Consider the following 111,023-nt stretch of genomic DNA (forward strand, 5'->3'; position numbering starts at 1 on the left):
CTGGGGCACCGTGGAGGAGATCCTCGACCCCGTCTACTCCGCCAACGCCTTCTACGACGGGCTCGTCGAGGTCGACGGCTACCAGCAGCTGGAGATCACCGAGGCCGCCCAGGAGGTGCAGCGCTCCGGCTTCCCGGGCGCCTACGCCGACCACGAGGCCGACGCCCGCGCGCTCGCCTCCGCCCTGACCGGCAACTCACGCCGGGCGTTCACCTGCGACATCGACGACGACAGCGACCCCACCGACCCCGCGCTGCTGGAGACCGGGCTCACGGCCCGCGCCGACAACGTCCGGGAGGAGGTCGAGGGCGTCTTCGGGGACGTCCCGCTCGGCGGCTTCGCCCCCGGGGGCGTGCGCGACGGTCACATGAAGGGCTCCACGCACTACGACGGCCGGGCCGTCGACATCTTCGTACGGCCGATCAGCCCTGACAACAAGAAGCGGGGGTGGGCGATCGCGGGCTACCTCGTCGCGCAGGCGCAGCGGCTCGACGTCCAGACCGTCATCTTCGACGACCGGATCTGGCGGGCCGGCTCCGACGCGGGCTGGCGCGACTACGACCCGCCGTCGAGCAACGGGGACCGCAAGATCCTCGAGCACCGCGACCACGTGCACGTCGACGTCTTCGACTAGGTGCCCCTCGCGGGCGAGGGTCAGGTCAACCGGGACACAGCGGCAGCGACGCGCTCGTCGGTCGCGGTGAACGCCACCCGCACGTGCCGCGACCCGGCGGCGCCGTAGAACGCGCCGGGCGCGACCAGGATGCCGCGCTCGGCCAGCCAGGAGACGGTGTCCCAGCAGTCCTCGTCACCCGCTTCCGTCTCACGCCGTGCCCAGAGGTAGAGCGACGCCTCGGAGTGGTCGATGCGGAAGCCCGCGCCCTCGAGGGCTGCGCGCAGCGAGGCCCGGCGGGCGGCGTAGCGCGCGTGCTGCTCGGCCACGTGCTCGTCGTCGTCGAGGGCGGCGGCCATCGCCCGCTGCTGGGGCCCGGGCATCATCAGCCCGAGGTTCTTGCGTACGGCGAGCAGCTCACCGACGAGCGCGGGGTCACCGGCCACGAACGCGCAGCGGTAGCCCGCGAGGTTGGAGCGCTTGGACAGCGAGTGGACGGCCAGGATGCCCTCGGTCGAGCCGCCGCACACGTCGGGGTGCAGCACCGAGACCGGCGTGGTCTCCCACGCGCACTCCAGGTAGCACTCGTCGGAGACCAGGATCGTGCCGCGTTGGCGGCACCAGTCGACGACCTTGCGCAGGTGCTCGACGGGCAGCACGCGCCCGGAGGGGTTGGACGGGGAGTTGAGCCACAGCAGCGCCGGCACCTCGGGTCCCAGCGACGTCAGCGAGTCGGTGGCGACCGCGCGGGCGCCGGCAAGCGCCGCGCCGACCTCGTAGGTCGGGTAGGCCAGCTCGGGGTGGACGATCAGGTCCCCGGCGCCGATGCCCAGGTGCACCGGCATCGAGCCGATGAGCTCCTTGGAGCCGACGACGGGCAGGACCTGGTCGAGCCCGAGCCCGGTCACGCCGTGGCGGCGCTCGAGCCAGTCGACGCAGGCCTGCCGGGTCGCCGGCAGCCCGATGGTCGTCGGGTAGCCAGGCGAGTCCGCCGCGTCGCGCAGCGCCTGCTGGACGACCTGCGGGGTCGGGTCGACGGGGGTGCCGACCGAGAGGTCGACGAGCCCGTCAGGGTGCGCGCGCGCCCGTGCGGCGTGCTGCGTCAGGTGGTCCCACGGGAAGTCGGGGAGCCGGCTGCTGACCTGCGTCCGGAGGTGTCGGGACGGTCGCCGCGCGACCTCCTCAACCACCGGAGGTCACTCGTCGTGCTCTTGCGGAGGCAGCGCGGAGACGAGGGCGTGGTCCTTGTCGATCTCACCCATCTTGGCGGCGCCACCCGGCGAGCCGAGGTCGTCGAAGAAGCCGACGTTGGCGGTGTAGTAGTCCTTCCACTGCTCCGGCACGTCGTCCTCGTAGAAGATCGCCTCGACGGGGCAGACCGGCTCGCAGGCACCGCAGTCGACGCACTCGTCGGGGTGGATGTAGAGCATCCGCTTGCCCTCGTAGATGCAGTCGACCGGGCACTCGTCGACACAGGCACGGTCCTTGAGGTCGACACATGGCTGGGAGATGACGTAGGTCACCGGGTCCTCCTGAGGACGGTTGGTGCGGGCGTGCGAGAGCGGCTCCAGCCTAGTATCCCGTCGTGGCCGACGCGCGGGAACCCCATCATGTGGGCGAGGCCCCTGCCGACGAGCAGACGGGACGGCACACCCTCGGCCCCCACGTGGTGGGCCAGCGGATCGTGGTGCGCCGGGTGCTCCGCGGCGAGACCGGCCCCTCCGGCGGCCCGGCCCTGACCGACCTGCTCGGGGTCTGTACGGCGTGGGGCGAGGGCAGCTGCGTGGTCCAGCCCGAGGTCGGCGAGCCCGTCCGCATCCCGATCGCGGACATCGTCTCCGGCAAGCCGGTGCCGCCGCGGCCCTCGGTGCGCCAGCGCGTGCCCCCGCAAGAGGCCCAGGAGCGCGGCTTCGCGCTCTTCGCCGACCTGCGGACGCGTCCTCTCGGCGGCTGGGTCCTGCGCCACTCCCCCACGGCCACCGCCCGGCGCGCCAACTCGGTCCTGGCCTTCGAGCCGGCCGGGGTGCCCGACGCCTACGAGCAGGTCGTGGCCTACTACGCCGCCACCACGGGGCGGCCGATCGCGGCGGTGCTGCCTGACTCGGCGGAGGACGCGCTGTTCCGCGGCCACGGCTGGGTCCCCGAGAGCCACGACGCCGACACGGTCTTCCAGCTGACCTCGGTCAGCCAGGCGATGCGCGCGCTGGGCGGCGCCACCGACGCGGAGGACGACGGGGTCCGGGTCGAGCTCGAGGTCACCGGCGACCAGGCCGTCGCCGAGCTGCGGCTGGACAGCGGCGAGCGCGTCGGCGGCGGCGTGGCGGCGTACGACCGCGACTGGGTGGGCTTCCGCACCATCGAGGTGTCACCCGAGCACCGTCGCCGTGGCCTCGGCCTGCGGGTGATGGCCGAGCTGCTCGACTGGGGCGCCGAGCGCGGCGCGACGACCGCCTACCTCCAGGTCCTCGGCGACAACGCGCCGGCCCTGGCCCTCTACGCGCGGCTCGGCTTCCGCGAGCACCACCGCTACCGGTACCTGACGCCGGCAGCCACTCGCGCTCAACATCCCTGAAACAAACGTTGCGTAGCGTCCGCGCCGTGGCTGGCGGTGCGGCTCGGTCGTCCGGCTGAGTCGGCCGGTCCGGACGGCGCCGTGACCGTTCCGTGACCATGTCGTGACCGGTCATGACCTCCGCGGCCAGGCCGAGAGCGACTCCGCCGGCGCTGCCGCCGGTCCAGGTCAGCCGGTCAGCGACCGGGCTTGGGCTTCGGGGGCGGCTTGCAGATGACGGTGTCGGAGGGGGTGTAGACGGTGTGGAACTTCTCCTCGTGGTCGAGGTCGGAGGAGCCCGGCTTCTTGAAGTAGCGCCACACGTCCACCTGGAAGCCGGAGTAGCCGGTGTTGGGGTAGCAGTCCGGCGTGTTGAAGGTGCGGGTCTTCGGCGGGACCGACGCGTAGCGGCCGCTGGTCTTGGTGGTGATGTCCCAGACCTTGGTCGAGTACATCGACACGGTCACCACACCCTGGCTCCCGGACGTCGCGGGCGTGACCGAGGCCTTGACCAGCACGCCGTACGGCGTGTCGTTCTGGAAGCGCAGGTCGACGGAGCCCCACGCGACCGTGGCCTCGCGACCGACCGGGTAGCGGTCGATGTAGAAGCTGTGCGGCTTGTGCTCGATGTCCTTGAGCCCGGCGAAGAACATCGCGTTGAACGTCGTCGTCGCCATCTGGGAGACGCCGCCGCCGAGGTCCTCCTTGAAGATGCCGTTGCTGATGATGAAGCCCTCGGTGAAGCCGTTCTCGCGGGTCCGCTCCCCCACCACGTCGTTGAGGGAGAAGGTCTCGCCGGGCTTGAGCAGGGTGCCGTCCACGAGCTCGGCGGCCCGGCCGATGTTGATGTTGCGGTACTCCGCGTAGGGGTAGTTGGTCGTGAACGTCGACACGCGCTCCTTGATCTTCAGGGCGCGCGCCTCCTTGGTCGTCAGCTCGGGCTCGTCGACCGTGGCCTCGACCTTCATCTGCCGCTCGCCCTCGTCCTGGGTGACCAGGGTCAGGAACGCGTCGGTGACGTCGGCCGGCTCGTAGGTGACACCCGGCTTGGCCGGCACCACCCGTGGCTTGCCACCGACGACCTCGAACGACGCGTCGACCGGGGCGCCGGCGTCGCCGACCGCGTCGGCCACGAGCCCGGTCAGCCGGTCGGTGTCGAGCTCGGGCACCAGGACCCCGCCCTCGGCCTTCATCCCCAGCACCGGCGCGAAGTCGCGCGGCTGCAGGCGCACCGGTGACTTGCCGAACACCAGCGTCACCGGCCCGGACAGCGCCGGGTTGGCGAACTCGTCGAGCGCGGACTGCACGTCGGCCTCGTCGATGTCGGGCTCCGCGGTCGTCAGCGAGAGGTCGGCGACCTCGTCCGCGTCGTCGGAGAGGTACGCCGCCACGAGGGCCTCGCGGGCCGCCTCGGGGTCGATGGCCTCGCCCGCGACGGGGTCGGTGACCACGATCTCGCCCTTCTCGAAGGCGACGGCGCCGTCCTTGGGCTCGGACCCGAGGTCGCCCCCGAGGCGCTCGACCAGGGCGTCCATCGCGGCGTCGTCGACGTCGACGACGGCATCGAGGTCGTCGCCGCCGGTGAAGTAGTCCCAGAGCCGCTGCGGCTCCCAGCTCTGCTCGCCGCCCGCCGCGGCGACCGAGGCGTCGTAGTCGACCGACAGGCCGGCCTCCTCGGGCGTCACGGCCTCGGCGCGGTCGCCGACGGTGACGTCGATCGGGGAATCGACGCGGTCGGCCAGCCCGGCCTCGAGGGCCTGCGCGGCCTCGGCCTGAGTGCGACCGCCGATGTCGACGCCCGCGACGGTGGTGCCGCGCGGGACCTTGTCGCCGGCGACGAGGTAGGCGGCGGTGTAGCCGCCCGCCAGCAGCAGGACGAGCGCGAGGACGAGGAGGAGGACCAGCCGCCCGCCCTCGCGCTCACGGCGCGGCTCGGGCTCGGTCACGCGCTTCTCGTCCCACAGGGTCACGCCCGCATCCTATGAAGCCGACGGGCCTTTCCCGGCATCTGCTCTCCCCGGCCGCGGCAGCGTCGCCAGCGACACCACCAGGACCACCATCGCGCAGCCCAGGAGCAGGTAGCCGTGGAGGTTGGCCGCGACCAGGTAGTCGCCCTCGCCGAGCCGCACCGAGAAGTAGCCGACGGTCCCCGCCCAGGCCACCCCGAACGGCGCGCGCGCCCACCAGCCGCCGGGCAGGGCGACCAGCGACGCGACGGTCGCGACCACGCCGAGCACCAGACCCCACCACGCGCCGTGCAGCACGACCGTCGCCAGGCCCGTCGCCGCGCCGAGGACGAGGAGGCCGAGCGCGGCGAGGGCCTTCACGCCTCAGACGCCGGCGAAGAGGTCGGTCTCGAGGCCGTCCTCGCCCAGCTCGCCGCGGGTGCCCTTGGCGATCCGGTAGTACTCGATCCCCCACGCCGTCGAGCCCACGTTGTTGGACAGCGCGAAGAACGGCCCGTCGGTCGTGATCTGGGTCTTGTGCGCCGCCAGCGCCTGCATCTTCTGCTCGTGGAAGCCCTGCGCGTCGACGGCGGCGGCGAGGTTCTCGTCGCTGGTGACGAACGGCGGCAGCTTGCCGTCGGGGTCCATCCCCTCGAACGTCGTGGTGTCGCCGGCGTCGCGCAGGGAGCGCAGCCCAGCGCGCATGCGCGTCTCGGACATGGCGCCCCAGTAGATCTTGGCGATGTCCCAGGCCTCGCCCAGGTCGCGGCGGTACGACGGCACGGCGGCCAGCGCGGCGCCGTAGGTCGCGACGCGGTGGGCCTGGATGTGGTCGGGGTGGCCGTAGCCGCCGAACTCGTCGTAGGTGACCAGGACCTGCGGGCGGACCTCGCGGATCACCTCGACCAGGTGGGTCGCCGCCTCGGTCAGGTCGGCGCTCCAGAACGCGTTGGGCCGCAGGTCGTCCGCGGCCACGGCGTGCCCGTCCTCGTGCCACTTCATGCCCGAGTCGCGGTAGGTGCCGAACCCGCCGAGGTAGCGGTGGTCGGTCACCCCGAGCGCGGCCATGGCGTCGGCCAGCTCGCCGCGGCGGTGCTCCCCGAGGGTGTCGTCCTGGTCGGCGGCGAGGTGCTCGAGCTCGGGCACCAGGATCTCGCCCATCTCGCCGCCGGTGCAGGTGACGAGCGTGACCCCGCGCCCCTCGGCGACGTACTTGGCCATCGTGGCGCCCTGACCGATGGACTCGTCGTCGGGGTGGGCGTGGACGAGGAGCATCCGGTGTCGCGGCGTCTCGGTCATGACGGGAAGCGTAATGATGGTCCCCATGCGCCGTTCGCCCGTGTCAGCCCTCAGCCTGCTCGCCGTCTGCTCGCTCGTCGGATCACTGGCCGGCTGCAGCCTGATCCCAGGCTCCAGCTCGGACCTCGAGGACGCCCTGGAGGTGGTCCCGGCCGACGCCACGTCGGTGACCTTCGTCGGCCGCGCCGCGATCGCCGAGCGCCTCGACGTCGAGGTCGAGACGGGCGCCGACGACCGCGAGCTCGGTCGCTACCTCCAGGCCGTGGACGAGGCGGGGGTCGCGACCCGACTGACGTCCTATCTCGGGGTCATGGGGGACGCCGCGCTCAGCGACGCCGACATCGTCTGGGAGGTCAGTGGCAGCGGCCAGGACGACGAGGGCCTGTGGACGGTCTGGAAGACCGACGACGACCTCGACCTGGACGAGGTGGGCGACGACCTGGTCGACGCCGGCTACGACGAGTCCGAGACCGGCGGGGAGCGCCGCTTCAGGGCCGAGCTCGCCGCGGCGGACCCGGAGACCTCGCTCGTGGGCGACCGCTACCCCGTGGCCGTCATGGGCGACGTCGTGCTGGTGCCCGACGAGCACCTGGTCCTCACCGGGCCCGCCGTCGAGGCCACCCTGGACGTCGTCCAGGACGACGAGGACTCGCTGGTCGACGGCCAGGACTTCGAGGATGTCGTGAACGCCGTCGACGACGCGGAGTTCGCCCACCTGCGTCGCGACATCGACTGCGGGGCGGTCCAGGGCCGCAGGAGCCCTCCCACTCCTGACCCGACGCTGGAGGGCCTGGCACGTCCCGAGGCCACAGGGTTCTTCGTCCACGGCGACGACGCCGAGACGACGACCGTGCTGGCCTTCGAGGATGACGACACCGCCGAGGCCGACGCCGAGGCGCGCGGGGCGTGGCTCGAGGACGGCCTGCTGCTGCAGTCGCAGCGGCCCGTCGCCGACGTCGCCACCTGGGACATCGAGCACGACGGGTCGCTCGTGCGCATCGACGAGGACCTGAAGGGGGGCGTGCGCTTCGGCATCGAGCTGGCCCTGGCCGACGACGGCTTCACCCGGTGCGCGCCCGAGGGCTGAGACGGGCGCTCGTCCCATGGGGTCTCGGGACCGTCGCAGCGCGACCTCCTCGACTGCGGGGGACTTCCGGAGGTTGAGGAGGCTCCGCTAGGAACCGTCGCGGAATCTCCGCTTGGGCTGCGTCGGCAGGTCCAGCGGTGCCGGCGCGGTGGGCGGCTCGGGGACGTCGCGGTCCAGCCAGCCGTCGTACTCGTCGACGAGCACCTCCACCACGAACGCCGGCGCGTCGCTGAGCACCGCCCACGGGTGGTCCTCGTCGTCGTCCTCGCCCTGCAGGCGCTCGCGCACGACGCTGGCCTCGAACCCGTCGCGGGTGAGCCGGTCGGCCATGGCGCGGGCGTGCTCCTCCTCGAACACGATGGCCCGCAGCAGCGGCTCGGGTGACCCGAGCCTCGCGGCGAGCTCGGAGAGGAACGGCCGGTCGGGCTCCAGCCAGTCGACGTCCGCGAGCTCGTCGCGCGTCAGCCAGCGCACCTCGTCGTGCTCGGTCGGCTCGGGCTCCCCCGCGACCAGCCGCACCAGGGCGACGGACAGCTCGTGGGTGGTACCGATCGGCACCCGCCCCGCCAGCCAGTCGGTGACCTCGACCGTGCAGCCGAGCTCCTCGGCGACCTCGCGCACGAGCGCGTCACCGGGCAGCTCGCCGTCCTCGACCTTGCCGCCGGGCAGCTCCCAGCGTCCGGCCGCCTCGGGCGGCGACGTACGGCGTGCGGCCAGCACCCGCGCGTGGCGCACAAGGGCGGCTCCGACGACCTGCTTCACGGGTCCGAGCCTAGGCCGTGGCGACGTCGGTGCCGGTGGGTACCGTCCAGCCATGACCGCCCCCGGCGTCCACCTGACCCGCACCGACGAGAACGCCGACGAGATCGACGCGCTCGCGCGGCTGCTCGGCGGACGCGTGCCGATGGCCGGCGTCCTCGACGACCTCGACCGCAACGGCCGCCGCACCTGGGCGCCGGGTCGTGCCGTGCACCGCGCCTACACCTTCGACGCCCGCGACCGCCGCGACAAGCGGTGGTGGCCGCAGGGCGTCACCACCTCCGCGGACGCCTCGCCGAGCGGCGAGGTCGCCGGACGGCGGCTGGTGGTCGTGGCGTGGTACGCCAAGCAGCTGCCCGGCGACGCGACCGGCAACCACGGCGTGCGGATCACGCTCTTCGACCTCGACAGCCGCGACTACCGCCACGTGCTGCTGGTGGTGCCGCAGATGAAGGACGGCGTGCTCGGGCTGGCGCCGCTGCGGGTGCACGCGGGCGGGATCGTGTGGTTCGGCGACCACCTGCACGTCGCCGCCACGGCCAAGGGCTTCATGACCTGCCGGATGACCGACCTGATGCGGGTGCCCGACGAGGTCGCCGGCGAGCGCGCGTCGTTCGGCATCGAGGGCGACCGGGTGGCCTCCTTCGGCTACCGCTACGTCCTGCCCGTGCGCTTCTCCTACCGCGCCCTGGCCGACGAGGGTGAGGAGCGGCTGCGCTACTCGTTCATGTCGCTCGACCGCGCCGCCTCGCCGCCCGAGCTCGTCGCCGGTGAGTACGCCGGCCGCGGGCGGACGCGCCGGCTGGCGCGCTTCTCGCTCGACCCCGAGACGACCCTCCTGGCGACCGCCGACGACGGCCGGTCGACGCCGATGACTCTCGACGAGGGCGTCTTCCGCATGCAGGGCGCGGCGGTGGCCCGCGGGCGCTACCACGTGACGGTGTCGCGGACGCCGCACTGGCCGGGGTCGGTCTACGCCGGCACTCCGGGGGCGATGCGCGAGCACCGCTTCGCGACGCCCATGGGTCCGGAGGACCTGGCCTACTGGCCCCAGACCGACCTGCTGTGGTCGGTCACCGAGCACCCCCGGCGCCGGTGGATCTTCGCGATGCGGCGGTCCTGGTTCGACCGCTAGTCATACGGCCAGGTCAGGCGCGGGGCAGGAGCGCGAGCTGGCGGCTCTGCGCCACCAGGCGACCCGCGGAGTCCCAGACCTCGCAGTCCTCCTCGAACATCCCGCCGGCGACGTTGCGGCTCTCGTGGCGCACCCGCAACCAGCCCGGCGCCGGCTTGGCGCGCACGTGGGCGGTGAGCTCCAGCGTCGGCGCCCAGCCCGGTCCCCCGATGTTGAAGGTGACCGGCGGCAGCGAGTCGAGCACCATCAGCAGGGAGACGGGGTCCGGCTCACGGCCGTCCTCCAGCTTGAACCAGGCGCTCATCACCGCCTCGCCGCTGGGCCGGCCGACGGTCCAGCCGACCTGGTCGGGGTGGAAGCGCATGTCGAAGCGCCCCATCAGCGGCGCGATCCGGCGTACCTCCTCGGGCGCCATCGAGCTGGGCACGCAGTCCTCCACCGGCGGCAGCACGAACGGCCTGGCGGTCGTCCGCACGTCGTCGGCGCTGCGGTCGAGGTCGCCGTACGTCGCCAGCACGGTGATCCGGTCCTGGCCGTCCTGGCGCAGGTCGGCGGCGACCGTCGACGTGCTGCCACCCGACCGCCGTACGGTCACGTCGACGGTGGCCGGCCCGGGCGTCGCGGCGGAGAGGAAGTAGGCACTCACCACCAGCGGGTCGGGCTTGTCGGGCAGCGCCGTACGCAGGGCGTTGCCCGCGACCGCGAGCAGGTAGCCGCCGTTGACGCCGCCGCCGACCACCCAGCCGGCGTCGAGCTCGGCGGCGTAGCGTCCGTCCCCGTCGGGGGTCACCGCTGTGGTCCGATCGAACACCGAAGGCATGCCCGCGAGCCTAGGCCGCGCCGGGTGCGCCACCATGGGCGCATGGGTGTCTACGACGTCGGCGACGAGCCCGACCCGCGCTACTCGCTCGCCAACGAGCGCACGTTCCTGGCGTGGGTGCGCACCACCCTGGCGATGCTCGCCGGCTCGGTGGCTCTGCACTCGCTCGGCATCCCCACCGCCGACTGGCTGCGCAACGCGCTGGTCGTGGGGCTGGCCGTCTTCGGCGGCCTGATGAGCGCCCTGGCCTATCGGCGCTGGGCGCAGGTCGAGCGGGCCATGCGCCGGCGCGAGCCGCTCCCCCGCTTCGGCCTCGGGCTCGTCGTCACCGTCGCGCTCGTGCTCGTCTCGGTCCTGCTCGCCGTCACGCTGGTGGTCTGAGCGCGCCTGGAGGATAAGGAAGGCGCGCGCCCGGGGGTTGAGGAAGGCGCGAAGCGCCTGTCTCGAAACCCCTCAGCGCGTGACCTCTACCGTCACGACCGACCCCGGCTCCACGACCGTCCCGGGCGCAGGGGAGGCCGCCAGCACGAACCCCGGCGGGATGTCCCGGGTGGGCTCCGGGACGACCTTCGCCACCAGCCCGGCCTCCTGGACGGCACGGACGTAGCGCCTCCCGGCCTTGGTCTGGTCGGGGTGCTCGTAGTTGGCCGGCGAGATCCCGGGCACGGCGACGTGCGAGTCCAGGACGACGATGCGGCTCAGCGCCTCGTCGACGGCCCGCTGCGACACCGTGGACGTCGCCTCGAAGACCACGCCCTCGGCCGGCAGCTGGACCCGCGAGCTGAAGACGTCTCGTCCCGCGTAGGTCTCCGACCCGGTCGACGCCGTGTGCAGCGCCTGCTCGCCGTCGACCTCGACGCGGCTCCACTCCAGGAGCTGGTCGAGGTCGTTCGGGACGCGGAGCGTGACGCTGGTGACCTCGGCGGGGTACGCCGCCGAGCACGTCTCGACCACGCCGACGTCGACGACGACCGTGTCCCGCGTGGGGACGCCGCAGCGCGTCGCGTTGGTGCCCCACGCGTCCGGGACGGCGATCGCCGCCCGGCCCATGCCGACCCACCGGAAGCCGGCGGGTGGCACGTCCGGCGACGCACCGTCGGAGGCCACCGGCGCCGGGTCCCGCCCCGGGTCGGACGCGCTCGGCCAGAGCGCGACCGCGCCGACGACCGCCGCGGCCGCGGCGGCGGCGACCAGCACGCCGTACGAGCGGCGGCGCCGGCCTCCACGGTGGATCTCGGCGAGCGGCGGCGGGCCCACGGCGACGTCGGCGGCGCGGGCCTCGAGGAGGTCGCTCAAGGTCTGGTCGTCCATGCGGTGCTCGTTCACGTCATCTCCTGGTGGTCGGCGAGGTCCGGGTCGGCGGCGAGCGTCGACAGGGCACGCGAGAGGCGGCTCTTGACCGTCCCGGGCGCGACGTCGAGCGCGTCGGCCATCTGGAGCTCGGTGAGGTTGGCGTAGTAGCGCAGGACGACGGCCGCTCGCTGGTCGGCGGTGAGCCGGTCCAGCGCCCGGTCGACGGCGTCACGCATGAGGACGGCACCGGTCGCGTCGGCGACGGCGACCTCCGGGAGGTGCTCGGTCGGGCGCTCGCCGCGCCACCGCCGGCGGCGGGTGTCGGTGAAGGTGTTGACGAGGACCCGGTAGACGTAGGCGTCGCGGTCGTCGGCGCGCTGCACCCGCGACCAGCTGGCCAGGCAACGGGTGAGCGCGGTCTGCACGACGTCCTGCGCCTCGTGCTCGTCGCAGCCGAGCAGCACCGCGGCGCGCACCAGTCGCGGCCAGCGCGCGGCCACGAGCTCGTCGAACTCCTCCATCGGCCCTCCTCGTCCTCACTCCTGCGACGTGCCGGAGGTGGTGCGGGGTTCCGTCGCGGTCGCGGAGGTCGCCACGAACCCCAGGAATGCTGGTTTGTCGCGCGACCCGATGGCAAGAGCACCTGGGGCGGATCGGCGTCGAGCTCGGGCCCTGCTGCGCCGGAGGTTCTGGGGCAGAACTGTCGCTTCTGGGCCGCTATTTCGCCCCAGAACGTCAGGTTTTTCAGCATCTGCTGAAAACCCTGCTGCCGCTACAACCGCTGGTCGCCCGTGATCGCCAGCCCGCCGTCGGACTGCTCGACGAACAGCCGGCGCACCTCGGTCTGCGAGGACCCGTCGGTGGTGTAGGTGAGGGTCACGTCGACGACGCCGGGCTCGGCCTCCTCGGCGCCGTCGACCGAGACCGAGTCGACACCGGCCCAGAAGCCGTCGAAGGAGTCGCGGCCCACCTCGTCCTGGAACGACGGCGACAGCCGCTGCCAGGCGGCGTCGGTGTCCCCGGGCAGCAGACCGTAGTACTCCTGGGCGAACGCCGTCGCGTCCGACGACGCGGGCGGCGCCGGCTCCTCCTCCGGAGGCTGGTCCGCCGACTCCTCGGGCGTCTCCTCCGGGGTGCTCTCCGCAGGCGGCTTCGGCGACTCCTGCTGGCCACCGCCGCGTCCCGTCGGCGACCCCGACGACGAGGGGTCGTCCGAGGCCGTGTCGGAGCCCGACCCGTCGTCCTGGAGCACCAGGAAGGCGATCCCGGCGACCAGCAGGAGCAGCACCACCACGCCGGCCACGAGCAGCCCCCCACGACGGCGCGGCTCCTCGCCGGGCGGCACGGGCGGCGCGGGCGGCGCGGGCGCGACGGGCTCGACGACCGGCTCCTCCACGACGGTCGCCGGGCCGAGGTCGGCGGCGGGCCGAGCCGAGGTCGTGGTCGGCCCGGACGAGGCCCGGTGCAGCTCGGCGGCGCACTCCGCCATCGTCGGGCGCGCGGCCGGGTCGGTGTCCATCATCCGCGAGATGGGCCGGCGCAGCGGCCCGGCGGCCTGCGGCTGCGGCGGCGCCTCGTGCGCGATCAGGGCCATCAGCGCGAGCGGGTTGGACTGCGAGGGGTACGGCGAGTGCCCCTCGACCGCCGCGAACAGCGTGGCGCCCAGCCCCCACACGTCCGAGGCGGGCGTGGCGTCGGAGCCGCGCGCCAGCTCGGGCGCGAAGTACGCCGGGGTGCCGGTCATCAGGCCGGTCTGGGTCAGCTTGTCGTCGCCGGCGCCGCGGGCGATGCCGAAGTCGCTGATCTTGGCCGTGCCGTCGTCGCCGACCAGGACGTTGCCGGGCTTCACGTCACGGTGGACGGTCCCGGCGGCGTGGGCGACCGCGAGGCCGTCGGCGACCTGGGCGCCGATCCGCGCGACGCGATCGGGCGGGAGCGGGCCCTCGTCGGCCACGAGCTCGGACAGGGTGCGCCCGGGGACGTACTCCATCACCAGCCACAGGTGGTCACCCTCCTCCACCGCGTCGTAGACGGAGACGACGTTCGGGTGGTTGAGGGCGGCCGAGGAGCGGGCCTCGCGCATCGCACGGGCCAGGTGGGGCAGCGACTCGCCGGGCAGGCGGCCGACGCGCTTGAGCGCGACGGCGCGGCCCAGGCGCTCGTCGTGGGCGAGCCACACGCTGCCCATGCCGCCGCGGCCGACCTCACGCTCGACGCGGTACCGCCCCCCGATGGGCTCCGTGGGCAGGGCTGTTCCAGGAGAGTCCATTCCGACCACTACCCAGGACGGCCGCCTCGCAGTACGGCGGGCGGCCCCTCAAGCGGTGTCGCAGGTCAGGCGGCGCGGCGCTGCAGCGGCAGCAGGTGGGTCTTGCCCTCGCGCTGGGCCACCATGAAGGTCGCCTCGGCGTCGTAGCCGGCGGCCAGCTCGTCCACGGTCGCCTGGTCGTCGGACTCCACCGCGGAGTTGATGGCGCGCACGTAGCGGGAGTGCAGCTCGTTCAGGTCGTCGATCAGTCGTGTCGTCATATCTGGTTCAGCGCTGCGCGAGGCCCGTTCGTTCCCGGATCGGCCCGGATGTGACCAACATCAAGGGCGCTCAGCCCACGCTGGGCAGGTCCGGCAGCGTCGGCTCGTGCAGCCAGGCGTCGAACAGCGCGCCGAGGTCGGCGTCGGTGTGCCGGGCGGCGAAGGCGATCAGCTCGGAGGTCGACACGCTGCCGCCGCGGTGCTCGGCGACCCAGGCACGCAGCAGCGCGAAGAAGGCGTCGTCGCCGACGGTCAGCCGTACGGCGTGCAGGGTGAGCGCGCCGCGCTTGTAGACCCGGTCGTCGAACATCAGCTCCGGTCCCGGATCCGACAGCACCAGGTCCTGGTCGAGCTCGGCGAGCCGCTCGTGGTGGCGTCGCGCCCAGGTCTCCGCGGACTCCCCGCCGGACGCCTCGGACCACAGCCACTCGCTGTAGCAGGCGAAGCCCTCATGCAGCCAGATGTCGCGCCAGGACCCGAGGGTGACGGCGTTGCCGAACCACTGGTGCGCGAGCTCGTGGGCCACCAGCCGCACGCAGTCCCAGTCGTCGGTGAGGAAGTTGCGGCCGAACGTCGACAGCGACTGCGACTCGAGCGGGATCTCGAGGTCGTCGGCGGTCACGACCACGGCGTACGAGCCGAACGGGTAGGGCCCGAACAGCTCGACGAACGTCGCCATCATCTCCGGCTGCCGGCCGAAGGCGGCCTCGAACCCGTCGCCCGCGTCGGCGGGCACGGCGACCGTCATCGGCACCGGCGACTCGAGCTCGCGGATCTCGTAGCGCCCGATCTGCACGGTCGCGAGGTAGGTGGCCATGGGCTCGGCCTGCTCGTAGGACCAGCTCACCGTGCTCCCGCGGCGCTGCCGCGAGCGCAGCCGGCCGTTGGAGACGACCGTGTAGTCGGGGTGGGTCCGCACGACGATCTCGTAGGACGCCTTGTCGCTGGGCCGGTCGTTGCAGGGGAACCACGTCGGCGCGCCGTGGGGCTGCCCCGCGACGATGACCCCGTCCTCGAGCTCCTCCCAGCCGGCGTCGCCCAGGTGCTTGTCGTCCACCGGCTCCGGCCGGCCGTCGTACTTCACGAGCAGCCGGAACGTCGTGCCGGCGGGCAGCGCGTCCCGCAGGGTCACCACGAGCCGGTCCTGCCGCGTGGCGTACTTCGCCGGCGCCTTGCCGTCGACGGTCACCTTGGTGACGTCGAGGTGGGCGAGGTCCAGCACCACCCGGTCGAGGTCCTCCTCCGCGGTGGCCTCGATGACCGCCTGACCCTGCAGCCGGTTGCCGGCCAGGTCGTAGGTGAGGTCGAGGGCGTAGTGCGTGGCGCTCCAGGACGGGTCGCCGTGACCGGGGACGTAGGGGTCGGCGGTGGGGAGGTCGGAGCTGCGGGCGAGCTTCACGAGGTGGTGTTCCACGGGCCGATGGGGTTGCCGATCCAGGTCGTCTTGTCCGGCACGGACTCGCCCCTCATCACCAGTGACACGGGGCCGACCGTAGCGTGCCGACCGAGCGTCGCGGCGGGCAGGATGACGCTGTTGGGTCCGAGCGTCGCACCGCGCCGCAGCACCACCCGGTCCATGCTGAGGGTGCGGTCGTGGAAGAGGTGGGTCTGCACCACGCTGCCGCGGTTGACCGTCGCGCCGTCGCCGAGCTCGACCAGGTCGGTCTCGGGCAGCCAGTAGGTCTCGCACCAGACCCCGCGCCCGATCCGGGCGCCCATCGAGCGGAACCACACGTTGAGCAGCGGGCTGCCCGCGACCGACCGCGCGAACCACGGCGCCGCCACGACCTCGACGAAGGTGTCGGCCAGCTCGTTGCGCCACACCAGCGAGCTCCACAGGGGGTGCCCGCCGACCCGGTGGCGGCCGACGAGGACCCACTTGGCCAGCGTGCTGACGGCGGCCGCGGCGACCCCGGCCAGGGCGAGGACGCCGCCGGCGAGGACGACGGCGGCCACGACGCCCGCCCGGTCCAGCAGCGCGGTGAGCGTCACCGCGACCAGCACGGCGATCCCGGCTCCGACCGCCACGGGGACGACCCGGCAGAGCTCGACGAGCGCCCGGGCCACCCGCAGCCGCGTCGGCGGCTCGTAGGTGCGACCCACGTCGCCCGCTTGCGCCGTACGCCGCAGCGCGGTCGGCGGGCTGCCGAGCCAGGACTCCCCCGACTGCGCCCCCTTGCGGCGCGGCGCGGCCGAGAGCACCGCCACCAGGGAGGCCTTGGGCACGCGGCGCCCGGGGGCGGCCATGCCGGAGTTGCCGACGAACGCGCGCTTGCCGATCTTGACCCGCTCGACGCGCAGCCAGCCGCCGCCGAGCTCGTAGCCGCCGAGCAGCGTGTCGTCGGCGAGGAACGCCTGGTCGTTGACCTGGGTGAGCTTGGGCACCAGCAGCACCGTCGACGCCTCGACGTCCGCGCCGATGCGCGCCCCCAGCAGCCGGAGCCAGAGCGGGGTGAGGCTGGAGGAGTAGAGCGGGAAGAGCCAGGTGCGGGCCTCGTCGAGCACCCGCATCGTCGCCCACACCGCGAGGGCGGGCCGGCTGCGCACGGGATGGACACCGGCCTCGATCGAGAGCCCCGCGAGGCGCACGACCGCCAGCACCAGCGCCGCGAGGACGACCAGTGCGACGACGGTGCTCACCGGCAGCCAGGCCAGGAGGCGCAGCACGTCGGCGTAGCCGCTCGGCTCGGCGACCAGCAGCGGGACCGCCGCCCCGGCGACGACCGCGACCAGGGGCAGCAGCGCGAGGCCGATCGCGACCAGCCCGTAGGCGGCCACCCACGAGCGGCTCGCCTCCGGTCGCGCCGACCACGGGCCGCGGGCGCGGCGGGTGACCAGGGCCGCCGGCGAGCCGGACCAGTACTCGCCCTCCGGCACGGCCCCGAACGTCGCCGAGCCCGGGGCGATCTCGGCGTCCGCGCCGATGTCGGTGCCGGGGCACAGCATGCTGCGCGCCCCCACCCGGGCGCGTGGGCCGACCCGGATGCCGCCCACGTGGACGACGTCGCCGTCGACCCAGTAGCCGGTGAGGTCGACCTCCGGCTCGATCGAGCAGCCGCGTCCCAGCCGGAGCATGCCCGTCACCGGCGGCACGCTGTGCAGGTCGACGTCGCGCCCCACCTGGGCGCCGAGCAGCCGGGCGTACCAGGTCATCCACGGCGCGCCCGCGAGTGTGACCGGGCCGAGCTGGTCGGCAGCGTGCTGGGCCAGCCACAGCCGCAGGTGCAGCCTGCCGCCGCGGGGGTGGTCGCCCTCGGTGACCGGGCGGAGCAGGACGCGCGCGAGCCCGGCCGCGAGGACCATGCGGCCCGGAGGGCTGACGAAGACCGCCCACCCCACCGCGAGCAGCGCCCACGAGGGGCTGGGGAGCCAGTCCAGGCCGAGGACGGACGCCAGCACGTGGCAGCCGAGGCCGAGCAGGACCAGCCAGCGCGGACCGGCCAGCGCCCGCAGCAGCACGGTCGCGACCACCTGTCCCGCCTGGGTCTTGAGCGGGGTTGGCGGCACGGTGCGCTCGGAGGTCGGGCCCGCCTCGCCCAGCTGGTCGAGGTAGGTCGCCAGCGCGCCGAGCGTCGGGTTCTCGTAGACGTCGGCGACGACGACCTCGGGGTAGGTGCCGCGCAGCCGCGACACCAGCTGCGCGGAGGTGAGGCTGCCGCCGCCCAGGTCGAAGAAGTCGTCGGTCAGCGACGTGGCGTCCGCCGCCAGGACGTCGCGCCACAGCTCGGCGACCCGGGCCGCGGTGCCGTCGAGGCGACCGGCCGTGCTGGGCACCGCGGCCAGGGGCCACGGCAGCGCGTCACGGTCGACCTTGCCGGACGTCTTGGTGGGCAGCGCCTCCACCACGGCCACGCGCGGCACCAGCGCGGCCGGCATCGACCGCCGCAGCGACTCGACCGCCCGGGCCTGGTCGAAGGTGGAGTCCACGGTCGCGTAGCCCACCAGCACGCTCGTGCCCGCCTTCGTACGGCGCACGGCCGCGGCCGCGGAGGTCACGCCCGGCAGCGCGAGCAGCGCGCTGTCGATCTCGCCGAGCTCGATGCGCCGACCGCCCAGCTTGACCTGGTCGTCGGCGCGGCCGCCGAACAGCAGGCCCGCGGGCTCGAACACCACGAGGTCCCCGCTGCGGTAGGCCCGCTCCCAGCCGAGGGTCGGCATGGCGGCGTACTTCTCGGCGTCCTTGGCAGGGTCCAGGTAGCGCGCGAGCCCGACGCCGCCGATGATCAGCTCGCCGGTCTCCCCCACCGCCACGTGCGCACCGGCCTCGTCGACGACGGCCAGGTCCCAGCCGTCCAGCGGCAGCCCGATCGGCACCGGGCCCTCGCCCGTGAGCCGCGCGGCGCACGCCACCACCGTGGCCTCGGTGGGGCCGTAGGTGTTCCAGACCTCGCGGTCCGCGGCGACCAGCCGCGCGGCCAGCTCGGGCGGGCACGCCTCGCCGCCCATGATCAGCAGGCGCACGCCGGTCAGCGACTCGGTCGGCCAGAGCGCGACCAGGGTCGGCACGGTCGAGACGACGCTGACCCGGTTGGCCACCAGCCACTGGCCGACGTCGATCCCGCTGCGCACGAGCGCCCGCGGCGCCGGCACGAGGCAGGCGCCGTGGCGCCAGGCCAGCCACATCTCCTCGCAGGAGGCGTCGAAGGCGACCGACAGCCCCGCCATCACCCGGTCGCCGACGCCCAGGGGCTCGTCGCGCAGGAAGAGCCTGGCCTCCGCGTCGACGAAGGCCGCCGCCGACCGGTGCGTGACCGCCACACCCTTGGGCGTCCCGGTCGAGCCCGAGGTGAAGATCACCCAGGCGTCGTCGTCGGGTCCCGGCGGGTCGGGCTCGGCGGCCTCGCGCTCACGCCGTACGTCCACGGCGAGGTCGTTGCCGACGACCGCCACGACCCGGGCCTCGTCGAAGACGACGCGCGCGCGCTCGTCGGGGTCGTCCACGTCGACGGGCACGTACGCCGCGCCGGCCAGGAGGATGCCGAGCACGGCGACGTAGAGGTCGGTCGTGCCCGAGCTGACCCGCACCCCGACCTTGTCACCGGGGCCGATCCCGTGCTCGTGCAGCTCGAGCGCGAGCGCGTCGGCCGCCTGCTCCAGCTCGGCGTAGGTGAGCATCCCGTTGCCGGCGTCGACCGCCGGCTCGTCGGCCGCCCGCTCGACCGTCGTCCGGAACACGCCGACCAGCGTCCGGGGCCGCGGCGCCCGGTCGCCTCGCAGCAGCGGGGAGGTCGTGGAGGCGGTCGTCACCCCGGTACGTTGTCGGACCGACGTGAACGGGAGGTGTCCGGTCTCAGCCGCGACGCCGCTTCACGGTGTAGCGCACCGTGGTCGACGCGCTGTTGCCCGCGCGGTCGACGGCGGTCGCGACCACGGTGTAGCGGTTGCCGCTGCGCGTCCGACGGAGCGTGCACGACGCGACGCCCGACAGCGAGTCCGTGCCGACGCAGCGCGGCTTGGGCGCCCGACCGGTGTAGACCTTGCGGTGCTTGACGCCGGCGACCCTCACCTTCGGGTCCACCCGGTCGATGTCGACGTCGGTCACGGCGACGGCGGCCGAGCCGCCGTCCCCGGTCCCGACGGTGCGGGTCACCGACTGGTTCGCCCGGCTGGCGGACAGGGTCACCGGAGCCGGGCACGGCGTCGTCAGGGCGGAGCTGCCGGCGGCGCAGGTGAAGGTCACCGTGACCGGCGTCCGGTACCAGCCCGAGCGGCTGCGAGGAGCGCTCGAGGTCACGCGGGCCGTGATCGCCGGGTCGGTGCGGGTGGCCTCACCCGCGGAGCCGGCGAGGTCGTCGCTGCCGGAGTACGTGGCCGTGACCGTGTGCGTCGTCCCGGTGGCGAGGACCCGGTCCACCTGGGCGACGCCGCCCACGACCGGCGCGGTGCCCACCGGGGTGCCGTCGGCGACGAAGGTGACGGTGCCGCTCGGGGTGCCGGCGCCCGGGGCCGTCACGGCGACCGACGCCGTCAGGGTGTCCGGACCGATCACGACCTCGGTGGCGGTCAGGGCCTTGCCCACCGCGACCGACTGGGTGTCGGAGCCGGCGAGGTGGCCGGGGCCGCCCGCCTGGTCGGCGTCCACGACGCAGGTGCCCGGGTGGTCGAAGCGCACGGTCGCGCCGCTGATCGAGCAGACGGTGCTCGCGGCCGCGTCGATGGAGAGGACGACCGGGTTGCCCGAGGCGCCGCCCGTCGCGGTCACGTCGTACGTCTGCCCGACGACCGGCGCGGCCGGCGGCGTGGAGGTGATGTCGACGGCCTGCGGCGCCGCCGGGGGGACGGTGCAGCCGACGGTGCCGGCCCGCAGCGCGTGGCCGTCGGTGGCGGCGTCGTCGGCCCAGAAGACCGGCTTGCTGCCGGCCACGCACTCGGCCTGCGGCGTCGTCGTGAAGCCCTCGTTGTTGAGGTTCGGCATGCCGCTGGGCCGCTCGTAGTAGGCGCCGGCGACGAAGGTGCCCTGGGTGGCACCCGGGGCGGTGTCGATGCCGAAGCGCGACGAGCGACCGCCGCAGGTGTCGTCGCAGACGACCCACAGCTTCTGGGTCTCGGCCTCGAAGTGCAGGTCCATCACGCCGGGGAAGCCGCTGGCGAACGACGCGACCTGGGTGAAGGTGCCCGCGGAGTGGTCGAGGGCGTAGGCGTAGACCCGCCCGTTGCCCTCGAGCGCGACGAGGAAGAGGCCGGTGCCGTGGTTGGCGTAGGTGCCCGGCGAGTACGCTGCCCCGGTGGCCTCGTCCTTGAAGCCCTGCGCGGTCAGGTAGCTGTCCGGCACCCAGGCGATGCCCTCGAGGCCGGCGTTGGCGGCGACGGTGGGCAGGTCCGCGGTGAGGTTCCACTCGTGGGTGGCGGTGAGCGGGCCGGCGCCGCTGGGGTCGAAGCGCAGGATCGCGGGCCGGCTGACGCCGCTGGCGGTGTTGTCGCGCTCGGTGGCGACGTAGACGCCGCCGCTGGCGCCGCTGCCGGTCAGGGTGACGCCCTCGCTGTCGGGGGTGCCGGCACCACCGGGGTAGCGCAGTGCCTTGCCTGCGGCCCAGCCGTTGCTGGGGTCGCGGCCCCAGCGGGCGCCGTCCCAGACCAGGCGCTCGAGCACGCCGTCGCCGTTGTTGACGGCCCACAGCACGCCGCGCTCGGCCGAGCCCGACCCCTCGTACGCCAGGCCGCTCACGTCGCCGCCGAGCGCGCCCGCCTCGTCGACCGTCGTGACGGCCGAGCCCCCGGGCCAGGGGCCGGCGACGATGTCACCGGCGCAGACGTTGGCCGCACCCTTGGTCGCGACCTGGGTCGTGGCGAAGGCGCCGGTGCCGTTGGGGCAGCGGCCGTACGTCGTGGCGGCGTGCGCCGTCCACGTGTGGGAGTCGACGAGGGTCGTGCCGTCCGCGGCGAAGAGCCGCACGGAGTCGCTGCCGCCGAGCCCGAAGACGAAGCTCGCCTCGTCCAGGACCAGGTAGCCGCCGGCCGGGATGGTGGAGGCGGCGGGCAGCGTGTAGCCGGCCCCCTCGGCGCTGTCGCGCAGCACCCACCCGCTCACGTCGGCGGCGCCGGCGCCGTTGTTGACGAGCTCGACCCAGTCGCCGGGGGTGCCGCCGCTGGACTCCACCTCGTTGACCCGGACGGGGCTGGAGCAGTCGTTGGCCGCGCCCTTGGTCGTGGACGTGGTGGTCGTGAAGGCGCCAGTGCCGTCGGGGCAGCGGCCGTAGCTCGTCGCCGCGTGGGTGGCCCAGGTGTAGGAGGCGACCGGCGTCGTGGCGTCGGTGGCGAAGAGACGCACGGAGTCGGCGCCGCCGAGGCCGAAGCCGAAGTCGGCCTCGACGAAGACGTAGTAGCCGCCGGGGGCGACCGTGGTGCCCGCGGGCACGGTGAAGAACGCGTGGGTGTCGTCGCCGTCCTTGAACTTGAAGCCCGAGATGTCGACCGCGGTCGTGCCGGTGTTGATGACCTCGGCCCAGTCGCCGACCGGGTCGCCGTTGGACTCCACCTCGTTGAAGGTCACGCCGGCAGGTGCCACGACGCCGCAGTCGTTGGCCGCGCCGCGCGTGATGGTCGTCGTGGTGGTGAACGCGCCGGTGCCGTTCGGGCACCGCCCGTAGGTCGTCCCGGCCGCGTGCGCCGTCCAGGCGTAGGAGTCGAGGACCGTCGTGCCGTCGGTCCCGAAGAGACGCACGGTGTCGGACCCGCCGAGACCGAAGCCCGCGGCGGTGTCGACGTCGACCGCCAGCAGCCCGCCGGCGGGGATCGTCGTGCCCGCGGGCACCTCGACGAACGGGTGGGTGTCGTCGGCGTCCTTGAGCTTGAGCCCCGACGCGTCCACGGGCGAGGCGCTCGGGTTGACCAGCTCGACCCAGTCGAGGACGCCCGTGCCGCCGCTGGACTCGATCTCGTTGAGGCGCACGGGGCTGGAGCAGTCGTTGGCCGCGCCCTTGGTGGAGGTGGTCGTCGTGCGGAAGGCGCCGGTGGCGTCGGGGCAGCGGCCGTAGGTCGTGCCCGCGGCGTGGGCGGTCCAGGTGTGGGAGTCGATCAGGGTGGCGCCGTCGGCGCTGTAGAGCCGGATGCTGTCGCTGGCGCCGAGGCCGAAGTTGGCGGGGTTGGCCTTGTCGTCCACGTCGACCGCCAGGAAGCCACCGGCCGCGATCACCGTCCCGGACGGGAGGGCCAGGGTGCGCGTGTCGTCGTTGTCCTTGAGCCGCAGCCCGGACACGTCCGTGGGCGTCGTGCCGTGGTTGACCAGCTCGACCCAGTCGGAGGTGTCGCCGTTGGACTCCACCTCGTTGACCGCGATGCTCGTCAGCGGATCGGCGGCCGAGGCGGACGGCGCCGTCGCGGCGAGCAGCCCGGCCCCCAGGAGAGCGGCCAGGACGGCGGACAGGAGCGGGCGGCGCGGCGCAGCGGGCACGGAGGGTTCCTCGGAGGTCGGCGGTCGACCCGGTAGTGGGTCGAGCGCTGGAAGCCTCGGGGAGCCCGGAGTCGCCCGGATGAACACACCGCGAACACGCGGCGGAGCGCGTGGGGCCACTCGGGGCCGCGACGGTCCGCGTCAGTCGGCGTACGTCGCCAGCGGCCAGCCGCCGGCGGCCAGCTGCGCCGAGACCCGCCGGACGTCCTCGTCGGTCGCGTCCTGGAGCGCCTGCGTGCGCACCATCTCGTGGATGTCCCGCTCGGTGACCGTGCCGCCCTCGGCGTCGACCTGGGCGGCCAGCTGGCCGGCGATCAGGTCGACGTCCTCGTCGGTGAGCTGGCGGCGCAGCACGCCCAGCAGGGCGACGTAGTCGCGGGCGGGGATGCCCTGCGGGTAGCCGGCGCGCAGCCAGGCCAGCACCCGGGTGCGCAGCGGCTCCTGCTCCGGGACGCTCACGACTTGTCCACCAGGGTCGGGATCCCGGACCCGAAGTCCAGCTCCTTGCCGAAGCCGGAGGCCAGGATGAAGGTCAGGCCCAGGACGATGCCGAGGATCACGACGAGGAAGCACGCGCCGGCGAGCACGGTCCCCAAGGGCTTGGCAGCAGCCGGGCCGCCGTCCGCGCCCGAGGTCGTCGCCCCGCCGCCGGCGTAGGCCAGCGAGCGGATGCCGGCGGCGAACACCGCCGGCAGCCCGGCGCCCAGCAGCACACCGACGAGCACCACCTGCCAGCCCGCCTCGAACGCGAAGCCGAAGTTCTCCATGGTCCGTGCCTCCTAGGCCGCCGCCGGCACGGGCCGGCTCGGCTCGTGCCAGTCGTCGTTGACGTTGTGGGCGCCGACCGGCTCGTGGTGGGCGCGCCACCACATGCCGGCCGCGCCGAGAGCGAGCAGGAGCGTCACCGCGACCGCGCCGAGCCCGCCGCCCAGCAGGTCGGCGAGGTACCAGGTGGCCGCGCCGACGGCGGCGGCCGCGGGCAGCGTGACCACCCAGGCGACCAGCATCCGGCCCGCGACCCTCCAGCGCACTTGGGCGCCGGGGCGTCCCAGGCCGGTCCCGAGGATGGAGCCGGTGGCGACGTGGGTGGTGGACAGCGCCATGCCCAGGTGGCTGGAGGCCAGGATGATCGCGGCCGAGCTGCTCTCGGCGGCGAGGCCCTGCGGCGACTCGATCTCGACGAGCCCCTTGCCGAGGGTGCGGATGATCCGCCAGCCGCCCAGCCAGGTGCCGGCGGCGATGGAGATCGCGCAGCACGCCTTGACCCAGAACGGCACCGAGGCGGTGTCGGACCAGTGGCCCGACGCCAGCAGGGCCAGCGTGATGACGCCCATCGTCTTCTGCGCGTCGTTGGTGCCGTGCGCGAGCGAGACCAGCGAGGCGGTGGTGATCTGGCCCCAGCGGAAGCCGCGCTCGGTGAACCGCTCCGCGACCCCGCGCGTGATCCGGTAGATCAGCCAGGTGCCGAGCGCCGCCACGAGCGCCGCGATGACCGGCGACATCAGCGCCGGGAGCACGACCTTGCCGAGCACCCCGTCGAGCTCCTCGCCGTTGCCGAGCCAGTTGACCCCGCCCCAGCCGAGGCCGGCGATCGCGGCGCCGATCAGCCCGCCGAACAGCGCGTGCGAGGAGCTGGAGGGCAGGCCGAGCAGCCAGGTGAGCAGGTTCCAGGCAATGCCACCGACGAGGCCCGCCAGGACGATGAGCAGGAGCGGCGAGCCGCCGTCGGTGAGGTACTCCGAGCGCGGTGCCCCCGAGGAGTCCTGGATCTCGACCACCGCGTTGGTGACGGTGAGCGCCACCTCGATGGAGAGGAAGGCGCCGACCAGGTTGAGGGCCGCCGACAGCAGGACCGCCGTGCGCGGGGCCAGCGCGCCCGTCGAGATGGAGGTGGCCATCGCGTTGCCGGTGTCGTGGAAGCCGTTGGTGAAGTCGAAGGCCAGCGCCACGGCGACGACCAGGAGGAGGATGACCAGCGATTCGCTCACGCCCCCACGCTTCGCCTGTTGTGGGCGGGTGGAAACCCCTGCGCGGCGTTGTTCAGCCGGTGTTCATCCGCACGGCGTCCGGCTCGGAGGTGCTCGAGGTTGCGCAGCAACCGTCTCGAGACCCGGGGAGCCGGACGCCATCCGGCTGACAGGTCACTCAGTCGCTGAACGCCTCGACCTCGCAGCTGCGCTCGATGCTCGCCGAGTCGTCCGGCACCGGGGTGTCCGTGGCGTCGTAGGTCCAGCCCAGTCCGTCGGGGTAGACGCTGGTGTCGTGGTAGAGGTGCACGGCGATGCCGTGGGCGCGCAGGCACGCGACGTTGGCCTCGGAGTCCGCGACGTAGTCGGGGTTGTGGCGCGGGTCGGTCTCGACGGGCAGCCGGGGCAGCACGTCCTCGCAGGCGGCCTTCGCGGCGGCGGGGACCGGGTCCGCGACGGGCGTGGGGCCGACGCCGGTCCTCGCGGGACCGCGGACGTCCTTGGCCCACGTCGCGCCGTGGTCGACCAGGCACTGCTGCCAGGCACCGATGCGCGACTCGCGCACGGCGTCGGTCTCGCCGAGCTGCATCTGCGGGCTGACCGCCTCGGCGGGGGCGGCGGGGGCGGCACGGGCCGGCCGCGGCGCCTGGGCCGCGGCGCGGGCGGGCGCCGGCGCCGCCCCTGCCGGGCGGTCGTCGGAGGGGGCCGTGCCGTCGGCGGCGCCGGCGCTGCCGCCGCCGGCCGCGAGCCCGACCAGCACGGCGACCGCCGCGAGGACGGCGAGGAGAAGGGACAGGGTGGTGGCGCGTCTGGCGCCCGGGGTGTGGGTCATGGCCAGGAACCTAGGAAGCAGATGTCAGGCAATTGTCAGGAAGTCGTGTGCCTTTGGTCGTGGCGCCCGCTTCCGCCCGGTCGGGCGGCCGGCCGTTCCTAGACTCGCCTCATGGCAGCACGGGTGGTCGTCGCCGAGGACGACATGAAGCAGGCGGAGCTCCTGCGCCGCTACCTCGAGCACGACGGCCACGACGTCGTCGCGGTCCACGACGGCGTCCAGGCGCTGGCGGCCGCGCGGACCGTCTCCCCCGACCTCGTGGTGCTGGACGTGATGATGCCGGGGCTCGACGGGCTCTCGGTCTGCCGGGCGCTGCGCGCGGAGTCGGACGTGGCGATCCTGATGCTCACCGCCCGGGTGTCCGAGGACGACCTCCTCCTGGGCCTCGAGCTCGGCGCCGACGACTACCTCACCAAGCCCTACAGCCCGCGCGAGCTGGTCGCGCGCGTGCGCACCCTGCTGCGCCGCACGACCTCTGCCGACCGGACCCGTGCTGACAAGGTGCTGCGGGTCGGCGACCTCGAGGTCGACCCCGTGCGCCACGAGGTGAGCCTGGGCGGGCGGGCGGTGGACTGCACGCCCGGGGAGTTCGCGGTGCTCGCGCTCTTCGCCCGGGAGCCCGGGCGGGTGTTCTCCCGCGACCAGGTGATCAGCCACGTGCACGGCGTCGACGGCTACCTCACCACCCGCACCGTGGACGTGCACGTCATGAACCTGCGCCGCAAGCTCGAGGACGACGCCCGGCGGCCGACGCGGCTGCTGACGGTCTACGGCGTCGGCTACAAGCTGGCGGCGGCCGGTGGGTGAGTTGCCGGTGGGTGAGCGAGCCGCCGTACCGCTGCGACGCAGCCTGGTCCTGCGGCTCTTCGCCCTGGTGACGGCGGTCGCCGTGGTCGCGGTCGGTCTCACCGCCTGGCTCACCGTGCGCACCACGGCCGTCGGTCTCCGCCAGGAGCAGGGCGAGGCGGTGCGCGCCGGAGCCCGCGTCGAGGACGCGCTGCACGACTACGCCGCCACGCACCCGAGCTGGTCGCAGGTCGGCCCACTGGTCGACCGGCTCGCCCGGGCCGGCAGCCGGATCACCCTGGTGGGCGCCGACGGGCGGGTGCTCGCCGACTCGGCGGACGGGGAGGTGCCGGTCCCCGACGGCCCCTCCACCGTGATCGACGTCTTCGACGTGGCGCCGGTGCCCGACCCGGTCCCCGACCAGGCGGCGCAGGAGGAGTCCCCCGGGCCCGCACCCGTCGACCAGTGCCCGTCGGGCGGCGTCTGCGAGGTCGTCGCCGCGTCCACCGTGGGCCCCCCGCCCGGGGCGTCGCCCATCGACCCGCGCGTCGTCGGCCCGTTCGCGCTCACGGCCGCGGAGGCCGCGGAGTCGCACGCGCTCGCCCGCCGCGTGGCGTCCTGCCTCACTGACGAGCTGGAGACCGGCACCCAGGTGGTCGACCGGCCCAGCGGGCGGTCCTCGGTCACGTCGGACGGCCTGCCCTCGGCCGGCCCGCAGCCCAGCACCTCGCCGTGCGACCTGCGCGCGCTGCAGACGCCGTACGAGTCCGAGCGGGCGCCGCTGGCGCGCACCCAGCAGCTGGTGACGCGGTGCCTCGCCCGCGCCTCAGGGCCGGTGGTGACCCTGATGCCCGATCTCGGCTGGAGCCAGGCCCAGCCGCGCACGCCGTCGAGCGACCGGCTCGTGACCGCGTGCCTGACGGCCGCGCGGCGCCAGGTCCTGGCCCCGTACGCCGCCCCGGCGGCGCGGCTGTTCGTCTCCTCGACCCGGCAGGAGCCGACGTCGTTCCTGGACCTGTCGACGGGCAACCGGCTGCGGATCGGCGGGGTGGTGCTGCTCGTGCTCGTCCTGAGCCTGGGCTTCGCCGCCCTCGCCGGCCGTCAGCTCGTGCGGCCGCTCGCCGTGCTGGCGACGGCGGCCGGTCGCGTGCGGGAGGGCGACCTCGGCGCGCGCGCCCAGGTCCGGTCCCAGGACGAGATCGGCCGGGTCGCGGCCGCGTTCAACACGATGGCGGAGCGGCGCGAGGAGGCCGAGCGGCTGCGCAAGGCGATGGTGGGCGACGTGGCCCACGAGCTGCGCAACCCGATCAGCACCATGCGCGGCACCCTCGAGGCCGCGCAGGACGGGCTCGTGCCCACCGACCGCTCGCTGGTGGACTCCCTCATGGAGGAGACCCTGCTGCTCCAGCACGTGGTGGAGGACCTGCGCGACCTCGCCGCCGCCGACGCCGGCGACCTGCGCATCGTGCGCGCCCCGGTGCTCGTCGCCGAGCTGCTCCGGCAGGTCGCGGGGGTCCACCTGGCCGATGCCGCCGCGGCCGGGGTGAGGGTCCTCGCCGATGCTCCCGACGACCTGGAGGTGGTGGGGGACGTCATGCGGCTGCGTCAGCTGCTCGGCAACCTGGTGACGAACGCCGTGCGCCACACGCCACCCGGCGGCACCGTCACCCTGTCCGGGCGCCGCGAGGGAGACGAGGTCGAGCTCGCCGTGACCGACGACGGCGAGGGCATCGCGGCGGGTGACCTCCCGCACGTGTTCGAGCGCTTCTGGCGCGCCGACCCCTCCCGCACCCGCGCCAGCGGCGGCAGCGGCCTGGGGCTGGCGATCGTGCGCCAGCTGGCCGAGGCCCACGGCGGCACCGTCAGCGTGGCCAGCAAGCCCGGCGACGGGGCCCGCTTCGCGGTCCGCCTCCCGGCCGTGGGCTGAGGAGGTCAGACGGAGACGACGGTGGCCGACAGCGTGACGCCGCGGCGGGGCTTGTAAGTCACGGTGTCGCCCACGGAGGCGCCGAGGATCGCACGACCCAGCGGGCTGGACGGGGTGACCACGTCGACGCCGGCGGCGGCCGACTCGACCGAGCCCACGAGGTACTGCTCGGGTCCGTCGCCCAGGTCGATCGTGACCACGTCGCCCACCGAGACGATACCGTCGGTGTGCTGGCGACGGCCGCTCTCCTCGATCTCGGTCTGCAGCGCGTCGATGCGCTCGTCGAGCAGCTGCACACGGATGGTCGCCTCGACGTTGGTCGCCCGGTCCGCGGCGTCACCGGTGGCGACGATCAGGCTGTCGGTCTGGACCGCGTCCCGCTCGGCTCGCAGGGTGGCAAGGCGCTCGCGGAGGATCTCGATGCTGGCGGGGGCAGTGGTGACGGTCATGGGTGGCTCTTTCGCGCGAGGGTGGGTCCGGGGATCGCCCGGGTGCAGCCTCAACCGCGGCCGCTCCGTCGTTATGCCCCAGTCACTGAAACAGCCGGTGAACAGGGTGTGGTCGACCCCGGAAGGCCGAGACACCAGTACCTCACTGCGGCGAAACCAACCCTCGTTCAACCGTTCGACGAGTCACTGGCAGCCGCCGGGGCACCCAGCCCTCGCCGCCGCGGCGCCGTCACCATGAGCCAGCAGCCCAGCAGGGACGCCGGCACGGACAGCACGGCCACCCCGGCGACGTACGCCGTCCGCTTGGTGTGGCAGCCCGCCACGGCCTGGTCGTAGGGGGCGCGGCCCAGGTCGTCCAGCCCGTCGCTGATGCCGCTGGCGTTGGCGCGCGGCCGCCCGGCCGAGACGACCGACGTGCACACCGTGTCGGAGGCGACGCCGGGCTCGGGGTCGAAGTCCAGGCGCCCGGGGTACAGCAGCAGGAACGCCATGACGCAGCCGATCGTGAACAGCCCCAGCCATGCCAGCGTCGGCGCCAGGTCGCTCCAGATGCTGCGGGGCGACGGCGTCTCGGGGTCGCTCATGCCCCGCAGCCTCTCATCTCGATCCGGCCGAGGAGCAGTGGCGCTCGCGGCGTCAGCGGACCTCCGTGGAGCTGGGGAACGGCAGGTCAGCGAACTTCACGGCCGGGAGGACGTGAGCGTTGCAGCGTGCGCGGGGCGTGCCGAGCACCACGTCGGCGGAGGTTTCGACGGCGACGGTGTCCGCACGGAGCGCGACGCTGACGTAGCTCGTCGCGGCGGTGAGGGGGACGGCCTGTCGCACGGCGGGGCCGATCGGGATGCTCTTCTCGACCACCGTGCTGTCGCCGTTCCCGGCGATGCGTGCGAAGCGCATGTCCACCTGGTCGGCCGGGTCGAGCTCGGCTCGTCCGCGGTCGGTGAACCCGGTCCAGAAGTCGACGCTGGTGCAGGCGGCCACCGACCACAGCACCTCGAGGTTGTTCGTCCAGAGCTCGATGCTCAGGGGCAGGGACCGCCCGCCCACGACCGAGGTGACCCTCGTCGCCCCGCCCCCCATCCCCAGCAGGAAGGGCTGGTCGGCCAGGTAGAGCCACTCGTAGACCGCCAGGCTCTCGACCTTGCTCGTTCCACCGCCCGCGCGCTTGACCCGGAACGAGGTCGGGCCGCCCTGGGTCAGCGGGACCCGGACGGCGTAGCGGCCCCTCTTGTTCGCCCTGTCCGTGGCGACGGTCGTCCAGGCCCCGCTGCCGTAGCGTCGCTGGATCGCGACCGTGGCCCTGCCGGACCGCCCCGGCTTGGCGGTTCCGGTGATCTTCACCTTGCGTCCGACCTCGGACGACGCGGCCACGTCCTTGATGGTCACCTTCGGAGGCTTGGCCGCTCTGACCGCCGGCGGGCTGTCGACGGCGGAGACCGACGCGACGGGAGCGAGCGCGCACAGGAGCAGCGCGAACGAGGTCGCAACCACGGAGGGGCGAAGAGGCATGGGCGCGAATCTAGCGCCGGTCCCCTGTCCCGCGTGCGGAATCGTCTCATCCGTGGCGGTGACGGGACGCCTCCTGGAACTCCTCGGAGTCACGACGCGCGACGACCTCGGACGTCAGCGCCGCCCTCAGTCCGTCGTGCGCGGGACCGAGCGCGGTCGCCGGTGCCTGCCAGTGGCCGGGGTCGTACAGCCAGACCGGCCGGCCGACGATCTCGGGCGGCTCCCACTCGTAGCGCGGCCAGATGTGGCAGTGGAGGAACGCGTCGGTGTTGCCGAGGATCTCGATGTTGAGCCGGCGGAAGTCGCGGTCGAGACGCCGACAGACGGTCTCGACGGCGTCCGCGAGCAGGTCGACGTCGGCGAGGTAGCGCAGACGCTCGGCGCGAGGCAGGTCCGAGAGCCGGTCGACGCCCGGCGTCTTGGTGAGGGCGAGCGAGTATCCGGGGAGGAACTGGACGTCGCCGATCACCGCGTAGGCGGCGGACAGCTCCGCCAGCACCGTCGGGTTGCGTCCGTCGTTCGCGGCCTGGATGCGCTCCTCGCGCCAGTCTCGCGGCTCGGTCATGGCCCCGACGTCACGGGAGGTGCCGCCGAGCCACGGTCAGGCCCCACCTTGCCGGAGCAGCCGAGCACGCGCGTCGGACACGAGACGCGTGTAGTCACGGTCGAAGGGTTGCGTGAGGATGCGCTCGAGCGATGCGGACAGGTGCCACAGGGCCGTCTGCTCGCCGGGCAGCAACGCCGGGTCGATGGCGTCGGCGTCCTCCCACCGATGCAGGAGCTCGAAGAGCACGAGCGCCTCGTCGCTGGACAGGATCACCTCGACGTCGCTCATGGCGGGAGGGTAGCTGCCCTGACTGGCGTCAGCGGTCGCTACGTCGTTCCCCGCGATTGCTCTCGAGGGCCGTCGATCCTGCCGCCGGCGCGCAGCCCCTCGTCGACGAGCGCGATCATCCAGTGGAAGCTCTCGTCGGTGCTCGTCTCCTCCAGCACGAGGCCCAGGCGCTCCTCCAAGGACGCGAACCCGTGCACCAGGCTGCGAAGCATCCGCAGCGCGTGGACCTGCTCGGCGGGGTCGAGCCCGTACCCGCGCAGCGCCGCAGAGAGGGAGTCGACCACGCGGCGCGCGGCCGGGACCAGGGGGTCGCCGGGTCCCGTGCAGCGGGCGGCGTTGCCTGCGGCGTACCGGCCGGGGTGCTCGTGGACGAAACGGCGTATCGCCTGCGCAGCGGCGACGAGGGCGTCGCTGCCCGCGCGACCCTGGATCGCGTCGCCGGTGGCCTCGGCGAGCTCCACCATGGCCAGGACGCCGATGCGGTGGGTGAGGTCGGCGATGTTGTCGACGTGCTTGTACAGCGAAGGGGTCCTGACCCCGAGCCGTTCGGCGAGCAGCCCCATGCTGAGGTGGTCGAGCCCGGTCTCGTCGGCCAGGACGGCGCCCGCGCGGGTCACGGACGCCGGCCCGAGGCCGGCTCTAGGCATGGTCGCGACCATCCGGGTCCTCGGTCACGGTCGCCTCCAGGTGGCTAATACGATTAGTCAGAATCTAATTCGCGTAGCCAATCGTGTCAATCGATCCCCCGGACGGCTCGGCCCACCTCGCCCGTTGCGCTTCGGTACGCTCCTGCGTCGGCGTTCGGGATCGCGGACCGCGTGCTTCGCCGCGACGGACGGCGCGACGCCGTAGTTTGAGTGTCGCCGTGAGATGCGCGGCGACCGACTTCGAGGGAGAGGCTCCGATGGTGGTCCTGGCACCCCACACCCGCTGCTCCCGTCACCTCATCCCCCGGGCTCTCGCCCGGACCCTGACCGATGCCTAGGGCGGGGCTGACGCGCGCGTCCGTGACCGAGGCCGGCGCCGCACTGGTCGACGAGGTCGGCTTCGACCAGCTGAGCATGGGCCTGCTCGCCGAGCGGCTCGGGGTCAAGACCCCGTCGCTGTACAAGCACGTCGCCAACCAGGCCGATCTGGCTCACCTGATCGCCGTCCTCGCCATGAACGAGCTCGCCGACGCGATCCGTGACGCCACCCAGGGTCGCGCCGGCCGCGACGCGCTCGTCGCCGGCGCCGAGGCCATGCGGACGTTCGTGCGCGAGCACCCGGGTCGCTACGCCGCCGGCAACGCCGCCCAGATCACCGGCCAGGAAGACCCGCTGCTCCCGGCCAGCGGCCGGGTGATGGCCTCGTGGACGGCCATGCTCCACGGCTACCACCTGGACCTCGACCAGGAGATCCACGCGCTGCGGATGCTCCGCAGCACGCTGCACGGCTTCGGGATCCTGGAGCTCGACGGCAGCTTCCAGGTCGACACGTCCGTCGACGACAGCTTCACCTGGGTCGTCGACTTCATCGACCACGGTCTGCGGTCCCTGCCGGAGGCGAAGGCGCGTCCGCTGCAGTCCGCCTCAGGTACGGACTCGGACTGACCGGTCGGGCAGGGGTCAGACGTTGAAGCGGAACTCCACGACGTCTCCGTCGGCCATGACGTAGTCCTTGCCCTCCATGCGGACCTTGCCGGCCTCCTTGGCCTTCTGCATGGAGCCTGCGGCCATCAGGTCGTCGAACGAGACGATCTCGGCCTTGATGAAGCCGCGCTGGAAGTCGGTGTGGATGACGCCGGCGGCCTCGGGGGCGGTGGCGCCCTTGGGGATCGTCCAGGCGCGCGACTCCTTGGGGCCGGCGGTGAGGTAGGTCTGCAGGCCAAGGGTGTCGAAACCGACGCGGGCCAGGGTGTCGAGGCCGGGCTCGGTGACGCCCATCTCGGCGAGCATCGCGCGGGCCTCGTCGTCGTCGCCGAGCTCGACGAGCTCGGACTCGAACTTCGCATCCAGGAAGATCGCCTCGGCGGGCGCGACCAGCGCGCGCATCTCGTCCTTGAGGGGCTCGTCGGCGAGCTCGTCGGCGTCGCAGTTGAAGACGTAGATGAACGGCTTGGCCGTCAGGAGCGAGAGCTCGCGGACCAGGCTGCGGTCGATCGACGTGCTGATGATCGGGGTACCGGCCTCGAGGTGGCCCAGCGCCTCCTTGGTGGCCTCGAGGTTGGCGAGCACCGCCTTGTTGCCGCGGGCCTCCTTCTCCAGGCGCGGGATGGCCTTCTCGACCGTCTGCAGGTCGGCGAGGATCAGCTCGGTCTGGATGGTCGAGATGTCGTTGGACGGGTTGACCTCGCCGTCGACGTGGGTGACGTCCTCGTCGCGGAACACCCGGGTCACCTGGCAGATGGCCGACGACTCGCGGATGTGGGACAGGAACTTGTTGCCCAGGCCCTCGCCCTCACTGGCGCCCTTGACGATGCCGGCGATGTCGACGAACTCCACCGTGGCCGGAAGGATCTTGGCGGAGCCGAAGACCTCCGCGAGCTTGGGGAGCCGATCGTCGGGGACGCCGACGACGCCGACGTTGGGCTCGATCGTCGCGAACGGGTAGTTCGCCGCGAGGACGTCGTTCTTGGTGAGCGCGTTGAAGAGCGTTGACTTGCCCGCGTTGGGGAGACCGACGATGCCGATGGTGAGTGCCACGGGCGGCGAGTCTACGGACCGGCGGGCCGACCGCCGTAATCGAGCAGGCCCCACGCGAAGCGCAGGACGGTCACGGAGAAGACCAGCGTCACCGCGACGATGACCGCCTCGACCGCGCCGCCGCCCCCGGCGGCGAAGATGCCGTGCTCCAGGTCGTAGAGCAGGTCCATGCCGAAGAGGTACATGCCCGCCGAGCCCGCGGCGACCAGCCAGAACGGCGCCGAGGGCCGCTCGCTGCGCAGTGCCACGAGCGCGAGCACGCAGACCACGCCCAGCCACAGGTCGGCCAGCGGGAAGGCGTTCTCGAACTCGTAGTACGCCGCCCGGTGCTCGCTCGCCAGGACGTCGCGGTCGGTGAACCAGATCGACCAGTAGGCGACGTCCAGCACGATCGCGCCGACCAGCATCACCTCGACGGTGCGTCTCATGCCGCGATCCAACCACGGGTCCGGCGCCTCCACCGGCGGTCTGACAGCCTGGCGGCATGGATCTCGAGCACGTCCGCGCCCAGTTCCCGTCCCTGGCCCTGGGCACGGCCCACTTCGACGGACCGGGCGGCTCCCAGGTGCCGAGCGTCGTCGCCCAGGCGGTCGCCGACGCGATGACCTCCGGGCTCTGCCAGCGCGGGGCGCTGTCGGCGACCGAGCGCCGTACGGACGCGGTGGTGGCCGGCGCCCGCCAGGCGGTCGCGGACCTCGTCGGCGGGGACGCCGGCGGGGTGGTGTTCGGCCGGTCGATGACGCAGCTGACCTTCGACCTCGCGCGCACCCTCTCCGCCGGGTGGGGGCCGGGCGACGAGGTCGTGGTGACGCGCCTGGACCACGACGCCGACATCCGCCCGTGGGTCATCGCCGCCGAGCGCGCCGGCGCGACGGTGCGCTGGCTCGGCTTCGACCCGGTGACCACCGAGCTCGACGACATCGCGCCGCTGCTGTCCGAGCGCACGCGACTCGTGGCGGTCACCGCCGCCTCCAACCTGTTCGGCACGCGCCCCGACGTGGCCGCGGTCGCCGCGCAGGCGCACGCGGTCGGGGCGCTCGTCCACCTCGACGCGGTGCACCTCGCGCCGCACGCGCCGGTGGACCTGGCCGCGACGGGGGCGGACTTCCTGGTGCTCTCGCCCTACAAGCTCTTCGGACCGCACCTGGGCGCGCTCGTCGCGGACCCCGCCCTGCTGGAGGGGCTGCGTCCCGACAAGCTGCTGCCGTCCAGCGACGCGGTGCCGGAGCGGTTCGAGCTCGGGACGCTCCCCTACGAGCTGCTCGCCGGGGTCACCGCGGCGGTCGACTTCATCGCCTCGCTGGTGCCCGGCGAGGGCCCGCGGCGCGAGCGGGTGCTGGCGTCGATGGCCGCGGTCGAGGAGCACGAGGCCGGGCTCCTGCGCCGGCTGCTCGACGGGCTGGCGGACCTCGACGGGGTGACGGTGCACGGACGAGCCGCGCGGCGCACGCCGACGGTGCTGTTCACCGTCGCAGGGCACAGCCCGCGCGACGTGCACGCCCACCTGGGCGCGCAGGACGTCAACGCGCCGTCGGGGCACTTCTACGCCGTCGAGGCGTCGCGGCACGCCGGGCTCGGGGACACCGGCGGCGTGCGGGTCGGCCTGGCGGCGTACTCCTCGCCCGACGACGTCGACCGCCTGCTCACCGGTCTGCGCTCGCTCCTAGGCTGACGCGATGCGCCTCGCCACCTGGAACGTCAACTCGCTCCGCTCCCGCATCGACCGGGTCGAGCGGCTGCTGGAGCGCCACGACCTCGACGTCCTGGCCCTGCAGGAGACCAAGGCGCGCGAGGACCAGCTGCCGCTGATGGGGCTGCAGTCGATGGGCTACGAGGTCGCCACCGCCGGCTACCACCAGTGGAACGGCGTCGCGATCATCAGCCGGGTCGGGCTCGACGACGTGCAGGTGGGCTTCGACGGCATGCCCGGGTTCGGCGACCCGGTCACGGCCGAGGCGCGTGCGATCGGGGCGACCTGCGGCGGCGTGCGGGTCTGGTCGCTCTACGTGCCCAACGGCCGCAAGGTCGACGACCCCCACTACCTCTACAAGCTCGAGTGGCTCGCCGCCCTGCGCGAGACGGCGCTCGACTGGCTCGGTGGGCCGACGGCGCTCGTCGGCGACTGGAACATCGCGCCGCTCGACGAGGACGTCTTCGACATGAGGCAGTTCGCGACCTCCACGCACGTCACCCCGCGGGAGCGGGCGGCCTTCCAGCGCTTCCTCGACGACGGCTACGTCGACGTCGTCCGGCCGCACACGCCCGGCCCGGGGGTCTACACCTACTGGGACTACTACCGCCAGCGCTACGAGCGCAACCGCGGGCTGCGCATCGACTTCGTCCTGGGCTCGGCACCGTTCGCCTCGCGCGTCACCGGCGCTTTCATCGACCGCGAGGAGCGTGCCGGGCAGGGCGCCTCCGACCACGCGCCGGTGGTCGTCGACCTCGCCGACTGACGGGGCTGTCGGTGGTCGCGTCCATGCTGCTGCCATGGACCCGACCACGCTGCTCGCCCTGATCGTCTGCCTCGCGGCGGGCGCGGGCCTGGGCTACGCCGCCGGCCTGCTGCGGGGCCGCGACCGGGCGCCGCACGAGGACCGCACGGTGGCGGCGCTCGACCAGCGCGCCGCCGACCAGGCCGTCGTCAAGGAGGGGTTGGAGCGGCTGCAGGACCAGATGCGCGACCTGGAGCACAACCGGGTGGCGTGGCAGAGCCAGCTGCACCAGCAGGTCCTCGACATGCGCCAGTCCAACGACCTGCTGCGGCGCGAGACCCAGTCGCTGTCGACGGCGCTGCGCAAGCCCCAGGTCCGAGGGCGATGGGGCGAGCTCCACCTGCGTCGCGCCGTCGAGCTGGCGGGGCTCGTCGACCGCTGCGACTTCTCCGAGCAGGTGCGCCTCGACGACGGCGCGCGCCGTCCCGACCTGGTCGTGCACCTCGTGGGCGGGCGTCAGCTGGTCGTCGACGCCAAGGTGCCGCTGGACGCCTACCTCGACGCCACCACCAGCGACGACGAGGACGTCCGCGACGGACACCTGGCCCGCCACGCGCGCCAGGTCCGCGCCCACGTGGACACCCTGGCGGGCAAGGCCTACTGGCGATCGCTCGCGGAGAGCCCGGAGTTCGTGGTGCTGTTCATGCCGGCCGAGTCGTTCCTCGCGGCCGCGCTCGAGGCCGACGGCGACCTGATCGACTACGCCGCCACGCGTCAGGTCGTGCTGGCCACCCCCACGACCCTCATCGCCCTGCTGCGCACGGTCGCCCACGGCTGGAGCCACGAGGCGCTGGCCGACCGGGCGCGCGAGATCCACCGCCTGGGTCGCGAGCTGCACACCCGCCTCGGCACCCTCGGCTCCCACGTCGACCAGCTCGGACGCTCGCTCAACGCCGCGGTCGGCCACTACAACCAGGCCGTCGGCTCGCTGGAGTCACGGGTGCTCGTGGCCGCCCGCCGGTTCACCGACCTGTCGGTCACCGACGAGGAGCTGCCGGCCCCGCGCGCCGTGGAGCTGCGCGCGGTCTCCCGGCGCGCCGCCCCGGATGAGCCGGAGGCGGACCATACGGTGGCCCTGTGACCGCAGTGGCGAGAGTCTCGTGAGCCACGCCCCGACGCTCTGGGACGAGGGCCGACAGCCGGGCCGCGAGGTCGTCGCCCTCGGCGTCGCCGCCACGCTCACGGCCGTCGTGCTCGACCTGCTCGTCGGCACCGGCATCGGCCTGTTCTTCGACCTCTGCTTCGTCGCGCTCTGCGTGGCGCTCGCGCTCAGCGTCCGCCCCGCCGACTTCTTCTCCGTCGGGGTGCTGCCTCCGCTGCTCATGGTCGGGGTGTTCGTGCTCCTCGGGATCAGCCGCCGCGACGTGCTCGGCCACCCCGAGGACGGCACGGTCCAGGCCGTCATCACCGGGCTGTCCGAGCACAGCGTCGCGCTCGTCGTCGGCTACCTGCTGTGCCTGGCGGTCCTCTTCATCCGCCAGCGGCGGCTCTCCCCCGCCGACGAGACCCGCAGCACCTCGCTGGGCTGACCCGCGGGCCCGCGTCCTGCGACGCGTCAGGCGAAGCGGTCCGGGTCGCCCGCGCCCCGGCGTACGACCTCCGGAGAGCCCGAGGACCAGTCGACGACGGTGGTCGGCTCGGAGGTGGTCTCGCCGGCCTCGATGACCAGGTCGACCTCGTGGTCGAGCTCCTCCTTGATCTCCCAGCCCATGGTGCGGGCCTCGGTCTCGCCGGGGAGGATCAGGGTGCTGGTGAGCAGCGGCTCGCCCAGCAGGTCCAGGAGCGCCTGGACGACCGTGTGGTCGGGGATGCGGACGCCGACGGTGCGCTTCTTGGGGTGCATCAACCGGCGCGGCACCTCGGGCATCGCCGGCAGGATGAACGTGTAGGGCCCGGGCGTCGCCGCCCGGATCGCCCGGAACGCCGAGTTGTCGACGTGGACCAGCTGGCCGAGCTGCGAGAAGTCCTTGCAGACGAGCGTGAAGTGGTGCCGGTCGTCGAGCCCACGGATGCGCAGGATGCGGTCGCGTCCGTCGCGGTTGCCGATCCGGGAGCCCAGGGCGTAGCCGGAGTCGGTCGGGTAGGCGATGAGGGCGTCGTCGCGCAGGGCGTCCACGACCTGCTGCAGCAGCCGCGGCTGCGGGTTGTCGGGGTGGATGTCGACGAACCGGGCCATGCCGCCACCCTACGACCTGCGCGGGACCCGGGGTTTCCCGCTGGGGACGCGCCGGGCCGTAGCATCGGCAGGGCTGATCCACAGCGTCGCCCCAGGCGCGCCGGGTACGAACGCCGGTACGCCCACCCGCGGCTGCGCGCCGCGGACCGACCGAGCACCTGAGAGCGAACCGATGTCTGACCAGCACCTGCCCGACCAGCGCCCGAGCGCCGGCACCGTCGACCGTGAGCGGCCGAAGGTCACCTACGTCCTGCCCGTCTACAACGAGGCCGAGAACATCGCGGTCTTCCACCGCGCCCTGCTGCAGGCCACCGAGGTCCGCGCCGACGTCGACTTCGAGTACATCTACGTCGACGACGGCAGCCGCGACGACTCCCTCGCCCGGCTCCTCGAGCTGCGCGACGCGGACACGCGCGTGACCGTGCTCGGCTTCTCGCGCAACTACGGCCACCAGATCGCGGTGACCGCCGGCCTGGACGCCGCCACGGACGCCGACGCGGTGATCGTCATGGACACCGACCTGCAGGACCCGCCCCCGGTCAGCGTCGAGATGATCGCGATGTGGGAGGACGGCGTCGACGTGGTCTACGCCCAGCGCCGCTCCCGCCAGGACTCGTTCTTCAAGCGCACCACCGCCTACGGGTTCTACTGGCTCCTCGACCGCCTCGCCGACATCGAGATCCCCCGCAACGTCGGTGACTTCCGGCTCATGGACCGCAAGGTCGTCGCCGAGGTCTCGCGCTACCGCGAGCACGAGCGCTTCCTGCGCGGGATCGTCGCGCACGTGGGCTTCCGCCAGGAGGCGCTGCTCTTCGACCGCGACCCGCGCCACGCCGGCGAGACGGGCTACCCCTTCCGCAAGATGGTCGCGTTCGCGGCCAACGGCATCCTGGGGTTCTCGACGGCGCCGCTGCGCTGGATCTCCCGGCTCGGCTACGCCATCTCGATCATCAGCATCATGCTCGCGGCGTACGTCCTGGTGGTGCGGCTCTTCGTACCCGAGCAGGCCGTGCCCGGATGGGCGTTCCTGGGCGTGGGCATGTTCCTGCTGAGCGGGCTGCAGCTGATCATGATGGGCGTCATCGGGAGCTATCTCGGTCGCGTCTACGTCGAGACCCAGGACCGGCCGCTCTACTCGCTGGCGCTGGCCGCGCGCGGCGAGCGCGTCGGCGTCACGTCGCTGAGCTCGGCGCCGCGCGCCCGCGACCACGTCGCGGCCCGCCGGGACGGTGCGTCCTGAGCGACCACACCCCCCGGCGCGGCGCCGTGCTGGCGCGCTTCGCGGGGGTCGGGGTCGCCAACACGCTCATCGACGTCGTGCTGTTCATGCTGCTGCACGACCGCCTGGGCATCGTGGCGGCCAACTTCGTCTCGACGGTCGCCGGCATGACGTTCAGCTTCGTCGTCAACGGGCTGTTCACCTTCCGCGCCCAGCGGCTGACGCTGCGCCACGCGGTGCTCTTCCTGGCCACCAACGGCGTCACCCTGTGGGTGCTGCAACCGCTGGTGATCCACGCGCTGCTGGCGCTGGCGCCCGGCGGCGAGGACCCCGGGGACCTGCTCGTCCTGGGCGTCAAGGTGGCCGCGATCGGCGTCAGCTTCGTGCTGAACTTCGTGGCCTACCGCTGGGTGGTGTGGCCGGCCGTCGGTCAGCCCGAGACGGCAAGCGACGCCGGGACGGTCAGCTCCGACCCGCGGCCTTGAGGTCGCGGCGCAGCTCCTTGGGGAGCGAGAAGATGAGCGACTCCTCGGCACTGTGCACGGCCTTGGCGTCGGGGTAGCCGCGCTCGGCGAGGTAGGCCAGCACGCCGTCGACCAGCGCCTCCGGGACGCTGGCGCCCGAGGTGACGCTGACGTTGCGCACGCCGTCGAGCCAGGCCTCGTCGATCTCGGAGGCGTCGTCGACGCGGTAGGAGGTCTTGGCGCCGGCCTCGAGGGCGACCTCGACGAGGCGCACGGAGTTGGAGGAGTTGCCCGAGCCGACCACGATCAGGAGGTCGGCGTCCTGAGCGATCTCCTTGACCGCCAGCTGGCGGTTCTGGGTGGCGTAGCAGATGTCGTCGCTGGGCGGGTCGAGCAGCAGCGGGAAGCGCTCGCGGATCGCCGCGACCGTCTCGAGGGTCTCGTCGACCGACAGCGTGGTCTGCGACAGCCAGGCCACGCGGGCCGGGTCGCGCACGACGATGCCGGCGACGTCGGCGGGGCTCTGCACGAGCTGGATGTGGTCGGGCGCCTCGCCGGCGGTCCCCTCGACCTCCTCGTGGCCCTCGTGGCCGATCAGCAGGATGTCGTAGTCGTCGTCGGCGAAGCGACGCGCCTCGTGGTGGACCTTGGTGACCAACGGGCAGGTCGCGTCGATCGTCTTGAGCTCGCGCGCCTCGGCCTGGCGGTGCACCTCCGGGGAGACCCCGTGGGCGGAGAACACCACGGTCTGGCCGGCCGGCACCTCGTCGAGCTCCTCGACGAAGACCGCACCGCGTGCCTCCAGGTCGGCCACGACGTGCTTGTTGTGGACGATCTGCTTGCGGACGTAGACGGGCGAGCCGTAGAGGTCCAGCGCCTTCTCGACCGTCACGACCGCCCGGTCCACCCCGGCGCAGTAGCCGCGCGGGGCCGCGAGCAGGACCGCCTTGTCGGCGTCCTCGGGCGAGAGCAGGCGCGGCGTGCCCAGGTCGATCGTCATGGCTCCAGTCTACGGGCGGGCCGAGGCTGCGCCGATTCCTGTGGGTGCCATCACCTAGGGTCGCGGGCATGGCTCTGGAGACGTCCGCGCAGTCGCCGGCGCCCGTACGCCAGATCGCCAACGCCGTCGCAGGGTGGATCGACCGGTTGGGGCCGGTGTGGGTCGAGGGGCAGGTGGCGCAGGTCAGCCGCCGCCCCGGGGTCGGGACGGTGTTCATGACGCTGCGCGACTCGGTGGCCGACGTGTCGGTGCCCGTGACGTGCTCGCGGCAGATGTTCGACGGCCTCAACCCGCCCCTGGTCGAGGGCGCGAGCGTGGTCATCAACGCCAAGCCGTCCTACTACGCCAACCGCGGCACGCTGTCCCTCTACGCGCGCGAGATCAAGATGGTCGGGCTCGGCGAGCTGCTGGCCCGGCTCGAGCAACGTCGTCAGCTGCTCGCCGCCGAGGGCCTGTTCGCCCAGGAGCTCAAGCGCCGCCTGCCGTTCCTGCCGGGCAAGGTCGGTCTGGTCACGGCGCCCAACAGCGCGGCCGAGCGGGACGTGCTCGACAACGCGCAGCGCCGGTGGCCGGCGGTCGCCTTCGAGGTCGTCCACGCGGCCATGCAGGGCACCCGCGCGGCCGCCGAGGTCATGGAGGCCGTCGCGCGGCTGGACCGTGACCCCACCGTCGACGTGATCGTCATCGCCCGCGGCGGCGGCGCGGTGGAGGACCTGCTGCCGTTCAGCGACGAGGGCCTGATCCGGGCCGTGGCGCGGGTGCGGACCCCGGTGGTCTCCGCGATCGGGCACGAGCCCGACTCGCCGCTGCTCGACCTGGTCGCCGACGTGCGCGCCTCCACGCCGACCGACGCCGCCAAGCTGGTCGTCCCCGACGTCCACCAGGAGGTGGCGGGCCTCGGGCAGGCGCGGCTGCGGATGCGCCAGACCGTGCGCACACGCGTCGACCACGAGCAGCACCGCCTCGACGCGCTGCGCGGGCGCCCGGCGCTGGCCGACCCCCGCTCGCTCATCGACGACCGCGGGGCCGAGCTGGCCGCCCTGCTCGAGCGCAGCCGCCGCACCCTGCGCCACGCCCTGGACCGCGCCGCCGACGACATCGGCCACCAGCGGGCCCGCGCCCGCGCCCTCTCGCCCCTGGCGACCCTCGAGCGCGGCTACGCCGTGCTGCAGGACGCGGACGGCCACGTCGTGACCTCCCTCGACGCGGTCTCCCCCGGCGCCTCCGTCAGCGTCCGCGTGGCCGACGGCCGCATCGCCGCCACCGTCGACTCGACCACCCCCGACCCCGTCCCGCACGAGGAAGAAGAGCCCGCATGACCGACGCCACGCCCTCCTACGAAGCCGCCCGCGAGGAGCTGCTCGACGTCGTACGCCGCCTCGAGACCGGCGGCACCACGCTGGAGGAGTCGCTGGCCCTCTGGGAGCGCGGCGAGCAGCTCGCCACGATCTGCCAGGAGTGGCTCGACGGCGCCCGCAAGCGCCTCGACGAGGTCCTCGACGCCGAGGAAGGCTGAGCTCGGCTCAGCCCAGCGGGTCGGTGGTCAGCGACTCGAGCAGCAGCCGCAGGTCGGCCTCGCTGGCCGAGCCGTAGACCAGCAGGGTGTCCTCGCCGAGCTCGGTGGCGTAGGCCAGGTCGCCACCCTCGTCGGAGTAGCTCTCCCAGGCGGTCGCGATCGGGCTGTCGAAGTCGACCGGGTCCTCCTCGGCGGCGTCCTCGTCGACGTACGTCGCCAGCAGGTCGTCCAAGCCCTCGTCCTCCTGCCGCACCCCGACGAAGGTGCCGGCGTCGGTGAGGATCGAGAGGCCGAACGCGGGCCGGTCGCCCGGGGTGAAGGCGACGTTGGTGGCCTTCCAGCCCTCGGGGAGCGTCGGCGGGTAGGCGACCTCGAGGCCGGCGTCCTGCACCAGCTCGACGGTCTCGAGGTAGTCGACGGCCTCGGGCTCGATCTCCGGGTTGTCCCGGGTCACCGCCCGGAACACCACGAACGCGGTGACGGCGAGCACGGTGACCACCAGCGAGGCGATCAGCCCGTTGGCCGTCCGGGCGTACCGGGCCGGCTTCTCGCTGTCGCTCACGGGCCCATCCTCACAGGTGGGTAGATTGCCCGGGTGCCGACCCTCGCCCACCTGGTCGCCGAGGTGGTCGCGGTCGCAGCCCTCCTCGCGCTCCTCGTCACGGCCTACCGGCACCCCTCCGGACGGGTGGAGGCGGCGGTCTCGGTGCTCGCGGCCGGGGCGGCCCTCGCCACCGGCCTGGTCTCCCTCGACCACGCCGGCGACGCCGTCCGTCAGCTCGCGCCGGTGGTCGCCTTCCTCGCCACGATCCTGGTGGTCTCCGACGTCTGCGCCCGAGCGGGGCTCTTCGCGGCGGCAGGGCGCCTGCTGCGCCCGGGACCCGGCCGGCCCCACGCCCCGCGGCGGCTCTTCACCGCCGCCTTCCTGGTCGCGGCCGCCGTCACGGCGGTGCTGAGCCTCGACGCCACCGTCGTGCTGCTCACCCCGGTCGTCGTCGGCGCCGCGGTCGCAGCCGGCACCTCGACCGGCCCGGGCGCCTACGCGTGCCTGCGCATGGCCAACTCCGCCTCGCTGCTGCTGCCGGTCTCCAACCTCACCAACCTCCTGGCCACGCCGCACCTCGACCTGACCTTCGCCGGGTTCGCCGTCACGATGGCGCCCGTGCTGGTGGCGGTCCTGGCCGTCGAGTACGTCGTCCTCCGGTTCGTCTTCCGCCGCGAGCTCGGCGCGCCGCCGGCCGACCGCGGCGACGTGGCGACGCCCGCCGTGGAGCCGGTGCCTGTGGCGGTGGTGGCGCTGATGCTGGTCGGCTTCGCGGCGACCTCGCCGCTGGGCGTGGAGCCGTTCGTGGTCTCGACCGCAGCGGCGCTCGTGCTCGTCGGCTGGGCCCGTCACCGTCGGCTGTTGGTCGCGCGCGACGTCGTCGGCGCCGCCCACCCGGGCTTCGCCTGCTTCGTGCTCGCGCTGGGCGTGGTGGTCGCAGCGATCTCGGAGGGCTTCCTGGGCGACCTCGTGGAGCGGGTGCTGCCGGGCTCGACGGCGCTGGGGGCCCTCGCCCTGATCGCCCTGCTGGCCACGGTGCTCGCCAACCTGCTGACGAACCTGTCGGCCACGCTGCTGCTCGTCCCGCTCCTGGCGCCGCTCGGCGACACGGCCGTGCTCGCCGCCCTGCTCGGCCTCAACATCGGCGCCGGGCTCACCTACAGCGGCTCGTTGGCCAACCTGCTCTGGGCGCGTCACCTCGGCAGGTACGGCGAAAGGCCCGGCCTGGGCCGCTTCCACCTGGTGTCGTTCGTGGTGACGCCGCTCAGCCTCGCCGCCGCAGTCACGGCCCTTTGGCTGGTCACCTAGCCGCACCTGCGGCAGACTGGCCGCGTGAGCACCTACCGAGTTGCGGAGGCCGCCGAGATCCTCGGTGTCAGCGACGACACCCTGCGACGCTGGGTGGACGCCGGCCGCGTCGCCGCCTCCACCGCCGACGGCCGCGCCGTCATCGCCGGCACCGACCTCGCGGTCCTCGCCGAGTCGCTCGCCGACTCCCGCGACCCCGACCCTGCCCGCGCCTCCGCCGTCAGCGCCCGCAACCGGCTCACCGGCATCGTCGTCCGGGTCAAGAAGGACGCCGTCATGGCGCAGGTCGACCTGATCTGCGGGCCCTACCGGATCGTCTCGCTGATGAGCTCCGAGGCGGCCGACGACCTCGGGCTCGAGCCGGGCGTGCGCGCCGTCGCCTCGGTGAAGTCCACCAACGTCGTCGTGGAGCGTCCCTGATGAAGCCCCTTCCCCTCCTGTTGACCCTCGCCCTCCTGCTCCCGCTCGCCGCCTGCGGCGACGACGACGAGGGGGGTGACGGGGGCACGACGATCACCGTGCTCGCCGCTGCCTCGCTCACCGAGACCTTCACCGCCCTGGCCGACGAGTTCGAGGCCGACCACGACGGCGTCACGGTCAGGCTGGCCTTCGACTCCTCGGCCACCCTCGCCGAGCAGGCGGTCGGGGGCGCCCCCGCCGACGTGCTGGCCACGGCCGACACCAAGACCATGACCAGCGCCACCGACGTCCTGGCCGCCGACCCGGAGGTCTTCGCGACCAACACGATGGTGCTCGTCACCCCCGCCGACAACCCGGCGGGCGTCACCTCCTATGACGACCTCGCGGCCGGCGACGTCACCTACGTGGTCTGCGTCGAGACCGCGCCCTGCGGCAAGGTCGCGGCCGCCCTCCGCACGAGCACCGGGCTGGACGCCGAGCCGGCCAGCCTCGAGGTCGACGTCAAGGCGGTGCTGGCCAAGGTCGTCAGCGGGGAGGCCGACGCCGGCCTGGTCTACGCCTCCGACGCGGTGGCCGCCGGCGCGGACGTGAGGACGTTCGAGATCCCGGGCGCCGACGCGCAGGTCACGACGTACCCGATCGCGCCGCTCGAGCAGTCGCAGGACGCCGACCTCGCTCAGGAGTTCGTCGACCTGGTGCTCTCCGACGCAGGGCAGCAGGTGCTCGAGGACGCGGGCTTCGGGGCGCCGTGACGGCTCGTCGGACCGACACGCTGGGGCGCCCACCCCTGGTCCTCCTCGTCCCCGCCGGCCTCGCCGCGGCGCTGCTGGTGCTGCCGTTGGTGAGCCTGGTCCTCGACACCCCCTGGGCGACGTTCCTCGACCGCCTCGGCAGCCGCGAGGTCGGCGAGGCGCTGCGGCTCACGGCGGTGGCCTCGGGCGCGACGGTGGTGGCCTGCCTGGTGCTCGGCACCCCGCTGGCCTGGCTGCTCGCTCGCGTCGACTTCCGTGGGCGAGCGGTGCTGCGGGCCGCGGTGACGGTCCCGTTGGTGCTGCCGCCGGTCGTCGCCGGCGTCGCCCTGGTCACGGCCATGGGCCGCACCGGCCTGCTGGGGCCGCTGCTGCGCGAGGGGGGCGTCTCACTGCCCTACACGACGCCGGCCGTGGTCATCGCGCACACGTTCGTCTCGATGCCGTTCTACGTCCTGTCCGTCGAGGGCGCGATGCGCAGCGCGGGCGAGCGCTACGACGTCGTCGCGGCCACGCTCGGGGCCTCGCGCTGGACGATGTTCCGCCGCGTGACGCTGCCGCTGGCCATGCCGGGCGTCCTGGCCGGCGCGGTCCTGGCCTGGGCCCGCTCGCTCGGGGAGTTCGGGGCCACCATCACCTTCGCCGGCAACTACCCGGGCACCACCCAGACCATGCCCTCGCTGATCTACACCACGCTGCAGGGCGACCCCGAGGTGGCGCGCACGCTGAGCATGATCCTGCTCGTCGCCTCGGTCGCCATCCTCGCCGCGCTCCGCAACCGATGGCTGACCACGCCGTGAGCGGCCTCGACGCGCGCGTCCACGTCGCCGGGCGGCTCGACGCGACGGTCACCGCCGAGCCCGGCCAGGTCGTCGCCGTGATCGGACCCAACGGCGCCGGCAAGACGACGCTCCTGCGCGCGCTGGCCGGGCTCACCGGGCTGTCCGGCTCGGTGACGGTCGCGGGCGACAGCTGGACCGAGCCGCCGCGGCTCGTGCGCGACCGCCAGGTCGGCTACGTCTTCCAGGACCAGTCGCTGTTCCCCCACCTCACGGCGCTGGCCAACGTCGCCTTCGGGCCCCGCGCCCGCGGCATCCGCCGCCGCGACGCCGACGCGACGGCCCAGGCCTGGCTCGACCGACTGGGTGTGGGCGAGCTGTCGGGCCGGCGGCCGGGCGAGCTGTCGGGCGGCCAGGCGCAGCGGGTGGCGATCGCCCGGGCGCTGGCGACCGAGCCCGCCCTGCTGCTGCTCGACGAGCCGTTCGCCGGCCTGGACGTCGGCGTGGCCACCGCGCTGAGGATCGAGCTGGCCCGCCACCTCGCCGACTACCCCGGCGTGGCGCTGCTGGTCACGCACGACGCGATCGACGCCCTGACGCTGGCGGACCGGGTGGTGGTCCTGGACGGCGGCCGGGTGGCGCAGGAGGGCACCCCCCAGGAGGTCGCGGCCCGGCCGCGCACCGACCACGTGGCGCGCCTCGTCGGGCTCAACGTGCTGCGCGAGGGCGACGTCCTGCGCTCGTTCAGCCCCCGCGCGGTGACGGTCTCGCTGCACCGGCCGGAGGGGTCGGCGCGGCACCGGTGGCGCGGGGTCGTCCTCAGCGCGGCGCCGCACGGGGACGCCGTACGCCTGCTGGTCTCCGGTGAGCACGAGCTGCTCGCCGACGTCACCCCGGCGGCCGCCGGCGAGCTCGGGCTGGCACCGGGCCGCGAAGTGTGGCTCTCGGTCAAGGAGACCGCCGTGCAGGCCTACGCCGCGACCTGAGACGACCTCGAGGTCACCGTTACGATGCCGACCATGGACCCCTCGCTCGACGTCGCGCCCCAGACCCCCGACCGCAACCTGGCGCTCGAGCTGGTGCGGGTGACCGAGGCGGCCGCCATGGCGGCGGGGCGCTGGGTGGGCCGCGGCGACAAGAACGGCGCCGACGCGGTGGCCGTCAACGCCATGCGCGTGATGATCTCGACCATCGGCATGAACGGCACCGTCGTCATCGGCGAGGGCGAGAAGGACAACGCCCCGATGCTCTACAACGGCGAGCAGGTCGGCGACGGCACCGGCCCCGACTGCGACGTCGCGGTCGACCCGATCGACGGCACCACGCTGACCGCCAAGGGCATGGCCAACGCGGTCGCCGTGCTGGCGGTCTCCCCGCGCGGCTCGATGTACGACCCGTCCGCGGTCTTCTACATGGACAAGCTGGCCACCGGTCCCGAGGCGGCCGACGTCGTCGACATCCGCTACCCCGTGGCGGAGAACATCCACCAGGTCGCCAAGGCCAAGGGCGGCAAGGCCGAGGACGTCACCGTGGTGCTGCTCGACCGCCCGCGCCACGCGGCGCTGGCCGAGGAGATCCGCGCCACGGGCGCGCGCATCAAGTTCATCGTCGACGGCGACGTCGCCGGCGCGATCTCCGCGGCCCGGCCCGACAGCGGTGTCGACCTGCTGCTCGGCGTCGGCGGCACCCCCGAGGCGATCATCACGGCGTGCGCCATGAAGTGCATGGGCGGGGTGATCCAGGGCCAGCTCTGGCCGCAGGACGACGCGGAGCGGCAGCGCGCCCTGGACGCCGGGCACGACCTCGACCCGGACTTCGTGCTGTCCACCGACGACCTGGTGACCGGCGACGACTGCTTCTTCGTCGCCACCGGCATCACCGACGGCGACCTGATGCGCGGCGTGCGCTACGCCAAGGGCGGCGCGACGACCCACTCGCTGGTCATGCGCTCGCGCAGCGGCACGATCCGCTCGATCACCTCCGAGCACCGCCTGCAGAAGCTACGCAGTTACTCCGCGATCGACTTCGACCACTGACGCCACCGCCTGGCGGCGCAGCGACGCCACCACGTGGTCGATGACGCGCGGGTCGACCGCCATGCCGAGGTGGGAGGCGGTCACCTCGACGCCCCACGCCTCGGTGGGCACGCACGCGCGCCAGTCGACGATGCCGTCGCGCTTGGAGTAGACCGCGGTGAAGCCCACGCCCACGGGCAGCGGCAGCCGGGTCTCGTCGAAGCTCTGGCGCGCGCAGCCGCCGGCCACGCAGTCCGCGGCCATGAGCCCGGGGACCCCCGCACGGCTGAGCCGCACCAGCAGGTCGACGCTCACGGTCAGGACCCGGTGGTGGGCCGCCGGGGCGAGCATCGGGCTGCCGAGCGTGACGATGCCGGACACGAGGTCCGGGCGGCGTACGGCGATGCCGCGCGCGAGCATCCCGCCCAGGCTGTGGCCCACGAGCTGGACCCGGGTGCCGCGGCGGATCACGATCGACTCCAGCCGCTCCTCGAGCTGGGCCGCTGCGTCGAGCGTGCACCCGACGTTGGCGCGGATGTGCGAGCGGTAGGTCCGGAAACCCTGTGCCCGCAGGTGTCTGGACATCAGCGTGAGCGACGCGTCGCCGGCCATGAAGCCCGGCACCAGCACGACCGGGTCGGCGGCCCGCGGCAGCAGCCGGCCCGTGTACGGCGTGCTCCGGCGCGTACGGCGGTCGCCGGCCGAGCGCAGCGCGTAGCGGACGGCCTCGGTGAGCACGCTGCCCTCGCGGATGACCGCGGAGACGGCCGGGCGCGCGAACCCCTCGGGCAGCAGGAAGGACGCCAGGGTCGGGGTGCTCACCCCCGGACGGTACGCGCAGCAGGGCCCGGGGCGAGGGAGTTCCGGCCCGGTCGAGCGCGCCGGTCACCGGGTGCGAGATGATCCCGGCATGACCACCGGTCCCCGCCAGACGCCCGACGTCGCCGTGTCCGAGGAGCTCTTCGCGCCTGTGGCCAAAGGGGTGGAGCTCTGCTACCAGACCTTCGGCGACCCCGACGACGAGCCGCTGCTGCTGGTGATGGGGCTCGGCGGGCCCATGACCTGGTGGGACCCGCAGCTGTGCCGGCTGCTGGCGGCGCGCGGGTTCTACGTGATCCGCTACGACAACCGCGACACCGGCCGGTCGAGCCGCGTCGGCGCCCGGGTCGGCCGGACGGCGCTCGTGCGCGCGTTCGCGGGCGGGCGCACCCGACCGCCGTACACGCTCGACGACCTGGCCGAGGACGCCTTGGGCCTCCTCGACCATCTCGGGCTGGAGTCGGCCCACATCGTCGGGGTGTCCATGGGCGGGATGATCGTGCAGACGATGGCGATCGCCCAGCCCAAGCGCGTGCGCAGCCTGACCAGCATCATGTCGACGACCGGCAAGCGCACGGTCGGCTGGCAGCACCCGGCGCTGCTGCCCTCGCTCCTCGCCAACCGCGGCGCCGGCCGGGAGGCCTACGTCAAGGCCAGTGCCGCGCTGTGGAAGCTGATCGGCTCACCTGGCTTCCCCCAGACCGACGAGCAGGTGGCCGCGCGCGCCGAGGAGACTTACGACCGCGGCGTCTCGCCCGAGGGCGTGGTGCGCCAGATGCTCGCGATCCTCCACCAGCCCAACCGCGGCCCGCGCCTGAGGTCGGTCACGGTGCCGACCCTGGTGGTGCACGGGCTCGCCGACAAGATGGTCCACGTCTCCGGCGGCCGCGCCACCGCCGCGGCCGTGCCCGGCGCCGAGCTGCTGCTCATCGAGGGCATGGGTCACGACATGCCCGAGCCGCTCTTCGAGACCTTCGCCGCCGGCATCCGTCGTACGGCGGACCGGGCGCGGGCGCGCGGATAAGAGCCTGTCGGAGACCTGGCCCATCGGGGTACCGGTGTGACGGTGGACATTCTGGTCCGATAGGACTAGACGTGTGACCCACACCACTATCCGGGAGGGACAGATGGCGCACGACTCGGGAGGACCTCCGGCTCGCCGGTGGAAGAAGCGCAGGAGCGGAGGCACCCGCGGCATCGCCGCGGTCGGTGTGGCCGTGCTGGCCACGAGCCTGTTGGCGGCGTGTTCGGGAGACTCCGGAAAGCCCACGCTCAACTGGTACGTCAACCCCGACGGGGTGGAGACGCTGACCAAGCTGGCGGAGCAGTGCAGCACCGACGACTACGACATCGAGATCCAGCTGCTGCCCTCCGGTGCCACGGACCAGCGCACCCAGCTGGCGCGGCGCCTGGCCGCCAAGGACTCCTCCACCGACCTGATGAGCCTCGACCCGGTCTTCGTGGCGGAGTTCGCCAACGCCAACTGGCTCGAGGAGCTCCCGAAGGACGCCGCAGGGACCGCCACCGACGAGGACGTGCTCGAGGGCGCGGCCGACACGGTCAAGTGGGACGAGGGCGTCTACGCCTTCCCGCAGTGGGCCAACACCCAGGTCCTCTGGTACCGCAAGTCGCTCGCCGAGGCCGCTGGCCTCGACATGACCAAGCCCGTCACCTGGGACCAGGTCATCGAGGCGGCGGCCGACAACAAGGGCACGGTCGGGGTCCAGGCCAACAAGTACGAGGCCTACGTCGTGTGGATCAACGCCCTCATCCAGGGCGCCGGCGGCGACATCATCAGCGACAACGAGAAGGGCAAGGACGCCTCGGTCGACATCGACTCCGACGCCGGCCGCGCCGCCGCCTCGGTGATCCAGAAGCTGGCCGGCTCCGCTGCCGCCCAGCCCGACCTGACGACGTCCAACGAGGGCACCAGCCTCGGGCTGATGTACCCCGCCGAAGGCGCGGGCGAGTTCATGACGAACTGGACGTTCGTCTACAAGAACTACGAGGGTCTCGTCGAGCCCGGCACCATCACCAAGGAGGACTTCGAGGACCTCGGCTGGGCCCGCTACCCGGCCACCGTCGAGGGCGAGGCCTCCAAGCCCCCCATCGGCGGCATCGACATCGGCGTCGGCGCGTTCTCCGAGAACACCGACTTCGCCCTCGAGGCCGCGGAGTGCGTCACGACCACCGAGGCCCAGGTGGCGCTCGCGGTCGAGTCCGGGCTGATGCCCGCGCGCAACTCGGCCTACGACGCCCCGGAGCTCAAGGAGGCCTACCCGGCCGACCTGCTGGAGCTCTTCAGCCAGAGCGTCGACGAGGGCGGGCCGCGACCCAAGAGCTCCTACTACGCCACGATCTCCGCGGCGATCCAGAGCGTCTGGCACTCCCCCAAGTCGGTCGACCCTGACCGCACCCCGGAGGAGTCCGCGAAGTTCCTCAAGGACGTCCTCGAAGGGAAGGCCCTGCTGTGAGCACCTACACCGCCACGGCGGGCGAGAAGGCCCGACCGGACACCACGACGCCGCCCGACAGCAACCGCGCCAAGGCCGAGAACGCGCTCGGCCGGAGGCTCGTGCTGCCGGCGATCATCGTGATGCTCATCGTCACGGCGTTCCCGATGCTGCGGGCGCTCTACCTGTCGCTGTACAACTACTCGCTCACGGCGCCGGAGGACAAGGAGTTCGTCGGGCTGAGCAACTATGTCACCGCACTGAGCGACCCGCTCTTCTGGCGCGACACCGGGGTGACCGTCCTCTACATGGTCGTCACGGTCGCGATCGAGCTGGTCATCGGCTTCATCTTCGCGATGGTGATGCACCGCGTGATCTTCGCGCGCGGCGTCATCCGCACCTCGATCCTGATCCCCTACGGCATCATCACTGTGGTCTCGGGCTTCGCGTGGCAGTTCGCGTTCAGCTACCAGAACGGCTTCATCAACTCCTGGATCCCCGGGATGGATCTCCAGTTCAACTGGTTCGGGGAGACCACGCCCGCCGTGATCGCGATCATGGTGTCCGAGATCTGGAAGACGACGCCGTTCATGTCGCTGCTCCTGCTGGCCGGGCTGGCCCAGGTGTCGGAGGACATGATCGAGGCCGCCAAGGTCGACGGCGCCACCTGGTGGCAGCGACTGTGGAAGGTGATCCTGCCCAACATGCGGGCCGCGATCATGGTGGCGGTGCTCTTCCGCGCGCTCGACGCCTACCGGATCTTCGACAACATCGCGGTCATGACCGCCGGTGCGGTCAAGACCGAGTCGATCTCGTTCCTGACCTACCGCCAGACCATCGAGCAGTTCCAGCTCGGGATCGGCTCCGCCCTGTCGGTGCTGCTGTTCCTGTCGGTGCTGCTGATCGCGTGGCTGATCGTCAAGCTGTTCCGGGTCGACCTCGCCGCGGCGCGGCAGGAGGGATGAGGACATGAGGAAGCTCGGAACCGCAGTCGGCTGCGTGCTGATCCTGCTCTGGTGCCTGCTGCCGGTCGCGTGGATCATCTCGCTGTCGTTCAAGTCCCAGGCCGCGATCACCAACGGCAGCCCCGGCTTCTTCCCCGCGGACGGGGCGGGCGCCGGCTGGCAGAACTACAAGGACGTCCTCGACAACCCGCAGTTCCGTCGGGCGATCGTCAACTCCATCGGCATCAGCCTGATCGCCACGCTGCTCTCGGTGATCATCGCGACGCTGGCGGCGTACGCCATCGCCCGCCTGGAGTTCAAGGGCAAGAAGTTCGTGCTCACGATGGCGCTGGCCATCGCGATGTTCCCCGTGGTGTCGCTGGTCGGGCCGCTGTTCGACATGTGGCGCACGATCGGCCTCTACGACACCTGGCCCGGCCTGATCATCCCCTACATGTCCTTCACGCTGCCGCTGGCGATCTGGACGCTCTCGGCGTTCTTCCGGGAGATCCCGTGGGAGCTCGAGCAGGCGGCCCAGGTCGACGGCGCCACCTCGTGGCAGGCGTTCCGCAAGGTGATCGTGCCGCTCGCGGCGCCGGGCGTCTTCACGGCCGCGATCCTGACGTTCTTCTTCGCGTGGAACGACTTCGTGTTCGGGATCTCGCTCACCTCGACGGAGAGCGCGCGGCCGATCCCGGCGGCGCTGTCCTTCTTCGTGGGGGCCGACCCATTCAACCGGCCGGCGTCGCTGCTGGCCGCGGGAGCCGTCGTCTCGACGATCCCGATCATCATCATCGTCCTGATTTTCCAGCGCAAGATCGTCGCCGGCCTGACCTCCGGCGCAGTGAAGGGTTGAGCTCATGGCTGCCATCGACATGAAGAACATCGTCAAGAAGTACGGCGACGGGTTCCCCGCGGTCAACGACGTCAGCATCGACGTCGCCGACGGGGAGTTCATGATCCTGGTCGGACCGTCCGGCTGCGGGAAGTCCACGCTGCTGCGGATGATCGTGGGGCTCGAGGACATCACCTCGGGCGACATGATGATCGGGGACCGCAAGGTCAACGACCTGGCCCCCAAGGAGCGCAACCTGGCCATGGTGTTCCAGAACTACGCGCTCTACCCGCACCTGACGGTCTACGAGAACATCGCCTTCCCGCTGCGCCTCGCCAAGGAGGACAACAAGACCGTCGACGAGAAGGTGCGCGCGGCGTCCAAGACCCTGGAGCTCGACGAGCACCTGGACCGCAAGCCGGCCAACCTCTCCGGTGGCCAGCGCCAGCGGGTCGCGATGGGACGCGCGATCGTCCGCGACGCCGACGCCTTCCTCTTCGACGAGCCGCTGTCCAACCTGGACGCCAAGCTCCGCGGCCAGATGCGCAGCGAGATCGCGCGGCTGCAGAAGAAGCTCGGCATCACCACGGTCTACGTCACCCACGACCAGACCGAGGCGATGACGCTGGGCGACCGCGTGGCGGTGCTCAAGCGCGGGATCCTGCAGCAGCTGGCCTCGCCGCGCGAGCTCTACACCAACCCCGGCAACCTGTTCGTCGCCGGCTTCATCGGCTCCCCGCCGATGAACTTCCTGCCGGCGACGGTCGAGGGGACCACCGTCGAGCTGCCGTTCGGCAAGGTGGAGATCCCGGCCGACAAGGCCGCCAAGGTGGCCGGCCGGGGCCTGCTGATCGCCGGCATCCGGCCCGAGGCGTTCGAGGACGCCTCGGTCGTCGACCAGACCCGCAAGGGCTCGACGTTCCGCGCCAAGATCGACCAGGTGGAGTGGCTGGGCAACACCGCCTACGCCTACATCCCCTTCGAGGCGCCGCCCGAGGTGCTCGAGCAGCTGCAGCAGCTCGAGCGCGACCTGGACGGCGAGACGCTGCGCACCCAGCTGGTCGTCTCGCTCGACGGCTCCAGCAAGGTCGCCGAGGACGACGACGCCGAGATCTGGGTCGACACCTCGCAGATGCACCTGTTCGACCCGGCCACCGGTGAGAACCTCACCATCGACCTCGAGCGCGCCGGCCGCGTGCCGGCCCTGGAGCAGGGCCACGACCCCGCCGAGCAGGTCCAGGCCGAGCACGAGGTCGCCGACCGGCAGACCGCCGCCGCGGAGTCCGCCGAGGGCTGATCGTCTGCTCGTCTGCTCGTCTGCTCGTCTGCTCGTCTGCTCGTCTGCTCGTCTGCTCGTACGCGGAGCCCGGTCGCCCCCTGGGGTGGCCGGGCTCCGGTGCGTCTCGGGGTCGTTGACTTCGGCGGGTCTGGAGTCCGTGAGTTTCACCGGGTACCCGGTGAAACTCACGCTTCCGGTACGAAACTTCGTACGGGAAGCACCAGTTTCATGACGGCGCTGGGACGCGTGTGACTCCAGGGGTCAGCACCAATCGCTCCTCAGCCCGACCGTCGCGTCACCCCGGGCCGAGCCATGATTCGCCGCAGGCGCTGCACCAGCAGGTCCGGCCGCTCGAAGTCGCTCCAGATGGGTCTGATCACGCGGAAGCCGGTGAGCTCACGGATCCGGTCCTCGCGGACCTTCTCGGCGAAGACTGCGTCCGCCGCCGACTGGCCGGGCTTGAGCAGGCGGCCGTACTTGACCTTGCCGTCGAACTCGGCCATCACGCCCAGCTCCGGCCAGACGGCGTCGACCGTACCCACCAGGTCATCGCCGTCCCAGACCTCGTACTGGAGGACCGGCCGTGGCAGTCCCGCCCTCCAGACGAGGTAGAGGAACCGGCTCTCTCCGACGGACTCCGCTCCGCCGTCCGCCAGCCGGAGCACGAGCCGCACCGCCAACATGCGCGGCGACCGCTGCAGCTCGACGTACCGCGCCTCGAGCTCCTCGGTCGTGGTCAGACCCTCGTGCAGGTACCAGTTGGCCAGCACGAGTCCAGCCTCCGTGCTCAGCAGGTTGCAGCTGTCGAGGACGGTGCGAGTCGGCGTGGTGTGCCAACCGTCAGCGTCGCGACTGAGGTCGGACACTCGCAACGACCCCTCGTGGTGGACGATGCCGGCGCGTCGGCGACCTCCGCCGGCGAGGTGGGTGAGGTGCACCTCCCTGAGGTCGTGGCCCCAGTCGGGGGCACCGTCCGCCATCGCCTGGGAGGTGTGGGACACGGCTACGTGCCCGTCGTACAGCGCTTGGACCGCGCGAGTCAGCACCCGGTGGCGCTCCCGCCGGGACAGGGCGGCCCACTCGGCTCGGGGTGCGTAGACACCTTGACGGATGCGCACGAGCTCCCCGAACCGCACCATGCGCGCCAGCGCGTTGTCGTCGATCCCCAGCGCGATCGCATCCCGCCTCAGCAGAAAGCCGCGCGTCCCGCTCGTACTCCCCAGCTCGATCACCATGGGTACGACGGTGCCCGCTTCGCCTCGCGGCCGCATCTGCCTGGCAGACACCTGTGGATACAGCCGTGAAGGGCCTGTCCCACCAGCCCCACTACCCGACCGAAACTCATGCCTCCGGCACGAAGCTTCATACAGGAAGCGTGAGTTTCACCGGGTACCCGGTGAATCTCACCGCTCGCGCGCCCCTCAGTGGGGGCGGGTGGGACGGGGGTCGGGGCGTGGCTTGCGCTCGACGTTGACGCCGCCCCAGAAGGCGAAGCCCTGGATGCGCACGGTCGGGGAGTCGGCGTCGAGCTCGGCGTCGACCAGGCCGGAGGGGGCGGAGTAGCCGCCCATGATGCCGGTGCCCTCGACGACGACGTGGACGTGCGGGCCGACGATGATGGTGGCGCCGCCCATGATCGCGTTGACGGTGATGACGACCTCCTTCGCGGCGTACGTCGCCTGGCGCAGGTCGAGGTTGGCGCCGCCCATGAAGCAGGTGATCGTGAGCTGCTCGGGCACCCTCCACACGCCGGAGCGGTCGAGCCCGCTCATGAGGGCGAGGTGTCGCTCCTCGCGCTGGCCGCCGGGGGTCACGAGCGAGGCGGACGTCCCGGTCGCGGGCGCCCTCACTGCGTCGCGGTGGGCCGGCAGGTCCGCGGTGATCGGGACCAGGTCGGCGTAGGTCTTGGCGGCGTAGGCCGCCTCGAGGCGCTCGTCGAGCTCCCCGAGGTCGATGCGGCCGTCGCCGGCGGCGTCGCGCAGGAGCTCGGCGACCTGGTGACGCTCGGCGTCGGAGATGCGCAGCCGGCTCGGGTCATCACCGCTGCGCTCGACCTCGCCCGTCATGACCGCATGCTACGACGCGACCACGAGCACCGGCGAGGCCGCGATCTCGAGGCGCACCCGGGCGCCGACGACCAGGTCGGCGGCGGCGCTGCTGGCGAGCTGGGCGACGACCAGCGTGCCGTCGTCGAGCTGGACGGTGGCGCGGGTGACCGGGCCCAGGAAGCCCACGGAGACGACGTGCCCGTGGCCGGCGGCGTCGGGGGTGACCGACACCGACTCCGGGCGCACGAGCGCGAGACCGGTGCCGGTCGCGGAGCCCGGCAGCACCGGCACGCTGGCGCCGAGCACCTCGGCGCGCTCGCCCGAGACGCTCGCGGGGATCCGGTTGCTGAGCCCCACGAACTCGCCCACGAACGGCGTGGCCGGCGCGGAGTAGAGCTCCGCCGGCGGCGCGATCTGGTCGAGCCGGCCGGCGTTCATGACGCCGACGCGGTCGGCGATGGCCAGCGCCTCCTCCTGGTCGTGGGTGACGAAGAGGGTGGTGGTGCCGACGTCGAGCTGCACGCGGCGGATCTCGTCGCGCAGCTGCACGCGGACCTTCGCGTCCAGCGCCGAGAGGGGCTCGTCCAGGAGGAGCACGGCCGGCTCGATCGCGAGGGCGCGCGCCAGCGCGACCCGCTGCTGCTGGCCGCCCGAGAGCTGGTTGGCGTAGCGGTCCTTCTGCGTGCCGAGGCCCACCAGGTCGAGCATGTCGCCGGCCCGGCTGCGGCGCTCGGTGCGCGAGCGACCGCGCAGCTTGAGCCCGAAGGCCACGTTGTCGAGCACGGTGAGGTGCGGGAAGAGGCTGTAGGCCTGGAAGACCATGCCCATGTCGCGCTTGTTGGCCGGCACCCGGGTGAGGTCCTTGCCGCCGACGCTGATCGTGCCGGCGTCCTGGCGCTCGAGCCCGGCCAGGATCCGCAGGGCCGTGGTCTTGCCGCAGCCCGACGGACCGAGCAGGACGACCATCTCGCCGGGCGCCAGGCTCAGGTCCAGCCCGTCCAGCGCGTGCACGTCGCCGTAGGAGCGGCGCAGGCCGCTCATCTCGACGGCGAGGCCGTCGACGGCGCGGGTGGCCTGGGTGGCGGTGTCGGACATCTACTTCCCTCCGGGGTGGCGACGACGACGGTCGAGGAACGACAGCATCATCAGCAGCAGTGCGGCGAACAGCAGCGAGGCGAGCGCCGCTGCCATGGACTCGGGCGCGTTGGCCTTGCTGATCGCCACGATGACGACCGGCAGCGTCTCGTAGTTGGTCAGCGACGAGACGGTGTACTCCCCCAGCACCAGGGCGATCGCGATGAACGCGCCACCGAGGACCCCGGGCCAGATGTTGGGCAGGATCACGCGCGTGATGACGGTGAACCAGCCGGCCCCGAGCGAGCGCGCCGCCTCGGAGAGGGTCGTCGCGTCCAGCGAGCCGAGCGCCGAGTCGATCGCGCGGTAGGAGTAGGGCAGCACCAGCACGACGTAGACGAACGTCAGCGTCAGCGGAGAGTCGCCGACGAGGTAGTCGACCCAGGCGTAGACGTTGTCCATGCCCACGACGATCACCAGGGCCGGGATCGTCAGCGGGAGCAGGCACAGGAACTCGACGAGGCGCGTGGCGCGCGGCACCCGGAGCTTGACCCAGATCATCGTCGGCACCAGCAGCACGACCATGCCGACGACCGTGAGGGCGGCGAGCAGCAACGAGGTCGTGATGGCCTCGGTCATCGTCGGGTCCTCGACGAGCGCCTGCCAGGCGGCACCGGTGCGCTCGCCGGTGCGGGTGTCGCGGGTGCTGAAGTTGAGCAGTGCCACGAGCGGCACCAGGAAGAAGAGCGCGAACGCCGCCAGCAGGAGCCAGCGGCTGACGCGCCACACCATGGCCCCCATCACAGCCACCGCGACGTGCGCTTGAGGAGCCAGGCGTAGAGCCCCATCACCAGGGCGACGACCACGATCATCTCCAGCGCGAGCGCGTAGGCGAAGTTGGCCTGGCCCAGCACGATCTCGCTCGTGAGCGAGTTGCGGATGAGCAGCGGCGTGATCGGGGCGCCCTGGCTGACCAGGGCGGCGGCGGTGGCGTAGGCCGCGAACGCGTTGGCGAAGAGCAGCAGCGCCGAGCCCAGGAAGGCCGGACGCAGCAGGGGGAACGCCACCTGCGTCCAGTACTGCCAGGTCGTCGCGCCGAGGTTGACGGCCGCCTCGCGCCACTGCGGGCGCAGCCCCTCCAGGGCCGGGAGGAACACGATGACCATGAGCGGGATCTGGAAGTAGGTGTAGACCAGCACCAGGCCCGGCATCTCGTAGAGCCAGGAGGAGCCGTTGGGGTCGGCGCCCACGGAGTCGGCGAGCAGGTTCGTGAGCAGCCCGCCGAAGCCGAGGGTGGCCATCCAGGCGAACGCCAGGGTCACGCCGCCGAACTGCGCGAGCACGCCGCACACCGCGGTGACGGTACGACGCACGATGCTGGTGGGCGGTGCGGTGACGACGAGGTAGGCCAGCAGCGCGCCGAGCACGGCGCCCACGACGGCCGAGCTGAGCGAGAGCACCAGGCTCTGGCGCAGCGCCTTGAGAGGAGTCTCCTCGCCGAGGAGCCGGATCTTCTCGAGCGAGAACCCGCCCTCGTCGGCCTGGAACGCGCCGATGCACACGGTGACCGTGGGCACGACGAGGAAGATGCCGACGAAGGCGAGGAAGGGCAGCAGCCCGACGGACGGGCCGATCCCGAAGGACCGGCCCGTCCGTCGTGGCGCCGCGGCGGCCGGGGCGGGCCCGGCGAGCGGTGCGGTCTCCGACACGCTCAGCCGACGGCCTTGGCCCAGTTGTCGGCGAGGTAGGCCGCCATCGACTCGGTCTGCTCGTTGGTCGGGATGACCGGGGTGCCGGTCACCTCGGGCAGGGCCTCGTAGAGCTCCTGGTCGATCGAGCCGGCCTCGACCATGGCGTCGGCCCGCACGGGACGGGCGCCGCCCTTGAGCCAGAGGTTCTGGCCCTCGTCGCTGTAGAGGAACTCCTGCCACAGCCGCGCCGCGGCCGGGTGCGGCGCGTCGGCGTTGATGGCCTGGAAGTAGTAGCCCGCGATGGGCGCCTCCTCCGGCACGAACACCTTCCAGCCGTCGACCTTGGAGCTCTCGGCGGCGTTGAGGTAGTCCCAGTCCACGACGACGGGCGTCTGGCCGGACTCGATCGTGGCCGACGTCGGGTCGACAGGCAGGAAGTTGCCGGCGTCCTTGAGGTCCTTGAAGTAGTCGACGCCGGGCTTGATGTCGTCGGCCGAGCCGCCGTTGGCGACCGAGGCCATGACGACGCCGCTGAAGGCCGCGCCGGCGGCGGTCGGGTCGCCGTTGAGGGCGACCTTGCCCTTGAAGTCGGGGCCGAGCAGGTCCTCCAGCGAGGTCACGTCGGGGACCTTGGTGGAGTCGTAGCCGACGGACATGTAGCCGCCGTAGTCGTTGACCCACGTGCCGTCGGCGTCCTTGAACTCCGCCGGGATGTCGTCGAACGTCTCCACCTGGTACGGCGCGAACAGGTCGGTGTTGGCGAGCGCGACGGACTGGCCGAGGTCGAACACGTCGGGGGCGCGGTCGGTGCCCTTGAGCTGCTCGGCGGCGTTGATCTCGTCCTGGCTGGCCGCGTCGGGCTGCGCGGAGTTGATCTTGATGTCGTACTTGTCCTGGAACGCCGTGATGATCTCGCCGTAGTTGGCCCAGTCGGGCGGCAGGGCGATGACGTTGAGCTCGCCCTCGTCCTCCGCAGCGGCGACGAGGTCGTCCATCGACCCGAAGTCGTCGAGCGAGGTCGCCGTGGCGGCGTCGGCCGAGGCTCCGGAGTCCTTCGAGTCGTCCTCCGGCGGGGCACAGGCGGCCAGGGCGGAGGTCGAGAGGAGCGCCACCAGGCACACCAGCGAGGTCTTGGGCTTCAACAGTTCTCCTTGATCCGTGCGCGTGAGGTCGCGCGTCGACCTCACCCTCCCAGGTGGGTCTACGTGGACCGTACCTCCTCGCGACCGCGAAGGGACCCCGCGATGAACGTTGGGCGCGCACGGGGCACCACTAGCCTGGCGACGTGCGCCGACCCGTGACCACCCTGCTGGCCTGCCTGCCGGTCTGCCTCGCGCTGGCCGCGTGCACCGGGTCGGAGGACGAGCCGGGTCCCCCGTCGGCACCCCCGCAGGCTGCCGCCGCCTGGGAGCAGGTCGCCCTGCCGCTGCCCGACGGGCCGGCCGGCCGCATCGCGGTCCGCGAGTCCGTCGAGTGCGACGGCACCTGGTGGCTCGTCGGCGGCGTGTTCGTGGGCGACGGCAGCATCCCGGCGGGCTGGCGCAGCGACGACGACGGCCGCACCTGGACGTCGCTGCGGTTCGAGGCGCGCGGCTACTGGGCCGAGCGGGCGGTCATGTCGTCGGTCGCCTGCCGCGGCGACCGCGTCGTGATGGTCGGCGCCAAGTCCGGCGGCGCCCACGGCAACCCGCGGGTGACGACGTGGTTCCAGCGCCCCGACGGGGTCTTCACCGACGTCGTCGCGCCGTTCTCCCTCTACGGCGGCGACCAGGCCGTCAGCGTCGAGCGCGTCGCGGCCGGCCCGGGGTCCTGGCTCATCGCGGGCAACCGCACAGCCGGCGCCGCGGTGTGGGTGTCGACGGACGAGCGCACTTTCGAGCTCGTCGACGACGACCCTGCGCTCATCCGCGACGAGGCGCTCGACACCCTCGCGATCGCCGAGGTCCACGACGGGACCGCCTGGACCGTGGTCGGCAGCGGCCAGGTCGAGGGGCGCGTCAACCGGATCCCGATGGCGTGGGTCTCGCGCGACGGGCGCACGTGGGAGCGCCAGGAGGTCCCGACCTCCGACGGCTTCACCGACCTCGAGCGCGTGGCCCGCACCGACGACGGGCTGCTGGCCGTGGGGCTGCGCGACGGCCGCTTCGGCACGTGGCGGCGCGAGGGCGCCACCTGGACGGCGGCCGAGTCGTTCGGACGCCTCGACCCCGACGGCCAGGCGTTCACGGGCGCCGCGAGCCTCACCACCGATGGCGACCGCGCGCTCGCGGCGGTGAGCGACGGCACGGCGTACGCGCTGTGGGGGCGGCTGCGCGGCGAGGACTGGCAGCAGGTCGAGATCCCGGTCAGCCCGACCGCGGCCGGCGAGCACGTGCTCTCGGTGACGGCGACCGACGAGACGGTCCTGCTCGTCGGCGACGACGGCGAGGCCGGCCGCGTCTGGCGCGCCGCCTGGCCGGAGTAGCGACCGGCCTACCGCACCGCCGCGCGGCAGCGCGCCGGAGCGCAGTCCTCGAGCCGGCGCAGGCGCCGCATGAGGTCGCGCGCGTAGGGCTCGTCGTGGTCCTCGGCGAAGACGTTGGTGTCCTCCCAGGGGCGGTCGTAGCGGTAGAGCTCGTAGGCGTAGTCGGTCCCGGTCCACGAGGGGTCGAGGTCGAGGCGCACCAGCAGCCCCTCCTCCCCGCGGACGGCGAGGTAGGAGGGGATGAGGTCGATGGTCCCGCCCGAGCCGCGGTCGGCGTCGACCTCGCCGGGCTGGACCATCGCGTAGGTGTGCTCGAAGAACGCGTAGTGCGCGCCCGGGGCGTCGGGGTCGCCGAGGGAGTCGGCGAAGGACCGGCCCGAGCGGTAGCGCGGGGTGCGCACCCCGGCCAGCTCCTCGAACGTCGGCGCCAGGTCGATGTTGTTGACGAACTGGTGGCGCGTGCCCGGCACGACGCCCGGGCCGACGACCACGAGCGGGACCCGGCTGTCGGAGTCGTAGGGCGCGCCCTTGCCGCCGTTGAGCTGGTGCTGGCCGAGGTGGAAGCCGTTGTCGGAGGTGAGGAAGACGTAGGCGTCGGGTCCGGCGGCCTCGCGGACCTGCTTGATCATGCGGTCCACCGACTGCACCATGCGCGCCCGGTCGCGGTAGTAGGTCAGCGCCTCCTTGTCGCTCAGCGTGAGCTCGTTGGTGCGCCACGGCGGCGCCGGCGCGGTCCTGCCGCCGGGGAGCAGGTAGGTCGGGGCGTTGTCCGCGCGCGGGTCGTCGTAGCCGACCAGGTCGCCGAGCGTGAGGTCACCGCAGGGGCGGGTGCCGCAGTTGCCGCCCGTCGGGTCGCCCGCGGGCGCGCGGTCGCGGAAGGCCGAGGGGAACTGCGGGCTGTCGGGGTAGGCCTTCTCGATCTGGCCGTGCGGCGCGTAGCTCGCGACCTCCAGGAAGTACGGCGCGACGCCGGCGCGCTGCTCCTCGAGGAACTTCACCGCCCTGCGGGCGGTGACGTGGCCGGCGTAGGCGCGGTCGAGCCGCGCCACCGAGGACGAGCGCGGCGGCTTGGGGTGCTCGCGCAGCTGCACCCTCCCGTCCTCGTCGAGGAACGTGCTCTGGAAGCCCCAGCCGCTGTAGGCCGAGCCGAGCAGCGCCTCCCAGTCGGTCCACCCCGGCACCCTCGGCGGCGGGCGGAGCGCGCCGTCGACCACCCCACCGTCGTAGCGGTTGAGGAACTTGCCCACGAAGCCGGTGTGGTAGCCCGAGTCCTGGAGCGTGACGCTGAACTGGCGCCTGCCGTTGCCGTGGGCCGCGAACGCCTCGTAGCCGCCGATCGGGTGGGCCCCGTCGTTGGGGGTGTTGGTCAGGACCCCGGTCTGGTGCGGCATCTGACCCGTCATGATCGAGGCCCGCGAGGGGCAGCACAGCGAGTCGACGACGAACGCGTTGTCGTAGGTCGCGCCCTCCGCGACCATCCGCTGGGCCTCGGGCATGGTGTCGAGCAGCTCGAGGGAGAAGTCGTCCATGAGGATCAGGACGATGTCGGGCCGGCCCGGCGGTGCGACCGGCACGACCGACGGGCTCGCCGGCGCGGGCGGGGCGGTGGGCGAGGGACTGTCACGGGGTGCGGCGTCGGCAGGACGCGCGGCGCGGGCGTCGCGGTCGGTCACCTCGCCGACGGCGAGCATGCTCGTCACCGCCAGCGCGAGCAGCGCCACGGCCCCTGCCACCCGCCTGAGCATCGCCGATCCCTCGCCTCGTCGTCCTGTCACGGTGGATAGACGCACCAACCGGCTCTTAGGTTGCCCGAGGACCGGCGCCGGACGGCGCAGGCGCGGCGATAGCCTTCGCCCGTGACCACCGGCCCCGAGTTCCGCTACTCCGACCTGCTGCCGACCGGCCGCGACGACACGCCGTACCGGCTGCTGACGACCGACGGCGTGTCCACGTTCACCGCGCAGGGCCACACCTTCCTGCAGGTGGACCCCGAGGCGATCGAGCGGCTCACCTCCGAGGCGATGCACGACATCTCCCACTACCTGCGCCCCGCCCACCTCGCGCAGCTGCGGCGGATCATCGACGACCCCGAGGCCTCGGGCAACGACCGCTTCGTGGCGCTCGACCTGCTCAAGAACGTCAACATCTCCGCCGGCGGCGTGCTCCCGATGTGCCAGGACACGGGCACCGCGATCGTCATGGGCAAGAAGTCCGAGGGCGTCCTGACCGGCGCCGACGACGGGGAGGCCATCAGCCGCGGGGTCTACGACGCCTACACGCGGCTCAACCTGCGCTACTCCCAGCTGGCCCCGCTGACGACCTGGGAGGAGAGGAACACCGGCACCAACCTGCCGGCCCAGATCGAGCTCTACTCCACGCCCCAGACCTCAGGCCGCCCCGAGTACAAGTTCCTCTTCATGGCCAAGGGCGGCGGGTCGGCCAACAAGTCGTTCCTCTTCCAGGAGACCAAGGCCGTCCTGAACCCCACGCGGATGCTGGAGTTCCTCGACGAGAAGATCCGCTCGCTGGGCACCGCGGCCTGTCCGCCGTACCACCTGGCGGTGGTCATCGGCGGCACGTCGGCGGAGTTCGCGCTCAAGACCGCCAAGTACGCCTCGGCGCACTACCTCGACAACCTGCCGACCGAGGGCTCGATGAGCGCCCACGGCTTCCGCGACCTGGAGCTGGAGGAGGAGGTCTTCAAGCTGACCCAGTCCTTCGGCATCGGGGCGCAGTTCGGCGGCAAGTACTTCTGCCACGACGTCCGGGTGGTGCGGCTGCCGCGCCACGGCGCGTCGTGCCCGGTGGCGATCGCGGTGTCCTGCTCCGCGGACCGGCAGGCGCTGGGCAAGATCACGCCCGACGGCGTCTTCCTGGAGCAGCTCGAGATGGACCCGGCGCAGTACATGCCGGACGCCGGCGTGGCCGAGGACGTCTCCGGCGGCGCGGTGGTGCCGATCGACCTGAACCGGCCGATGGCCGACATCCTGGCCGAGCTGCGCCGCCACCCGGTGAAGACCCGGCTCTCGCTGACGGGGCCGCTGGTGGTGGCGCGCGACATCGCGCACGCCAAGATCAAGGAGCGTCTCGACGCCGGCGAGGAGATGCCGCAGTACCTGCGCGACCACCCCGTCTACTACGCCGGCCCGGCCAAGACCCCCGACGGCATGGCCTCGGGCTCCTTCGGACCCACCACCGCCGGCCGCATGGACTCCTACGTCGAGCAGTTCCAGGCGGCCGGCGGCTCGATGGTGATGCTGGCCAAGGGCAACCGCTCGAAGCAGGTCACCGATGCCTGCCACGCCCACGGTGGCTTCTACCTCGGGTCGATCGGCGGCCCCGCCGCCCGCCTGGCCCAGGACTGCATCCGCTCGGTGTCGGTCCTCGAGTACGAGGAGCTCGGCATGGAGGCGGTGTGGCGGATCGAGGTCGAGGACTTCCCGGCCTTCATCGTCGTCGACGACCAGGGCAACGACTTCTTCACCGACCCCTCCGGCACGGTGACCGTCCCCATCTCCGGCATCCGGGTCCGCTCCGCCCAGTAGCGCCCACGACCCGGTGGTCGGCGGGGGCTACGCCAGGGCGCGCAGGGAGTCGACGAGCGGCGTGGTGGGGTGGCCGATGAGGCGCGAGAGCGTGCCGTCGGTGTGGTCGAGGACGCCGTCGCGGATGTTGCCCTCGAGGGCCGTCACGAAGCCGACGGTGCCGGCGTCGAGGCCGACCTGCTCGAGCTGGGCGGCGCGCTCCTCGGGGCTGAGCTGCTGCAGCTGCACGTCGCGGCCGAGCACCTCCGACATCGTGCTCGCGAGGGTCGCGAAGTCCCAGGAGACGTCGCCGGCGAGCTCGTAGACCTGGCCGACGTGGCCGTCGGTGGTCAGGACGACGGCCGCGGCCTCGGCGAAGTCGGCGCGGGCCGCGCTGGGCACGCGTCCGTCACCGGTGCTGGTCGGGAGGACGCCGTGCTCGCGGGCGACCTGGAGGTCCTGCACGTAGTTCTCGGAGTACCAGTTGTTGCGCAGGACCGTGGCGGGCACGCCCGAGGCGACGAGGTGCTCCTCGGTCGCCTTGTGCTCCGGTGCCAGGACCAGCGGGGTGTCGGTGGCGCGCGGGGCGCTGGTGTAGACGAGCTGCTGCACGCCGGCGGCGGACGCGGCGTCGATGACGGCGGCGTGCTGCGGCACGCGCTGGCCGACCTCGGAGCCGGAGATGAGCAGCACCTTGTCGGCGCCGTCGACGGCGGCAGTGACGGAGGCCGGGTCGTTGTAGTCGAGCGGTACGACGGCGACGCCGCGTTCGGCGTACGCCGCGAGCGTCTCGGGCCGGCGGGCGCCGGCGCGGATCGAGCCGGGTGCGACGCCGCGCTCCAGCAGCGAGTCGAGGACGAGGCGGCCGAGGTGGCCGGAGGCGGCGGTGACGAGGGTGGTCATGGGAGTCCTTCGTGAGTGGTCGGTAGGCATGTCACCTGGCCGAACCACGCCTCCACCGGGATGCTTCCCGATCGACAGTACCCACCTTTGGGTAAGGTACCCACATGACGGTAAGTCTTGGCTCCCTGCGCGGCGACGACAGCGCGATGTTCACCGACGGCTGCCCCACGCGCACCGTCCTCGACCACGTCACCAGCAAGTGGGGCGTGCTCGTGCTCGCGGCGCTCGCCGACGGCACGCTGCGCTGGAGCGCGCTGCGCCGCACCGTCGACGGGATCAGCGAGAAGATGCTCGCCTCCACGCTCAAGACCCTCGAGCGCGACGGGATCGTGGTGCGCGAGGCGCACCCGGTCATCCCCCCGCACGTCGACTACGCCCTCACCGACCGCGGCCGCGAGCTGATGGCCGCGATGTCGCCGCTGCTGCTCTGGGTGGCCGGCAACGCCGACACGATCCTCACCGAGGCGCAGCAGCAGTGATCGCCTGAGCGTCGTCCCTCAGAAGGCTCAGTGGGAGGACGCGTTGCCCGGCTCGGGCGGGTCGTGGCGCGGCGCGGCGTTGGGACCGGCGGTGCCCTCCTGGGCCTCCCCGCTCTCGTCGTCGGGGTTGCCGGCGACCGCCTGGTCGTCGGAGATCGGGACGTCGGCCACGGCCGGGTCCATCGAGGCGACCTTGGAGACCTGACCCTCCTCCCCGCCTGCGGTGTCGTGCGCCTGCGGGTCCTGGTCGTGCGCGTCGTTGGCCATGCCTGCCGGTACCCCGCCCGGACCGGATCAGTCCCGCGCCGGCCACGGCGTCCAGCACGGCGTCCACCTGCTCGACCTGCGCGTCGGATCCCGTGCCCCTCCACGTCGTCGACCTCGCCGCACGCATGGCGCTCGTGAGTCCGGGGGGAGGGGGAACCTCGATCCTCCTCCGTCCGTTGGCGGAGGAGAAGTCCCACTCCAGAGGAGCGACCCCATGCAGTGCCCCACCGACGGAACCACGCTCACGATGAGCGAACGAGGCGGCATCGAGATCGACTACTGCCCCAGCTGCCGCGGCGTCTGGCTGGACCGTGGCGAGCTCGACAAGATCATCGAGCGCTCGCTCGTCCAGCAGGCGCCGCCCGCGCCCGCGCCGGCCCCTCAGCCGCCACAGCGCGAGCGCGAGCGCGGCTACGAGCGCTACGAGGAGCCGCGGGGCGGCCAGGGGTACCAGCAGGGCCACCCCCAGCAGGGCTACAAGAAGAAGCGCAAGGAGAGCTGGCTCAGCGAGATCTTCGACTGAGCCTCCCCCGCGCCGACGCCCCCTCGGCCCGTTGGCAGGATGAGGTCATGGAGTACGTCGAGCTCGCGCGCGCCGAGTCCGAGCGCGGCGAGCTGGTGCTGCGCGAGCGCCGCCCCGAGGGCGGGACGCCGGCCCTGGAGCTCCGGGCCAACGGCGCCTTCGTCATGGACACCCTCGAGGTGAGCACCGAGCGCGCGCTGGCGACGGCCGCGCTGGCCCTGGTCGACCCGCCGCGCGCGGTCGTGGTCGCCGGGCTCGGCCTCGGCTTCACCATGCACGAGGTGCTGGCCGACTCGCGCGTGGAGACCTGCGCGGTGGTCGAGATCGAGGAGGCGCTGGTCGGCTGGATGCGCGACGGCACCGTCCCGCACGGCCCCGCGCTGCTGGCCGACGAGCGTGTGCGGATCGTCGTCGCCGACATCGCGGTCGCGCTGGCCGAGGCCCAGCCGGCGACGTACGACCTGGTGCTGATGGACGTCGACAACGGGCCGGGCTACCTCGTCCACGAGGGCAACGCCCGGCTCTACGAGGAGCCGCTGCTGCGCGCCGCGCACCGGACCCTGCGGCCCGACGGCGCGCTGGCGATCTGGTCGGCGGCCGAGTCGCCCGAGCTGGCCGACGCCCTGGCCGCGGTGTTCGGCAACGCCGAGGCGCTCCCCCTCGAGGTGCGGCTGCAGGGGCGCGACGAGCACTACTGGGTCTACGTCGCGCGCGTCGGTCAGGAGAACGCCGCGCGGTAGAAGCCCGACCGCGCCGGGTAGTAGTCGTCCCACACGACCTCGGCGACGTCGCGCCCGGCCTCGGCGACGACCAGCCGGTCGAGGTAGTAGTCCCAGCCGGGGCCGACGCTCTCCGCGACGTCGGGGTCGGCCATCACCTGCGCGAAGGTCAGCGTGGTGACGCCCTCGCTCTCCGCCAGGTCGAGCTCGAGCTGCCACTCCCCGCCGTCGTCGCCGACCGACGTGCGCACAACCAGGCGCCGCGGCGGCTCGCACGCGTCGATGCGGTAGGTCTCCTCGGCCACGTCCTCCCCCTCGGCCGTCATGCGGAACGCGACCTCGCCCGACGCGGGGTCTCCGGTCCACGTGCCGATCCAGCGCGCCAGCCGCTCCGGCTCGGTGACCGCCGCCCAGACGTCCGTCACGGGAGCACGGAAGGTGCGGGTGAAGGCGACGTACGACGTGCCGTCCCGGACCTCGCGGCGTCCGGCGGGCGGGGCGGGGGTGCTGGTCATGCGGTCTCCTCGGTGGGGGTGCGGGCGGGGCTGCGGGTGGAGCCGGCGGCCGCGGAGCGGCGCTCCCGGCCGGTGCGCCGGACCTCGAGGTCCAGGCCGTCGAGCACGGCGTCGGCGACGGGTGGCGCGGGTACCAGCTCGGACACCAGCCGGCTCACGGGCGCCAGGGCCTGCGCCCGGAGCCGGTAGTGCCGCTCGCGACCGCGGTCCTCGGCGGCGACGAGCCCCGCCTCGGCGAGCACGAGGAGGTGGCGGCTGACCGCCGGCCTGCTGATGGGGTGGGCTGAGGCCAGGTCGACGACACGGGCCGGGCCGGCCGCGAGCGCGCGCAGCAGCTCGCGACGTACGGGATCGGCGAGCGCGGCGAAGACGTCCATGACTATTGGTAACCGATCAGTTACGCGACGGTCAAGGGCTAGCGTGGGGTCCATGAGCGAGTACCGCACCGAACACGACTCCATGGGCGAGGTCCTCGTCCCCCGCGACGCCCTGTGGCGTGCCCAGACCCAGCGCGCGGTCGAGAACTTCCCGATCAGCGGCACCCCGCTGGAGCGGCGGATGATCGAGGCGTTGGCCCTGGTCAAGGGCGCCGCCGCCCGGGCCAACCGCGAGCTGGAGATCCTGCCGCAGGAGCAGGCCTCCGCGATCGCCGACGCCGCCGCCGAGGTGGCGGCCGGCGACCACGACGAGCACTTCCCGATCGACGTGTTCCAGACCGGGTCCGGCACCAGCTCCAACATGAACACCAACGAGGTCATCGCCTCGCTGGCCACGCGCGCGGGCGTCGAGCTGCACCCCAACGACCACGTCAACGCCAGCCAGTCGAGCAACGACACGTTCCCCACCGCCATCCACGTGGCCGTCACCCGCGCCGTGGTCGGCGACCTGCTGCCGGCCATCGACGTGCTCGGCTCGAGCCTGGAGGCCAAGGCCGAGGAGTTCTCCGGGCTGGTGAAGTCGGGCCGCACGCACCTGATGGACGCGACGCCCGTGATGCTCGGGCAGGAGCTCGGCGGCTACGCCGCCACGGTCCGCTACGCCGCCGAGCGCCTCGGGTCGGTGCTGCCGCGCGTGCGCGAGCTGCCCCTGGGCGGCACCGCGGTCGGCACCGGCATCAACACCCCGCCGGGCTTCGCCCAGGCCGCGATCGGCGCACTCAACGAGCTGACCGGCGACACGTTCACCGAGGCCCGCAACCACTTCGAGGCCCAGGGCACCCGCGACTCCCTCGTCGAGCTCAGCGGCGTGCTGCGCACGCTCGCGGTCGGCCTCACCAAGATCTGCAACGACCTGCGCTGGATGTCCTCGGGTCCCACCACCGGGCTCGCCGAGATCCACCTGCCCGACCTGCAGCCGGGCTCGAGCATCATGCCCGGCAAGGTCAACCCGGTGCTGCCCGAGGCGACGCTGATGGTCTGCGCCCAGGTGATCGGCAACGACACCGCCGTCACGGTCGCCGGCGCGAGCGGCAGCTTCGAGCTCAACGTCGCGATGCCGGTCATGGCCCGCAACCTGCTCGAGTCGGTGCGGATCCTCTCCACCTCCATGACGCTGCTGGCTCAGCGCTGCGTCGACGGGATCACCGCCGACGCCGAGCGGATGCGCCGCTACGCCGCCTCGTCGCCGTCGGTGGTCACCCCGCTGAACAAGTACGTCGGCTACGAGAACGCCGCCAAGATCGCCAAGAAGGCGCTCGCCGAGGGCGCCACGATCCGCGAGACCGTGCTGGCGATGGGCTTCGTCGAGCGCGGCGACCTCACCGAGGCCCAGCTCGACGAGGCCCTCGACCTGGAGAGCATGACCCACCCGTGAACGCCAGGACGGTCGTCGTCACGGGCGCCAGCGACGGCATCGGCCTGGAGTGCTCCCGCCGGCTGGCGGGGCAGGGGCACCGCGTCGTGATGGTCGGCCGCAACCCGGCCAAGACCCGGGCCGCCGTCGAGTCGGTGCGCGCCTCCTCCCCCGACGCCACGGTGGAGCCGGCCCTGGCCGACTTCGCGTCCCAGGCCTCCGTCCGGGCGCTGGCCGCCCACCTGCTCGCGACCTGCGAGCGGATCGACGTCCTGGTCAACAACGCCGGCACGGTCTTCGAGCGCCGCACGCTGACCGACGACGGCATCGAGGGGACGTTCGCGGTCAACCACCTCGGCGGGTTCCTGCTGACCGAGCTGCTCCGCGAGCGCCTCGTCGCCAGCGCGCCCGCGCGCATCGTCGTGACCAGCTCGCGTGGCCACTACGGCGCCACGCTGGACTTCACCGACCTCGGCTTCGAGCGCGGCTACGGGATCATGCGGGCCTACGGCCGCTCCAAGCTCGCCAACGTGCTCCACACCCGGTCGCTCGCCCAGCAGCTCGACGGGACCGGCGTCACGGCCAACTGCCTGCACCCCGGCGCGGTCGCCACGTCCATCTGGAGCGGTGCCCCGTGGTGGGCGCAGCCGGTGCTGGCGCTGGGCAAGCGGTTCGCGATGATCTCGCCCGAGGAGGGCGGCGCCCACCTGGCGCGCCTCGCGGTCGGCGAGGAGGTCGAGGGCCTCACCGGGGGCTACTACGACGAGGACCGGCTGACCGAGCCGTCGACCCTGGCCCTCAACGACGCGGTCGCCGCGCGGCTGTGGGACGAGAGCCGGCGGCTGGTGGGGCTGACGCCCTGACGCGGCGACCCGCCGTCAGCTCGCCCGCTCGAAGTCGCGCGGCGTGAACTTCCCCTTCTCGAGCTGACGCTCGATGTCCTCCAGGCTGTGGCCGGTGAGCTCGGGCAGGAAGCGCAGCACGAACAGGAACGCCGCCACGTTGAAGGCGGCGTAGATCCAGAACGTCTGGCCCACCCCGAAGGTGTTGATCATCGTCAGCAGGGTCAGCGTGATCAGCAGGTTGGTGGCCCACAGCGAGGCCGACTGCACGCTGGTGCCGGCGCTGCGGACGGCCAGCGGGTAGATCTCCGAGCCGGTGAGCCAGCCCATCAGCTGCAGGCCGCCGGCGTTGAACGCCATGAACACGATGAGCGTGGCGATGATGAAGGGCACCTGGTCGGGCCCGGCGTGGTCGGTGACGAAGAACGCCCCCAGGACCACCAGGCTCACGGCTGCTCCGGGCACCATCACCAGCGTCAGCCGGCGACGCCCGACGCGGTCGACGATGCTCAGACCGATGACCTGCATGACGAGGTAGGTCACACCGAGGCCCACGCTGACGCGCAGCGCCGTGCTCGTCGAGAAGCCGTTGTCGGTCAGGATGGTCGGCGAGTAGTAGATGATCATCTCGATCCCGCTCAGCTGCGTGAAGATCGCGACGCCGCAGCCCACCAGCAGCGCGGGACGCACCCACGGCCGGCGCAGCCCGGACCAGCCTCGATCGCGGCTGCGGGTCTCCTGCTTGCGCTCCTCGAGCTCGACGATCGCCTCGAGCTCGGGGTCCACGTCGTGACCGTCGGGGCGCACCCGGCGCAGCACGTCGCGGGCGTCGTCGGTCCGGTCGCGCTTGACCAGCCAGCGCGGGCTCTCGGGGAGCCGCACGACCGCGGCCAGCATGATCAGGGGCGGTACGGCCGCCGCGGCGATCGAGATCCGCCACGACACCGCCTCGGTGGCCCCGACGATCGTCGAGATCACGATGCCCACGCCGATCGCGAGCTGGAAGGCCAGCACGAGGCGCCCGCGCAGCTTGGGCGGCGCCAGCTCGGCGACGTACATGGGGACGGTCTGGGTCGCCCCGCCCACGGCGAACCCGAGCACCACGCGGCCCAGCACCAGCAGCCAGGGGCTCGGGGCGAGGCTGCACGCGAGCGAGCCCAGGACGAACAGCGAGCAGACGACCAGGATCGTGCCCTTGCGGCCCAGACGCTCGGACAGGAAGCTGCACGACAGCGCGCCGAGCACGGCCCCGAGCAGGATCGCGGCGGCGATGGTCTGCTCCATGCCGCTGCCGATGTCGAACTCCTCGGAGATCTGGAGCAGCGCCCCGGAGATGATGCCGGTGTCGTAGCCGTAGAGCAGGCCGGCCACGGCCGAGACCATCGCGGCGGCCAGCATCGAGCCGGTCAGCTGCTTCTCCCCCGCGTCGGTCACGCGGTCCTTGCGAGGTTGCACGTCCGTCATCAGGTCTCCTTAGGGGTTCGGGCCGTAGGTACCCGAATCGCCCCTTCATCGGACGCGATGTCGTCGCGGAGGCCGGTGGCGCGCGTCAGCCGCGGCGCACGGAGCCGAGGAGTTTCACCGGGTACCCGGTGAAACTCACGCTTCCAGTACGAAGCTTCGTACCGGAAGCGCCAGTTTCTCGACGTCGGTGTGACTCATGGGACGCGATCGACCCGTGGGCTGCGGGTCACCCCGGGTCGGGTCGCTCCAGGCTGCGGGCGAGCTGCAGCCCCCGGGCGATCCCGCCGAGCAGCAGGTAACCGGCCGCCCCCAGGAGCAGCACTCCCATCAGGCCGAACCATTCGGTCTCGTTGCTGTTCGTCAGCAGCAGCGCACCCACGAACAGCACCGCGAGCCCGGGTGGCTCAGTACCAGCCGTGGGACTCGGAGTGGCCCCAGGCGCCGCACGGGCTGCCGTAGCGGTCATGGATGTAGCCCAGGCCCCAGCGGATCTGCGTCACCGGGTTGGTCTCCCAGTCGGGGCCGACCGAGGCCATCTTGGAGCCGGGCAGCGACTGCGGGATCCCGTAGGCCGAGGAGGAGGGGTTGTCGGCGCTGACGTTCCAGCCGGACTCGCGGGTCCACAGCGAGTCCAGGCAGCCGAACTGGTCCTGCCCGAAGCCGAACTCGGCGAGCAGCGCGGCGCCGATCGAGCGCGGGTCCTCGTCCGACATGTCCTCGGTCCGCGTCATCGCCGACACGCGGGTCTGCAGCACCGAGGCGGACTTGACGTTGTTGAGGGCCTGACGGCGCGAGGAGCGCGACACCGCCTCCGTGCGGCCGCCGAGGTCGCCGGCGCCCAGGGAGCTGGTGGGTGCGGCCTCGCGCTTGGTCGCAGCGGGCGCGGAGGACGACCCGGACGACGTCGTCGCGACGTCGGCCGCCCCGGCGACGTCGCCGGCGGCGGAGACGGCCGGGGCCTGGCCGAGCAGGCCGGTGGAGACGGACACACCGGTCACGGCGACGGCCACCGACGACAGGATCATCGTGGTGCGCAGCGCCTTGCGCGGCGCTGCCACGAGAGCGGGTCGCTCGACAGGGGCACGGTGCTTGGGGACGGGCTTGGCGTGCTTCGACACAGAGGAGATGTCCTGAGGTAGACGACACGGAAGGTGATCACGCGCCGGTAGGTCACGAGATGATCTCGAGCCACCCTGCCCGACGGGTGGGACCCATGCAAACGTAACCGGCCCGAATGGGTGAAAACTTGACGAGAGACGTGCCACAGCATGGCCCATGGGTCACACAAGCCCCATGAGCCACGCTGGTCACTCAGAGCGTGACGTTCTCCAGCATCTCGGTCACCAGCGCCGCGATGGGCGAGCGCTCCGAGCGCGTGAGCGTGACGTGGGCGAAGAGCGGGTGGCCCTTGAGCTTGTCGATGACCGCCACGACCCCGTCGTGGCGGCCCACGCGCAGGTTGTCGCGCTGGGCGACGTCGTGGGTGAGCACCACCTTGGAGTTGGCCCCGATGCGGGAGAGCACCGTCAGCAGCACGTTTGCCTCCAGCGACTGCGCCTCGTCGACGATGACGAACGCGTCGTGCAGCGAGCGGCCGCGGATGTGGGTCAGCGGCAGCACCTCCAGCATGCCGCGGTCCAGGATCTCGTCGATGACGTCCTTGGAGGTCATGGCGCCGAGCGTGTCGAAGACCGCCTGGCCCCAGGGCGACATCTTCTCCGACTCCGAGCCGGGGAGGTAGCCGAGCTCCTGGCCGCCCACGGCGAAGAGCGGCCGGAACACCACGACCTTCTTGTGGTGCCCGCGCTCGAGCACGGCCTCGAGCCCGGCGCACAGCGCCATCGCCGACTTGCCGGTGCCGGCGCGCCCGCCGAGCGACACGATGCCGACCTCGGGGTCCAGCAGCAGCTCGAGGGCGACCCGCTGCTCGGCGCTGCGCCCGTGGATGCCGAACGCCTCGCGGTCGCCGCGCACCAGGTGCACCTGCTTGTCCGGGCCGACCCGGCCCAGCGCGGTGCCGCGGTCGGAGAGCAGCACCAGCCCCTGGTGGCAGGGCAGGTCGCGGGCGGCGTCGAGGTCGATCACGCCGTCGTCGTAGAGCTCGTCGAGCACGGCGGCCTCGACCTCGAGCTCGGCCATCCCGGAGTAGCCCGTGTCGGAGTCGTGGACGGCGTCGGCGCGGTACTCCTGCGCGTCGAGCCCGACCGCCGAGGCCTTGATGCGCAGCGGCAGGTCCTTGGAGACCAGCGTGACGTCGTGGCCCTCGTCGGCGAGGTTGCGCGCCACCGCGAGGATCCGGGTGTCGTTGTCGCCCAGCCGGAAGCCGGACGGCAGCGCGTTGGGGTCGGTGTGGTTGAGCTCGACCCGGATCGTGCCGCCGAGCTCGCCGACCGGCACCGGCTCGTCGAGGCGGCCGTGGGTGGTGCGCAGCTCGTCGAGCATCCGCAGCGCCGACCGCGCGAAGAAGCCCAGCTCGGGGTGGTGCCGCTTCCCCTCGAGCTCGGTGATCACGACGACCGGCAGCACGACCTCGTGCTCGTCGAACCTGCGCAGGGCCCCCGGGTCCGCCAGCAGCACGCTGGTGTCCAGGACGTAGGTGCGGTGCGTGGTGGTGGGGGTGGAGCGGTGGGACTGCGGAGCCTGCGGCACGGGATACCCCTCACGGGTCGGCGCGCGCACTCGTCGCCCCGGCCCTAGTCGACGCTGATGGACCGGAGGGTGACCCGAACGCCGGAGTGCCGGCATCCGATCGACCGGGGCGGACGGCAGGCGGGAGCCTGCCTCCTCGTCCCAGCGAGCTGGTCGTGTGGTGTCACGAACGGGCCTCCGATGCGGTGAGCTTCCCCACTCACCGTGCTGTCGAAATTACGCCTCGAAGACGTCCAGCCGTGGCGACACGCCCGCCCGCAGGGGTGAAGCGTGGGTTACGAGTGCGTGACGGTCGTGCGCGCGCTCAGGAGCCGAAGCGGCGCTCGCGCAGGGCGTAGGCGCGGATCGCGCGGAGGAAGTCCACCCGCCGGAACTCCGGCCAGTACGCCTCGCAGAAGTAGAACTCCGACTTCGCGCTCTGCCACAGCAGGAAGCCGCCCAGCCGCTGCTCGCCGGAGGTGCGGATCACCAGGTCGGGATCGGGCTGGCCCTTGGTGTAGAGGTGGTCGGAGATGTGCTCGACGTCGATGATCGTCGCCAGCTCCTCGAGGGTGGTGCCCTTGGCGGCGTGCTCCAGGAGCAGGGACCGTACGGCGTCGGCGATCTCGCGCCGGCCGCCGTAGCCGACCGCCACGTTGACCAGCATCCCGTCGACGTCGCTGGTGGCCTCCGCGGCGGCCTTGAGCCGCTCGGCGGTGCGGGCCGGCAGCAGGTCGAGCGCGCCCACCGGGTGCAGCCGCCACCGCCGCTGGTCGGCGAGGGAGTCGACGGCCTCCTCGATGATCTCCAGCAGCGGCTCGAGCTCGGCCTCGGGACGGTTGAGGTTGTCGGTCGAGAGCAGCCACAGGGTGACGACCTGGATGCCGACCTCGTCGCACCAGCCCAGCAGCGGCTCGATGTTGGCCGCGCCGGCCCGGTGCCCGTGGGCGGTGTCGCGCCCGACCGCCTTGGCCCAGCGCCGGTTGCCGTCGAGCATGACGCCGACGTGCTGCGGGAGGTTGTCAGGCAGGCGGCGCAGGAGGCGGGACTCGTACGCCGGGTACAGGACCCGTCGCAGCCCACCCTTCCAGTCCGCCATGTCTCGATGGTAGGGGGTGAGAGCACTCACCCGCGCCTCCCGCGACCGGGTGACATTCACCGCGTCGTCAGCACACGTTCGGTCCCAATGGGTACCGTCTGCTCATGAACCCCGCCCTCGACCACGCCAACGAGGCAGTGCGATCGGGCCTGGAGTCCATCAATGACCACTTGGCCGAGGTGAAGCCGAAGCTGCGTGGCTGGATGCACCTGGCCCTGACGCCGCTGGCCCTCGCCGGCGGCATCGTGCTGATCGTCCTCTCCCCCGACGCCACCACCCGATGGGGCTCGGCCGTCTTCGCGTTCAGCGCGCTGCTGCTCTTCGGCGTCTCCGCGCTCTACCACACCCGCACGTGGTCGCCGCCGGTCTGGGCGGCGCTGCGGCGCTTCGACCACGCCAACATCTTCGTCCTCATCGCGGGCTCCTACACGCCGCTGACGCTGATGCTGCTCGAGGGCACCCAGCGGGTCGTGCTGCTCACGACGGTCTGGGTCTGCGCGATCCTCGGCGTGCTGTTCCGGGTGTTCTGGATCGGCGCACCGCGCTGGCTCTACACCCCGCTCTACATCGGCCTGGGCTGGGCCGCGGTGTTCTTCATCCCCGGCTTCATCGACGGCGCCTCCACCCGGCTGGGCACCGGCGTCGGCACGGCCGTGCTGGTGCTGGTCGCGGTCGGCGGCCTGCTCTACACCGTCGGCGGGGTGGTCTACGGCTTCAAGAAGCCGGACCCGTGGCCGCAGTGGTTCGGCTTCCACGAGGTCTTCCACGCCTTCACGATCCTGGCCTTCGTCAGCCACTACGTCAGCGTCTCCATCGCGACGTACTCGCTGCGCTGACCCTCCGACGTCGCCGGGGGTCCTACCCCGCACCTCGTACGCTGGAGCGATGGCCACCATCGAGCTGACCACCGACAACTTCACCTCCCACGTGCAGGACGACGACATCCTGCTCGTCGACTTCTGGGCGAGCTGGTGCGGACCGTGCCAGCAGTTCGCCCCCACCTACGAGAAGGCCTCCGAGGCCCACCCGGACGTCACGTTCGGCTCCATCAACACCGAGGAGCAGCGCGAGCTCGCCTCGGCCGCCGGGATCTCGTCGATCCCGACGCTGATGGCCTTCCGCGAGGGCATCCTGGTCTTCGCCCAGCCCGGCGCGTTGCCGCCGCAGGCGCTGGAGCAGGTCATCACCGGGGTCAAGGGCCTCGACATGGAGGACGTACGCCGCCAGATCGCCGAGGCCGCCGACCAGCCGGACCAGGCCCAGGGCTGACCGTCAGCCTCGGGGCTCACGCTCCGGAGAGCCGCTCCTCCTGGCGCACCTGCTCGTCGAGCAGGGCCCGCGCGTGCTCCCCGGACGCGCCCTCCTGCTCGAGACCCCGCCGGAAGCTGTCCAGCTTCTCGCGGCCACCGGGGAACGGCGGCAGCAGCGGCACGTCGGGATCCGTGAGCGCCTCGATGACCACCGGTCGGTCCGCGGCCAGCGCCTCGGTCCAGGCGTCGGTGACCTGGTCGGGTGAGTCGACGAGGATCCCGCGCATGCCGAGCAGCTCGGCGTAGCCGGCGTAGGGGAAGGCCGGCAGGCTCTGGCTGTCCTCGAAGCGCGGGTCGCCCTCGGTCTCGCGCTGCTCCCAGGTCACCTCGGCGAGCTCGCGGTTGTGCAGCACCAGCACGACGAAGCGCGGGTCGGCCCACTCGCGCCACCGGTGGGAGACGGTGATCAGCTCGGCGACGCCGTTCATCTGCATGGCGCCGTCACCGGCCAGCGCCACGACGGGGCGGTCCGGCGCCGACAGCTTGGCGGCGATGCCGTAGGGCAGGGCCGAGCCCATGCTCGCGAGCGTGGACGACAGGTGGGCGGGTACGCCGGGGGGCAGCCGCAGGTGCCGGGCGTACCAGTAGACGATCGAGCCGACGTCGACGCTGACCATCGCGTCGGACGGCAGCAGGGGGCTCAGCGAGCGCACGACCAGCTCGGGGTTGAGCGGGCGCGCCTCCAGCCGGGAGCGCTCCTCGGCCAGCTGGTGCCAGGCGCGCACCTGCTCCTCGACGTCGCTGCGCCAGGAGGTGTCCTCGCGCTCGCGCAGCAGCGGCAGCAGCGCGGCCAGGGTGTCGGCGGCGTCGCCGGTCAGGCCCACCTCGACCGGGTAGCGGTTGCCGAGGTGGCGACCGTCGAGGTCGACCTGCACGGCCCGCGCCTGCCCGGGGGCGGGGTAGAACTCCGTCCACGGGTCGTTGCTCCCGACGACCAGCAGGGTGTCGCAGTGCTCCATCAGGTAGGCCGAGGCCGACGTCCCGAGGTGGCCCATGACCCCGCACGAGTGGGCGAGCGACTCGTCCCACCATGGCTTGCCCAGCAGGCTGGTCGTGACACCGGCGCCGAGCCGGTCGGCGACCGCGCGCACCTCCTCGCCGGCCTCCCGGATCCCCTGGCCCACCAGCAGCGCGACTCGCTCGCCGGCGTTGAGGACGTCGGCGGCACGCTGGAGGTCCCCGGCGCGCGGCACGACGTGCGGGCGTCGCCACTCGGGCGCGGTCACCACGATCCCGTGCTCCTGCTCGAGGTCGGCCGCCTCCTCCTGCTGCACGTCGTGGGGCAGGACCACCACGCACGGCGAGCGCGTCGCCAGCGCGGTGCGGAACGCGCGGTCGAGCAGCATCGGCACCTGCTCGGGCGCGAGCGCCGTCTGCAGGAACTGCGCGGCCACGTCCTTGAAGAGGCTCTGCAGGTCGATCTCCTGCTGGTACTCCGAGCCCAGCACCGTCGTCTCCTGCTGCCCCACCAGCGCCACGACCGGCACGTGGTCGAGCTTGGCGTCGTAGAGACCGTTGAGCAGGTGCACCGCGCCCGGACCCTGGGTGCTCGTCATGACACCGACCTCGCCGGTGTACTTGGCGTGCCCGACGGCCATCAGCGCGGCGTTCTCCTCGTGGCGCGCCTGGACCAGCACGGGGTCGCCCCCGGCTCGGCGCAGGGCGCCCATGAAGCCGTTGATGCCGTCGCCGGAGTAGCCGAAGATCCGCGAGACGCCCCACGCCCGCAGGCGCTCGACCACGACGTCCGCCACCAGGCGCGGCTCCCCGGTCATCGCTTCCCCTTGCCCTTGCCGCCGTGGCCCTTCGGCCCCTTGCCCTTGCCCTTGCCGCCGTGGCCCTTCGGTCCCTTGCCCCTGCCGCCCTTGACCTTCGGCCCCGGCCCCTTCGGCCCGGCGTGCCGGGGCACCGCCGACTTCGCCCTGGACGGCTTCGCCTGCTGCGCGGTCTTCGTGACCGTCACCGACACCTCCGGCGTACGGCGCACGCTCGCGGGCGTCGCGCGGGCGGACGGGGCGGCACCGGACGACGTAGCGGCCGGCGCGGGCGGCTTGTCGGCCTCGCTCGGGGATCCGCCGCCGAGCAGGCCGGCGCCACCGAGGGCGACGGCGAGCGCGACCGCGGCGGCGGCCGCGAGCAGCACCGGACGTGGCCGGCGTCGGGGGCGAGCCACCAGCGGGGTGAGCGTGGTCGGGTCACCGTCGGCGACGACCGCCAGCCGCTCGGCGACGACCGCCGCGGACGGGCGCGCCGCGGGGTCGCGGGCGGTCATCGCCCGGACCAGGTCGGCCAGCGGGGCCGACACCGTGTCGGGCACGTGCGGGTCGCGGGCGAGGCGCGCGACGGCGGCCTCCGCGGTGGACCCGGTGAACGCCTTCTCCCCCGTGACCGCCTCGAGCAGGACCAGGCCGAGGGCGTAGACGTCGACGGCGGGGGTGATCTCGGCGCCGCTGACCTGCTCCGGCGCGAGGTAGCCGACGGTCCCGACGGTCGTCCCGGTCATCGTGTGGCGGACGGTGTCGCCGACGATCCGCGCGATGCCGAAGTCGGCGAGCTTGACCCGTCCGTCGTCGCCGAGCAGCACGTTGCCGGGCTTGACGTCGCGGTGGACGACTCCGGCGTCGTGGGCGTAGGCGAGCGCGCCCGCCACCGTGCCGAGCAGCCGCGCCGCCTCCTCGGGGTCCGGCAGCGGCCCGCGCGCGAGCAGCCCGGCCAGGGTCGAGCCCTCGACGAGCTCCAGGACGAGGTAGGGACGCTCCTCGGACTCGCCGGCGTCGAGCAGGGTGACCAGCCCGGGGTGCGAGAGCACGGCGAGGGTGCGGGCCTCGGCGGTGAAGCGCGCCCGGTCGGCATCCGACGGCGTCGCCTCGCGCAGCCGCTTGACCGCGACCTCGCGGCTCAGCAACGTGTCGGTGGCCCGGTGGACGTCCGCGACGCCGCCGCGCCCGAGGACCGCGCCGAGCTCGTAGCGCCCGCCGAGCAGGCGGGCCGGGGGGCGCGAGGACGCCGCCGGGCTGTGGTCGCCGAGGAGCCCGGCCATGTCCACCGCCTGGGTGGGCTCCGGGTCGTGCGGGTGCTGGTCGGTCGTCATCGGGACCCGGTGCCCTCCGGGCCGCAGCGGAAACGCGGGCGAAGCCTCACGTCGGGGGCGCCGCGTCGGTCAGGCGGCCGCTGTCAGGGCGCCGCTGTCAGGGGGCCGGCGACTGGGGCGGCGACTGGCGCGGCGCCGACTTGCGCGTGGAGGGGTCGTAACGGCCCTCCGCCGCCGACCGGTCCGCGCGCTTGAGGTGCTTGGTGAGGCTGAAGCCGAGGAGCACGACCGCGAGGATGAGCAGGCCGAAGATGCCGAACGCGGTCCACCCGGCGACGACGTCCTCGTCGTCGGGTCCCTGCTCCACGAGCGGGAGGAGGAGCAGCACGAAGTCCATGGGCACAGTCTCTCAGGAGGTGAGGTCGATGGCGGCGAACAGGTCGTCCTCAGACAGCGAGGAGGCGACGTGGCTCACGACGAGCTCGAAGTCCTCGGTGGGCCAGACCCGCTCCTGCAGCTCGCGCGGCACGGCGAACCAGAAGCCGTCGGGGTCGATCTGCGTGGCGTGGGCCAGCAGCGCCTGGTCGCGGACCCCGAAGTACTCCGCGCACGGCACCTTGGTGGTGACCCGGGCGTCCCACTCGGGCTCGGGCTTCCACTCCGCGAGGCGCTCGGCCCAGGGCGACTCCAGCCCGTGCTCGAGCATCGCGTCGTGCAGCTTCTGCATGCGCTCGCGGTTGAACGAGTGGTGGTAGTAGAGCTTCAGCGGCTGCCAGGGCGCGCCCGCGTCGGGGAACCGCTCGGGGTCGCCGGCGGCCTCGAACGCCGCGACGCTCACCTCGTGGCAGCGGATGTGGTCGGGGTGCGGGTAGCCGCCCCGCTCGTCGTACGTCGTCAGCACGTGCGGGCGGAAGGACCGGACCAGCCGCACGAGGCGCTCGGTCGCCTCCTCGAGCGGCACCAGCGCGAAGCAGCCCTCGGGCAGCGGCGGCTTGGGGTCGCCCTCGGGCCAGCCGGAGTCGACGAAGCCGAGCCAGTCCTGGCTCACCCCGAGGATGTCGCGGGCCCGCTCCATCTCCTGACGGCGCACCTCGGTCATGTTCTCGAGGATGTCGGGGCGGTCCATCTTGGGGTTGAGGATCGAGCCCCTCTCGCCGCCGGTGCAGGTGACGATGTGCACGTCGACCCCCTCGGCGACGTACTTGGCGGTGGACGCGGCACCCTTGCTCGACTCGTCGTCGGGGTGGGCGTGCACGTGCATCAGGCGCAGGCCCGCGCGGGGCCCGCTCGGAGGGTGCTGCGGCATGGCTCCATCGTAGGTGTCACCCTGGACCGGTGACCTCGCCGCCCGCCCCGACGGTCCCCGCCGACCGCTACGGCACACCCGCCCCCTGGCGGCGCCGCGTCCTCGTCACGGCCTGCGTCGCGGTGGTCGCGGCCTTCCTGGGCTGGCTCGTGTGGACCGTCCTGGTGCACGCCGCTCCCCCGGTCGACTCCGAGCTGCTCAGCTTCGAGGTCGTCGACGAGCACGAGGTCGTCGCCCGCGTGCAGGTCCAGCTGGCCGACGACGACGTGGAGGCGACCTGCCTGCTGCGCGCCTTCGCCGAGGACCACACGGTGGTGGGCGAGCTGTCCTTCACCCCCGAGCCGGACTCCCAGGACCGCGTCGAGGAGACGATCCGCACCGAGCGGCGGGCCACCTCGGTGGAGTCGGTCGGCTGCACCGCCGAGGGCCAGGCGCGGCCCCGCTGACCTGCGGAAACGTCGTTTCGGCCGGCTGTTTGTATACTTCACCCGACTGACCGTCCCGCTGGGCCGACAGGCCCGCGACGCCGACGACCGGCCCGAGGGCCTTGTCGTACCCGGCCCTCGATCCCCATCGCAGCAACACAGGAGTACCCCCATGACGCAGCAGACCCAGGGCACGATCTGGCTCACCCAGGACGCCTTCGACAAGCTGACGGCCGAGCTGGCCGAGCTCAAGGGGCCCGTGCGCGAGGAGGTCATCGCCAAGATCAGCGCCGCGCGCGACGAGGGCGACCTCAAGGAGAACGGCGGCTACCACGCCGCCCGCGAGGAGCAGGGAAAGCTCGAGGGCCGCATCCGTCAGCTCGAGGACATGCTGCGGCGCGCCGAGGTCGGCGAGACCCCTCCCGACGACGGCATCGTGGAGCCCGGCATGGTCGTGACCTACCGCTTCGTCGGCGACTCCGAGGACGAGACCGAGACGTTCCTGCTGGGCGCGCGTGAGATCGAGCCCGAGGGCCTGACCGCCTACTCGCCGCAGTCGCCCCTGGGCTCGGCCATCAACGGCCACAAGACCGGCGAGACCGTCTCCTACGAGGCGCCCAACGGCAAGCAGCTCGAGGTCGTCATCGTCGACGCGAAGCCCTACACCGGCTCCTAGCCGCTGGCCAGGGCCGCTACGACACGACCCGGTAGCCGCAGCCGCGCAGGCGGGTGAGGACCCGCTCCGCGTGCGGCTCGCCACGGGTCTCCAGCTGGAGGTGGACCTCGACCTCGTCGAGGTGCAGCGACGGCGAGATCCGCTCGTGCACGACCTCCAGCACGTTGGCGCCGGCGTCGCCGACCTCCGCGAGCAGGCGCGCCAGCCCGCCCGGGGTGTCGGGGATGTTGACGTGCAGGTTGAGGTAGCGACCGGCCGCGGCCATGCCGTGGCGGATCACCTTGCCCAGCAGCAGCGGGTCGATGTTGCCGCCGGACAGCACCGCGACGGCCGGCGTCCGGAACGCCGTCGGCTGGTCCAGCAGCGCGGCCACGGCGGCGCCGCCGGCCGGCTCGACGACCATCTTGGCCCGCTCCACGAGCGCCAGGAGGGCGCGTGACATCGACTCCTCGGAGACGGTGACGATCTCGTCCACGTGGTCGCGGACGGCGGCGAAGGTGATGTCGCCCGGCAGCCCGACCGCGATCCCGTCGGCCATCGTCTTCATGGACTCCAGCGCGACGGGGCGGCCCTGCCGCAGCGAGTCGGGGTACGCCGCCGCGCCGGCCGCCTGGACGCCGACGACCCGCACGTCGGGGCGCAGCGCCTTGACCGCGACCGCGATGCCGGCGAGCAGGCCACCGCCGCCGGTGGGCACCAGGACGGTCTCGACCTCGGGGGCCTGCTCCAGGATCTCCAGGCCGCAGGTGCCCTGGCCGGCGACGATGTCGGCGTGGTCGAAGGGGTGGATCAGCACCGCCCCGGTCTCGGCCTCGAACCGGCGGGCCGCGACCAGCGCGTCCTCGAGGTAGCGGCCCTCGAAGACCACCTCGGCGCCGTAGCCCCGGGTCGCCTTCTCCTTGGGGATGGGCGCGCCCTCGGGCATGAACACGGTGGAGCGGATGCCCAGCAGCTGCGCGGCCAGCGCGACGCCCTGGGCGTGGTTGCCGGCGGACGCGGCGACCACCCCGCGGGCGCGCTCCTCGGCCGAGAGCCGCGCGATCCGGACGTAGGCGCCGCGGGCCTTGAACGACCCGGTGCGCTGGAGGTTCTCGCACTTGAGCGAGACCGGCCCGCCGACGAGTGCCGAGAGCCAGCGCGACTCCTCCATCGGCGTCTCGATCGAGACTCCGGTGAGCACCTCGCGGGCGGCCTCGACGTCGGCGAGCGTGACCTCACTCATCGCGCGCGTCCTCCACGTCGACCGTGGCCCCCGTCTCCTCGTAGTCCTCCTGCAGCTCCTCCACCGGGTCGTCGCCGACGCGGGTGTTGGAGGCCAGGTGCTGCACGACCGCGTTGCCGGCGGCGGCCAGCGGCACGGCCACGAGCGCGCCGGCCACGCCGCCGACGATGACGCCGGCCCCGAGGGCGAAGATCACGCCGAGCGGGTGGACCGAGACCCACCGACCCATCAGGAACGGCTGCAGGATGTGGCCCTCGATCTGCTGGACCCCGATCACCACGGCGAGCATGAGCAGGGCGGTGATCGGCCCCTGGTCGACCAGCGCCACCAGGACCGCGACCGCGCCGGCGACCGAGGCTCCGACCAGCGGGACGAACGCGCCCAGGAACACCAGCACGCCGATCGCCAGCACGAACGGCACGTTGAGCACGGCGGCGCCGATCATGATGCCGACCGCGTCGACCAGTGCGACCAGGACGGTGGCCCGGACGAACTGCGTGAGCGAGATCCAGGCGACCCGGCCCGAGCCGTCGACGTGCTGGCGGGCCGCGCGCGGCGCCAGCCGGACGAACCACGCCCAGATGCGGGCGCCGTCGGCGAGGAAGAAGTAGGTCGAGAAGAGCACGATGAAGAAGCCGGCGAACAGGTGCCCCAGCGTCGAGCCGACCGAGGTGACCTGGCTGAGCACCTCGCCGTTCTCGGTGCGGTTGGTGATGGCGTCCTGGGCCTGGCCGATCCAGTCGTTGATCTGGGAGTCGGAGGCGTTGAGCGGGCCGTCCTTGAGCCAGGTGCGGATCTTGTCCAGGCCCTCCACGGTGGAGTCGGCGAGGTCGTTGGCGCCGTTGGCGACCTGCTGGCCCGCGAAGGTCAGCAGCAGCGCGACGAGGCCGAGACCGCCCAGCACGACGAGGATCGAGGCCAGGCCGCGCGGGAAGCCGCGCCGGTCGATCCACCCGACGAGCGGCGCCACCAGCGCCGTGATCAGGAGCGCGACCGCGGCCGGGAGGACGATGACCGAGAAGAACGCGATCGTCTTCACAAGCACCAGCCCGGCCGCGACGATCACCAGGAAGCGCCAGCCCCAGGCGGCGGCGAGGTCGAGGCCCCAGGGCACCTGGGCGCGGCTGAAGTTCGAGGGCCCCGCGACGATGGGCTCCGGCTCGGTGCTACGACGCTCGCCACGCATCTGGGCCCACTGCTGGGCCAGGCGCTGGGTGATCCGCTCCTCGTGGGCGCGCGCCTCGGCGTCGCTCTGGGCCTCGCTCTGGGCCCGCGAGCGACGCAGGGGGCGGCGGAGCCGGGACCCGGCCGGTGCGGCGGGCGAGGTCTCGTCGTCGGGCACGCCCGCCTGCGGCTCGTGGTCGTTGCTCACGCGGTCACCCTATTCTCGGTCGGAGTCCAGCAGACGGCGGGCGAGCCGGTGGGCCGCCTCCGGGTGGTCGGGGGCCAGCAGCCCCACGGCCGCCAGCACGTAGGCCGAGTCCACGACCACCAGTGCCCGCTCCGGCAGCTGCCAACCACCCTCCAGGTCGGCGCCGACACTGCCCTCGAAGACGCGGCCGCTGACGCCCTGGCGGCCGTGGCGCAGCACCCCGCCGGAGCCGACCACGAGGTCCACCTCGCGCAGGTCCTTGCCGGAGCGCTCGACCACGCGGCCCTCGGGCGAGACGACGACGCGGGAGCGGCCGGCGTGGCGGCGCAGCGCCAGGGAGACGGCGGCCCGTGCGATGGCCTCGTCGTCGTCCCGGTCGGCGGCGGTGACCGGCAGGAACCCCGGGTCGGCGGTGCGCCGCTGCGCCGCGTCGAGGAGGTCGGGGAGCGCGGCGGCTTCGGCGGTGCTGAGCGCCGACCAGCGCATCCCGAGGTCGCCCTCGACCGTGCGCGTCACCCGGGTCGTGGCCACGACCTCGCGCGACAGGCCGGCGTCCTCCGGGTCGACGTCGACCACCGAGTGCACGTCGGTCGTGGCGCCGCCGACGTCGACCACGACGACGTCACCGGCGCCGGGGCGCTCGGCGTCCAGGCCGTCGGCCAGCAGCTCCACGCCGGTGAGCACGACGTCGGGGGTCGCGCCGCGCACCATGGCGACGAAGTCGGTGCGGGCGCTGAGGTGCTTGCCCCCGATGACGTGCGCCAGGAACATCTCGCGGATCGCCGCCCGCGCGCTGTCGGGGGCGAGGACGCCGATCGTCGGGACGACGTTGTCGGCGAGCACGTGCGGGACGTCGCCGAGCACCGCGCTCACCTCCGCCTGGGCCTCGACGTTGCCGGCCACCACGACCGGACCGTCCCAGCCGCTGGCCACCAGGTCGCGGGCGGCCTGCAGCAGCACCTCGCTGTTGCCGCCGTCGGTGCCTCCGGTGAGGAGCAGGACGTCGGGACGGGTCGTGTGCCGCAGGTCGCGGTAGGGCGCAGGGTCCGGCACACGACCCGCAGCCGCCAGCACCGCCACCACCTTGCCGCCGCTGGAGAGCGCGACCCGGCGACCGGCCTCGGCGGTCACCAGCTCCTCGTTGCCGACCACCGCGACCCGCAGCCCGCCGCCGGCGCTCGAGCAGGCCAGCACCTCGGCGCCCTCGGCCCGCGGGTCGGCCGCGACCAGGGCGGCCAGGCAGGCGTCGTACCCGTCGAGGACGTCGCCGCGACCGTCGACCGGGACCGTCGTGGGGTGCTCGGCCGCGGCCACGACGCGCGCCGTGTCGAGGTCGACCAGCGAGGCCTTGGTGAACGTCGAGCCGAAGTCGACGCAGATCGCGACCGAGGGGTCAGCCGAGCGCACGGTCCAGGTCGGCGAGCAGGTCGTCGGCGGTCTCGATGCCGACGCTGAGACGCACCAGGTCCGCCGGCACCTCGAGGTCGGTGCCCGCGACGCTGGCGTGGGTCATGCGGCCGGGGTGCTCGATGAGCGACTCGATCCCGCCCAGCGACTCGGCCAGGGTGAAGACCTCGGCGCGCTCGCAGACGGCCAGCGCCTGGGCCTCGCCCCCGGTGACGCGGAATGACACCATGCCGCCGTAGCGCTTCATCTGCCGGCTCGCGACGGCGTGTCCGGGGTGCTCCTCGAGGCCGGGGTAGATGACCTGCTCGACGGCCGGGTGCCTGCCGAGGAAGTCGACGACCAGCTCGGCGTTGTCGCAGTGGCGGTCCATGCGGACCCCGAGCGTCTTGAGGCCGCGGTGGGTCAGGAAGGAGTCGAACGGACCGGGCACGGCGCCCATGGCGTTCTGGTGGAAGGTGATCGCCTCCGCGGTCTCGAGGTCGCGCACGACCACGGCGCCGCCGACGACGTCGGAGTGGCCGCCGACGTACTTGGTGGTCGAGTGGACGACCACGTCGGCGCCGAGGGTGAGCGGCTGCTGGAGGTACGGCGAGGCGAAGGTGTTGTCCACCACGAGCAGCGCGCCCGCGTCGTGGGCCACCGCGGCCAGCGCCTCGATGTCGCCGATGTTGAGCAGCGGGTTGGTCGGGGTCTCCACCCACACCAGCCGGGTCCTGCCGGGACGGATCGCGGCCCGCACCGCGTCCACGTCGGAGACCGCGGCCGGGCTGTGCTCCAGCCCCCACGCCTGCTCGACCTTGTCGAAGAGGCGGTAGGTGCCGCCGTAGGCGTCGTCGGGGATGACGACGTGGTCGCCCGGACGGCACAGCGCGCGGACGATCGTGTCCTCCGCGGCCAGGCCCGAGGCGAACGCGAAGCCGCGCTCCCCCTCCTCCAGCGAGGCCAGCGCGCCCTCGAGCGCGGTGCGGGTGGGGTTGGCCGAGCGGCTGTACTCGTAGCCGCCGCGCAGACCGCCGACCCCGTCCTGCTTGTAGGTCGAGGTGGCGTAGATCGGCGGGATCACCGCGCCCGTCGTGGGGTCGGGCTCGTAGCCGGCGTGGATCGCACGCGTCTCGAAGCCGTGCCCCTTGATGTGCTCAGTTGTCATGTGCTGCTGTTCGCTCACTCAGCGAGCGTACTCAGGACGGTCGCGGCGGTCATCGCCCCCGTCGGGGCTGGTCATTCCGGGCGCCGGTCTAGTCACTTCGAGTCATTTGTGCCCCGGACGGTGTCCGGGCCGCGTCCCGGTCGTTGTGCGGGGTACCGGGAAGCCTGGCGCGGGCTTCGACCCCCGCGCGGAAGCAGGCAGTCATGCGGACCAGCGAGACCCTCACCATGAGCGTCACCGGCGACCTCGACCTCGAGGGCGCCCTCCGGCTCCGCGACGCCGTCCGCGACCAGGTGGCGATCGGCGTCCCGGCCGACGTGACCATGGACCTCAGCCGCGTCCCCTTCATGGACTGCGCCGGCGTCGGCGCGCTCATGTGGACGCGACGGCGGCTCAACGGCTCCGGAGGCACCTTGGTGCTCGTCGGCGGCAACCCGTCGGTGGCCCGGCTGCTGCAGCCGCTCGGCCTGGCGACGGTCCTGTGCCAGGACTCCCCCGTCTGAGGCATCGCACGTCGGGAACGAACCACCCCTTGGCGGTGTTGAGAGACTGGAACCGACGATAGGAGTCTCCGTGTTCTTCTCCCGCACCAAGACCGAGCTCATCGACGCCGACCAGGCCCTGCCCGGTCGCAGCGAGCGCAACTTCCACCTCACCGACAAGCACGTGGTCCTGGGCACCCCCGTCGTCACCGACGAGGCCCCCGCCGGCTACGACGTCGCCATCTTCGGCCTGGGCTGCTTCTGGGGCGCCGAGGAGATCTACTGGAAGACCCCCGGGGTCTGGTCGACCTCCGTCGGCTACGCCGGCGGGCACACGCCGCACCCTTCGTACGAGGAGGTCTGCTCGGGCCGCACCGCCCACACCGAGGCCGTCCGGGTCGTCTTCGACCCCGCCCGGGTGTCCTACGCCGACCTGGTCAAGACGTTCTTCGAGGTGCACGACCCCACCCAGGGCATGCGCCAGGGCAACGACGTCGGCACGCAGTACCGCTCGGCCCTCTACGTCACCTCTCCCGAGCAGGAGAAGGTCGCGCGCGAGCTGACCGACGTCTACGGCGCCGAGCTGGCTCGCCGCGGTCTCGGCGAGATCACCACCGAGGTGCGAGAGGCCCCGACGTACTACTACGCCGAGGACCAGCACCAGCAGTACCTCGCCAAGAACCCTCATGGCTACCGCTGCCACGCCAACACCGGCGTGAAGTTCCCGCAGACCGCCTGACCCGCTCCGCAGGAACCGGCGGGGACCCCGGGCCGTCCGAGACGTATGCGCCTCGATGCCCGCCCCGCCGCTCCTGCGGCGATCGCCGCGGTCCTGCTCGTCTTGGCCGGCTGCGGCACGTCTCCTCTCTCCGGCGCACCGCCGGGCGAGGACGCCCCGGAGCGCGCCGCCGCGGCTGGCGGCTGGACCCGCCTCCCCGACAGTCCCCTGTCGGCACGGGAGGGGCCGGTCGCGGAGCACGTCGAGACCGCCGACCGCGACCTGGTGGTCGTCGTCGGCGGTTACGTCGGGCGGCCGTGCCCGCCCAACGCCGACTGCACCTCCTTGCCGCGCGACACGGCCAGCGACGGAGCGGCGTACGACCTGGACGAGCAGCGGTGGGTGCCGATAGCCGACGCCCCCAGGCCGGTGTCGTCGTTCGCCCCGACGGCGGTCGTCGGCGACACCCTCTACGTGCTGATCCGCGGTCACCTCTTGAGCTGGGACGCCGGCGACGACGCGTGGCGGGAGCTCGAGAAGCCGGGCGCGTCGGACTACGTGGACCTCGAGGCCGCCGGTGAGCTGCTCGTCGTCTCGTCGGGGAGCGACGAGAACGGGATCCGGCCCGACCGGACCTACGACGCCGCAACGGACACCTGGGTGACCCTGCCGGCTGACCCGCTCAAGCCGTCCTACGACCGGGTCCTGGTGCCGACCACCGCGGGGCTGGTGCTGACCGCCAAGCGCCTCGCAGCCGTCGGTGGACCGGAGGACCCGGCGATCGTCCGGGCCGCCCTCCTGCCCACGGGGGCGCAGCGGTGGCGGGTCCTGCCGCCAGCCACGGACCAGCTCGGTGGGTGGAGCTGGGCCTGGACGGGGACCCGGCTGGTCGACGCCACCCCCGGCGGTGCCGATGGCGGCGAGGTCAACGGCTACGGGCGGACGATCCCCTACGGGGGTGCGCTCGACCCGGTCACGGGCACCTGGACGGCGCTCGAGGACGCCCCCGAGGCGTTCACCGGAGGCTGGCCCGTGCGCGCGCTGGGAGGCCGCCGCACCGCCACCGACGGCTGGGTCTACGACGACGGCGCGAGGGACGGCAGCGGGCGCGGCTGGACGAGGCTCCGCCGCCCTCCGGGGGCACCCTCGGAGCCGGGGCCGGGTGTCTGGGTCCGCGACACCCTCCTGGTCGTCGGCGGCGCGGACTGGGACGACGCGGACGACCTCCGGGTGCGCTCGGCGGAGGACGTGTGGTCCACCGGTCTTTGGGCCTGGCGAGCCGGCTAGCACCGCTTCGACTCCCTCGGCCCGCAGTGTCGTTTCGACCCCGTCCCGTTCGTAGATCATCTGAAGCGGGCACCGGGTCCGCAGAGACGAGCGCAAGGGAGCACGACATGCCCGAGTACCTCCTGTACTTCAACCAGCAGTGGGTCGGCGACCACCCCGAGGAGTGGTTCCGCGACAAGGGCCCGCGCGCGATGGCGGCCGTGCGGGAGATGGAGGAGGCCGGCGTCCACGTGTTCTCCGGCGGCCTCGAGGAGGAGGACGGCCCCATCTACAGCGCCGACCCGACCGGGGACGAGGTGCTGGTCACCGACGGCCCGTACGTCGAGACCAAGGAGTTCCTGGGCGGCTTCGCGATCGTGGACGTGCCCGACGACGAGGCCGCGAAGATGTGGGCCGCCAAGATCGCCGGGGCCTGCGGCTGGGCTCACGAGGTGCGGCGCTTCAAGCCGCGGCCCCAAGCCGACCAGGGAGCCCCGTAGCGGCGTGCAGACGTTCCTCCCCTATCCCGACTTCGCCCGCTCGGCGCGGGCGCTCGACCGCAAGCGCCTGGGCAAGCAGCGCGTGGAGACGATCCAGGTCGTGCGCGCGCTGACCCGGCCCGGCTACGGCTGGGCCCACCACCCGGCCGCGCTGATGTGGAAGGGCCACGAGGAGGCGCTCGGCCGCTACGGGCTGGCGTGCTGCGAGGCGTGGACCGAGCTGGGCTTCGGCGACACCTGCGCCGCGACCATCGTCGCCGACCTGGCTGCCGCCGGTGTGCCGAGCCCGCGGAGCCAGGACGACCTGGCCGAGGCCGGCGCCCTGCCCGCGTGGCTCGGCGACGAGGCCCTGCACCTCAGCCACCGCTCCGCGCTCGTGCGCAAGGACCCCGACCACTACGGCCCGCTCTTCCCGGGCGTGCCCGACGACCTGCCCTACGTGTGGCCCGTTAGGTCCGCGGCCGTGGTGGCGGCCGAGGAGCGCCGGGCCGCCGCCGCCGTACGCCGTGCGGAGCGGCAGGTCGAGCGGGAGCGGCTCGAGGCCGAGCGTGCGCGCCGGCGGCGGAGCCGGGCCGCGAAGAAGGCCTGGGAGACGCGACGGCGCAACGCGGGCACGTAGCGGCGTCTACCGTGGTGGCGTGGAGCGCATGCTGGTCATCGCAGGCGTGGCGCTCGCGCTGTGGGCGGTGAGCTGCCTGACGATGGTGCTGCTGGCCTCCCGCCTGCCCGACGGGCTGATGCGCCAGGTGGCGGAGTTCCTCCCGTCGTGCGTGACCACCGCCCGCACGCTGCGCCGGCACCCCGACGTACCCCGGCGCGCGAAGATCGCCCTGCTGGTCGCGGTCGTCTGGGTGGTCTCGCCGATCGACCTGCTGCCGGAGTTCCTGCCGGTCATCGGCCCCCTGGACGACGTCGTCGCGGTGATCCTGCTGCTGCGGTACGCCGCCCGCAGCATCCCGCGCGAGGTCGTGCTCGCCGCCTGGCCGTCCGATCCGCGGCTGCTCCTCCGGCTCCTCGGTCAGGACCGCACCGCGCCGTCCGCGGGCTGAGCGGGTACCTGGCGTCGGCGCCGCTCACCACGGCGGTCGCACCGTCCCGTAGCTGTCGCTCCCTGGAGGTCGTCGGATGACCGAGTTCCCCCGTCTGCTGCACACCGTGCTCGACACCACCGAGCCGCGCCCGCTGGCGGAGTTCTACCGCGAGCTCCTCGGGCTCCGCTACCGCCCCGGCGACGAGCCGCCCACCGACGGCTCGCCCGACGAGAGCGACTGGCTGGTGCTCACCGAGGCCGACGGCACCCGCGTGCTGGCCTTCCAGCTCGCCGACCGGGTCACGCCGACCACCTGGCCCGACCCGACGGTCCCCATGCAGCTGCACCTCGACTTCACGGTGTCCGACGCCGAGGACCTCGAGCGGCAGCGCGAGCGTGCGCTGGCCCTCGGCGCTCGCCAGCTGGTCGACGACGCCGACGACCCGGACGAGCCGCTCTACGTCTTCGCCGACCTCGCCGGGCACCCGTTCTGCATCTTCGTCGGATGAGCGCCGGGCCGGGTCTGGTCAGGCCGCCGGCATCCGGGACGCCAACCGCTCGAGCCCCTCGCCCTCCAGCTCCGGCAGCGCCACGGCACGTCCGGCGGCCGCGAGCAGGAGGGCCTCGCCGGGCCCCGTGACGAGGGCACCGCGACCGTGGCTCCAGTCGAGGTCCGTCGCCACGAGTCGCAGGCCGCGGACGCGGCGGAAGGCCCCGACCGGGGGCGCGTACATCGCGAACGACAGGGCGGCCCTCAGCCGCTCGGCCGGGATGGTGCGCGGTCTGCCGAGCGGACGCCGGAGGTCCTGCTGGTGGATGAGCCCGTCGGTCAGGGCGATCCGCCCGCCGAAGCCGGCCGTGAGACCGGTCGGCGTGAGGTGGCCGGCCAGCGTGGCCACCAGCAGCGCCGGGTCGTGGCGTGGGCGCGGCGGCTCGTTGACGGCGTCCATCGGACCGAGCGGACCCTCCAGTGGCCCGCGGCCACCGCCGGGCAGCAGGCGGCGTAGGCCGTGGGCCAGGACCGCCCCCCATCCGACGCCCTCGAAGCTCAGCACGTGCGTCACCACGTCGCGCACGGTCCACTCCGAGCAGAGCGTGGGACGGTCCCAGTCGCCCTCGTCGAGGTCGTGGAGCAGCGCCAGCAGGTCGACACGCTCCGCTCGGGCGAGGGCGAGGGCGTCGGGGCGCGTCATCCGGCCAATCTCGCGGTCCCCGCCGACAGCGTCAACCGATGTCCAGACGTGCCGACGGCCCCGCCGAGGCGGGGTGTGGGGCGGTCAGGTTCGTCGATGGGGCTCGTGGACCGTGGTCGGGCTGTCGAGCGGGGTGGTGCCGGTGTGGTCGCGGTGGTAGGCGTGGCCAAGGGGTGAGTGCCACAGGTAGGTGCCGCGGTCGAGGACGTCGTAGTCCCAGCGGCCGTGGGTCTTGAGCCGGTGGTGGCCTCGGCACAGTGGTGCGGTGTTGCACGAGCACGTGGGCCCGCCCTCGGCGAAGGGGATCGCGTGGTCGACGTCGCAGCGGACCGCGGGTCTGGTGCACCAGGGGAAGACGCAGGTGAGGTCGACGAGCTCACCCTGCTCACGCAGGCGGTCGGGGATCTCGTAGGCGGCGACGTGGATGTGGCCGCTCAGGTCTCGGACGGGTTTGACGATGACGCGGGTGTCGGGACGCCCGCACCACTCCCGGATCGTCTCCGCGAGCAGGGGGGTGCGGGTATTGCCGAGTCTCCCGACCCCGTCGAGGTCCTCATGCACGTGGACGACCACCTCGGTGGTTGAGGAGGGACGAAGTCCCGTCTCAAAACCACCCTCCCCAGCGTCGTCGAAGGGCAGTGAGTCATACCCCCGCGCGAGATCCCCGGCCGCGATCGAGCGTCTTACGTCGAGGGACTCCTCGGACCCGGCTGCCTTGAGCTCGGCGGCGCGGTGGGACAGGGCGGTGTCGAGGGCGAGACCGTCGACGTAGTCCAGCGTCCCGGACACCTCGACGGTCCCGTTGATGGACACGTGGGCCTTGTCCACGTCGAGGCGGCGGGAGTCGGCGGCTTCGCGGCGGGCCTTCTCCGCACCTTCGGGGTCGAACTGTGCTTTGGCGGCGGCGATCTGGCGTTCGATCTCGGCGAAGGAGACCTTGTGCGCGACGAACCCGACCATCCGATCCACGTAGGCGGCGCCGGCTGCGGGCAGGGCCATGGTGTGCTCGGCGATCCAGCGGGCTTTGTAGAACGGCAGCTCCATCGCCTCGACCCGGGCCCACACCCGCGGCAGCCGGTAGCGGACCTCCAAGGCGGCGCCGACGTAGCGCTTCGCGGAGTCGGTGGACATGCCCAGCGCGGCGCCGAGCTCCATGACCGCGAACTCCGAGACCCAGGGTGCGCCGTCGCCGGCGAGCGGGATGCCGTGGTCGCCGAACGAGGCTTCGGCTTCGTCGTCGGTGGCGTGCAGGACGCACCAGTCGATGACCGCGCGCAGGCGCTGCACCTCGACCGCGGCAGCGGCCCGGGTGGTGGTGCGCATGACCTCGAGGAGGTCGGCGGCGGGGCTGGTCATGGGTCTACTCAAGCACCCGCCACCGACAGTCAAAGCCCTGAAAGGGGGCTCAGGAGGCCTTATCCACAAGGGCTGTCGAAACTTTCTGAACTTTCTCTGGGGCGTGGTTTCGAGACGGGACTTCGTCCCTCCTCAACCACCGGGCGACGTCGTGGGTTGAGGAGGTTGCGCAGCAACCGTCTCGAAACCGAGGCGACCCGAAGGCCGGCAGCGGCGCCCAAGCACCGCCGACCCGTCCCCGTAGCTGCCAAACACCGCGACCAACGACGGCCCGCAAGCCGAAGAAGGGTCCCCGAGGAGGCGACCAGAGGTGCGGGGGTCTCGACATGCGCTCGCTGGCGCTCGCTGCTCGACCACCGTCGGGTGGTTTCGAGGCTCGCTCCGCTCGCACCTCAACCACCGGAGGCCGCGGGGTGGTTTCGAGACGGGGCTTCGTCCCTCCTCAACCACCGGGCCAGGCGGCCGGCAGCGGCGCGCAACCCAGCGCCCACCTCGTCCCCGTAGCTGCCAAACACCGCAACCAACGGCGGCGCGCAAGCCGAAGTTCAGTCCCCCACGGAAGGCGACCAGAGGTGCGGGGTCTCGACGTGCGCTCCTCGCTGGCGCTCGTCGCTGCTCGACCACCGGCGCTGAGGAACAGGCCATGGGGATGCCCCTGGAACAATGGGGAGCATGGTCGACCTCCCCCGCAAGGCAGCAGCGCGCACGGCCCGGCTGGCGGCGCTCCCGCTGGGGTACGCCGGTCGCAGCGCGCTGGGTCTGGGGCGGCGTCTGGGCGGGGCTCCGGCCGAGCAGGTGCTCGACGACATCCAGCAGAAGACCGCGGAGCAGCTGTTCCGCACGCTCGGCGAGCTCAAGGGCGGGGCGATGAAGTTCGGGCAGGCGCTGTCGATCTTCGAGTCGGCGCTGCCGGAGGAGATGGCCGGGCCCTACCGCGAGCAGCTGACGCGGCTGCAGGACTCGGCGCCGCCGATGGCCACCCGGACGGTGCGCGAGACGCTCGCGCGCGACCTGGGGCCCGACTGGAAGGACAAGCTGGTCTGGCTCGACGGCGGGCCGACGGCGGCCGCCTCGATCGGGCAGGTGCACAAGGGCCGCTGGCACGACGGCCGCGAGGTCGCGGTCAAGGTGCAGTACCCCGGCGCCGGTGAGGCGCTGCGCTCGGACCTCAAGCAGCTGGCGCGCCTGGCGCGCACGATCGGCCCGCTCTTCCCCGGCATGGACATCAAGCCGCTCGTCGAGGAGGTCCAGGCCCGGGCCGAGGACGAGCTCGACTACCACCTCGAGGCCGAGGCGCAGCGCGCGTTCGCCGAGGTCTTCCGTGACGACCCCGACATCGTCGTGCCCGACGTGGTCGCCGTCGGCCAGGCGGTGCTCGTCACCGAGTGGCTCGACTCCGACTCCTCGCTGGCCCGCATCATCCGCGACGGCACGGTCGAGGAGCGCAACCACTACGGCGAGCTGATGGTGAAGTTCCTCTTCGAGGGGCCGACCCGCACCGGCATGCTCCACGCCGACCCGCACCCCGGCAACTACCGGATCATCCCGGCCAAGGACGGCAGCCCCGGCCGGCTCGGCGTGCTCGACTTCGGCGCGGTAGCGCGGCTGCCCGGCGGCAAGTTCCCCGAGGTGATGGGCCGGCTCATCCGCCTGACCGCGCTCGCAGACAAGGAGCCACTGATGGCCGAGCTGCGGCGCGAGGGCTTCATCAAGGACAAGGTCAAGCTCGACCCCGACCTCCTGGTCGACTACCTCTCACCGCTCGTGGAGCCCACGATGGTCGAGCGGTTCCAGTTCACCCGGGCGTGGATGCGCGAGCAGTTCGCCCGCATCAACAACCCCCGCGAGCCCACCTACACGGTCGCCATCAAGCTCAACCTGCCGCCGTCGTACATGCTCATCCACCGCACCTGGATCGGCGGGATCGGCGTGCTGAGCCAGCTCGAGGCCGAGGCGCCGTTCCGTCAGATCCTGACCGACTACCTGCCGGGGTTCGCCGAGCCGGAGTGATGGCCCTCAGGCCCCGACCGACCCGTCGACCGCCTCGCGGATCAGGTCGGCGTGGCCGTTGTGCCGGGCGTACTCCTCCACCAGGTGCACCAGCACCCAGCGCAGGTTGAAGTGCTCCCCGGTGCGCCCGCTGGGCCGGGCCGACGGCGCGTCGAGGCTCGTGAACGACGCGATGACCGCGTCGGCCTTGTCGACCTCCGCGTCGTAGAGGTCGCGCAGCTGGCCGGGGGTGTCGTGGGCCGCGCTGTGCCAGTCCCAGTCCTCGTCGGCGTCCCAGTCGACCGACGCCCACGGCTCGTCGGAGTGACCGGCCATGACCGAGCGGAACCACCAGTTCTCGACGTACGCCAGGTGCTTGAGCATGCCGCCGAGCGTGAGGTCCGAGGGCGCGTGGGCGGTGCCGAGCTGCGCGGCGTCCAGGCCGGCGGTCTTGATCCGCAGCGTGTCGCGGTGCCAGTCGAGGAACGCCAGGAGGGTCGTCCGCTCGTCGGCGTTGTTGGGAGGGAAGCCGCGCTGCTCGGTGTCCATGCGCCCGAACCTACGGCGTCCGGTCGGTGATGCAGTAGGACCGACCCGCCGGCGGCTGCATCACGGTCCACTCGTCGTGCACCGCCCGCACCCGGGCGCCCAGCGCCTCGTGGCGCGCGGTCTCCGCCGCCCGGTCCGAGCTCGACAGGTCGAGGTGGGCGCCGACCTCGTCCTGCTCCTCCTCCAGCCGCTGGAAGAGGATCCGCAACGGCGCGGACGCCGGCCGCGCCAGGCTGTCGAACTGCACCTCGTCGTGGGCCTCGAACGCCCAGCCCGTGAGCGCCGTCCAGAACTCGGTCTCCCGGACGTACGCCGCCGGGGGGACGTCCAGGCACAGCTGGTCGACCGCGGACGAGCCGCCGGGCCAGGCGGCCGGCTGCGGCCGCCGCTCACCGCCCTCGGCCACGAGGCAGAACGTGAACCCGCCCGGCGACGACATGACGACGTAGCCGTGCTGGCTGCGCGCCACCACCGAGGCGCCGAGCCCCTCGGCCCGCGGGGCCGCCTCGTCGGGGTCGGGCACGGTCACGTCCAGGTGGAGCCGACTCTCGCCGTCGCCCAGCCGCTGGAGCTTGAGGTAGGGGTCGCCGTCGGGCGGCAGGAGCGTGGCGAACTCCCCCTCCGGCCCGCGCGGCGGCGAGGTGGCGTACCCGGTCACGGCCGCCCAGAAGGCCGACGCCTCGGCGTGCTCGTCGGCGGTCAGGTCGAGGAAGGCGGTCAGCCACGGCATCGCCCGATGCTAGCGATCGCGTCGCGTGCCACGCACCTCGATAGGAGGAACCTTGCACCGAATTCGCCTCGGGGGACTACCGTGGCTGCGCTGCCCGAACCCGACTCGACGAAAGGCACGCGTGAGCATCTCCCGCCCGGCTCGCAAGGCCGCCCCCGCGATCGCCGTGGCCGCCATCGGGGCCCTGGCCGTCACCGGGGTCGCCTACGCCGGCCACGACGGCACGGCCGACCGGCGCGACGCGTCCGCCCGCGGCGACGCCCGCACGCCCGTCGCACCCCCGGGAGCCGACGCCCGGGCCGCGGGCGCGAAGCCCAACATCCTGATGTTCACGGTGGACGACATGACCGTGGGCGACCTGCCCTACATGCCCAACCTCAACCGGCTCGTCGTCCGCAAGGGCACCCGGCTCACCCAGGGCACGGCGCCCACCCCGATCTGCGTCCCGGCGCGAGCCAGCCTGCTCACCGGCCAGTACGCCCACAACCACGGGGCGCTGACGATCAACGGCGCCGGCGGCGGGTTCAAGTCGTTCAAGGACGGCAACACCCTGCCGGTCTGGCTGCACCGCGCCGGCTACGAGACCTACTTCTCGGGCAAGTACCTCAACGGCTACGGCGTGAACAACCCGCGCTACATCCCGCCGGGCTGGACCGGCTGGCGGGGCTCGGTCGACATGAGCACCTACGGCTTCTACAACACCCGCTACAACATCAACGGCAAGGTCGTCACGCGCTCGGCGCACAACTCCGACGTCCTCAACGGCTTCACCACCGATGTGATCGGGTCGCGGACGAAGTCGCGCAAGCCGTGGTTCATGTGGACCAACTTCGTCGCTCCCCACCACGGTGGCGCCCACGAGTCGGACGACCCGTCGCTGAGCCTGCTCAAGACCACGATGCCGGCGGCCCGCGACCGCAACACCTTCCGCAACCTGAACCTGCCGCGCGACCCCGAGATGTGGGTCGGCGGCGGCAGCCCCTGGGCGCCCAAGTCGGCCAGCAAGGCCTTCAAGGCCGCCGTGCGCGAGGCCAACCAGCAGCGCATCGAGTCGCTGCAGTCGGTCGACGACGCGGTCGGGGCGGCCATCCGCAAGCTGCGCCGCACGGGCGAGCTGAAGAACACCTACGTCATCTTCACCTCCGACAACGGCTTCCTGGTCGGCCACCACAACCGCGACGGCAAGCTGGTGCCCTTCGACCGCTCCCTGCGCGTCCCGATGGTCATCCGCGGCCCCGGGATCCCGCAGGGCCGCACGGTCGCCACGCCGACCACCAACCCCGACATCGCGGTGACGATCGCGGGGATCGCCGGCGCCCGACCGGGCCGACGCGTCGACGGCGTCGACATGCTCGACTACTGGCGCTCGACCACGACCTACGACCGGCCCGTGCCCATCGAGGCCTACCCGGTGCAGGGCGGCCGCAAGCGGATCTACTCCGGCGTCCGTTACGGGCGCTGGACCTACGTGCGGCTCCCCGGCGGCAAGGAGGTCCTCTTCGACCGTCGCCAGGACCCCGGCGAGACGCACAACGTCGCCGGCCGCAGGCGCAACGCGGCGACCCTCAAGCAGCTGCGGCGTCTCGAGCGCACCTACCGCGACTGCGCCGGGGCGACGTGCCCCCGGGAGAGCACCTTCGTCCCTGCCGGCTGAGCGTCGCAGGGGCGACCCTCAGGCGTCGTTGGCGCAGCGGAAGCCGAGGTTGCCCGACGTCGAGTCGGGGTGCGAGGAGGAGCGCGCGGCGACGCGGTAGCGGTTGCAGTAGGAGTCGTGGCACAGGTACGACCCGCCGCGCATCACGCGGGTCTCCCCCGCCGCCGGACCGGTCGGGTTGGCAGGTCCGAAGGCGGTGTAGGTGTCGGCGGCGTACCAGTCGGCGCACCACTCCCACGTGTTGCCGCTCATCTGGAACAGCCCGTAGCCGTTGGGGGCGAAGCTCTTCACGGGCGCGGTGGTGAGGTGGCCGTTCTCCGCGGTGTTGTCGACGGGGAAGGTGCCGGTGAAGATGTTGACCTGCCACCGCCCGCGCGGCAGCAGCTCGTCGCCCCAGACGAACCGCGCCCGGTCGAGGCCGCCGCGGGCCGCCTTCTCCCACTCGGCCTCGGTGGGCAGCCGCTTGCCGGCCCAGTCGCAGTAGGCCAGCGCGTCGTCGTGCGAGACGTGGACCACGGGGTGGTTCTGGCGCCGGGACACGTCCGAGGCGGGCCCGTCGGGGTGTCGCCAGGACGCCCCGGACACCGCCAGCCACCACGGGGTGGCCTCCGGCTGCCCCACGACGTCCGAGCCGTCGCCGACGTAGGCGGAGTGGAAGACCGCGGAGTAGCCCTCCCGCTCGGCGGTCGTGACGTGACCGGTCGCCTTGACGAACGCCGCGAAGGCCTGGTTGGTGACGGCCGTGACGTCGATGCGGAAGGCGTCGAGGTCGACCAGCCGCGCCGGACCCTCGCCGTCGCCCTCGTAGGCCTCGTCGTGGGTGTCGCCCATCCAGAACTCCCCCGCCGGCACCACGACCTGGCCCTTGGTGGTCGGCTGCGCCGCCGTGGTCCGGGGCCGGGGCGCGGCCACTGCAGTCGCGCCGGACTCCCACACCACCTCGGGCAGCTGCGCGGCGGCCGATGCGGGGGTGAGGCCGCGGGCGTCACCCGAGCAGCACGACGACACAGGTTGCTCCTTGACGCGAGGGTGGGGTGCGCGGCGGGGTCCGGGCATCCCTGGCGATTGCACCAGGGACCGCGGGTGGATTCAAGTCACCACCGGCCGGTCACCACAGGCCGGTCAGCCCGCCGCCGATCCGCAGGATGAACGCCGAGACGACCACGATGAAGAACACCCGCACGAAGCCCGCGCCGCGCGCGACCGCCGTACGGGCGCCGAGGTAGCCGCCGACCAGGTTGGCGATGCCGAGCACGAGGCCGACCTTCCACAGCACGACGCCCTGCGGCACGAAGATGACGAGCGCGCCGAGGTTGGTGGCCCAGTTGGCCAGACGGGCCTTGGCCGAGCCCTCGAGGAACGAGTAGCCCAGCAGGCCCACCAGCGTGAAGACGAAGAAGCTGCCGGTGCCCGGGCCGAGCGCGCCGTCGTAGAAGCCGATCACGAAGCCGGTGCCCACCGCGGCCGCGGTGTGGCGGCGCCCGGCGAACCGCAGGACCGTGGTGCCGCCGATCTCGGGCTTGAGCAGGACGTAGGCGCCGACGGCGACCAGCACGACCAGCACGAGCGGGTCGAAGGCCGAGCGCGGGATCAGGAACGCGATCCCCGCACCTGCGGCCGACCCGAGGAACGCGAACAGCATCAGCGGCAGGAAGGTGCGGGGGTCGGGCCGGACCCGGCGGTAGTACGTCGCCGAGCTGACGGTCGTCCCGCAGAACGACGCCAGCTTGTTGGTCGCGAGGATCTGGACCGGTGTGGCGTCGGGCAGGCCGAGCAGCAGGGCGGGCAGCTGGACCAGGCCCCCGCCGCCCACGACCGCGTCCACGTAGCCGGCCGTGAGTGCCGCGAGCCCCAGCAGGAGCAGCACGGTCACGGACGGGTCGCTCACCCCGACACCGTAGTCAGGCCAGGGCCCGCACCAGCGCGGTGACCGCCGCCGCCGCGATGACGGCCAGCACCAGCGGCCGGCCGCGCCACAGCAGCAGGCCGCCCGCGGCGACCCCGACGACGCTGGCGTCCACGCCGATCCGCTGACCGTCGGAGAACACCGAGGTCACCACGAGCGCGGCGAGCAGCACCGGCGGCATCAGCGCGACGACGCCGCTGGCCCACGACGGCAGCTCGCGCCCGCCGAGCAGCACCGGACCGGCGGCCTTGATCGCGATCGTGAGCAGCGCCATCCCGCCGATGAGGAGCCAGATCGTCATCGGCGCAGCCCCACCACGGCGGCCGCTGCGGCGACCAGGATCGGGATCCCCGGCGGGGTGAACGGCACGAGCGCCAGCGCGATCGCAGCGCCCGCGGCGGCCACCCAGCGCGAGCGCGGGTCCTGCAGCTCGGCGATCAGCAGGCCGAGAAAGAACGTCGGGAAGATGGCGTCCAGGCCGAAGCGGTCGGTGTCGCCGATGACCCCGCCCGCTGCGGCGCCGACCACGGTGCCGCTGAACCACCCGACGTACTGCGGGACGGTGGAGCCGAACAGCTGCCAGCGGTCGAAGGTGCCGTCGCCGCGGTTGGCCAGCGCCCACGAGGGGTCCACGATCGCCTGCCCCTGGAGCCCGCGCACGACCGGTCCGGCGGTCAGCGACGGTGCGAGCGCGATGCCCATCGCCAGGAAGCGCGCGTTCATCAGGCCACCCGCGAGGATCCCGGGCAGCGCACCGCCGCCGGCGGCCACGATGGACAGGCCGGCGAACTGCGCCGACCCCGCGTGCACCACGGCCGACATCACGATCGCCTGGAGCGGGCTGAAGCCCGACTGCACCGCGAGCGCGCCGAAGGACAGCGAGATCAGGAAGCCCGCCAGGGAGTAGGGGATGCCGAGGCGCACCCCCCGGCGAAACGCCTCGTTCACGCGGGCGAGCCTAGGCTGAGCCGGTGCGCATCGTGTCACTGCTCCCCGCCACCACCGAGATCCTCTTCGCGGTCGGGGCCGGCGACGACGTGGTGGGCGTGACCTTCGAGTGCGACTTCCCGGCGGAGGCCCGGTCCCGGACGATCGTGTCGACCTCCGCGATGCCCGAGGGCCTGACGCCCTCCGAGATCGACGCCTTCGTCTCCGCGGCAGCGGGCCGGGGCGAGGACCTCTACCACCTGGACGAGGGTGCTCTCGCCGGGCTGGACGCCGACCTGGTCGTCACCCAGGACCTCTGCGCGGTCTGCGCCGTCGACGTGACCGTCGTGGACGACGCCCTGGCCCACCTCGGGTGCCGCGCCGAGGTCGTGACCGTCGACCCGCACACCCTCGACGAGGTCTTCGACTCGATCCTCGTGCTCGGCCGGGCCACGGGCCACGAGCCCGCCGCAGAGGCACTCGTGGCGTCGCTGCGGCTGCGGCTCGAGACCGTGCGCGCCGGGGTGCCCGCCGGGCCGCGGCCCCGGGTCGTGCTGCTGGAGTGGACCGACCCGCCGTTCGCGCCGGGCCACTGGATCCCCGAGATGATCGAGGCCGCCGGCGGCGAGGTCGTGCTGGGGGCCGCGGGCGCGAAGTCCGTGCGCGTCACGTGGGACGACGTGGCGGCGGCTCGCCCCGACGTGGTCGTGGCGGCCCCGTGCGGCTACGACCTCGCCGGCGCGCAGGCGCTGGCGGACGAGCTGGTGGCCGCCGGCGTGCTGCCGTCCGGCGTACCGGTGCACGCGGTGGACGCCGACGCCTCGTGGGCACGCCCCGGCACCCGCCTGGTCGACGGGGTCGAGGAGCTGGCCCGGCTCCTGCGGGGCTAGTCGCCCACCCAGAAGCCGCGACCGCCGAACCAGTCGCCGTAGGCGCTGCGGACGTCGCCCATCGGGCTGCTGCCGTCGCGGGACCCGAGGTAGGAGCCGACGACGGCGGCGCCGAGGTCGTCCAACTCGGGCGCGACCACGCGGCCGTCGACGCGCTTGGCCATCGAGTCGATGAACCGCGCGAGCCCGGGGTCCTCGCCGAGGCGGAAGAACGTCGTCTGCGCCCCGAGCCGGCTGGAGTTGTCGAGCTCGCGGACGGCGTAGGCGACCGTCATCGGGTGCGGTGGGTAGGAGAAGTAGACCTCACCGTCCGGCTCCAGGTGGGAGGTCGGCTCGCCGTCGGTCACGATCAGGAGCACCGGCTGGGCGTTGGGGTGCTTGCGGAAGTGGCGGTTGGCGAGCAGCAGGGCGTGGTGGAGGTTGGTGCCCTTGTCCCACATGGCGTCGAGGGCGGTGAGCTCCTCGATGTCCATCACCTGCGCGTGCCGGCCGAAGGCGATCATCTGCAGCGCGTCGCCCCGGAAGCGCGACTTGATCAGGGTGTGCAGCGCCAGCGCCGTGCGCTTCATCGGCACCCAGCGCCCGTCCATCGCCATCGAGAACGACGTGTCGACGAGCAGCGCGACGCAGGCCTGCGTGCGCGCCTCGGTCTCGGTGACCTCGACGTCCCCGATCTCCAGGCGTACGCCGCCGCGCGGGTCGCCGCCCTCGGCGACCGTGCGCTGCACGGCGTTGGTGATGGTGCGGGTGACGTCCCAGGGCTCGGTGTCGCCGAAGGCCCACTCGCGGGTGCCGCCGGAGCGGTCGCCGGCCGCGCCGGCCTGGCGCAGGTCGCGCTGGCCCTGCCGGCCCGACATCTTGTCGGCGACGTCCTTGAGCAGCGCCTTGCCGAGCTGGCGCATGGCCTTGGGGGTGAGCTTGAGCTGGCCGCTGGAGTCGCGCCGCAGCGTGCCGCTGTCGCGCAGCGCCTGCTCGAGCTCCTTGAGGGTGCGGGCGTCGACCGCGGCCTGGTCGCCGAGCTGACGGGCGAGCTTGTCGAGGTCGACGTCGTCCATGCGGGCGCCGCCGTAGGACTGGGAGAGCTGGTCGGACAGGGCGTCCAGGTCGGCGAGGTCCTGGAGCACGCCGGTGCCGTCGCCGAGGCCCAGCCCCTGCTCGCCGTCGAAGCGCTCGGAGCCGCCCCAGTCCTCGCCGGGGCGCAGCGCCTGGAGGTTGGCGTCGAGCTGGGAGAGCGAGTCCATGAGCTCGGGCGAGCCGAAGGCCTGGGCGGCCAGGGAGTCGAGCTCGTCGCGCTGCTCCTGCGTCATGGAGTTGCGCATGCGCTGGGCGGCGGCCGCTCGCTGGGCCAGCGCGTCGAGGAGCTCGTCGATGTCTTGGGGGCGCTCGGGGAAGAAGTCCCCGTGCTTGTCCATGAAGTCCTGGAAGTCCTGCTGGGTGTCCTCGGCGCGGTGGTGCTTCTCCAGGAGCGTGTTGAGGTCCTGCAGCATCTCGTTGACGGCCGCGCGGTCCTCGTCGGTGGCGTTCTCGAGGGCGTCCTTCATGCCGGCGAAGCGCTGGTCGAGCAGCTCGCGCCCGAGCAGGTCCTTGATCTTCTCGTAGTCCTCACGGGCCTCGCGGCTCTGCCACTGGTAGTCGGCGAGCTCGCTGACCGCGGCCGACGTCGAGTCGGGGAGGTTCTCCAGGCGCATCTCGGAGAACGCGCGCTCGGCGTCGTCCATCATCGCGTCGCGGGCCAGCTGCTTGCGCTCCTCCAGCACCGCGTGGTCGAGCAGCTCCTTGACCTCCTGGAGCGTGCCGTCGAGGTTGTTGCGCTGGAGCAGGTCGCGGCGCTTCTCCGCCACGCGTCGCGCGAGGTCGTCGAGCCCCTGCTGGTTCTCCCCGCCGCGGCGCAGGAACTCCCGCATCGCCCGCTCCGGGCTGTAGCCGGCCATGACGTCCTGGCCGATGGCGTCGAGCGCCTCGGCGATGTCGACCGGCGGCGCGAGCGGGTCGCCGCCGGCGTACCGGCGGAATCGCGAAACATTGCGCCGCGTCATTCGGGGCCCCCGCGGAAGCGTGCGGTCTCCGCGCGAAGCGCCGCTGTCGCGCGGTTTCGTGGGGTGAAGTTAGCCATAGACGGTCTCGGAGCCGTCGGAGTCCTTGCCGATCTTGCGGGCGAGGTAGAGGCCCTCGAGGGCGAGCTCGATGGCACCCGCACGCTGGCCGTCGTTGGTGGCGTCGAGCCGGTCGCAGATGTCGTCGTAGAGCTCGGACTCGCCCAGCACCGGCAGGCCGGTGAGGAAGTCGCGGGCCGTGACCTGCTCGCCGGTGGTGATCATGGCGCCGGACTCGACCGCGTCGACGAGCAGCGCGAAGTCCAGGCCCCGGAAGTAGGCGCGGACCGTCTCGGCCGTGGCCGTGCGGAGCAGGTGGGTGAGGATCTCCTCCTCGCGGCCCTCCTCGCCCGACTCGAACTCGATCTTGCCGCCGAGCACGTCGACGGCGGTCTCGAGGTCGACCACCCGGGCGACGGCCTCGTCCTCGCCCTGCACGGTGGCGCGGTGGATGGCCGCGGCCGCGATGGTCTCGGCGCCGGCGATGGCGAAGCGGGCCGAGACGCCGCTGCGCTGGTCGACCGAGGACGACTCGCGCAGGTTGCGGGTGAAGCGGGCCAGGATCTCCACCAGGTAGTCGGGCACCTCCGCGACCAGGTCGGCCTCCTGGCGGATGACGCGGATCTCGGCCTCGAGCTCGGCGGGGTAGTGGGTGCGGATCTCGGCGCCGAAGCGGTCCTTGAGGGGGGTGATGATCCGGCCGCGGTTGGTGTAGTCCTCGGGGTTGGCGCTGGCCACGACGAGCACGTCGAGCGGCAGCCGCAGGACGTAGCCGCGGATCTGGATGTCGCGCTCCTCCATCACGTTGAGCATCGCGACCTGGATGCGCTCGGCGAGGTCGGGCAGCTCGTTGATGGCCACGATGCCGCGGTGGCTGCGCGGGATCAGCCCGAAGTGGATGGTCTCGAGGTCGCCCAGCGAGCGGCCCTCGGCGACCTTCATCGGGTCGACGTCGCCGATGAGGTCGGCGACCGAGGTGTCCGGCGTGGCGAGCTTCTCGGCGTAGCGGTCGGCGCGGTGGCGCCACGAGATGCGCAGGTCGTCGCCGTAGGTCGACGCGGCACGCTGAGAGGCGACCGTGATCGGCTCGTAGGGGTGCTCACCGAGCTCGGAGCCGGAGATGACCGGCGTCCACTCGTCGAGCAGCCCGACCAGGGTGCGCAGGATGCGGGTCTTGCCCTGACCGCGCTCCCCGAGGAGGACGATGTCGTGCCCGGCGATCAGGGCGCGCTCGAGCTGGGGGATGACCGTGGTCTCGAAGCCGTGCAGGCCCGGCCACGGGTCGCGGCCCTCGGCGAGGGCCGCCAGGAGGTTGTCGCGGATCTCGGCGCGCAGGGTCTTGGCCACGTGGCCGGAGGCGCGCAGCTCGCCGACGGTGGAGACGGTCGGAGCCGTAGAGGAAGTCACCCCTCAAACCTAGCCACCCGCGCAATCCTGGAGCGCGGTCCAAGGGCGGCCGCGGCTGGCCTAGTCTGCGGTCCATGAGCCTCCAGCGGACCTGCCCGTGCGGGAGTGGCGCGACCTACGACGCGTGCTGCGGCCGGCTGCACCGGGGCTCGGCCCGCCCGGTGAGCGCGCTGGAGCTGATGCGCGCGCGCTATGCGGCGTACGCCGTGGGCGAGCTGGACTTCGTCTTCCGCACCTGGCACCCCCGCACCCGCCCCGACGCCCTGGAGCCCGACCCCTCGCTCACCTGGACCGGGCTGACGGTCGTCGGCTCCGGGGAGGACTGGGTGGAGTTCGTGGCGGCCTACACCCGCGCCGGCGAGGCCGGCGAGCGGCGCGAGCGCAGCGCCTTCGAGCTGCGGCGCGGCGACTGGGTCTACGTCGGCGAGGTCCAGGACTGACGCAGGCGCTCCTCGGCCCACCGGACCGGACGCCAGGCAGGCGTCACGTCGATGACGACGGGGGCGCCCCGCGCGTCCAGGAGCACGTTGCCGGCGAGCTCGGCGTGGACGAGCTGCGGCGTGCCGTCGGCGTCCGACGCGGCGTCGTCGGCCTCGAGCCCCGGCGGAGCCTCCCGGACCAGCGAGTCGAGCTCGGCGTGCAGCAGCCTGCCCGCGGCCAGCATGACGTCCAGGTCCTCGCAGACGACCGTGCCCGGCTCGTAGCGGCTGGCGCCCCACCCGTCCACCACCCAGGACCCGTCGCGGGCCGGCACCGGCATCGCGACCCGCAGGTCGCGAGGGCTGCGACCCGGACGCTCGTCGAGGCGGACCGCCAGCCGGGCCAGCAGCGGGCTCAGCCAGGCCTGGACCTCCGCGTCGCGCCCGGCCGTCAGCAGCAGGTCGCCCGCGCGGACGCGCTCGTGGTGCTCACCGGGCAGCCGCTCCAGGTCCGCCGGTACGGCGAACAGGTCGAGCACCTCGGCGGACGGCAGGTCGGGCACCCGGGTCAGGCTAGTCGGCTCCGAGCCGGGGGCGTTTCACCAAGGTATGCACCCGGGGTGTCACTTCCCTCGGTGTGCAACGCGAGGGAAGTGACGGTTCATCTGCATACCTTGGGGAAACTGCGGCCGGCGCCAGCCGACTCAGACCGCCAGCAGCACCGAGGACCCGTGGCCGAAGAGCCCCTGGTTGGCGGTGATGCCGACGCGGGCGCCCTCGACCTGACGACCCTCCGCCTGCCCGCGCAGCTGCCAGGTGAGCTCGCAGACCTGGGCGAGCGCCTGGGCCGGCACCGCCTCGCCGAAGCAGGCCAGGCCGCCCGAGGGGTTGACCGGGATCCGGCCGCCGATGGTGGTGTCGCCGGCGCGCAGCAGGGCCTCGGCCTCGCCGCGCCCGCAGAGCGCGAGGTCCTCGATCCAGTCGAGCTCCAGCGCGGTGGACAGGTCGTAGACCTCGGCCACGTCGACGTCCTCGGGGCCGATCCCGGCCTCCTCGTAGGCCGCCCGGCCGATCGACTCCTTGAAGGTCCGCTCCGGCACACCGGTCACGGCGCTCGAGTCGGTCGAGAGGTTGGGCATGTCCATCACCGTGTGGGGGAACGTCGGCGTCACGGTCGACACCGCCTTGACCCGCACCGGCGACCCGATCCCGTGGCGCCGGGCGTAGTCGACGCTGGTCAGCACGACCGCGGCCGCGCCGTCGGAGGTCGCGCAGATGTCTAGGAGGTGCAGCGGGTCCGAGACCACGGCGGAGGCCAGCACGTCGTCGACCGAGACCTCCTTGCGGTAGCGCGCGTAGGGGTTGTGCAGCCCGTGCCTGGCGTTCTTGACCTTCACCTGCGCGAAGTCGGCCTGCGTGGCGCCGTAGAGGTCCATGCGGCGACGCGCGTAGAGCGCGAAGTACGCCGGGTTGGTCATGCCCAGCAGCCGGAACCGCAGCCAGTCCGGGTCGTCCCAGCGCTCCCCCGCGTTGGGCGCGAGGAAGCCCTTGGGCGTGGTGTCGGCCCCGACGACGAGCGCCACCTCGCACATGCCGGCGAGGATCCGCGCGCGGGCGGTGTCGAGCGCCTGGGCGCCGGTCGCGCAGGCGGCGTACGACGTGGCGACGCGGGCGCCGTTCCAGCCGAGCGCCTGGGCGAACGTCGCACCCGCGACGTAGCCGCCGTAGCCGTTGCGCACGGTCTCGCCGCCGACCACCAGGTCGACGTCGGTCCACGGGACGTCGGCGTCGGCGAGCGCGGCCCGCGCCGCGTGCACGCCGTAGGTCACGAAGCTCTTGCCCCACTTGCCCCACGGGTGCATGCCGACGCCTGCGACGGCCACGTCCTTGCTCGCCCCGCTCACTGGTCGGTCTCCTCGCCGAGCTCGACGACCGGCTTCCAGCGCCAGATCGTCCGGTCCCCGGTCTCGTCGGTGTAGAGCGTCTCCACGACGAGCTCGGCCTCCTGACCGACGCGCAGGTCGGCGACGCCGTAGCCCTGCGCGACCTGCCCCAGCACGACCAGGCCCTCGGGCAGCTCGACCGCGGCGAGCGCGAACGGCTCGTAGGGATCCGTCGCGGGGACGTACGGCGGCGGCGGTTGGTACTGCGCGTCGGTGTAGGACCACACGACCCCGCGGCGCGAGAGCGCGACCTCCTCGAAGGTCTCCCCCGAGCACGCCGGGTTGCGGCAGAAGCCGTCGGCCTTGGGGAAGAAGACCGTCGTGCAGGTGGTGCACCGGGTGCCGAGGAGCGCCGGGTCGGCGCCCGTCGTGAACCAGCCCTCGATGGCAGGCGCCGTCATGCGTCCTCCGAACGTGAACGAAACTAGAACAGGTTCTGATTCTCGCACGGACGTCGGACGGCGGCCACCGGTGCTCGCGTCGGCTCAGGTCGAGATGTCGGGGTAGGGCTGCTCGAAGTGGGCCAGCTTGGCGGCGTAGTCGAGCTGCATGCCCAGCGGCTCGTCGAAGTCGCGCTCGAACATCGCGATCCACAGCGTGAGCGTGAGGAACGGGTGGGCCCCCAGCTCGAAGAGCGCCACGTTGTCGTGCGTGGCCAGCGCCCGGCGCTCCTCGTCGGTGAAGGCCAGCCACGTGGTCTTCTCCGCCTCGATCGCGTTGAGGAGCCGGTTGGCCTCCTCCGCCTCCCACCAGGCGACGGTGCCGACGGGGTCCTCGCGGTAGCGCTCGGTGAGCTCGCGGTCCCGGTCGATGGTGAACAGGAACTTGTTGACGAGGTACTTGCTCATTCGGGGTCCCCTCGGAATCGTGGACTGGAGGAGCGAAGCGGGGGAAGGCCGCGATTGCGTGGGGTGTTCACGCGTCGACTCCGTTCGGGTACCAGGTGAAGTAGGCCTCCATGGTGTGGAAGAGGTCGAGGTGGTCGGCGTAGTCGGCCCGGTGGTAGCCGGCGATCCCCATCATCAGCATGAAGTCCATGAAGCCGTGGGTGGCGTTGCCCGGCGCGTGCAGGCTGTCGAGCGTCACGTCGGCCAGGCAGCCGTCGATGTCGCCGTTGG

General features: G+C 72.9%; 118 protein-coding genes (2 of these 118 cut by a window edge). 49 read left to right on the top strand and 69 right to left on the bottom strand.

Annotated elements, in window-relative coordinates:
* Window positions 1-634: the 3' portion of a hypothetical protein gene (locus E4622_RS07815; RefSeq protein ID WP_134739611.1), read on the top strand. Its footprint begins 326 nt before the window's first position; only the last 634 of its 960 coding nucleotides appear in the window; the start codon falls outside the window, past its left edge; the stop codon is at window positions 632-634.
* Between the two features lie 20 nt (window positions 635-654).
* Here the strand turns inward: E4622_RS07815 and dapC are convergent, their stop codons facing one another.
* Together dapC and fdxA are read right to left on the bottom strand one after the other, a co-directional pair.
* On the bottom strand, window positions 655-1,803 hold the full coding sequence (gene dapC / locus E4622_RS07820; protein ID WP_134739612.1) for a succinyldiaminopimelate transaminase: 1,149 nt from the start codon (window positions 1,801-1,803) through the stop codon (window positions 655-657).
* A gap of 6 nt (window positions 1,804-1,809) precedes the next feature.
* Window positions 1,810-2,136 carry a ferredoxin gene (gene fdxA, locus E4622_RS07825; protein ID WP_134739614.1) on the bottom strand — a complete coding sequence of 109 codons (327 nt, stop codon included), beginning with the start codon at window positions 2,134-2,136 and terminating at the stop codon, window positions 1,810-1,812.
* A 62-nt stretch (window positions 2,137-2,198) separates the two neighbouring features.
* On the opposite strand from fdxA, the gene E4622_RS07830 reads away from it, so the two are divergent.
* The gene (locus E4622_RS07830) at window positions 2,199-3,185 is read left to right on the top strand and encodes a GNAT family N-acetyltransferase (RefSeq protein WP_134739616.1); all 987 of its coding nucleotides are present in this window, start codon (window positions 2,199-2,201) and stop codon (window positions 3,183-3,185) included.
* Window positions 3,186-3,361: 176 nt separating this feature from the next.
* Here E4622_RS07830 and E4622_RS07835 read toward each other — a convergent pair whose 3' ends face one another.
* From E4622_RS07835 to mshB, 3 genes are read right to left on the bottom strand one after another with little or no spacing between them, the layout of a single operon-like run.
* The gene (locus tag E4622_RS07835; RefSeq protein WP_134739618.1) at window positions 3,362-5,134 is read right to left on the bottom strand and encodes a VanW family protein; all 1,773 of its coding nucleotides are present in this window, start codon (window positions 5,132-5,134) and stop codon (window positions 3,362-3,364) included.
* A 9-nt stretch (window positions 5,135-5,143) separates the two neighbouring features.
* Window positions 5,144-5,491, bottom strand: coding sequence for a hypothetical protein (locus E4622_RS07840; RefSeq protein ID WP_134739620.1), 348 nt, complete (start codon window positions 5,489-5,491; stop codon window positions 5,144-5,146).
* 3 nt (window positions 5,492-5,494) lie between these two features.
* Entirely contained in the window at window positions 5,495-6,409 is a 915-nt protein-coding gene (mshB, locus tag E4622_RS07845; protein WP_134739622.1) for an N-acetyl-1-D-myo-inositol-2-amino-2-deoxy-alpha-D-glucopyranoside deacetylase, read from the bottom strand.
* A gap of 25 nt (window positions 6,410-6,434) precedes the next feature.
* On the opposite strand from mshB, the gene E4622_RS07850 reads away from it, so the two are divergent.
* A complete protein-coding gene (locus tag E4622_RS07850) occupies window positions 6,435-7,496 on the top strand; it encodes a hypothetical protein (RefSeq protein ID WP_134739624.1) in 1,062 nt (353 codons plus the stop codon).
* 87 nt (window positions 7,497-7,583) lie between these two features.
* Here E4622_RS07850 and E4622_RS07855 read toward each other — a convergent pair whose 3' ends face one another.
* Window positions 7,584-8,258, bottom strand: a complete 675-nt coding sequence (locus E4622_RS07855; protein ID WP_245155941.1) for a (deoxy)nucleoside triphosphate pyrophosphohydrolase — start codon at window positions 8,256-8,258, stop codon at window positions 7,584-7,586.
* 52 nt (window positions 8,259-8,310) lie between these two features.
* Between E4622_RS07855 and E4622_RS07860 the strand changes: the two genes are divergently transcribed.
* A complete protein-coding gene (locus tag E4622_RS07860) occupies window positions 8,311-9,390 on the top strand; it encodes a hypothetical protein (protein ID WP_134739627.1) in 1,080 nt (359 codons plus the stop codon).
* A gap of 13 nt (window positions 9,391-9,403) precedes the next feature.
* Here the strand turns inward: E4622_RS07860 and E4622_RS07865 are convergent, their stop codons facing one another.
* Window positions 9,404-10,210: a thioesterase family protein gene (locus E4622_RS07865; RefSeq protein ID WP_134739629.1), complete on the bottom strand. Its 807-nt coding sequence runs from the start codon at window positions 10,208-10,210 to the stop codon at window positions 9,404-9,406.
* Window positions 10,211-10,252: 42 nt separating this feature from the next.
* Here E4622_RS07865 and E4622_RS07870 point away from each other — a divergent pair, with 42 nt between their 5' ends.
* Window positions 10,253-10,591 (top strand): DUF202 domain-containing protein, encoded by a 339-nt coding sequence (locus tag E4622_RS07870; RefSeq protein ID WP_134739631.1) that lies wholly within the window; start codon window positions 10,253-10,255, stop codon window positions 10,589-10,591.
* A 72-nt stretch (window positions 10,592-10,663) separates the two neighbouring features.
* On the opposite strand, the gene E4622_RS07875 is transcribed toward E4622_RS07870, so the two are convergent.
* From E4622_RS07875 to E4622_RS07940, 11 genes are all read right to left on the bottom strand, one after another.
* Complete coding sequence (locus E4622_RS07875; RefSeq protein ID WP_134739632.1) at window positions 10,664-11,536, bottom strand: PASTA domain-containing protein; 873 nt, start codon at window positions 11,534-11,536, stop codon at window positions 10,664-10,666.
* Entirely contained in the window at window positions 11,533-12,024 is a 492-nt protein-coding gene (locus E4622_RS07880; protein ID WP_134739634.1) for a SigE family RNA polymerase sigma factor, read from the bottom strand. Before E4622_RS07880 ends, E4622_RS07875 begins: the two co-directional genes overlap by 4 nt.
* Before the next feature lie 251 nt (window positions 12,025-12,275).
* On the bottom strand, window positions 12,276-13,772 hold the full coding sequence (locus E4622_RS07885) for a serine/threonine-protein kinase (RefSeq protein WP_134739636.1): 1,497 nt from the start codon (window positions 13,770-13,772) through the stop codon (window positions 12,276-12,278).
* 65 nt (window positions 13,773-13,837) lie between these two features.
* A complete protein-coding gene (locus E4622_RS07890) occupies window positions 13,838-14,032 on the bottom strand; it encodes a hypothetical protein (protein ID WP_134739638.1) in 195 nt (64 codons plus the stop codon).
* A gap of 70 nt (window positions 14,033-14,102) precedes the next feature.
* Window positions 14,103-15,446: a M1 family metallopeptidase gene (locus E4622_RS07895; RefSeq protein WP_245155942.1), complete on the bottom strand. Its 1,344-nt coding sequence runs from the start codon at window positions 15,444-15,446 to the stop codon at window positions 14,103-14,105.
* Window positions 15,428-19,279, bottom strand: coding sequence for a Pls/PosA family non-ribosomal peptide synthetase (locus E4622_RS07900; RefSeq protein ID WP_134739639.1), 3,852 nt, complete (start codon window positions 19,277-19,279; stop codon window positions 15,428-15,430). Before E4622_RS07900 ends, E4622_RS07895 begins: the two co-directional genes overlap by 19 nt.
* 43 nt (window positions 19,280-19,322) lie before the next feature.
* On the bottom strand, window positions 19,323-22,922 hold the full coding sequence (locus E4622_RS23050) for a lamin tail domain-containing protein (RefSeq protein WP_209021839.1): 3,600 nt from the start codon (window positions 22,920-22,922) through the stop codon (window positions 19,323-19,325).
* Between the two features lie 141 nt (window positions 22,923-23,063).
* Window positions 23,064-23,381 (bottom strand): DUF3349 domain-containing protein, encoded by a 318-nt coding sequence (locus E4622_RS07925; RefSeq protein ID WP_134739641.1) that lies wholly within the window; start codon window positions 23,379-23,381, stop codon window positions 23,064-23,066.
* Entirely contained in the window at window positions 23,378-23,689 is a 312-nt protein-coding gene (locus E4622_RS07930) for a hypothetical protein (protein ID WP_134739643.1), read from the bottom strand. Before E4622_RS07930 ends, E4622_RS07925 begins: the two co-directional genes overlap by 4 nt.
* A gap of 12 nt (window positions 23,690-23,701) precedes the next feature.
* Window positions 23,702-24,910, bottom strand: a complete 1,209-nt coding sequence (locus tag E4622_RS07935; RefSeq protein ID WP_134739645.1) for an inorganic phosphate transporter — start codon at window positions 24,908-24,910, stop codon at window positions 23,702-23,704.
* 157 nt (window positions 24,911-25,067) lie between these two features.
* A complete protein-coding gene (locus tag E4622_RS07940) occupies window positions 25,068-25,721 on the bottom strand; it encodes a hypothetical protein (protein WP_134739647.1) in 654 nt (217 codons plus the stop codon).
* A 111-nt stretch (window positions 25,722-25,832) separates the two neighbouring features.
* Here E4622_RS07940 and E4622_RS07945 point away from each other — a divergent pair, with 111 nt between their 5' ends.
* Together E4622_RS07945 and E4622_RS07950 are read left to right on the top strand one after the other, a co-directional pair.
* The gene (locus tag E4622_RS07945) at window positions 25,833-26,528 is read left to right on the top strand and encodes a response regulator transcription factor (protein WP_134739649.1); all 696 of its coding nucleotides are present in this window, start codon (window positions 25,833-25,835) and stop codon (window positions 26,526-26,528) included.
* A 7-nt stretch (window positions 26,529-26,535) separates the two neighbouring features.
* Window positions 26,536-28,434, top strand: a complete 1,899-nt coding sequence (locus E4622_RS07950) for a HAMP domain-containing sensor histidine kinase (RefSeq protein WP_209021840.1) — start codon at window positions 26,536-26,538, stop codon at window positions 28,432-28,434.
* A gap of 5 nt (window positions 28,435-28,439) precedes the next feature.
* On the opposite strand, the gene E4622_RS07955 is transcribed toward E4622_RS07950, so the two are convergent.
* From E4622_RS07955 to E4622_RS07980, 6 genes are all read right to left on the bottom strand, one after another.
* A complete protein-coding gene (locus tag E4622_RS07955; RefSeq protein WP_134739652.1) occupies window positions 28,440-28,883 on the bottom strand; it encodes a GreA/GreB family elongation factor in 444 nt (147 codons plus the stop codon).
* Between the two features lie 167 nt (window positions 28,884-29,050).
* Window positions 29,051-29,467 (bottom strand): hypothetical protein, encoded by a 417-nt coding sequence (locus E4622_RS07960; RefSeq protein ID WP_134739654.1) that lies wholly within the window; start codon window positions 29,465-29,467, stop codon window positions 29,051-29,053.
* Between the two features lie 52 nt (window positions 29,468-29,519).
* Window positions 29,520-30,392: a hypothetical protein gene (locus E4622_RS07965; RefSeq protein ID WP_134739656.1), complete on the bottom strand. Its 873-nt coding sequence runs from the start codon at window positions 30,390-30,392 to the stop codon at window positions 29,520-29,522.
* A gap of 46 nt (window positions 30,393-30,438) precedes the next feature.
* On the bottom strand, window positions 30,439-30,957 hold the full coding sequence (locus tag E4622_RS07970) for a diadenosine tetraphosphate hydrolase (RefSeq protein ID WP_134739658.1): 519 nt from the start codon (window positions 30,955-30,957) through the stop codon (window positions 30,439-30,441).
* 36 nt (window positions 30,958-30,993) lie between these two features.
* Complete coding sequence (locus E4622_RS07975) at window positions 30,994-31,227, bottom strand: hypothetical protein (protein WP_134739660.1); 234 nt, start codon at window positions 31,225-31,227, stop codon at window positions 30,994-30,996.
* A 38-nt stretch (window positions 31,228-31,265) separates the two neighbouring features.
* Window positions 31,266-31,874 (bottom strand): TetR-like C-terminal domain-containing protein, encoded by a 609-nt coding sequence (locus tag E4622_RS07980; protein ID WP_134739662.1) that lies wholly within the window; start codon window positions 31,872-31,874, stop codon window positions 31,266-31,268.
* Between the two features lie 360 nt (window positions 31,875-32,234).
* Here E4622_RS07980 and E4622_RS07985 point away from each other — a divergent pair, with 360 nt between their 5' ends.
* Window positions 32,235-32,819 (top strand): TetR/AcrR family transcriptional regulator, encoded by a 585-nt coding sequence (locus tag E4622_RS07985; RefSeq protein WP_209021841.1) that lies wholly within the window; start codon window positions 32,235-32,237, stop codon window positions 32,817-32,819.
* A 15-nt stretch (window positions 32,820-32,834) separates the two neighbouring features.
* Here the strand turns inward: E4622_RS07985 and ychF are convergent, their stop codons facing one another.
* Together ychF and E4622_RS07995 are read right to left on the bottom strand one after the other, a co-directional pair.
* Window positions 32,835-33,911: a redox-regulated ATPase YchF gene (gene ychF, locus E4622_RS07990; protein WP_134739666.1), complete on the bottom strand. Its 1,077-nt coding sequence runs from the start codon at window positions 33,909-33,911 to the stop codon at window positions 32,835-32,837.
* Window positions 33,912-33,922: 11 nt separating this feature from the next.
* The gene (locus E4622_RS07995; protein WP_134739668.1) at window positions 33,923-34,339 is read right to left on the bottom strand and encodes a hypothetical protein; all 417 of its coding nucleotides are present in this window, start codon (window positions 34,337-34,339) and stop codon (window positions 33,923-33,925) included.
* 56 nt (window positions 34,340-34,395) lie between these two features.
* Between E4622_RS07995 and E4622_RS08000 the strand changes: the two genes are divergently transcribed.
* From E4622_RS08000 to E4622_RS08015, 4 genes are read left to right on the top strand one after another with little or no spacing between them, the layout of a single operon-like run.
* Window positions 34,396-35,583: a cysteine desulfurase-like protein gene (locus E4622_RS08000; protein ID WP_134739670.1), complete on the top strand. Its 1,188-nt coding sequence runs from the start codon at window positions 34,396-34,398 to the stop codon at window positions 35,581-35,583.
* A 4-nt stretch (window positions 35,584-35,587) separates the two neighbouring features.
* A complete protein-coding gene (locus E4622_RS08005; protein WP_134739672.1) occupies window positions 35,588-36,367 on the top strand; it encodes an exodeoxyribonuclease III in 780 nt (259 codons plus the stop codon).
* Between the two features lie 34 nt (window positions 36,368-36,401).
* Window positions 36,402-37,487 (top strand): DNA recombination protein RmuC, encoded by a 1,086-nt coding sequence (locus E4622_RS08010; RefSeq protein WP_134739674.1) that lies wholly within the window; start codon window positions 36,402-36,404, stop codon window positions 37,485-37,487.
* Between the two features lie 19 nt (window positions 37,488-37,506).
* Complete coding sequence (locus E4622_RS08015) at window positions 37,507-37,935, top strand: DUF6542 domain-containing protein (RefSeq protein ID WP_134739676.1); 429 nt, start codon at window positions 37,507-37,509, stop codon at window positions 37,933-37,935.
* 26 nt (window positions 37,936-37,961) lie between these two features.
* Here the strand turns inward: E4622_RS08015 and E4622_RS08020 are convergent, their stop codons facing one another.
* A complete protein-coding gene (locus E4622_RS08020; RefSeq protein WP_134739678.1) occupies window positions 37,962-38,582 on the bottom strand; it encodes an L-threonylcarbamoyladenylate synthase in 621 nt (206 codons plus the stop codon).
* Window positions 38,583-38,754: 172 nt separating this feature from the next.
* Between E4622_RS08020 and E4622_RS08025 the strand changes: the two genes are divergently transcribed.
* Window positions 38,755-39,822, top strand: coding sequence for a glycosyltransferase family 2 protein (locus tag E4622_RS08025; protein ID WP_134739680.1), 1,068 nt, complete (start codon window positions 38,755-38,757; stop codon window positions 39,820-39,822).
* Window positions 39,823-39,848: 26 nt separating this feature from the next.
* Window positions 39,849-40,286 (top strand): GtrA family protein, encoded by a 438-nt coding sequence (locus E4622_RS22700; protein WP_167736013.1) that lies wholly within the window; start codon window positions 39,849-39,851, stop codon window positions 40,284-40,286.
* Here E4622_RS22700 and E4622_RS08035 read toward each other — a convergent pair.
* On the bottom strand, window positions 40,264-41,265 hold the full coding sequence (locus tag E4622_RS08035) for a 4-hydroxy-3-methylbut-2-enyl diphosphate reductase (protein WP_134739684.1): 1,002 nt from the start codon (window positions 41,263-41,265) through the stop codon (window positions 40,264-40,266). The genes E4622_RS22700 and E4622_RS08035 overlap by 23 nt on opposite strands.
* 68 nt (window positions 41,266-41,333) lie before the next feature.
* On the opposite strand from E4622_RS08035, the gene xseA reads away from it, so the two are divergent.
* On the top strand, window positions 41,334-42,584 hold the full coding sequence (gene xseA / locus E4622_RS08040; protein ID WP_134739686.1) for an exodeoxyribonuclease VII large subunit: 1,251 nt from the start codon (window positions 41,334-41,336) through the stop codon (window positions 42,582-42,584).
* Window positions 42,581-42,781 (top strand): exodeoxyribonuclease VII small subunit, encoded by a 201-nt coding sequence (locus E4622_RS08045; protein WP_134739688.1) that lies wholly within the window; start codon window positions 42,581-42,583, stop codon window positions 42,779-42,781. The genes xseA and E4622_RS08045 overlap by 4 nt, the downstream gene beginning before the upstream one ends.
* A gap of 7 nt (window positions 42,782-42,788) precedes the next feature.
* Here E4622_RS08045 and E4622_RS08050 read toward each other — a convergent pair whose 3' ends face one another.
* Window positions 42,789-43,343 (bottom strand): DUF4245 family protein, encoded by a 555-nt coding sequence (locus E4622_RS08050; protein WP_167736014.1) that lies wholly within the window; start codon window positions 43,341-43,343, stop codon window positions 42,789-42,791.
* A 33-nt stretch (window positions 43,344-43,376) separates the two neighbouring features.
* On the opposite strand from E4622_RS08050, the gene E4622_RS08055 reads away from it, so the two are divergent.
* The 6 genes from E4622_RS08055 to glpX are packed head-to-tail and all read left to right on the top strand — an operon-like array spanning window position 43,377 to window position 48,617.
* Window positions 43,377-44,633: an SLC13 family permease gene (locus E4622_RS08055; RefSeq protein ID WP_209021842.1), complete on the top strand. Its 1,257-nt coding sequence runs from the start codon at window positions 43,377-43,379 to the stop codon at window positions 44,631-44,633.
* A gap of 24 nt (window positions 44,634-44,657) precedes the next feature.
* Window positions 44,658-45,053 (top strand): helix-turn-helix transcriptional regulator, encoded by a 396-nt coding sequence (locus tag E4622_RS08060; RefSeq protein ID WP_134739692.1) that lies wholly within the window; start codon window positions 44,658-44,660, stop codon window positions 45,051-45,053.
* Entirely contained in the window at window positions 45,053-45,805 is a 753-nt protein-coding gene (gene modA / locus E4622_RS08065; protein ID WP_134739694.1) for a molybdate ABC transporter substrate-binding protein, read from the top strand. The genes E4622_RS08060 and modA overlap by 1 nt, the downstream gene beginning before the upstream one ends.
* Complete coding sequence (locus E4622_RS08070; protein WP_134739696.1) at window positions 45,802-46,602, top strand: ABC transporter permease; 801 nt, start codon at window positions 45,802-45,804, stop codon at window positions 46,600-46,602. The genes modA and E4622_RS08070 overlap by 4 nt, the downstream gene beginning before the upstream one ends.
* A complete protein-coding gene (locus tag E4622_RS08075) occupies window positions 46,584-47,567 on the top strand; it encodes an ABC transporter ATP-binding protein (protein WP_134739698.1) in 984 nt (327 codons plus the stop codon). Before E4622_RS08070 ends, E4622_RS08075 begins: the two co-directional genes overlap by 19 nt.
* 33 nt (window positions 47,568-47,600) lie before the next feature.
* Window positions 47,601-48,617 (top strand): class II fructose-bisphosphatase, encoded by a 1,017-nt coding sequence (gene glpX, locus E4622_RS08080; protein WP_134739700.1) that lies wholly within the window; start codon window positions 47,601-47,603, stop codon window positions 48,615-48,617.
* On the opposite strand, the gene E4622_RS08085 is transcribed toward glpX, so the two are convergent.
* Window positions 48,582-49,418: an alpha/beta fold hydrolase gene (locus E4622_RS08085; RefSeq protein WP_134739702.1), complete on the bottom strand. Its 837-nt coding sequence runs from the start codon at window positions 49,416-49,418 to the stop codon at window positions 48,582-48,584. The genes glpX and E4622_RS08085 overlap by 36 nt on opposite strands.
* Before the next feature lie 88 nt (window positions 49,419-49,506).
* Here E4622_RS08085 and E4622_RS08090 point away from each other — a divergent pair, with 88 nt between their 5' ends.
* The 5 genes from E4622_RS08090 to ugpC all read left to right on the top strand — a co-directional run bounded on the left by E4622_RS08090 (window position 49,507) and on the right by ugpC (window position 54,944).
* Window positions 49,507-50,439, top strand: coding sequence for an alpha/beta fold hydrolase (locus E4622_RS08090; protein WP_134739704.1), 933 nt, complete (start codon window positions 49,507-49,509; stop codon window positions 50,437-50,439).
* A 73-nt stretch (window positions 50,440-50,512) separates the two neighbouring features.
* Window positions 50,513-51,889 (top strand): extracellular solute-binding protein, encoded by a 1,377-nt coding sequence (locus E4622_RS08095; RefSeq protein WP_134739706.1) that lies wholly within the window; start codon window positions 50,513-50,515, stop codon window positions 51,887-51,889.
* Window positions 51,886-52,833: a sugar ABC transporter permease gene (locus E4622_RS08100; protein ID WP_245155943.1), complete on the top strand. Its 948-nt coding sequence runs from the start codon at window positions 51,886-51,888 to the stop codon at window positions 52,831-52,833. Before E4622_RS08095 ends, E4622_RS08100 begins: the two co-directional genes overlap by 4 nt.
* A gap of 4 nt (window positions 52,834-52,837) precedes the next feature.
* A complete protein-coding gene (locus E4622_RS08105) occupies window positions 52,838-53,668 on the top strand; it encodes a carbohydrate ABC transporter permease (protein ID WP_134739708.1) in 831 nt (276 codons plus the stop codon).
* 4 nt (window positions 53,669-53,672) lie between these two features.
* Window positions 53,673-54,944, top strand: a complete 1,272-nt coding sequence (ugpC, locus tag E4622_RS08110) for a sn-glycerol-3-phosphate ABC transporter ATP-binding protein UgpC (protein WP_134739709.1) — start codon at window positions 53,673-53,675, stop codon at window positions 54,942-54,944.
* 260 nt (window positions 54,945-55,204) lie between these two features.
* Here the strand turns inward: ugpC and E4622_RS08115 are convergent, their stop codons facing one another.
* The 6 genes from E4622_RS08115 to E4622_RS08140 all read right to left on the bottom strand — a co-directional run bounded on the left by E4622_RS08115 (window position 55,205) and on the right by E4622_RS08140 (window position 60,881).
* Entirely contained in the window at window positions 55,205-56,161 is a 957-nt protein-coding gene (locus E4622_RS08115; protein WP_167736015.1) for a type IV toxin-antitoxin system AbiEi family antitoxin domain-containing protein, read from the bottom strand.
* 186 nt (window positions 56,162-56,347) lie between these two features.
* Complete coding sequence (locus E4622_RS08120) at window positions 56,348-56,992, bottom strand: DUF1707 domain-containing protein (RefSeq protein ID WP_134739713.1); 645 nt, start codon at window positions 56,990-56,992, stop codon at window positions 56,348-56,350.
* 9 nt (window positions 56,993-57,001) lie between these two features.
* Window positions 57,002-58,069 (bottom strand): ABC transporter ATP-binding protein, encoded by a 1,068-nt coding sequence (locus E4622_RS08125; protein WP_134739715.1) that lies wholly within the window; start codon window positions 58,067-58,069, stop codon window positions 57,002-57,004.
* Complete coding sequence (locus tag E4622_RS08130; protein WP_134739718.1) at window positions 58,070-58,840, bottom strand: ABC transporter permease subunit; 771 nt, start codon at window positions 58,838-58,840, stop codon at window positions 58,070-58,072. It lies immediately after the preceding gene.
* 8 nt (window positions 58,841-58,848) lie between these two features.
* Window positions 58,849-59,757, bottom strand: a complete 909-nt coding sequence (locus E4622_RS08135; protein ID WP_245155944.1) for an ABC transporter permease subunit — start codon at window positions 59,755-59,757, stop codon at window positions 58,849-58,851.
* A gap of 2 nt (window positions 59,758-59,759) precedes the next feature.
* Window positions 59,760-60,881 carry an ABC transporter substrate-binding protein gene (locus E4622_RS08140; RefSeq protein WP_245155945.1) on the bottom strand — a complete coding sequence of 374 codons (1,122 nt, stop codon included), beginning with the start codon at window positions 60,879-60,881 and terminating at the stop codon, window positions 59,760-59,762.
* Window positions 60,882-61,024: 143 nt separating this feature from the next.
* Here E4622_RS08140 and E4622_RS08145 point away from each other — a divergent pair, with 143 nt between their 5' ends.
* On the top strand, window positions 61,025-62,203 hold the full coding sequence (locus E4622_RS08145) for a hypothetical protein (protein WP_134739720.1): 1,179 nt from the start codon (window positions 61,025-61,027) through the stop codon (window positions 62,201-62,203).
* A gap of 8 nt (window positions 62,204-62,211) precedes the next feature.
* Here E4622_RS08145 and E4622_RS08150 read toward each other — a convergent pair whose 3' ends face one another.
* Window positions 62,212-63,948 (bottom strand): sulfatase-like hydrolase/transferase, encoded by a 1,737-nt coding sequence (locus E4622_RS08150; protein WP_134739722.1) that lies wholly within the window; start codon window positions 63,946-63,948, stop codon window positions 62,212-62,214.
* Window positions 63,949-64,059: 111 nt separating this feature from the next.
* Between E4622_RS08150 and E4622_RS08155 the strand changes: the two genes are divergently transcribed.
* Window positions 64,060-65,748 (top strand): fumarate hydratase, encoded by a 1,689-nt coding sequence (locus E4622_RS08155; protein ID WP_134739724.1) that lies wholly within the window; start codon window positions 64,060-64,062, stop codon window positions 65,746-65,748.
* A gap of 27 nt (window positions 65,749-65,775) precedes the next feature.
* Here the strand turns inward: E4622_RS08155 and E4622_RS08160 are convergent, their stop codons facing one another.
* Window positions 65,776-66,630, bottom strand: coding sequence for an SDR family oxidoreductase (locus tag E4622_RS08160; RefSeq protein WP_134739725.1), 855 nt, complete (start codon window positions 66,628-66,630; stop codon window positions 65,776-65,778).
* Window positions 66,631-66,734: 104 nt separating this feature from the next.
* On the opposite strand from E4622_RS08160, the gene E4622_RS08165 reads away from it, so the two are divergent.
* The gene (locus tag E4622_RS08165) at window positions 66,735-67,109 is read left to right on the top strand and encodes a helix-turn-helix domain-containing protein (protein ID WP_134739727.1); all 375 of its coding nucleotides are present in this window, start codon (window positions 66,735-66,737) and stop codon (window positions 67,107-67,109) included.
* Window positions 67,110-67,136: 27 nt separating this feature from the next.
* On the opposite strand, the gene E4622_RS08170 is transcribed toward E4622_RS08165, so the two are convergent.
* Window positions 67,137-67,376: a hypothetical protein gene (locus E4622_RS08170; protein WP_134739729.1), complete on the bottom strand. Its 240-nt coding sequence runs from the start codon at window positions 67,374-67,376 to the stop codon at window positions 67,137-67,139.
* A 214-nt stretch (window positions 67,377-67,590) separates the two neighbouring features.
* Between E4622_RS08170 and E4622_RS08175 the strand changes: the two genes are divergently transcribed.
* The gene (locus E4622_RS08175; RefSeq protein WP_134739730.1) at window positions 67,591-67,899 is read left to right on the top strand and encodes a zf-TFIIB domain-containing protein; all 309 of its coding nucleotides are present in this window, start codon (window positions 67,591-67,593) and stop codon (window positions 67,897-67,899) included.
* Window positions 67,900-67,946: 47 nt separating this feature from the next.
* Window positions 67,947-68,639: a hypothetical protein gene (locus tag E4622_RS08180; RefSeq protein WP_134739731.1), complete on the top strand. Its 693-nt coding sequence runs from the start codon at window positions 67,947-67,949 to the stop codon at window positions 68,637-68,639.
* Here the strand turns inward: E4622_RS08180 and E4622_RS08185 are convergent.
* A complete protein-coding gene (locus E4622_RS08185; RefSeq protein ID WP_134739732.1) occupies window positions 68,618-69,133 on the bottom strand; it encodes an SRPBCC family protein in 516 nt (171 codons plus the stop codon). The two genes, E4622_RS08180 and E4622_RS08185, sit on opposite strands and share 22 nt — an antisense overlap.
* A complete protein-coding gene (locus E4622_RS08190; RefSeq protein WP_134739733.1) occupies window positions 69,130-69,510 on the bottom strand; it encodes a metalloregulator ArsR/SmtB family transcription factor in 381 nt (126 codons plus the stop codon). Before E4622_RS08190 ends, E4622_RS08185 begins: the two co-directional genes overlap by 4 nt.
* Before the next feature lie 52 nt (window positions 69,511-69,562).
* On the opposite strand from E4622_RS08190, the gene E4622_RS08195 reads away from it, so the two are divergent.
* Window positions 69,563-70,945: a class II fumarate hydratase gene (locus tag E4622_RS08195; RefSeq protein WP_134739734.1), complete on the top strand. Its 1,383-nt coding sequence runs from the start codon at window positions 69,563-69,565 to the stop codon at window positions 70,943-70,945.
* Window positions 70,942-71,787 carry an SDR family NAD(P)-dependent oxidoreductase gene (locus tag E4622_RS08200; RefSeq protein ID WP_134739735.1) on the top strand — a complete coding sequence of 282 codons (846 nt, stop codon included), beginning with the start codon at window positions 70,942-70,944 and terminating at the stop codon, window positions 71,785-71,787. The genes E4622_RS08195 and E4622_RS08200 overlap by 4 nt, the downstream gene beginning before the upstream one ends.
* 15 nt (window positions 71,788-71,802) lie before the next feature.
* Here E4622_RS08200 and E4622_RS08205 read toward each other — a convergent pair whose 3' ends face one another.
* The 5 genes from E4622_RS08205 to E4622_RS08225 all read right to left on the bottom strand — a co-directional run bounded on the left by E4622_RS08205 (window position 71,803) and on the right by E4622_RS08225 (window position 76,957).
* Window positions 71,803-73,230, bottom strand: coding sequence for a sugar porter family MFS transporter (locus tag E4622_RS08205; RefSeq protein ID WP_134739736.1), 1,428 nt, complete (start codon window positions 73,228-73,230; stop codon window positions 71,803-71,805).
* A gap of 226 nt (window positions 73,231-73,456) precedes the next feature.
* The gene (locus tag E4622_RS08210; protein WP_134739737.1) at window positions 73,457-73,618 is read right to left on the bottom strand and encodes an LPXTG cell wall anchor domain-containing protein; all 162 of its coding nucleotides are present in this window, start codon (window positions 73,616-73,618) and stop codon (window positions 73,457-73,459) included.
* 16 nt (window positions 73,619-73,634) lie between these two features.
* Window positions 73,635-74,348, bottom strand: coding sequence for a lytic transglycosylase domain-containing protein (locus E4622_RS08215; protein WP_134739738.1), 714 nt, complete (start codon window positions 74,346-74,348; stop codon window positions 73,635-73,637).
* Window positions 74,349-74,541: 193 nt separating this feature from the next.
* Window positions 74,542-75,879, bottom strand: a complete 1,338-nt coding sequence (locus tag E4622_RS08220) for a PhoH family protein (protein ID WP_245155946.1) — start codon at window positions 75,877-75,879, stop codon at window positions 74,542-74,544.
* 304 nt (window positions 75,880-76,183) lie between these two features.
* Window positions 76,184-76,957, bottom strand: a complete 774-nt coding sequence (locus E4622_RS08225; protein WP_134739740.1) for an isoprenyl transferase — start codon at window positions 76,955-76,957, stop codon at window positions 76,184-76,186.
* Window positions 76,958-77,061: 104 nt separating this feature from the next.
* On the opposite strand from E4622_RS08225, the gene E4622_RS08230 reads away from it, so the two are divergent.
* Both E4622_RS08230 and E4622_RS08235 read left to right on the top strand, forming a co-directional pair.
* Window positions 77,062-77,793, top strand: coding sequence for a hemolysin III family protein (locus E4622_RS08230; protein ID WP_134739741.1), 732 nt, complete (start codon window positions 77,062-77,064; stop codon window positions 77,791-77,793).
* A gap of 49 nt (window positions 77,794-77,842) precedes the next feature.
* Complete coding sequence (locus E4622_RS08235; protein ID WP_134739742.1) at window positions 77,843-78,226, top strand: thioredoxin family protein; 384 nt, start codon at window positions 77,843-77,845, stop codon at window positions 78,224-78,226.
* 16 nt (window positions 78,227-78,242) lie between these two features.
* Here the strand turns inward: E4622_RS08235 and E4622_RS08240 are convergent, their stop codons facing one another.
* The 4 genes from E4622_RS08240 to mca all read right to left on the bottom strand — a co-directional run bounded on the left by E4622_RS08240 (window position 78,243) and on the right by mca (window position 82,604).
* A complete protein-coding gene (locus E4622_RS08240; protein ID WP_134739743.1) occupies window positions 78,243-80,042 on the bottom strand; it encodes a thiamine pyrophosphate-requiring protein in 1,800 nt (599 codons plus the stop codon).
* Entirely contained in the window at window positions 80,039-81,358 is a 1,320-nt protein-coding gene (locus E4622_RS08245; RefSeq protein ID WP_134739744.1) for a serine/threonine-protein kinase, read from the bottom strand. Before E4622_RS08245 ends, E4622_RS08240 begins: the two co-directional genes overlap by 4 nt.
* A gap of 97 nt (window positions 81,359-81,455) precedes the next feature.
* The gene (locus tag E4622_RS08250) at window positions 81,456-81,695 is read right to left on the bottom strand and encodes a hypothetical protein (RefSeq protein WP_134739745.1); all 240 of its coding nucleotides are present in this window, start codon (window positions 81,693-81,695) and stop codon (window positions 81,456-81,458) included.
* 12 nt (window positions 81,696-81,707) lie between these two features.
* Window positions 81,708-82,604 carry a mycothiol conjugate amidase Mca gene (gene mca, locus E4622_RS08255; protein ID WP_134739746.1) on the bottom strand — a complete coding sequence of 299 codons (897 nt, stop codon included), beginning with the start codon at window positions 82,602-82,604 and terminating at the stop codon, window positions 81,708-81,710.
* 29 nt (window positions 82,605-82,633) lie between these two features.
* On the opposite strand from mca, the gene E4622_RS08260 reads away from it, so the two are divergent.
* Window positions 82,634-83,050, top strand: a complete 417-nt coding sequence (locus tag E4622_RS08260; RefSeq protein WP_134739747.1) for a DUF4307 domain-containing protein — start codon at window positions 82,634-82,636, stop codon at window positions 83,048-83,050.
* Between the two features lie 151 nt (window positions 83,051-83,201).
* Entirely contained in the window at window positions 83,202-83,705 is a 504-nt protein-coding gene (greA, locus tag E4622_RS08265; RefSeq protein WP_134739748.1) for a transcription elongation factor GreA, read from the top strand.
* A 16-nt stretch (window positions 83,706-83,721) separates the two neighbouring features.
* Here the strand turns inward: greA and ilvA are convergent, their stop codons facing one another.
* Genes ilvA through E4622_RS08285 form a run of 4 tightly spaced genes read right to left on the bottom strand, consistent with a single transcriptional unit; the run spans window position 83,722 to window position 88,853 of the window.
* On the bottom strand, window positions 83,722-84,927 hold the full coding sequence (gene ilvA, locus E4622_RS08270) for a threonine ammonia-lyase (RefSeq protein ID WP_134739749.1): 1,206 nt from the start codon (window positions 84,925-84,927) through the stop codon (window positions 83,722-83,724).
* Window positions 84,920-86,299 carry an AI-2E family transporter gene (locus tag E4622_RS08275; RefSeq protein WP_245155947.1) on the bottom strand — a complete coding sequence of 460 codons (1,380 nt, stop codon included), beginning with the start codon at window positions 86,297-86,299 and terminating at the stop codon, window positions 84,920-84,922. The genes ilvA and E4622_RS08275 overlap by 8 nt, the downstream gene beginning before the upstream one ends.
* Window positions 86,300-86,308: 9 nt before the next feature.
* Window positions 86,309-87,706 (bottom strand): glutamate mutase L, encoded by a 1,398-nt coding sequence (locus E4622_RS08280; RefSeq protein ID WP_134739750.1) that lies wholly within the window; start codon window positions 87,704-87,706, stop codon window positions 86,309-86,311.
* A complete protein-coding gene (locus tag E4622_RS08285; RefSeq protein WP_134740733.1) occupies window positions 87,693-88,853 on the bottom strand; it encodes a cystathionine gamma-synthase in 1,161 nt (386 codons plus the stop codon). Before E4622_RS08285 ends, E4622_RS08280 begins: the two co-directional genes overlap by 14 nt.
* 203 nt (window positions 88,854-89,056) lie before the next feature.
* On the opposite strand from E4622_RS08285, the gene E4622_RS08290 reads away from it, so the two are divergent.
* The 7 genes from E4622_RS08290 (at window position 89,057) to E4622_RS08320 (ending at window position 93,358) form a co-directional block, all read left to right on the top strand.
* Window positions 89,057-89,356, top strand: coding sequence for an STAS domain-containing protein (locus E4622_RS08290; protein WP_134739751.1), 300 nt, complete (start codon window positions 89,057-89,059; stop codon window positions 89,354-89,356).
* Window positions 89,357-89,426: 70 nt separating this feature from the next.
* The gene (gene msrA, locus E4622_RS08295) at window positions 89,427-90,074 is read left to right on the top strand and encodes a peptide-methionine (S)-S-oxide reductase MsrA (RefSeq protein WP_134739752.1); all 648 of its coding nucleotides are present in this window, start codon (window positions 89,427-89,429) and stop codon (window positions 90,072-90,074) included.
* Between the two features lie 45 nt (window positions 90,075-90,119).
* A complete protein-coding gene (locus E4622_RS08300; protein WP_134739753.1) occupies window positions 90,120-91,340 on the top strand; it encodes a hypothetical protein in 1,221 nt (406 codons plus the stop codon).
* A gap of 107 nt (window positions 91,341-91,447) precedes the next feature.
* Complete coding sequence (locus E4622_RS08305) at window positions 91,448-91,819, top strand: YciI family protein (RefSeq protein ID WP_134739754.1); 372 nt, start codon at window positions 91,448-91,450, stop codon at window positions 91,817-91,819.
* Between the two features lie 4 nt (window positions 91,820-91,823).
* Entirely contained in the window at window positions 91,824-92,438 is a 615-nt protein-coding gene (locus E4622_RS08310; RefSeq protein ID WP_209021843.1) for an MSMEG_6728 family protein, read from the top strand.
* A 28-nt stretch (window positions 92,439-92,466) separates the two neighbouring features.
* Window positions 92,467-92,868 carry a DUF1232 domain-containing protein gene (locus E4622_RS08315; RefSeq protein ID WP_134740734.1) on the top strand — a complete coding sequence of 134 codons (402 nt, stop codon included), beginning with the start codon at window positions 92,467-92,469 and terminating at the stop codon, window positions 92,866-92,868.
* Between the two features lie 76 nt (window positions 92,869-92,944).
* Complete coding sequence (locus E4622_RS08320) at window positions 92,945-93,358, top strand: VOC family protein (protein WP_134739755.1); 414 nt, start codon at window positions 92,945-92,947, stop codon at window positions 93,356-93,358.
* A gap of 18 nt (window positions 93,359-93,376) precedes the next feature.
* Here the strand turns inward: E4622_RS08320 and E4622_RS08325 are convergent, their stop codons facing one another.
* Both E4622_RS08325 and E4622_RS08330 read right to left on the bottom strand, forming a co-directional pair.
* Entirely contained in the window at window positions 93,377-94,042 is a 666-nt protein-coding gene (locus tag E4622_RS08325; protein WP_134739756.1) for a maleylpyruvate isomerase family mycothiol-dependent enzyme, read from the bottom strand.
* A gap of 84 nt (window positions 94,043-94,126) precedes the next feature.
* Window positions 94,127-95,398 (bottom strand): HNH endonuclease signature motif containing protein, encoded by a 1,272-nt coding sequence (locus E4622_RS08330; RefSeq protein WP_134739757.1) that lies wholly within the window; start codon window positions 95,396-95,398, stop codon window positions 94,127-94,129.
* Window positions 95,399-96,070: 672 nt separating this feature from the next.
* Between E4622_RS08330 and E4622_RS08335 the strand changes: the two genes are divergently transcribed.
* A complete protein-coding gene (locus tag E4622_RS08335; protein ID WP_134739758.1) occupies window positions 96,071-97,408 on the top strand; it encodes an AarF/ABC1/UbiB kinase family protein in 1,338 nt (445 codons plus the stop codon).
* Between the two features lie 6 nt (window positions 97,409-97,414).
* Here E4622_RS08335 and E4622_RS08340 read toward each other — a convergent pair whose 3' ends face one another.
* Both E4622_RS08340 and E4622_RS08345 read right to left on the bottom strand, forming a co-directional pair.
* Window positions 97,415-97,936: a DinB family protein gene (locus E4622_RS08340; protein WP_134739759.1), complete on the bottom strand. Its 522-nt coding sequence runs from the start codon at window positions 97,934-97,936 to the stop codon at window positions 97,415-97,417.
* A 10-nt stretch (window positions 97,937-97,946) separates the two neighbouring features.
* Window positions 97,947-98,666: a VOC family protein gene (locus E4622_RS08345; protein ID WP_134739760.1), complete on the bottom strand. Its 720-nt coding sequence runs from the start codon at window positions 98,664-98,666 to the stop codon at window positions 97,947-97,949.
* Window positions 98,667-98,787: 121 nt separating this feature from the next.
* Between E4622_RS08345 and E4622_RS08350 the strand changes: the two genes are divergently transcribed.
* Window positions 98,788-100,320, top strand: coding sequence for a sulfatase (locus E4622_RS08350; protein WP_134739761.1), 1,533 nt, complete (start codon window positions 98,788-98,790; stop codon window positions 100,318-100,320).
* 18 nt (window positions 100,321-100,338) lie between these two features.
* Here the strand turns inward: E4622_RS08350 and E4622_RS08355 are convergent, their stop codons facing one another.
* From E4622_RS08355 to E4622_RS08370, 4 genes are all read right to left on the bottom strand, one after another.
* Complete coding sequence (locus E4622_RS08355) at window positions 100,339-101,328, bottom strand: formylglycine-generating enzyme family protein (protein WP_245155948.1); 990 nt, start codon at window positions 101,326-101,328, stop codon at window positions 100,339-100,341.
* Window positions 101,329-101,428: 100 nt separating this feature from the next.
* The gene (locus tag E4622_RS08360; protein WP_134739763.1) at window positions 101,429-102,208 is read right to left on the bottom strand and encodes a TSUP family transporter; all 780 of its coding nucleotides are present in this window, start codon (window positions 102,206-102,208) and stop codon (window positions 101,429-101,431) included.
* A gap of 13 nt (window positions 102,209-102,221) precedes the next feature.
* The gene (locus E4622_RS08365) at window positions 102,222-102,527 is read right to left on the bottom strand and encodes an AzlD domain-containing protein (protein ID WP_134739764.1); all 306 of its coding nucleotides are present in this window, start codon (window positions 102,525-102,527) and stop codon (window positions 102,222-102,224) included.
* On the bottom strand, window positions 102,524-103,174 hold the full coding sequence (locus E4622_RS08370; RefSeq protein ID WP_134739765.1) for an AzlC family ABC transporter permease: 651 nt from the start codon (window positions 103,172-103,174) through the stop codon (window positions 102,524-102,526). Before E4622_RS08370 ends, E4622_RS08365 begins: the two co-directional genes overlap by 4 nt.
* A 23-nt stretch (window positions 103,175-103,197) precedes the next feature.
* Here E4622_RS08370 and E4622_RS08375 point away from each other — a divergent pair, with 23 nt between their 5' ends.
* A complete protein-coding gene (locus E4622_RS08375) occupies window positions 103,198-104,043 on the top strand; it encodes a cobalamin-binding protein (protein WP_134739766.1) in 846 nt (281 codons plus the stop codon).
* Here E4622_RS08375 and E4622_RS08380 read toward each other — a convergent pair.
* Both E4622_RS08380 and E4622_RS08385 read right to left on the bottom strand, forming a co-directional pair.
* A complete protein-coding gene (locus E4622_RS08380; RefSeq protein ID WP_134739767.1) occupies window positions 104,040-106,079 on the bottom strand; it encodes a VWA domain-containing protein in 2,040 nt (679 codons plus the stop codon). The two genes, E4622_RS08375 and E4622_RS08380, sit on opposite strands and share 4 nt — an antisense overlap.
* 69 nt (window positions 106,080-106,148) lie before the next feature.
* Entirely contained in the window at window positions 106,149-107,543 is a 1,395-nt protein-coding gene (locus E4622_RS08385; RefSeq protein WP_134739768.1) for a magnesium chelatase, read from the bottom strand.
* Window positions 107,544-107,617: 74 nt separating this feature from the next.
* On the opposite strand from E4622_RS08385, the gene E4622_RS08390 reads away from it, so the two are divergent.
* A complete protein-coding gene (locus E4622_RS08390; RefSeq protein ID WP_134739769.1) occupies window positions 107,618-107,983 on the top strand; it encodes a YchJ family metal-binding protein in 366 nt (121 codons plus the stop codon).
* On the opposite strand, the gene E4622_RS22705 is transcribed toward E4622_RS08390, so the two are convergent.
* From E4622_RS22705 to E4622_RS08415, 5 genes are all read right to left on the bottom strand, one after another.
* Window positions 107,959-108,525 (bottom strand): hypothetical protein, encoded by a 567-nt coding sequence (locus E4622_RS22705; protein WP_167736018.1) that lies wholly within the window; start codon window positions 108,523-108,525, stop codon window positions 107,959-107,961. The genes E4622_RS08390 and E4622_RS22705 overlap by 25 nt on opposite strands.
* A gap of 141 nt (window positions 108,526-108,666) precedes the next feature.
* Window positions 108,667-109,866 carry a lipid-transfer protein gene (locus E4622_RS08400; RefSeq protein ID WP_245155949.1) on the bottom strand — a complete coding sequence of 400 codons (1,200 nt, stop codon included), beginning with the start codon at window positions 109,864-109,866 and terminating at the stop codon, window positions 108,667-108,669.
* Window positions 109,863-110,306, bottom strand: coding sequence for an OB-fold domain-containing protein (locus E4622_RS08405; RefSeq protein WP_134739770.1), 444 nt, complete (start codon window positions 110,304-110,306; stop codon window positions 109,863-109,865). Before E4622_RS08405 ends, E4622_RS08400 begins: the two co-directional genes overlap by 4 nt.
* Window positions 110,307-110,390: 84 nt before the next feature.
* Window positions 110,391-110,753, bottom strand: coding sequence for a hypothetical protein (locus E4622_RS08410; RefSeq protein ID WP_134739771.1), 363 nt, complete (start codon window positions 110,751-110,753; stop codon window positions 110,391-110,393).
* A 67-nt stretch (window positions 110,754-110,820) separates the two neighbouring features.
* On the bottom strand, window positions 110,821-111,023 hold the end of the coding sequence (locus E4622_RS08415) for an extradiol ring-cleavage dioxygenase (RefSeq protein WP_134739772.1). Its footprint extends 658 nt past the window's final position; 203 of the gene's 861 nt are visible here — the last part of the coding sequence; its start codon lies off the right edge, out of view; its stop codon occupies window positions 110,821-110,823.

Origin of the sequence: Nocardioides sp. 503, assembly GCF_004522095.1 — a bacterium.
Taxonomy (GTDB): Bacteria; Actinomycetota; Actinomycetes; order Propionibacteriales; family Nocardioidaceae; genus Nocardioides.

Bases quoted from the DNA above. Each gene is read 5' to 3' on its own strand.
- E4622_RS08185 (WP_134739732.1), bottom strand. From the start codon at position 69,133: ATGACCAGCACCCCCGCCCCGCCCGCCGGACGCCGCGAGGTCCGGGAC.
- ugpC (WP_134739709.1), top strand. From the start codon at position 53,673: ATGGCTGCCATCGACATGAAGAACATCGTCAAGAAGTACGGCGACGGG.
- E4622_RS08300 (WP_134739753.1), top strand. From the start codon at position 90,120: ATGCGCCTCGATGCCCGCCCCGCCGCTCCTGCGGCGATCGCCGCGGTC.
- E4622_RS08205 (WP_134739736.1), bottom strand. From the start codon at position 73,230: ATGACGGACGTGCAACCTCGCAAGGACCGCGTGACCGACGCGGGGGAG.
- E4622_RS08235 (WP_134739742.1), top strand. From the start codon at position 77,843: ATGGCCACCATCGAGCTGACCACCGACAACTTCACCTCCCACGTGCAG.
- E4622_RS08035 (WP_134739684.1), bottom strand. From the start codon at position 41,265: ATGACGATCGACCTGGGCACGCCGCGCCTGCTCTCGCCCGAGGACGCC.
- E4622_RS08410 (WP_134739771.1), bottom strand. From the start codon at position 110,753: ATGAGCAAGTACCTCGTCAACAAGTTCCTGTTCACCATCGACCGGGAC.
- E4622_RS08340 (WP_134739759.1), bottom strand. From the start codon at position 97,936: ATGGACACCGAGCAGCGCGGCTTCCCTCCCAACAACGCCGACGAGCGG.
- E4622_RS08160 (WP_134739725.1), bottom strand. From the start codon at position 66,630: ATGACCACCCTCGTCACCGCCGCCTCCGGCCACCTCGGCCGCCTCGTC.
- E4622_RS08330 (WP_134739757.1), bottom strand. From the start codon at position 95,398: ATGACCAGCCCCGCCGCCGACCTCCTCGAGGTCATGCGCACCACCACC.
- E4622_RS08190 (WP_134739733.1), bottom strand. From the start codon at position 69,510: ATGGACGTCTTCGCCGCGCTCGCCGATCCCGTACGTCGCGAGCTGCTG.
- E4622_RS07890 (WP_134739638.1), bottom strand. From the start codon at position 14,032: ATGACGACACGACTGATCGACGACCTGAACGAGCTGCACTCCCGCTAC.
- E4622_RS08025 (WP_134739680.1), top strand. From the start codon at position 38,755: ATGTCTGACCAGCACCTGCCCGACCAGCGCCCGAGCGCCGGCACCGTC.
- E4622_RS08250 (WP_134739745.1), bottom strand. From the start codon at position 81,695: ATGGACTTCGTGCTGCTCCTCCTCCCGCTCGTGGAGCAGGGACCCGAC.
- E4622_RS07955 (WP_134739652.1), bottom strand. From the start codon at position 28,883: ATGACCGTCACCACTGCCCCCGCCAGCATCGAGATCCTCCGCGAGCGC.
- E4622_RS08315 (WP_134740734.1), top strand. From the start codon at position 92,467: ATGCTGGTCATCGCAGGCGTGGCGCTCGCGCTGTGGGCGGTGAGCTGC.
- E4622_RS07850 (WP_134739624.1), top strand. From the start codon at position 6,435: ATGCGCCGTTCGCCCGTGTCAGCCCTCAGCCTGCTCGCCGTCTGCTCG.
- E4622_RS08305 (WP_134739754.1), top strand. From the start codon at position 91,448: ATGCCCGAGTACCTCCTGTACTTCAACCAGCAGTGGGTCGGCGACCAC.
- E4622_RS07885 (WP_134739636.1), bottom strand. From the start codon at position 13,772: ATGGACTCTCCTGGAACAGCCCTGCCCACGGAGCCCATCGGGGGGCGG.
- xseA (WP_134739686.1), top strand. From the start codon at position 41,334: ATGGCTCTGGAGACGTCCGCGCAGTCGCCGGCGCCCGTACGCCAGATC.
- E4622_RS08195 (WP_134739734.1), top strand. From the start codon at position 69,563: ATGAGCGAGTACCGCACCGAACACGACTCCATGGGCGAGGTCCTCGTC.
- E4622_RS07995 (WP_134739668.1), bottom strand. From the start codon at position 34,339: ATGAGACGCACCGTCGAGGTGATGCTGGTCGGCGCGATCGTGCTGGAC.
- E4622_RS08105 (WP_134739708.1), top strand. From the start codon at position 52,838: ATGAGGAAGCTCGGAACCGCAGTCGGCTGCGTGCTGATCCTGCTCTGG.
- E4622_RS08000 (WP_134739670.1), top strand. From the start codon at position 34,396: ATGGATCTCGAGCACGTCCGCGCCCAGTTCCCGTCCCTGGCCCTGGGC.
- E4622_RS07940 (WP_134739647.1), bottom strand. From the start codon at position 25,721: ATGACCCACACCCCGGGCGCCAGACGCGCCACCACCCTGTCCCTTCTC.
- E4622_RS08230 (WP_134739741.1), top strand. From the start codon at position 77,062: ATGAACCCCGCCCTCGACCACGCCAACGAGGCAGTGCGATCGGGCCTG.
- E4622_RS07970 (WP_134739658.1), bottom strand. From the start codon at position 30,957: ATGACCGAGCCGCGAGACTGGCGCGAGGAGCGCATCCAGGCCGCGAAC.
- E4622_RS07930 (WP_134739643.1), bottom strand. From the start codon at position 23,689: ATGGAGAACTTCGGCTTCGCGTTCGAGGCGGGCTGGCAGGTGGTGCTC.
- E4622_RS08390 (WP_134739769.1), top strand. From the start codon at position 107,618: ATGAGCCTCCAGCGGACCTGCCCGTGCGGGAGTGGCGCGACCTACGAC.
- E4622_RS08020 (WP_134739678.1), bottom strand. From the start codon at position 38,582: ATGGCCCGGTTCGTCGACATCCACCCCGACAACCCGCAGCCGCGGCTG.
- E4622_RS07965 (WP_134739656.1), bottom strand. From the start codon at position 30,392: ATGCCTCTTCGCCCCTCCGTGGTTGCGACCTCGTTCGCGCTGCTCCTG.
- E4622_RS07865 (WP_134739629.1), bottom strand. From the start codon at position 10,210: ATGCCTTCGGTGTTCGATCGGACCACAGCGGTGACCCCCGACGGGGAC.
- E4622_RS08320 (WP_134739755.1), top strand. From the start codon at position 92,945: ATGACCGAGTTCCCCCGTCTGCTGCACACCGTGCTCGACACCACCGAG.
- E4622_RS08365 (WP_134739764.1), bottom strand. From the start codon at position 102,527: ATGACGATCTGGCTCCTCATCGGCGGGATGGCGCTGCTCACGATCGCG.
- mshB (WP_134739622.1), bottom strand. From the start codon at position 6,409: ATGACCGAGACGCCGCGACACCGGATGCTCCTCGTCCACGCCCACCCC.
- E4622_RS08150 (WP_134739722.1), bottom strand. From the start codon at position 63,948: ATGCTCAGGCGGGTGGCAGGGGCCGTGGCGCTGCTCGCGCTGGCGGTG.
- E4622_RS08130 (WP_134739718.1), bottom strand. From the start codon at position 58,840: ATGGTGTGGCGCGTCAGCCGCTGGCTCCTGCTGGCGGCGTTCGCGCTC.
- E4622_RS08405 (WP_134739770.1), bottom strand. From the start codon at position 110,306: ATGACGGCGCCTGCCATCGAGGGCTGGTTCACGACGGGCGCCGACCCG.
- E4622_RS08120 (WP_134739713.1), bottom strand. From the start codon at position 56,992: ATGACGGGCGAGGTCGAGCGCAGCGGTGATGACCCGAGCCGGCTGCGC.
- E4622_RS07880 (WP_134739634.1), bottom strand. From the start codon at position 12,024: ATGGAGGAGTTCGACGAGCTCGTGGCCGCGCGCTGGCCGCGACTGGTG.
- E4622_RS07960 (WP_134739654.1), bottom strand. From the start codon at position 29,467: ATGAGCGACCCCGAGACGCCGTCGCCCCGCAGCATCTGGAGCGACCTG.
- E4622_RS07975 (WP_134739660.1), bottom strand. From the start codon at position 31,227: ATGAGCGACGTCGAGGTGATCCTGTCCAGCGACGAGGCGCTCGTGCTC.
- E4622_RS08180 (WP_134739731.1), top strand. From the start codon at position 67,947: ATGGAGTACGTCGAGCTCGCGCGCGCCGAGTCCGAGCGCGGCGAGCTG.
- E4622_RS08345 (WP_134739760.1), bottom strand. From the start codon at position 98,666: ATGCCGTGGCTGACCGCCTTCCTCGACCTGACCGCCGACGAGCACGCC.
- E4622_RS07870 (WP_134739631.1), top strand. From the start codon at position 10,253: ATGGGTGTCTACGACGTCGGCGACGAGCCCGACCCGCGCTACTCGCTC.
- E4622_RS08290 (WP_134739751.1), top strand. From the start codon at position 89,057: ATGCGGACCAGCGAGACCCTCACCATGAGCGTCACCGGCGACCTCGAC.
- ilvA (WP_134739749.1), bottom strand. From the start codon at position 84,927: ATGAGTGAGGTCACGCTCGCCGACGTCGAGGCCGCCCGCGAGGTGCTC.
- E4622_RS08010 (WP_134739674.1), top strand. From the start codon at position 36,402: ATGGACCCGACCACGCTGCTCGCCCTGATCGTCTGCCTCGCGGCGGGC.
- E4622_RS08225 (WP_134739740.1), bottom strand. From the start codon at position 76,957: ATGGCGGACTGGAAGGGTGGGCTGCGACGGGTCCTGTACCCGGCGTAC.
- E4622_RS08115 (WP_167736015.1), bottom strand. From the start codon at position 56,161: ATGGTGATCGAGCTGGGGAGTACGAGCGGGACGCGCGGCTTTCTGCTG.
- E4622_RS08005 (WP_134739672.1), top strand. From the start codon at position 35,588: ATGCGCCTCGCCACCTGGAACGTCAACTCGCTCCGCTCCCGCATCGAC.
- E4622_RS08125 (WP_134739715.1), bottom strand. From the start codon at position 58,069: ATGTCCGACACCGCCACCCAGGCCACCCGCGCCGTCGACGGCCTCGCC.
- E4622_RS08175 (WP_134739730.1), top strand. From the start codon at position 67,591: ATGCAGTGCCCCACCGACGGAACCACGCTCACGATGAGCGAACGAGGC.
- E4622_RS07945 (WP_134739649.1), top strand. From the start codon at position 25,833: ATGGCAGCACGGGTGGTCGTCGCCGAGGACGACATGAAGCAGGCGGAG.
- E4622_RS08170 (WP_134739729.1), bottom strand. From the start codon at position 67,376: ATGGCCAACGACGCGCACGACCAGGACCCGCAGGCGCACGACACCGCA.
- E4622_RS08165 (WP_134739727.1), top strand. From the start codon at position 66,735: ATGACGGTAAGTCTTGGCTCCCTGCGCGGCGACGACAGCGCGATGTTC.
- E4622_RS08325 (WP_134739756.1), bottom strand. From the start codon at position 94,042: ATGACGCGCCCCGACGCCCTCGCCCTCGCCCGAGCGGAGCGTGTCGAC.
- E4622_RS08285 (WP_134740733.1), bottom strand. From the start codon at position 88,853: ATGACAACTGAGCACATCAAGGGGCACGGCTTCGAGACGCGTGCGATC.
- E4622_RS07860 (WP_134739627.1), top strand. From the start codon at position 8,311: ATGACCGCCCCCGGCGTCCACCTGACCCGCACCGACGAGAACGCCGAC.
- E4622_RS08075 (WP_134739698.1), top strand. From the start codon at position 46,584: ATGGCTGACCACGCCGTGAGCGGCCTCGACGCGCGCGTCCACGTCGCC.
- E4622_RS08245 (WP_134739744.1), bottom strand. From the start codon at position 81,358: ATGACGACCGACCAGCACCCGCACGACCCGGAGCCCACCCAGGCGGTG.
- E4622_RS08380 (WP_134739767.1), bottom strand. From the start codon at position 106,079: ATGACGCGGCGCAATGTTTCGCGATTCCGCCGGTACGCCGGCGGCGAC.
- glpX (WP_134739700.1), top strand. From the start codon at position 47,601: ATGGACCCCTCGCTCGACGTCGCGCCCCAGACCCCCGACCGCAACCTG.
- E4622_RS08335 (WP_134739758.1), top strand. From the start codon at position 96,071: ATGGTCGACCTCCCCCGCAAGGCAGCAGCGCGCACGGCCCGGCTGGCG.
- E4622_RS07980 (WP_134739662.1), bottom strand. From the start codon at position 31,874: ATGCCTAGAGCCGGCCTCGGGCCGGCGTCCGTGACCCGCGCGGGCGCC.
- mca (WP_134739746.1), bottom strand. From the start codon at position 82,604: ATGCCGCAGCACCCTCCGAGCGGGCCCCGCGCGGGCCTGCGCCTGATG.
- E4622_RS08045 (WP_134739688.1), top strand. From the start codon at position 42,581: ATGACCGACGCCACGCCCTCCTACGAAGCCGCCCGCGAGGAGCTGCTC.
- E4622_RS08090 (WP_134739704.1), top strand. From the start codon at position 49,507: ATGACCACCGGTCCCCGCCAGACGCCCGACGTCGCCGTGTCCGAGGAG.
- greA (WP_134739748.1), top strand. From the start codon at position 83,202: ATGACGCAGCAGACCCAGGGCACGATCTGGCTCACCCAGGACGCCTTC.
- modA (WP_134739694.1), top strand. From the start codon at position 45,053: ATGAAGCCCCTTCCCCTCCTGTTGACCCTCGCCCTCCTGCTCCCGCTC.
- E4622_RS08240 (WP_134739743.1), bottom strand. From the start codon at position 80,042: ATGACCGGGGAGCCGCGCCTGGTGGCGGACGTCGTGGTCGAGCGCCTG.